At 47.4% G+C, this 112153-nt stretch carries 115 protein-coding genes and 2 pseudogenes (2 of these 117 cut by a window edge); 61 read left to right on the plus strand and 56 right to left on the minus strand.

The annotated features are described in order from the left end of the window. From glpD to JNUCC21_RS04780, 5 genes are all read left to right on the plus strand, one after another. Positions 1 to 773, plus strand: partial view of a glycerol-3-phosphate dehydrogenase gene (gene glpD, locus JNUCC21_RS04760; RefSeq protein ID WP_003155341.1) — the end only. 895 nt of this gene lie to the left of the window's left edge; the window shows 773 of its 1668 coding nt (coding positions 896-1668); its start codon lies off the left edge, out of view; it ends in the stop codon at positions 771 to 773. Positions 774 to 912: 139 nt separating this feature from the next. Next, positions 913 to 2655, plus strand: coding sequence for a phospho-sugar mutase (locus JNUCC21_RS04765; RefSeq protein ID WP_369878625.1), 1743 nt, complete (start codon positions 913 to 915; stop codon positions 2653 to 2655). Positions 2656 to 2800: 145 nt separating this feature from the next. After that, entirely contained in the window at positions 2801 to 3937 is a 1137-nt protein-coding gene (locus JNUCC21_RS04770; RefSeq protein WP_082997765.1) for a GAF domain-containing sensor histidine kinase, read from the plus strand. Then, the gene (locus tag JNUCC21_RS04775) at positions 3937 to 4581 is read left to right on the plus strand and encodes a response regulator (protein ID WP_369878628.1); all 645 of its coding nucleotides are present in this window, start codon (positions 3937 to 3939) and stop codon (positions 4579 to 4581) included. Before JNUCC21_RS04770 ends, JNUCC21_RS04775 begins: the two co-directional genes overlap by 1 nt. Next, on the plus strand, positions 4581 to 5105 hold the full coding sequence (locus JNUCC21_RS04780) for an NADPH-dependent FMN reductase (RefSeq protein ID WP_032871071.1): 525 nt from the start codon (positions 4581 to 4583) through the stop codon (positions 5103 to 5105). The genes JNUCC21_RS04775 and JNUCC21_RS04780 overlap by 1 nt, the downstream gene beginning before the upstream one ends. A gap of 13 nt (positions 5106 to 5118) precedes the next feature. Here the strand turns inward: JNUCC21_RS04780 and JNUCC21_RS04785 are convergent, their stop codons facing one another. Further along, complete coding sequence (locus JNUCC21_RS04785) at positions 5119 to 5361, minus strand: YhdB family protein (RefSeq protein ID WP_003155335.1); 243 nt, start codon at positions 5359 to 5361, stop codon at positions 5119 to 5121. 190 nt (positions 5362 to 5551) lie between these two features. On the opposite strand from JNUCC21_RS04785, the gene JNUCC21_RS04790 reads away from it, so the two are divergent. After that, complete coding sequence (locus tag JNUCC21_RS04790) at positions 5552 to 5875, plus strand: DUF3889 domain-containing protein (protein ID WP_007610300.1); 324 nt, start codon at positions 5552 to 5554, stop codon at positions 5873 to 5875. 44 nt (positions 5876 to 5919) lie between these two features. Here JNUCC21_RS04790 and JNUCC21_RS04795 read toward each other — a convergent pair whose 3' ends face one another. The 3 genes and pseudogenes from JNUCC21_RS04795 to JNUCC21_RS04805 form a co-directional block, all read right to left on the minus strand. Then, positions 5920 to 7374, minus strand: coding sequence for a LysM peptidoglycan-binding domain-containing protein (locus tag JNUCC21_RS04795; protein WP_369878630.1), 1455 nt, complete (start codon positions 7372 to 7374; stop codon positions 5920 to 5922). A gap of 179 nt (positions 7375 to 7553) precedes the next feature. After that, the gene (gene nsrR, locus JNUCC21_RS04800; protein ID WP_007610306.1) at positions 7554 to 7988 is read right to left on the minus strand and encodes a nitric oxide-sensing transcriptional repressor NsrR; all 435 of its coding nucleotides are present in this window, start codon (positions 7986 to 7988) and stop codon (positions 7554 to 7556) included. Between the two features lie 130 nt (positions 7989 to 8118). Continuing rightward, positions 8119 to 9698, minus strand: a pseudogene (locus JNUCC21_RS04805) (mechanosensitive ion channel); the annotation flags it as partial. Between the two features lie 104 nt (positions 9699 to 9802). On the opposite strand from JNUCC21_RS04805, the gene JNUCC21_RS04810 reads away from it, so the two are divergent. Continuing rightward, the gene (locus JNUCC21_RS04810; RefSeq protein WP_017417346.1) at positions 9803 to 11209 is read left to right on the plus strand and encodes a SpoVR family protein; all 1407 of its coding nucleotides are present in this window, start codon (positions 9803 to 9805) and stop codon (positions 11207 to 11209) included. A 37-nt stretch (positions 11210 to 11246) separates the two neighbouring features. Here the strand turns inward: JNUCC21_RS04810 and JNUCC21_RS04815 are convergent, their stop codons facing one another. Beyond that, positions 11247 to 12626 carry an alkaline phosphatase gene (locus JNUCC21_RS04815; RefSeq protein WP_369878631.1) on the minus strand — a complete coding sequence of 460 codons (1380 nt, stop codon included), beginning with the start codon at positions 12624 to 12626 and terminating at the stop codon, positions 11247 to 11249. Between the two features lie 459 nt (positions 12627 to 13085). Here JNUCC21_RS04815 and JNUCC21_RS04820 point away from each other — a divergent pair, with 459 nt between their 5' ends. Next, complete coding sequence (locus JNUCC21_RS04820; protein ID WP_025284484.1) at positions 13086 to 13910, plus strand: C40 family peptidase; 825 nt, start codon at positions 13086 to 13088, stop codon at positions 13908 to 13910. Between the two features lie 68 nt (positions 13911 to 13978). On the opposite strand, the gene JNUCC21_RS04825 is transcribed toward JNUCC21_RS04820, so the two are convergent. Next, positions 13979 to 14854 carry a LysR family transcriptional regulator gene (locus tag JNUCC21_RS04825; RefSeq protein WP_007409271.1) on the minus strand — a complete coding sequence of 292 codons (876 nt, stop codon included), beginning with the start codon at positions 14852 to 14854 and terminating at the stop codon, positions 13979 to 13981. Between the two features lie 109 nt (positions 14855 to 14963). On the opposite strand from JNUCC21_RS04825, the gene JNUCC21_RS04830 reads away from it, so the two are divergent. The 4 genes from JNUCC21_RS04830 (at position 14964) to JNUCC21_RS04845 (ending at position 20223) form a co-directional block, all read left to right on the plus strand. Beyond that, positions 14964 to 16067: a citrate synthase/methylcitrate synthase gene (locus JNUCC21_RS04830; protein ID WP_326243792.1), complete on the plus strand. Its 1104-nt coding sequence runs from the start codon at positions 14964 to 14966 to the stop codon at positions 16065 to 16067. Positions 16068 to 16146: 79 nt separating this feature from the next. Next, positions 16147 to 17016, plus strand: coding sequence for an SDR family oxidoreductase (locus JNUCC21_RS04835; RefSeq protein WP_007610321.1), 870 nt, complete (start codon positions 16147 to 16149; stop codon positions 17014 to 17016). 333 nt (positions 17017 to 17349) lie between these two features. Then, positions 17350 to 18753 carry an amino acid permease gene (locus JNUCC21_RS04840; protein WP_369878632.1) on the plus strand — a complete coding sequence of 468 codons (1404 nt, stop codon included), beginning with the start codon at positions 17350 to 17352 and terminating at the stop codon, positions 18751 to 18753. Between the two features lie 114 nt (positions 18754 to 18867). Then, positions 18868 to 20223, plus strand: a complete 1356-nt coding sequence (locus JNUCC21_RS04845; protein WP_012117177.1) for a sodium-dependent transporter — start codon at positions 18868 to 18870, stop codon at positions 20221 to 20223. A gap of 36 nt (positions 20224 to 20259) precedes the next feature. On the opposite strand, the gene JNUCC21_RS04850 is transcribed toward JNUCC21_RS04845, so the two are convergent. From JNUCC21_RS04850 to sigM, 3 genes are read right to left on the minus strand one after another with little or no spacing between them, the layout of a single operon-like run. Then, on the minus strand, positions 20260 to 20550 hold the full coding sequence (locus JNUCC21_RS04850) for an anti-sigma-M factor (RefSeq protein WP_003155315.1): 291 nt from the start codon (positions 20548 to 20550) through the stop codon (positions 20260 to 20262). After that, a complete protein-coding gene (locus JNUCC21_RS04855) occupies positions 20538 to 21614 on the minus strand; it encodes an anti-sigma factor (RefSeq protein ID WP_088005355.1) in 1077 nt (358 codons plus the stop codon). The genes JNUCC21_RS04850 and JNUCC21_RS04855 overlap by 13 nt, the downstream gene beginning before the upstream one ends. Continuing rightward, positions 21604 to 22095, minus strand: coding sequence for an RNA polymerase sigma factor SigM (gene sigM / locus JNUCC21_RS04860; RefSeq protein ID WP_003155312.1), 492 nt, complete (start codon positions 22093 to 22095; stop codon positions 21604 to 21606). Before sigM ends, JNUCC21_RS04855 begins: the two co-directional genes overlap by 11 nt. Before the next feature lie 240 nt (positions 22096 to 22335). On the opposite strand from sigM, the gene JNUCC21_RS04865 reads away from it, so the two are divergent. Beyond that, complete coding sequence (locus JNUCC21_RS04865; protein WP_007409265.1) at positions 22336 to 22935, plus strand: 1-acyl-sn-glycerol-3-phosphate acyltransferase; 600 nt, start codon at positions 22336 to 22338, stop codon at positions 22933 to 22935. A 45-nt stretch (positions 22936 to 22980) separates the two neighbouring features. On the opposite strand, the gene JNUCC21_RS04870 is transcribed toward JNUCC21_RS04865, so the two are convergent. Both JNUCC21_RS04870 and JNUCC21_RS04875 read right to left on the minus strand, forming a co-directional pair. Then, complete coding sequence (locus JNUCC21_RS04870; RefSeq protein WP_007409264.1) at positions 22981 to 24315, minus strand: hemolysin family protein; 1335 nt, start codon at positions 24313 to 24315, stop codon at positions 22981 to 22983. A 61-nt stretch (positions 24316 to 24376) separates the two neighbouring features. Then, positions 24377 to 24802: a MerR family transcriptional regulator gene (locus tag JNUCC21_RS04875; protein ID WP_007409263.1), complete on the minus strand. Its 426-nt coding sequence runs from the start codon at positions 24800 to 24802 to the stop codon at positions 24377 to 24379. A gap of 179 nt (positions 24803 to 24981) precedes the next feature. Here JNUCC21_RS04875 and JNUCC21_RS04880 point away from each other — a divergent pair, with 179 nt between their 5' ends. The 3 genes from JNUCC21_RS04880 to JNUCC21_RS04890 all read left to right on the plus strand — a co-directional run bounded on the left by JNUCC21_RS04880 (position 24982) and on the right by JNUCC21_RS04890 (position 29061). Further along, a complete protein-coding gene (locus JNUCC21_RS04880) occupies positions 24982 to 26166 on the plus strand; it encodes a pyridoxal phosphate-dependent aminotransferase (protein WP_150941094.1) in 1185 nt (394 codons plus the stop codon). Between the two features lie 32 nt (positions 26167 to 26198). After that, positions 26199 to 27443, plus strand: coding sequence for a beta-ketoacyl synthase N-terminal-like domain-containing protein (locus JNUCC21_RS04885; protein WP_015239486.1), 1245 nt, complete (start codon positions 26199 to 26201; stop codon positions 27441 to 27443). A 229-nt stretch (positions 27444 to 27672) separates the two neighbouring features. Further along, positions 27673 to 29061: a hemolysin family protein gene (locus JNUCC21_RS04890; protein ID WP_369878637.1), complete on the plus strand. Its 1389-nt coding sequence runs from the start codon at positions 27673 to 27675 to the stop codon at positions 29059 to 29061. A 13-nt stretch (positions 29062 to 29074) separates the two neighbouring features. On the opposite strand, the gene crcB is transcribed toward JNUCC21_RS04890, so the two are convergent. The 3 genes from crcB to JNUCC21_RS04905 are packed head-to-tail and all read right to left on the minus strand — an operon-like array spanning position 29075 to position 30544. Next, the gene (crcB, locus tag JNUCC21_RS04895; protein ID WP_169509714.1) at positions 29075 to 29434 is read right to left on the minus strand and encodes a fluoride efflux transporter CrcB; all 360 of its coding nucleotides are present in this window, start codon (positions 29432 to 29434) and stop codon (positions 29075 to 29077) included. Then, positions 29431 to 29826 carry a CrcB family protein gene (locus JNUCC21_RS04900; RefSeq protein ID WP_032866192.1) on the minus strand — a complete coding sequence of 132 codons (396 nt, stop codon included), beginning with the start codon at positions 29824 to 29826 and terminating at the stop codon, positions 29431 to 29433. The genes crcB and JNUCC21_RS04900 overlap by 4 nt, the downstream gene beginning before the upstream one ends. Position 29827: 1 nt before the next feature. Next, positions 29828 to 30544, minus strand: coding sequence for a glycerophosphodiester phosphodiesterase family protein (locus JNUCC21_RS04905; RefSeq protein ID WP_163113817.1), 717 nt, complete (start codon positions 30542 to 30544; stop codon positions 29828 to 29830). A gap of 169 nt (positions 30545 to 30713) precedes the next feature. Here JNUCC21_RS04905 and JNUCC21_RS04910 point away from each other — a divergent pair, with 169 nt between their 5' ends. The 3 genes from JNUCC21_RS04910 (at position 30714) to JNUCC21_RS04920 (ending at position 32892) form a co-directional block, all read left to right on the plus strand. Further along, a complete protein-coding gene (locus tag JNUCC21_RS04910) occupies positions 30714 to 30818 on the plus strand; it encodes a YhdX family protein (RefSeq protein ID WP_003155299.1) in 105 nt (34 codons plus the stop codon). Positions 30819 to 30981: 163 nt separating this feature from the next. Beyond that, on the plus strand, positions 30982 to 32097 hold the full coding sequence (locus JNUCC21_RS04915; RefSeq protein WP_007409256.1) for a mechanosensitive ion channel family protein: 1116 nt from the start codon (positions 30982 to 30984) through the stop codon (positions 32095 to 32097). Positions 32098 to 32160: 63 nt separating this feature from the next. Then, a complete protein-coding gene (locus JNUCC21_RS04920) occupies positions 32161 to 32892 on the plus strand; it encodes an NAD-dependent protein deacylase (protein ID WP_369878810.1) in 732 nt (243 codons plus the stop codon). Positions 32893 to 32925: 33 nt separating this feature from the next. On the opposite strand, the gene JNUCC21_RS04925 is transcribed toward JNUCC21_RS04920, so the two are convergent. Continuing rightward, entirely contained in the window at positions 32926 to 33774 is an 849-nt protein-coding gene (locus JNUCC21_RS04925; protein WP_039062828.1) for a polysaccharide deacetylase family protein, read from the minus strand. Between the two features lie 256 nt (positions 33775 to 34030). Between JNUCC21_RS04925 and dat the strand changes: the two genes are divergently transcribed. Beyond that, entirely contained in the window at positions 34031 to 34882 is an 852-nt protein-coding gene (gene dat / locus JNUCC21_RS04930; RefSeq protein ID WP_014417308.1) for a D-amino-acid transaminase, read from the plus strand. A 41-nt stretch (positions 34883 to 34923) separates the two neighbouring features. Here the strand turns inward: dat and JNUCC21_RS04935 are convergent, their stop codons facing one another. Next, a complete protein-coding gene (locus JNUCC21_RS04935; protein ID WP_012117186.1) occupies positions 34924 to 35508 on the minus strand; it encodes a TetR/AcrR family transcriptional regulator in 585 nt (194 codons plus the stop codon). Between the two features lie 108 nt (positions 35509 to 35616). Between JNUCC21_RS04935 and JNUCC21_RS04940 the strand changes: the two genes are divergently transcribed. After that, positions 35617 to 36168, plus strand: coding sequence for a hypothetical protein (locus JNUCC21_RS04940; RefSeq protein ID WP_369878642.1), 552 nt, complete (start codon positions 35617 to 35619; stop codon positions 36166 to 36168). Between the two features lie 38 nt (positions 36169 to 36206). Here the strand turns inward: JNUCC21_RS04940 and JNUCC21_RS04945 are convergent, their stop codons facing one another. Beyond that, a complete protein-coding gene (locus tag JNUCC21_RS04945) occupies positions 36207 to 36707 on the minus strand; it encodes a universal stress protein (protein ID WP_007409250.1) in 501 nt (166 codons plus the stop codon). A 421-nt stretch (positions 36708 to 37128) separates the two neighbouring features. On the opposite strand from JNUCC21_RS04945, the gene JNUCC21_RS04950 reads away from it, so the two are divergent. Together JNUCC21_RS04950 and JNUCC21_RS04955 are read left to right on the plus strand one after the other, a co-directional pair. Continuing rightward, positions 37129 to 38886, plus strand: coding sequence for an ABC transporter ATP-binding protein (locus JNUCC21_RS04950; RefSeq protein ID WP_039062827.1), 1758 nt, complete (start codon positions 37129 to 37131; stop codon positions 38884 to 38886). Then, entirely contained in the window at positions 38883 to 40904 is a 2022-nt protein-coding gene (locus JNUCC21_RS04955; RefSeq protein ID WP_369878644.1) for an ABC transporter ATP-binding protein, read from the plus strand. Before JNUCC21_RS04950 ends, JNUCC21_RS04955 begins: the two co-directional genes overlap by 4 nt. A 39-nt stretch (positions 40905 to 40943) precedes the next feature. Here the strand turns inward: JNUCC21_RS04955 and JNUCC21_RS04960 are convergent, their stop codons facing one another. The 6 genes from JNUCC21_RS04960 to JNUCC21_RS04985 all read right to left on the minus strand — a co-directional run bounded on the left by JNUCC21_RS04960 (position 40944) and on the right by JNUCC21_RS04985 (position 44988). Further along, entirely contained in the window at positions 40944 to 41564 is a 621-nt protein-coding gene (locus JNUCC21_RS04960) for an NAD(P)-dependent oxidoreductase (RefSeq protein ID WP_007409246.1), read from the minus strand. Between the two features lie 28 nt (positions 41565 to 41592). Further along, on the minus strand, positions 41593 to 41718 hold the full coding sequence (locus JNUCC21_RS04965) for a hypothetical protein (RefSeq protein ID WP_007610363.1): 126 nt from the start codon (positions 41716 to 41718) through the stop codon (positions 41593 to 41595). A gap of 101 nt (positions 41719 to 41819) precedes the next feature. Beyond that, positions 41820 to 42026, minus strand: a complete 207-nt coding sequence (locus JNUCC21_RS04970; protein WP_014417315.1) for an alpha/beta-type small acid-soluble spore protein — start codon at positions 42024 to 42026, stop codon at positions 41820 to 41822. A 223-nt stretch (positions 42027 to 42249) separates the two neighbouring features. Next, positions 42250 to 42465, minus strand: a complete 216-nt coding sequence (locus tag JNUCC21_RS04975; RefSeq protein ID WP_012117190.1) for a YheE family protein — start codon at positions 42463 to 42465, stop codon at positions 42250 to 42252. An 83-nt stretch (positions 42466 to 42548) separates the two neighbouring features. Further along, the gene (locus JNUCC21_RS04980; RefSeq protein ID WP_369878647.1) at positions 42549 to 43907 is read right to left on the minus strand and encodes a YheC/YheD family protein; all 1359 of its coding nucleotides are present in this window, start codon (positions 43905 to 43907) and stop codon (positions 42549 to 42551) included. After that, a complete protein-coding gene (locus tag JNUCC21_RS04985) occupies positions 43897 to 44988 on the minus strand; it encodes a YheC/YheD family protein (RefSeq protein ID WP_012117192.1) in 1092 nt (363 codons plus the stop codon). The genes JNUCC21_RS04980 and JNUCC21_RS04985 overlap by 11 nt, the downstream gene beginning before the upstream one ends. 237 nt (positions 44989 to 45225) lie before the next feature. Between JNUCC21_RS04985 and JNUCC21_RS04990 the strand changes: the two genes are divergently transcribed. Further along, positions 45226 to 46359 (plus strand): DUF445 domain-containing protein, encoded by a 1134-nt coding sequence (locus JNUCC21_RS04990; protein ID WP_025284496.1) that lies wholly within the window; start codon positions 45226 to 45228, stop codon positions 46357 to 46359. A gap of 85 nt (positions 46360 to 46444) precedes the next feature. Further along, positions 46445 to 46795, plus strand: coding sequence for a YlbF family regulator (locus JNUCC21_RS04995; RefSeq protein ID WP_007409239.1), 351 nt, complete (start codon positions 46445 to 46447; stop codon positions 46793 to 46795). 39 nt (positions 46796 to 46834) lie between these two features. On the opposite strand, the gene JNUCC21_RS05000 is transcribed toward JNUCC21_RS04995, so the two are convergent. Further along, the gene (locus JNUCC21_RS05000) at positions 46835 to 47974 is read right to left on the minus strand and encodes a DNA alkylation repair protein (protein ID WP_369878649.1); all 1140 of its coding nucleotides are present in this window, start codon (positions 47972 to 47974) and stop codon (positions 46835 to 46837) included. 383 nt (positions 47975 to 48357) lie between these two features. Here JNUCC21_RS05000 and JNUCC21_RS05005 point away from each other — a divergent pair, with 383 nt between their 5' ends. From JNUCC21_RS05005 to JNUCC21_RS05015, 3 genes are all read left to right on the plus strand, one after another. Next, the gene (locus JNUCC21_RS05005) at positions 48358 to 49224 is read left to right on the plus strand and encodes a Cof-type HAD-IIB family hydrolase (RefSeq protein WP_012117197.1); all 867 of its coding nucleotides are present in this window, start codon (positions 48358 to 48360) and stop codon (positions 49222 to 49224) included. Positions 49225 to 49336: 112 nt separating this feature from the next. After that, complete coding sequence (locus JNUCC21_RS05010; protein WP_059366848.1) at positions 49337 to 50839, plus strand: coproporphyrinogen III oxidase; 1503 nt, start codon at positions 49337 to 49339, stop codon at positions 50837 to 50839. Between the two features lie 101 nt (positions 50840 to 50940). Beyond that, the gene (locus JNUCC21_RS05015; protein WP_369878651.1) at positions 50941 to 52230 is read left to right on the plus strand and encodes a lysine N(6)-hydroxylase/L-ornithine N(5)-oxygenase family protein; all 1290 of its coding nucleotides are present in this window, start codon (positions 50941 to 50943) and stop codon (positions 52228 to 52230) included. A 26-nt stretch (positions 52231 to 52256) separates the two neighbouring features. Here JNUCC21_RS05015 and JNUCC21_RS05020 read toward each other — a convergent pair whose 3' ends face one another. Genes JNUCC21_RS05020 through JNUCC21_RS05030 form a run of 3 tightly spaced genes read right to left on the minus strand, consistent with a single transcriptional unit; the run spans position 52257 to position 54357 of the window. Beyond that, positions 52257 to 53471: a cation:proton antiporter gene (locus JNUCC21_RS05020; RefSeq protein ID WP_003155266.1), complete on the minus strand. Its 1215-nt coding sequence runs from the start codon at positions 53469 to 53471 to the stop codon at positions 52257 to 52259. 7 nt (positions 53472 to 53478) lie between these two features. Continuing rightward, positions 53479 to 53976, minus strand: a complete 498-nt coding sequence (locus JNUCC21_RS05025) for a cation:proton antiporter regulatory subunit (protein WP_012117200.1) — start codon at positions 53974 to 53976, stop codon at positions 53479 to 53481. Between the two features lie 27 nt (positions 53977 to 54003). Next, the gene (locus JNUCC21_RS05030; RefSeq protein WP_012117201.1) at positions 54004 to 54357 is read right to left on the minus strand and encodes a hypothetical protein; all 354 of its coding nucleotides are present in this window, start codon (positions 54355 to 54357) and stop codon (positions 54004 to 54006) included. A gap of 185 nt (positions 54358 to 54542) precedes the next feature. On the opposite strand from JNUCC21_RS05030, the gene JNUCC21_RS05035 reads away from it, so the two are divergent. After that, on the plus strand, positions 54543 to 55310 hold the full coding sequence (locus JNUCC21_RS05035) for an enoyl-CoA hydratase (RefSeq protein ID WP_085341861.1): 768 nt from the start codon (positions 54543 to 54545) through the stop codon (positions 55308 to 55310). A 24-nt stretch (positions 55311 to 55334) separates the two neighbouring features. Here the strand turns inward: JNUCC21_RS05035 and JNUCC21_RS05040 are convergent, their stop codons facing one another. Continuing rightward, a complete protein-coding gene (locus tag JNUCC21_RS05040; protein WP_015239502.1) occupies positions 55335 to 55520 on the minus strand; it encodes a YhzD family protein in 186 nt (61 codons plus the stop codon). Positions 55521 to 55625: 105 nt separating this feature from the next. Here JNUCC21_RS05040 and JNUCC21_RS05045 point away from each other — a divergent pair, with 105 nt between their 5' ends. The 6 genes from JNUCC21_RS05045 to JNUCC21_RS05070 all read left to right on the plus strand — a co-directional run bounded on the left by JNUCC21_RS05045 (position 55626) and on the right by JNUCC21_RS05070 (position 63348). Then, positions 55626 to 56522, plus strand: coding sequence for an ABC transporter ATP-binding protein (locus tag JNUCC21_RS05045; RefSeq protein WP_007409231.1), 897 nt, complete (start codon positions 55626 to 55628; stop codon positions 56520 to 56522). Beyond that, positions 56515 to 57774: an ABC transporter permease gene (locus tag JNUCC21_RS05050; RefSeq protein WP_025284501.1), complete on the plus strand. Its 1260-nt coding sequence runs from the start codon at positions 56515 to 56517 to the stop codon at positions 57772 to 57774. Before JNUCC21_RS05045 ends, JNUCC21_RS05050 begins: the two co-directional genes overlap by 8 nt. 110 nt (positions 57775 to 57884) lie before the next feature. Beyond that, positions 57885 to 59108 (plus strand): DNA repair exonuclease, encoded by a 1224-nt coding sequence (locus JNUCC21_RS05055; RefSeq protein ID WP_039062821.1) that lies wholly within the window; start codon positions 57885 to 57887, stop codon positions 59106 to 59108. Then, complete coding sequence (locus JNUCC21_RS05060; RefSeq protein WP_369878653.1) at positions 59105 to 61987, plus strand: AAA family ATPase; 2883 nt, start codon at positions 59105 to 59107, stop codon at positions 61985 to 61987. The genes JNUCC21_RS05055 and JNUCC21_RS05060 overlap by 4 nt, the downstream gene beginning before the upstream one ends. 73 nt (positions 61988 to 62060) lie before the next feature. Continuing rightward, on the plus strand, positions 62061 to 63005 hold the full coding sequence (yhaM, locus tag JNUCC21_RS05065) for a 3'-5' exoribonuclease YhaM (RefSeq protein ID WP_003155251.1): 945 nt from the start codon (positions 62061 to 62063) through the stop codon (positions 63003 to 63005). A gap of 115 nt (positions 63006 to 63120) precedes the next feature. Then, entirely contained in the window at positions 63121 to 63348 is a 228-nt protein-coding gene (locus tag JNUCC21_RS05070; protein WP_369878654.1) for a sporulation YhaL family protein, read from the plus strand. Positions 63349 to 63386: 38 nt separating this feature from the next. On the opposite strand, the gene JNUCC21_RS05075 is transcribed toward JNUCC21_RS05070, so the two are convergent. Then, positions 63387 to 64238, minus strand: coding sequence for a peptidylprolyl isomerase (locus JNUCC21_RS05075; RefSeq protein WP_015239508.1), 852 nt, complete (start codon positions 64236 to 64238; stop codon positions 63387 to 63389). 158 nt (positions 64239 to 64396) lie between these two features. Between JNUCC21_RS05075 and yhzE1 the strand changes: the two genes are divergently transcribed. Continuing rightward, a complete protein-coding gene (gene yhzE1, locus JNUCC21_RS05080) occupies positions 64397 to 64483 on the plus strand; it encodes a sporulation protein YhzE1 (protein WP_017417375.1) in 87 nt (28 codons plus the stop codon). Between the two features lie 124 nt (positions 64484 to 64607). Continuing rightward, positions 64608 to 64694 (plus strand): sporulation protein YhzE2, encoded by an 87-nt coding sequence (gene yhzE2, locus JNUCC21_RS05085; RefSeq protein ID WP_003155248.1) that lies wholly within the window; start codon positions 64608 to 64610, stop codon positions 64692 to 64694. Positions 64695 to 64750: 56 nt separating this feature from the next. Here the strand turns inward: yhzE2 and JNUCC21_RS05090 are convergent, their stop codons facing one another. Further along, complete coding sequence (locus tag JNUCC21_RS05090) at positions 64751 to 64969, minus strand: hypothetical protein (RefSeq protein WP_003155245.1); 219 nt, start codon at positions 64967 to 64969, stop codon at positions 64751 to 64753. Positions 64970 to 65029: 60 nt separating this feature from the next. Beyond that, positions 65030 to 65560, minus strand: coding sequence for a DUF3267 domain-containing protein (locus JNUCC21_RS05095; RefSeq protein WP_007409225.1), 531 nt, complete (start codon positions 65558 to 65560; stop codon positions 65030 to 65032). A 210-nt stretch (positions 65561 to 65770) separates the two neighbouring features. Between JNUCC21_RS05095 and JNUCC21_RS05100 the strand changes: the two genes are divergently transcribed. Next, entirely contained in the window at positions 65771 to 66112 is a 342-nt protein-coding gene (locus JNUCC21_RS05100) for a YhaI family protein (protein WP_003155243.1), read from the plus strand. On the opposite strand, the gene JNUCC21_RS05105 is transcribed toward JNUCC21_RS05100, so the two are convergent. Next, entirely contained in the window at positions 66109 to 66720 is a 612-nt protein-coding gene (locus tag JNUCC21_RS05105) for an HTH-type transcriptional regulator Hpr (RefSeq protein WP_003155240.1), read from the minus strand. The genes JNUCC21_RS05100 and JNUCC21_RS05105 overlap by 4 nt on opposite strands. Before the next feature lie 179 nt (positions 66721 to 66899). Next, positions 66900 to 67256 carry a YtxH domain-containing protein gene (locus JNUCC21_RS05110; RefSeq protein ID WP_007409224.1) on the minus strand — a complete coding sequence of 119 codons (357 nt, stop codon included), beginning with the start codon at positions 67254 to 67256 and terminating at the stop codon, positions 66900 to 66902. A 117-nt stretch (positions 67257 to 67373) separates the two neighbouring features. Between JNUCC21_RS05110 and JNUCC21_RS05115 the strand changes: the two genes are divergently transcribed. Beyond that, a complete protein-coding gene (locus JNUCC21_RS05115; protein ID WP_007409223.1) occupies positions 67374 to 67565 on the plus strand; it encodes a hypothetical protein in 192 nt (63 codons plus the stop codon). Positions 67566 to 67622: 57 nt separating this feature from the next. Here JNUCC21_RS05115 and JNUCC21_RS05120 read toward each other — a convergent pair whose 3' ends face one another. The 3 genes from JNUCC21_RS05120 to JNUCC21_RS05130 form a co-directional block, all read right to left on the minus strand. Beyond that, positions 67623 to 68141 carry a tryptophan transporter gene (locus JNUCC21_RS05120; protein ID WP_007409222.1) on the minus strand — a complete coding sequence of 173 codons (519 nt, stop codon included), beginning with the start codon at positions 68139 to 68141 and terminating at the stop codon, positions 67623 to 67625. A 120-nt stretch (positions 68142 to 68261) separates the two neighbouring features. Then, complete coding sequence (gene serC, locus JNUCC21_RS05125) at positions 68262 to 69341, minus strand: 3-phosphoserine/phosphohydroxythreonine transaminase (protein ID WP_039062818.1); 1080 nt, start codon at positions 69339 to 69341, stop codon at positions 68262 to 68264. Between the two features lie 135 nt (positions 69342 to 69476). Further along, a complete protein-coding gene (locus JNUCC21_RS05130; RefSeq protein WP_007409220.1) occupies positions 69477 to 69914 on the minus strand; it encodes an HIT family protein in 438 nt (145 codons plus the stop codon). Between the two features lie 490 nt (positions 69915 to 70404). Between JNUCC21_RS05130 and ecsA the strand changes: the two genes are divergently transcribed. Genes ecsA through JNUCC21_RS05145 form a run of 3 tightly spaced genes read left to right on the plus strand, consistent with a single transcriptional unit; the run spans position 70405 to position 73114 of the window. Then, positions 70405 to 71148, plus strand: coding sequence for an ABC transporter ATP-binding protein EcsA (ecsA, locus tag JNUCC21_RS05135; RefSeq protein WP_003155231.1), 744 nt, complete (start codon positions 70405 to 70407; stop codon positions 71146 to 71148). Beyond that, the gene (locus JNUCC21_RS05140) at positions 71141 to 72367 is read left to right on the plus strand and encodes an ABC transporter permease (RefSeq protein WP_369878655.1); all 1227 of its coding nucleotides are present in this window, start codon (positions 71141 to 71143) and stop codon (positions 72365 to 72367) included. The genes ecsA and JNUCC21_RS05140 overlap by 8 nt, the downstream gene beginning before the upstream one ends. Positions 72368 to 72409: 42 nt before the next feature. Further along, a complete protein-coding gene (locus JNUCC21_RS05145) occupies positions 72410 to 73114 on the plus strand; it encodes an EcsC family protein (protein WP_103527015.1) in 705 nt (234 codons plus the stop codon). A gap of 22 nt (positions 73115 to 73136) precedes the next feature. Here the strand turns inward: JNUCC21_RS05145 and JNUCC21_RS05150 are convergent, their stop codons facing one another. The 3 genes from JNUCC21_RS05150 to hmoB all read right to left on the minus strand — a co-directional run bounded on the left by JNUCC21_RS05150 (position 73137) and on the right by hmoB (position 76397). Further along, positions 73137 to 74324: a M20 family metallopeptidase gene (locus tag JNUCC21_RS05150; protein WP_369878656.1), complete on the minus strand. Its 1188-nt coding sequence runs from the start codon at positions 74322 to 74324 to the stop codon at positions 73137 to 73139. A 69-nt stretch (positions 74325 to 74393) separates the two neighbouring features. Continuing rightward, positions 74394 to 75779 (minus strand): hypothetical protein, encoded by a 1386-nt coding sequence (locus JNUCC21_RS05155; protein ID WP_340230423.1) that lies wholly within the window; start codon positions 75777 to 75779, stop codon positions 74394 to 74396. A gap of 117 nt (positions 75780 to 75896) precedes the next feature. Continuing rightward, the gene (gene hmoB / locus JNUCC21_RS05160; protein ID WP_059367301.1) at positions 75897 to 76397 is read right to left on the minus strand and encodes a heme-degrading oxygenase HmoB; all 501 of its coding nucleotides are present in this window, start codon (positions 76395 to 76397) and stop codon (positions 75897 to 75899) included. A 122-nt stretch (positions 76398 to 76519) separates the two neighbouring features. Here hmoB and JNUCC21_RS05165 point away from each other — a divergent pair, with 122 nt between their 5' ends. The 6 genes from JNUCC21_RS05165 to JNUCC21_RS05190 all read left to right on the plus strand — a co-directional run bounded on the left by JNUCC21_RS05165 (position 76520) and on the right by JNUCC21_RS05190 (position 85447). Beyond that, positions 76520 to 78661 carry a transglycosylase domain-containing protein gene (locus tag JNUCC21_RS05165; RefSeq protein WP_025284510.1) on the plus strand — a complete coding sequence of 714 codons (2142 nt, stop codon included), beginning with the start codon at positions 76520 to 76522 and terminating at the stop codon, positions 78659 to 78661. 123 nt (positions 78662 to 78784) lie between these two features. Beyond that, the gene (gene hemE / locus JNUCC21_RS05170) at positions 78785 to 79846 is read left to right on the plus strand and encodes a uroporphyrinogen decarboxylase (RefSeq protein ID WP_025284511.1); all 1062 of its coding nucleotides are present in this window, start codon (positions 78785 to 78787) and stop codon (positions 79844 to 79846) included. Positions 79847 to 79921: 75 nt separating this feature from the next. Next, positions 79922 to 80857 (plus strand): ferrochelatase, encoded by a 936-nt coding sequence (hemH, locus tag JNUCC21_RS05175; RefSeq protein ID WP_012117217.1) that lies wholly within the window; start codon positions 79922 to 79924, stop codon positions 80855 to 80857. A gap of 27 nt (positions 80858 to 80884) precedes the next feature. Further along, entirely contained in the window at positions 80885 to 82318 is a 1434-nt protein-coding gene (gene hemY / locus JNUCC21_RS05180; protein WP_003155220.1) for a protoporphyrinogen oxidase, read from the plus strand. A 148-nt stretch (positions 82319 to 82466) separates the two neighbouring features. Next, positions 82467 to 83039 (plus strand): TetR/AcrR family transcriptional regulator, encoded by a 573-nt coding sequence (locus tag JNUCC21_RS05185; protein WP_003155219.1) that lies wholly within the window; start codon positions 82467 to 82469, stop codon positions 83037 to 83039. A gap of 74 nt (positions 83040 to 83113) precedes the next feature. Beyond that, positions 83114 to 85447 carry a YhgE/Pip domain-containing protein gene (locus tag JNUCC21_RS05190; RefSeq protein WP_007409209.1) on the plus strand — a complete coding sequence of 778 codons (2334 nt, stop codon included), beginning with the start codon at positions 83114 to 83116 and terminating at the stop codon, positions 85445 to 85447. A gap of 62 nt (positions 85448 to 85509) precedes the next feature. On the opposite strand, the gene fabHB is transcribed toward JNUCC21_RS05190, so the two are convergent. Both fabHB and JNUCC21_RS05200 read right to left on the minus strand, forming a co-directional pair. Then, positions 85510 to 86487, minus strand: coding sequence for a beta-ketoacyl-ACP synthase III FabHB (gene fabHB, locus JNUCC21_RS05195; RefSeq protein ID WP_369878657.1), 978 nt, complete (start codon positions 86485 to 86487; stop codon positions 85510 to 85512). Between the two features lie 137 nt (positions 86488 to 86624). Next, on the minus strand, positions 86625 to 86846 hold the full coding sequence (locus JNUCC21_RS05200; protein ID WP_007610440.1) for a hypothetical protein: 222 nt from the start codon (positions 86844 to 86846) through the stop codon (positions 86625 to 86627). Positions 86847 to 86977: 131 nt separating this feature from the next. Here JNUCC21_RS05200 and JNUCC21_RS05205 point away from each other — a divergent pair, with 131 nt between their 5' ends. Continuing rightward, positions 86978 to 88009: a M42 family metallopeptidase gene (locus JNUCC21_RS05205; RefSeq protein ID WP_007409206.1), complete on the plus strand. Its 1032-nt coding sequence runs from the start codon at positions 86978 to 86980 to the stop codon at positions 88007 to 88009. 40 nt (positions 88010 to 88049) lie between these two features. Here the strand turns inward: JNUCC21_RS05205 and JNUCC21_RS05210 are convergent, their stop codons facing one another. Together JNUCC21_RS05210 and yhfH are read right to left on the minus strand one after the other, a co-directional pair. After that, a complete protein-coding gene (locus JNUCC21_RS05210) occupies positions 88050 to 89339 on the minus strand; it encodes a cation:dicarboxylate symporter family transporter (RefSeq protein WP_369878658.1) in 1290 nt (429 codons plus the stop codon). A gap of 233 nt (positions 89340 to 89572) precedes the next feature. Continuing rightward, positions 89573 to 89713: a protein YhfH gene (gene yhfH, locus JNUCC21_RS05215; RefSeq protein WP_012117221.1), complete on the minus strand. Its 141-nt coding sequence runs from the start codon at positions 89711 to 89713 to the stop codon at positions 89573 to 89575. A 151-nt stretch (positions 89714 to 89864) separates the two neighbouring features. On the opposite strand from yhfH, the gene JNUCC21_RS05220 reads away from it, so the two are divergent. The 4 genes from JNUCC21_RS05220 (at position 89865) to JNUCC21_RS05235 (ending at position 94006) form a co-directional block, all read left to right on the plus strand. Beyond that, positions 89865 to 90599 (plus strand): MBL fold metallo-hydrolase, encoded by a 735-nt coding sequence (locus JNUCC21_RS05220; protein WP_025284514.1) that lies wholly within the window; start codon positions 89865 to 89867, stop codon positions 90597 to 90599. Between the two features lie 12 nt (positions 90600 to 90611). Then, positions 90612 to 91607 (plus strand): lipoate--protein ligase LplJ, encoded by a 996-nt coding sequence (lplJ, locus tag JNUCC21_RS05225; protein WP_003155205.1) that lies wholly within the window; start codon positions 90612 to 90614, stop codon positions 91605 to 91607. An 80-nt stretch (positions 91608 to 91687) separates the two neighbouring features. Then, a complete protein-coding gene (locus tag JNUCC21_RS05230) occupies positions 91688 to 92332 on the plus strand; it encodes an SDR family oxidoreductase (RefSeq protein WP_007409203.1) in 645 nt (214 codons plus the stop codon). Between the two features lie 132 nt (positions 92333 to 92464). Continuing rightward, a complete protein-coding gene (locus JNUCC21_RS05235; RefSeq protein ID WP_007409202.1) occupies positions 92465 to 94006 on the plus strand; it encodes a fatty acid--CoA ligase family protein in 1542 nt (513 codons plus the stop codon). Between the two features lie 47 nt (positions 94007 to 94053). Here the strand turns inward: JNUCC21_RS05235 and JNUCC21_RS05240 are convergent, their stop codons facing one another. Beyond that, positions 94054 to 94449 carry a hypothetical protein gene (locus JNUCC21_RS05240; protein WP_007409201.1) on the minus strand — a complete coding sequence of 132 codons (396 nt, stop codon included), beginning with the start codon at positions 94447 to 94449 and terminating at the stop codon, positions 94054 to 94056. A 154-nt stretch (positions 94450 to 94603) separates the two neighbouring features. On the opposite strand from JNUCC21_RS05240, the gene JNUCC21_RS05245 reads away from it, so the two are divergent. Beyond that, entirely contained in the window at positions 94604 to 95854 is a 1251-nt protein-coding gene (locus JNUCC21_RS05245; RefSeq protein WP_012117226.1) for a M48 family metallopeptidase, read from the plus strand. A 44-nt stretch (positions 95855 to 95898) separates the two neighbouring features. Here JNUCC21_RS05245 and JNUCC21_RS05250 read toward each other — a convergent pair whose 3' ends face one another. Continuing rightward, positions 95899 to 97047 carry a S8 family peptidase gene (locus JNUCC21_RS05250; RefSeq protein WP_369878659.1) on the minus strand — a complete coding sequence of 383 codons (1149 nt, stop codon included), beginning with the start codon at positions 97045 to 97047 and terminating at the stop codon, positions 95899 to 95901. A gap of 489 nt (positions 97048 to 97536) precedes the next feature. Here JNUCC21_RS05250 and JNUCC21_RS05255 point away from each other — a divergent pair, with 489 nt between their 5' ends. After that, complete coding sequence (locus JNUCC21_RS05255) at positions 97537 to 98415, plus strand: ABC transporter substrate-binding protein (protein WP_369878660.1); 879 nt, start codon at positions 97537 to 97539, stop codon at positions 98413 to 98415. Between the two features lie 15 nt (positions 98416 to 98430). Here the strand turns inward: JNUCC21_RS05255 and JNUCC21_RS05260 are convergent, their stop codons facing one another. The 7 genes and pseudogenes from JNUCC21_RS05260 to JNUCC21_RS05290 all read right to left on the minus strand — a co-directional run bounded on the left by JNUCC21_RS05260 (position 98431) and on the right by JNUCC21_RS05290 (position 105211). Next, a complete protein-coding gene (locus tag JNUCC21_RS05260) occupies positions 98431 to 99006 on the minus strand; it encodes a histidine phosphatase family protein (protein WP_216062188.1) in 576 nt (191 codons plus the stop codon). A gap of 51 nt (positions 99007 to 99057) precedes the next feature. After that, positions 99058 to 100149 carry an acetyl-CoA C-acyltransferase gene (locus tag JNUCC21_RS05265; RefSeq protein ID WP_369878661.1) on the minus strand — a complete coding sequence of 364 codons (1092 nt, stop codon included), beginning with the start codon at positions 100147 to 100149 and terminating at the stop codon, positions 99058 to 99060. After that, positions 100137 to 101573: an acyl-CoA synthetase gene (locus JNUCC21_RS05270; RefSeq protein WP_369878662.1), complete on the minus strand. Its 1437-nt coding sequence runs from the start codon at positions 101571 to 101573 to the stop codon at positions 100137 to 100139. The genes JNUCC21_RS05265 and JNUCC21_RS05270 overlap by 13 nt, the downstream gene beginning before the upstream one ends. Positions 101574 to 101584: 11 nt before the next feature. Then, positions 101585 to 102142, minus strand: a complete 558-nt coding sequence (locus JNUCC21_RS05275) for a biotin transporter BioY (protein WP_014304743.1) — start codon at positions 102140 to 102142, stop codon at positions 101585 to 101587. A gap of 130 nt (positions 102143 to 102272) precedes the next feature. Beyond that, entirely contained in the window at positions 102273 to 102788 is a 516-nt protein-coding gene (locus tag JNUCC21_RS05280) for a methyl-accepting chemotaxis protein (RefSeq protein WP_369878811.1), read from the minus strand. Positions 102789 to 103031: 243 nt separating this feature from the next. Next, positions 103032 to 103691: pseudogene (locus JNUCC21_RS05285) on the minus strand (protoglobin domain-containing protein); the annotation flags it as partial. Next, positions 103688 to 105211 carry an FAD-dependent oxidoreductase gene (locus JNUCC21_RS05290; protein WP_216062190.1) on the minus strand — a complete coding sequence of 508 codons (1524 nt, stop codon included), beginning with the start codon at positions 105209 to 105211 and terminating at the stop codon, positions 103688 to 103690. The gene JNUCC21_RS05290 and the pseudogene JNUCC21_RS05285, both read right to left, overlap by 4 nt. A 124-nt stretch (positions 105212 to 105335) precedes the next feature. Here JNUCC21_RS05290 and JNUCC21_RS05295 point away from each other — a divergent pair, with 124 nt between their 5' ends. After that, positions 105336 to 106193 (plus strand): SDR family oxidoreductase, encoded by an 858-nt coding sequence (locus JNUCC21_RS05295; RefSeq protein WP_007610477.1) that lies wholly within the window; start codon positions 105336 to 105338, stop codon positions 106191 to 106193. A 30-nt stretch (positions 106194 to 106223) separates the two neighbouring features. On the opposite strand, the gene JNUCC21_RS05300 is transcribed toward JNUCC21_RS05295, so the two are convergent. Further along, positions 106224 to 106457: an IDEAL domain-containing protein gene (locus JNUCC21_RS05300; RefSeq protein ID WP_012117233.1), complete on the minus strand. Its 234-nt coding sequence runs from the start codon at positions 106455 to 106457 to the stop codon at positions 106224 to 106226. A 315-nt stretch (positions 106458 to 106772) separates the two neighbouring features. On the opposite strand from JNUCC21_RS05300, the gene JNUCC21_RS05305 reads away from it, so the two are divergent. The 4 genes from JNUCC21_RS05305 to JNUCC21_RS05320 all read left to right on the plus strand — a co-directional run bounded on the left by JNUCC21_RS05305 (position 106773) and on the right by JNUCC21_RS05320 (position 108895). Next, positions 106773 to 107351, plus strand: coding sequence for a competence protein ComK (locus JNUCC21_RS05305; protein ID WP_012117234.1), 579 nt, complete (start codon positions 106773 to 106775; stop codon positions 107349 to 107351). A 145-nt stretch (positions 107352 to 107496) separates the two neighbouring features. Further along, positions 107497 to 107865: an iron chaperone gene (locus tag JNUCC21_RS05310; protein ID WP_012117235.1), complete on the plus strand. Its 369-nt coding sequence runs from the start codon at positions 107497 to 107499 to the stop codon at positions 107863 to 107865. 26 nt (positions 107866 to 107891) lie between these two features. Continuing rightward, positions 107892 to 108263, plus strand: coding sequence for an iron chaperone (locus JNUCC21_RS05315; RefSeq protein WP_015239528.1), 372 nt, complete (start codon positions 107892 to 107894; stop codon positions 108261 to 108263). A gap of 122 nt (positions 108264 to 108385) precedes the next feature. After that, positions 108386 to 108895: a MepB family protein gene (locus JNUCC21_RS05320; protein ID WP_012117237.1), complete on the plus strand. Its 510-nt coding sequence runs from the start codon at positions 108386 to 108388 to the stop codon at positions 108893 to 108895. Between the two features lie 228 nt (positions 108896 to 109123). Here JNUCC21_RS05320 and JNUCC21_RS05325 read toward each other — a convergent pair whose 3' ends face one another. Continuing rightward, positions 109124 to 109834, minus strand: a complete 711-nt coding sequence (locus JNUCC21_RS05325; protein ID WP_015239530.1) for a YrpD family protein — start codon at positions 109832 to 109834, stop codon at positions 109124 to 109126. 195 nt (positions 109835 to 110029) lie between these two features. Between JNUCC21_RS05325 and JNUCC21_RS05330 the strand changes: the two genes are divergently transcribed. Next, positions 110030 to 110299, plus strand: coding sequence for an excalibur calcium-binding domain-containing protein (locus JNUCC21_RS05330; protein WP_003155168.1), 270 nt, complete (start codon positions 110030 to 110032; stop codon positions 110297 to 110299). Positions 110300 to 110330: 31 nt separating this feature from the next. On the opposite strand, the gene JNUCC21_RS05335 is transcribed toward JNUCC21_RS05330, so the two are convergent. Both JNUCC21_RS05335 and JNUCC21_RS05340 read right to left on the minus strand, forming a co-directional pair. Then, a complete protein-coding gene (locus tag JNUCC21_RS05335) occupies positions 110331 to 110648 on the minus strand; it encodes a YbjQ family protein (protein ID WP_003155166.1) in 318 nt (105 codons plus the stop codon). Positions 110649 to 110689: 41 nt separating this feature from the next. Further along, positions 110690 to 112153 carry the 3' portion of a sodium:solute symporter gene (locus JNUCC21_RS05340; RefSeq protein ID WP_369878663.1) on the minus strand. The gene runs 6 nt beyond the window's last position, so 1464 of the gene's 1470 nt are visible here — the last part of the coding sequence; the start codon falls outside the window, past its right edge; it ends in the stop codon at positions 110690 to 110692.

The raw sequence follows: 112153 nt of genomic DNA on the forward strand, positions 1-112153 counted from the left end.
TTTACAAACAAAAACTTGAGCACCCGCGCATGACGGTGCAGGATCGCGATTATGTCGTCAGCTCCATCAATTATATGTTCCCGGAACTGAACATTACGGCGGACGATATTGAATCAAGCTGGGCCGGCCTCAGACCGCTTATTCACGAAGAAGGGAAAGACCCGTCTGAGATCTCCCGTAAAGATGAAATCTGGACATCTCAATCAGGCCTGATTACGATCGCCGGAGGAAAACTGACGGGCTACCGTAAAATGGCTGAGCACATTGTCGATCTTGTCCGCGACCGCTTGAAAGAAGAGGGCGGCCAGGACTTCGGCGGCTGCAAGACGAAGACGATGCCGATTTCCGGCGGACATGTCGGCGGCTCTAAAAACTTCGAGTCATTTGTGGAAGCAAAGACAAAAGACGGCTTGAAAATCGGTTTATCACAGGAAACCGCTAAGCAGTTAGCCATCAGATACGGCTCTAACGTTGAAAATGTATTCAGCCGGATTGAAGGTCTGAAAGACGAAGCGGAAAAACGCCAGATTCCGGTTCACATTTTGGCTGAAGCGGCTTACAGCATCGAAGAAGAAATGGCTGCGACACCTGCCGATTTCTTCGTCCGCAGAACGGGAAGACTGTTCTTCGACATCAAATGGGTGCAAACGTATAAAACGGCCGTGATTGATTACATGAGCGACCGATTCCAATGGAATGACGAAACGAAAGAAAAACACACTGAGTGGTTAAATACGCTGCTGCACGACGCGGTTGTTCCGCTCGAACAATAATAACCGGAGGGCTGTGCCGAAAAGGCATGAGCCCTTCTTTTATCTTTTTACATAAAGCATTTGGTTAAGTTATCAAGTGACACGGGCAGCCGCTTCATATTAAAATATGGTCATAAGCTGAAATTATAGGAGGACGAACATGAGTTGGAGTAAGAGTTACGAACGCTGGAATCAGGCCGAACAATTAGATTCAGAATTGAAAAAATTATTGGCGGACGCAGAAGGAAACGAGCAGCTGCTGGAAGATTTTTTCTACAAAAATCTTGAGTTCGGAACAGGAGGCATGAGAGGAGAAATCGGGCCGGGTACGAACAGGATGAATATTTACACGGTCCGCAAAGCATCCGCCGGACTTGCGGCGTATATCGCGAAACAGGGGGAAGACGCGAAAAAAAGAGGGGTTGCGATCGCATACGACTCCCGTCATAAATCTCCTGAGTTTGCGATGGAAGCTGCAAAAACCCTTGCTTCCCAAGGCATTCAAACATACGTATTTGATGAGCTCCGCCCGACGCCTGAGCTGTCTTTTGCGGTGAGAAAGCTGAACGCTTATGCCGGTATCGTCGTGACGGCCAGCCATAACCCGCCTGAATATAACGGATATAAAGTGTATGGCGATGACGGCGCACAGCTGCCGCCGAAAGAAGCGGACATCGTCATTGCGGAAGTGAATGCCATAGAAAATGAATTAACGATTCAAGTTGAAGATGAACAGTCGCTGAAAGAAAAAGGTTTGATTAAAATAATCGGTGAAGAAATTGATAAACCGTATACTGAAGAACTGACTTCCATCTCCGTACATCCCGAGCTTTCGGATGAAGTGGATGTCAGCGTCGTGTTCACTCCGCTGCACGGCACGGCAAATAAACCGGTGCGCCGCGGTCTTGAAGCACTCGGTTACAAAAACGTCACCGTCGTGAAGGAGCAAGAGCTGCCGGACCCGGATTTTTCAACCGTCAAATCGCCGAATCCGGAAGAGCACGCGGCTTTCGAATATGCCATTAAACTCGGAGAAGAACAAAACGCTGATATTCTCGTCGCTACGGACCCGGATGCCGACCGTCTCGGCATTGCCGTAAAAAACAGCGAAGGCAAGTACACAGTGCTGACGGGAAACCAGACAGGCGCGCTTTTATTGCATTACCTGCTTTCCGAGAAGAAAAAACAGGGCGCCCTTCCTGAAAACGGTGTCGTCATGAAAACGATTGTCACGAGCGAATTGGGCCGCGCCGTCGCTTCATCGTTCGGATTAGATACGGTTGACACACTGACAGGCTTCAAATTTATCGGTGAAAAGATCAAAGAATATGAAAAATCAGGCCAATACACGTTCCAGTTCGGGTATGAAGAAAGCTACGGCTACTTAATCGGCGATTTCGCGCGTGACAAAGACGCGATCCAGGCTGCGCTGTTAGCCGTCGAGGTATGCACCTTCTATAAAAAGCAGGGCATGTCGCTTTATGACGCGCTGCTGTCCATTTTTAAAGAATACGGTTATTACCGTGAAGGCTTGAAGTCATTGACATTAAAAGGAAAACAGGGAGCAGAGCAGATTTCCGCTATCCTGACTTCCTTCCGAAACGATCCGCCGAAGCAGATGGCCGGAAAACAAATCACGCAGGCTGAAGACTATTCAACGGGAAAACGGACTGTATTTGCCGATCATCATGAAGAAGATATTGATCTGCCGAAGTCAAATGTCCTGAAATATTTCCTTGAAGACGGCTCTTGGTTCTGCCTTCGTCCATCGGGAACGGAGCCGAAAGTGAAGTTCTATTTCGCCGTGAAGGGAACTTCTTTACAAGACAGCGAACAGCGTCTTGCCACATTATCTGAAGCCGTCATGAAAACGGTGGATGGCATAGTGGAAAAAACGAAATAAACAACAAACCGCCGGAAGCGACATCCGGCGGTTTTTTTATGCGTCTCATCCGAAAGTATGAGGAAAATTCATGCTGAAAACAAAGGAATATACAGAAAAGAATTGATATAATATGGATAATTCTGATTGGCCGGAGTGAGGGGAATTGACGAAAGCGACGGTAGAAACGTTAAAAACGTTAAAAGCGATTGCGGAAACCTTAAACCAAAGCCACGATTTAAAGGATGCGCTTGATAAAGTGCTCCGCGAACTGCTCAGCCTGACCGGGCTGCAGACAGGGTGGATTTTTCTGATTGAGCCGGACGGATCTTATACGCTCGCCGCATCCGCTTATTTACCGCCGGCTCTCGGTCAGCGGGAAAATGCACTCATGTGCAGCGGGGAATGCTATTGTCTGACCAAATTCAGCAATGGCGGATTGACAAAGGCCGTAAACATAATGAATTGTAAACGGATTGAATTTGCGAAACAGACGACGAACTGCCGCGATACGGAGGGCATTACCCATCATGCGACCGTACCGCTTGAGGACGGCGGCCGGAAGTTCGGTTTATTAAACGTCGCCGCAAGTGAAAAGACATTTTTCAACGAAGAAGAATTGCATCTGCTTGAAGCGGTTGCATTTCAAATCGGAACGGCGATTCAGCGGATGAAACTGGCCGAATTTGAGCAGCAGAACGCCCTGTTGATGGAACGAAGCAGACTTGCGCAAGAGCTGCATGATTCCGTCAATCAAATGCTGTTTTCTGTCAGCTTAACGGCAAAAGCCGCAAAGAGCTTTACAGATGATGATCGGCTCCGGCAGATGATTACGTTTATTCAAGAGCTGTCTCATGATGCGCTAACAGAAATGAGGGCGCTTATTTGGCAGCTGAAGCCGGAAAGTTTGACGAAAGGGCTGTATGCGTCGATCAAAAGCTATGCCGCTCTTATCGGCCTGGAAGCCGTTTGTGAAATGGAGGATGAGCTGGAGCTTACAGATGAACAGGAACACGCGCTTTGGCGGATCGCCCAGGAAGCCTTGAATAACTGTAAAAAGCATGCGGGAACGGACCGGGTTATCATTTCCGCCGTTAAAAAGCCGGATTGCGCTGAGCTTCATATTAGCGACCGTGGAGCGGGCTTCAGCGCTGATGCGCATGCTGTGCTCCCATCGCTCGGCGTGGCCGGCATGAAAGCGCGGGCTGAAGCAATCGGCGGCCGCTTTACACTGCAATCCGAGCTTGGCGCCGGAACGATTGTCTCCGTTCGGCTTCCGTTTCGGGACAGGAGGTCTGATTGATGAAAATTGTGATTGCTGATGATCATCACGTTGTCCGCAAAGGACTGCGCTATTTCTTCGCCACTCAGGAAGACATTGAAGTTGTCGGTGAGGCGTCCACCGGTGCTGAAGCGCTTCAGCAAGCTGAAAAGACGGAGCCGGACATCATTCTGATGGATTTATCAATGCCTGATATGGACGGCATAGAAGCGGCAAAAATTGCGGCGGAACGATTTCCGGACATCAGTATCGTCGTTTTGACGAGCTATTCTGATCAGGAGCATGTCATTCCCGCCCTTAAAGCCGGCGCAAAAGCGTATCAGCTGAAAGACGCCCAGCCCGATGATTTAGTAAAAACGCTTCGGGAAGTGTATTCCGGACGTTACCGGCTGTCGGCGGATATTGTGCCTCACGTGCTGACCCATATGGTTCAGGATGATCAGGATAAGGTAAAATATGATCAGCTGACCCCCCGTGAAAAAGATGTTCTTCAAGAAATAGCCAAAGGGAAAAGCAATAAGGAAATTGCGGCGGCACTGTTTATTTCAGAAAAAACAGTGAAGACCCACGTGTCCAACCTGCTGTCAAAGCTGAATCTTTCCGATCGGACGCAGGCGGCATTGTATGCGGTAAAATATAATGTTTTTGGAAAGGCGGTAAAATGATGAGCATATTAGTGATCAGCGGAACACCGAGAAAAAACGGGCGGACTAGAATTGCCGCTTCTTATATAAGTGATCGGTTTCATACCGATTTTATTGATTTGAGCGAAAGTGAACTGCCGCTTTATAACGGTGAAGAAGAACAGAACGAGCTGCCTGCAGTGGAAGAGTTAAGGCGGCAGGTGAAAAAGTCGGCGGCCGTCGTCTTATTATCTCCCGAGTATCACAGCGGCATGAGCGGCGCTTTAAAAAACGCCATCGATTTTTTAAGCAGCGATCACTGGGCATACAAACCGGTGGCAATCATTGCTGCGGCGGGCGGAGGAAAAGGAGGCATGAACGCGCTGGCGAATATGCGGACGGTCATGCGGGGCGTCTATGCAAATGTCATCCCGAAACAGCTGGTCTTAGACCCGATTCACATCGACATGGAGCGCCGGACCGTATCTGAGGATATGGCTGTCAGCCTGAAAGAGATGATCGAAGAGCTGAATATGTTCACAAACATAAGAAATCCCGGCGTCTGACGCCGGGATTGTTTTATGTCAGCATGGCTAATTGATCTTCATAAGCGAGCTCTGTCGCATGATCAATATACCCGAGAAGGGAATACAGCTCTTTTTCAAGCACCGCATGATCATATTCGAAATGATACGCGTGCAGAAAGTGCTCAATACGCTTTGATAATAAATCATCTTTTGTACGAACCATCAATATTAACAAATTGTCCCATTGAGACCGGTGTGTGTAATACAAGGCTTTGTCATAATCGGCATGATCCATCTAACGCTTCTCCTTTCAATGAGAAGTTCTCCGTTAGTTTATGCCGCCGAAGACCGATGCAACGGGGGAAAAGTTGGTGTCCTTATCACAGCGGCATAGCAATATGAGGGAGACATAAAATAAAACCGCATATCCGTCTCTTCTTTGGACACGCTAAGATTGACAAAAAACGACTCAGGAGAACATAAAGATGAAATCCCTTCCATTTGCGCTTGCCCTCTTGTTTTGCGGCATTCTCATTGCCTCGATCGCTGAAAAAGGGCATACAGAACACCTTGATCCATCAGTTGAAAAATGGGAGCAGCTCGCATGGAACCAGCTTGAACGTGAATACAAGGGGGCCGAGCTTACCGATTATTCGTACATGGGCCGTACAAAAGTGAACCGGGAACAGACGAAAGATGTGTTTCGCGTAACGGTGCAAACAACAAAAGAAACGTTTTCATCCCGTGCTGAAGTGTATTTCCATCCCGTGACAAAACATGTGATCAGCATTAATATTTTCAGACTGTAAAAAAAGCTGCACAGCCTAATTGAGGCCGTACAGCTTGTCAGATATCAGAAGAAACGTTTTGCGCCGAGGTAGCGCTGTTTCCAATAGGAATTGTTCATGCTGGAAATAACGACACCCGAATCGTTGGCATTAATAAACTGGCCGTTCCCGAGATAAATACCGACGTGGGAAGGTCCGGCTTTATAAGTTGAGAAAAAGACAAAGTCACCGACCGCCGGCTGGCTGACTGATGTCATCGTATTCCAGTAGCCTGCGGCTGAAAGTCTGGATACAGAAGTGACCTTATTGAGAACGTAATAAATGAAACCGCTGCAGTCAAAGCCTCTCGGCGTCGTCCCGCCCCATACATACGGTACGCCCAGCTGAGCTTTTGCGGCATCGATCATTACATTAATCTTCGCGCTTGTTGAACCTGTGCCGCCTGTGTTGCCGGACTGATTCGGTGTTGTGTTTGTCTGCTGCCCGGTAATCGTCAGCTTTTGTCCGATTTGAAGAACATCTGTTTTCAGATTGTTTTTCTCGCGGATCTGCTGGGCGGTCACATTGAACTTTTGGGCAATCACCCATAAAGAATCCCCGCTTTTCACGGTATATGTAGTGGTTTTCCCTGTATCTCCGGACTGGTTCGGAGTTGACGGTGAAGACGAAGAGCCGGAAGATGACGTTTTGGTCAGCTTAAGCACTTGTCCGACCCGAAGCATGTCTGACGTCAGTTTGTTGATGCTTCTGATTTGCTGAACCGTCATATTGTATGCGTTTGCGATTTTCCAGAGTGAGTCTCCGCTTTTTACTGTATAAGAGGACGTTTGTGTCTGTTTTTTATTTTGGTTTGAATTGTCTTTTGACGGCGTGTTTCCCGAAGAAGACGTTCCTTTTGTTTTCAGGACTTGGTTTACGTAGATCGTATCCGTTTTTAAGTTGTTTAATACTTTGAGTTCCGCAATGGTCATATTGACGCTGTTTGCGATCTTCCATAGTGAATCGCCGAGTTTGACTTTATACGTCCCGGAAGATGATGACTGCTTTTTGCTGCTGTTTGAGCTGCTGCCCGGTGTGGTTTTTTTCTGATCGGTGCTTGAGGAAACTTTCCCCGTCACTTGCAGCTTCTGTCCGGCGCGGATTAAGTCGCTTGTCAGACCGTTCAATTTTTTTAGTTCCTGTACGGACATTTTAAAATCAGATGCGATCAGCCACAGCGAGTCGCCGCTTTTCACTGTATAAACGCTTTTAGTCGTGCCGCTGTTCTTTGAAGATGGCTTTGAGCTGCCGGAATCTGATTTGCCGTTAGGAATGTTGAGCGTCTGCCCGATAGAAATAACGGTGGATTTTAGATGATTCGCTGATGTAATGGCATCCACGCTTGTATTGTAGTTTTGGGCAAGCTTCCATAATGAATCTCCGCTTTTAACCTTAATCGTTTGTGCTTCTGCCGGTGTTACAGCTAACGCAGACCCGACGATCGCAGATGCAGTCAAACCGACCGCTACCTTTTTTTTCATAATGAATCTCCCTTTTCCTGCGATGATTTTACTATCCCCATTCGTTGCAGCCGCAAGGTGAGGATATCAGTAATGATAATCTTTATATCGGCACTTGTCTGCAATCGTTTATCATATTAATAGAAATAGTCCTTTTTTCTTACGCCGGCATAAAAAAAAGAAGGAATGCGGACATTCCTTCAGCTTCTGAGCAGTCTCATAATCTCCTCTTTGTTTTTGACCAGATCCCTTAACGTATATTTGTCTAAAACAGCCAGGTAAGCTTGCAGGGCTTCATTCAGAAGGTTCTTTAAGTTGCAGGCGGGAGATATGATACAGAGATTTTTTTTGGAGTCAAAGCATTCTACGATGTTAAAGTCGTCTTCTGTATTTCTAACGACTTCTCCAATGTTTATGTCTTCCGGTGTCATTCCTAATCGGATTCCGCCTCCCCGGCCCCGGATCGTTTCGACATACCCGAGCTGGCCGAGGCGGTAAATGACTTTCATGAGGTGGTTTTTAGAGATGGAATAAGTATCTGCGATTTCTTTTATGTTGGAAAGTTCGTCGGAATGTCTGGAAGCCAAAAAAATCAAAACGCGTAAAGAATAATCGGTATAGTTCGTTAATTTCATAGAATGACCTCGGAAAAAGAGATTTTGCTTCTGTTACAGTCTATCATATATGAATCTAAAATGAAAAAAAAGGAATTTGCCCCTTTAACTCAAAAAAAACGTGCGCTCCTTCTGAGCACACGTTTTTTTGTTAAGACATCGGCGGCTTACGATCGTCAGCCGATTGATGTTTTTCAATTTTGCGATCCAATTTTGCGAGATAACGGGAGGCAAATTCTTTTCCGCCAAGACCGAATGAAAGTCCGAAGGCAAGCGCGAAACCGCCCAGAATCAGAATAAACGCGGCATTTACGATCGTGTCGGCGACACCGAGCTGATCCAGCGCCATAAAGATTGAGAGAGTGATAATGGTATATTTCGCAAGCGGCGCCAGGAATCTGAATTCCTTTCCGCTCAGCATGCCGGCAAGCAGCCTGCTGACGAGCTGTCCGGCCAAAAGCCCGATTCCGAGAATAAATACAGCGGCCAGAACATTAGGCAGGTAAGCGATAATACCTGTTGCGATAACAACGAGAAATTCAAGATGGACAAGCTGCAGCGCCTCTGCCGTAAAGAGCAGGACGATGATGATTTGAACAATCATGCCGACCGTCTGAGAAAGCGTCAGCTTCGGGGTACCCGCCTGTTCAAAGCCCATTTTACCGAGAAGAGAGTCGAAACCGGCCCGGTGCAAGAGCCCGGATACAATGCTGTTGACCCATTTTCCGATCCAGATGCCGGCGATGATCAGCACGATACCGATGATGATATTAGGGAGCATTGTGAAGACCGTGTGCAGCATGGCTGACGCCGGTTCAGAAATACCCGCCACATCAAGCCGGTCAAGCGCAGAAATGATCACCGGAATGAAAATCAGCACGTAGACAATCATTCCGATGATTGCCGACAGGCTTGTATCCTTCAGATAAATAGAAAGCCCCATACGTGCGGCGAGCCTTTCCGTGCCGATACTCGCCAGAAAGTTTGTGACGATATCACGGACGAGACGGGCAACAAGCCAGCCGATTAGAACAATCAGCGCCGCGGCAAATACTTTCGGTATAAAGGACAAAACGCTTTGGATCATATTTGTAAACGGCCCTGATACTCCGCTGATTTGGAGAGCGGCCAAGACGCCGGGCAGGAACAAGAGCAAGACGAAGTAAAAAACGATTCGTGAAGCGGCCGTAACGGATCTGCTCATCTCCGCTTCTTCAGAAACCATTGTCCATTTTCTGAACCGGCCGTTTTCAGCGAGTTTCATGCCAGCTTTTTTGACGAGATAGCTGAAAAGCGAAGCGGCCGCCCAGCCCAACAGCAGAATCAAGCCGGCTTTTAAAATGCTCGGCACAGCCGCCGTTATCGCTGACAGCATGCTGACAAAAGGCGAAGCCACGGTTGTCAGATGCAGAATGTTAAAGAATAGAATAAAAACGATGATTAATGCGATAAAATAAATGACTTTACTGATGACTTTTTCTGAGGAATAGCGCGCCGGCTTTTTTTCGGCGAACAGCCTGTCGTCGATTTTTGTTTTTTGCAGGCCTTTGTATACGGCTTTTTCAATGATTTTGGCAATGCCCCAGCCGATAAGCAGGACGAGCAGTGCAATGATCAGATTAGGGAGTTTGCTGAGATACGTCGTAAGCATGTCTGCTGTATTCAAGTAGAATCGCTCCTTTTCTTTTTGGGGTATGGTGTGTGTTTTACCCACTTACATATAAAGCAAACGGGGCGGATGTGCCGAAAGTTTTCAGCCGGAAACCGGTCTGTTATTTCATCTTTTGAGAGGAGGGGTCATACATTATAAATAAGTCCAAGTAGGGGGGATTCGGTTGAACGCGGAGGAGACAAAAGGTTTACAGCGGGCAATTGAGGAAATAACCGACATTGCGAAGGGTTTCGGCCTTGATTTCTACCCGATGAGATATGAAATTTGTCCGGCTGAGATTATTTATACATTCGGCGCGTACGGCATGCCGACGAGATTCAGCCATTGGAGTTTCGGCAAACAATTTCACAAGATGAAACTCCATTATGATCTCGGTTTGAGCAAAATTTATGAACTTGTCATTAATTCCAACCCTTGCTACGCTTTTTTGCTGGACAGCAATTCGCTGATCCAAAATAAATTAATTGTAGCCCATGTTCTTGCCCATTGTGATTTTTTCAAACATAACTGCCGCTTTCAAAATACGAACCGGGACATGGTTGAGAGTATGGCGGCTGCGGCGGAGCGGATTAAGCATTATGAAAGAATGCACGGGATAAAAGAGGTGGAGTCCTTTTTAGATGCCATTCTGGCGGTTCAGGAGCATATCGATCCGTCGCTCGTCAGGCCGAAGCTGCTGTGGAGCGTCGATGACGAAGAGGAGGACGAAGAAGAAACCGCGCCATCGCCTTACGATGATTTATGGGGAATGGATAAGCCGAAGCAGGTGAAAAAGAAAAAAGGGAAAAAACCGTTTCCGCCCCGGCCGGAAAAAGATATTCTGCTGTTTATCGAGGAACATTCGCGGGAGCTTGAGCCGTGGCAGCGTGACATTTTAACCATGATGAGAGAAGAAATGCTGTATTTTTGGCCGCAGCTGGAAACGAAAATCATGAACGAAGGCTGGGCATCCTATTGGCATCAGCGGATTATCCGCGAGCTTGACCTGACTTCAGATGAAGCCATTGAATTTGCGAAACTGAACGCAGGCGTCGTTCAGCCGTCAAAAACGGGAATCAACCCGTATTATTTAGGGCTGAAAATTTTTGAAGACATCGAAGAGCGTTATGACAACCCGACAGATGAAATGAAAAAAACAGGAGTAAAGCCCGGTTCCGGACGCGAGAAAATGTTTGAGGTCAGGGAAATTGAATCGGATATATCATTTATCCGCAATTATTTGACGAAAGATCTCGTGATGCGTGAGGATTTGTATTTATTCCAAAAGCAGGGCAGGGACTATAAAGTGATCGACAAAGAATGGAAGGCCGTGCGCGACCAGCTCGTGAACATGCGGGTCAACGGGGGATTTCCTTATCTGACCGTCAATGACGGGGATTACCTGAAGAATAATGAGCTTTATATTAAACATTGGTATGAGGGAATTGAGCTTGATCTGAAATATCTGGAGAAAGTGCTGCCGTATCTGTACCAGCTGTGGGGCAGGAGCGTGCACATCGAATCTGTTCTTGAAGACAGAGAAGTGATGTTTTCGTATGACGGCAAAGGAGTGCACCGGAGATATCTGTAAAAGAAGAAAGGATGCGGGGAAACCCCCGCATCCTTTTTTATTTTCCGTGTTTCAGGATGTGAAAGATCTTTTTGGCCTGATCCGTGTTGTTTAAAAGCCCCGTAAATGACTCTCTTCCCGGACCGTATGCGTAAACGGGAACTTCTTCGCCCGTATGATCGCCGGTTGTCCAGCCGCTGTTGGTTTTCGCATTAAAGAGCTTAATAATCGCTTTGTATGCCCCCTTGTCAGCATCCTGTTTTGCGGCCGTTTCGATCTGTTTGATTTCCGCTTTTGACCATTTCAGGTCTGTATAACGCGCAAGCACGGAAGATACGGATTTGCCCGCTTTGATTTGGTCAGCCATAAATGCCGGGGTTTTTTTGGCGGCAAGAATCGGTTCAACATGCCAGTTTTTATCGTCATTCGCACCGATCGTCAATCCCCCGGTGGTATGGTCAGCCGTGGCAACGACAAGCGTATGTTTGTCCTTTTTGGCAAATGCAATCGCTGCTTTATACGCTTTTTCAAAATCCTTCATTTCGCTCATTGCGCCGACTATGTCATTGTCATGTCCCGCCCAGTCAATTTGGCTGCCTTCGACCATTAAGAAAAACCCTTTTTTATTCTTGTTCAGCCTGTCGATCGCCGCCGTTGTCATGTCTTCTAATGAAGGGACGGCGTTTGATCGGTCGATTGCTTTGTCGAGTCCGCCATCGGCAAACAGGCCGAGAATTTTCTTATTACGATCCTTTTTGAGCTCCTGTTTTGATGTCACGTAGCTGTATCCCGCTTTTTTGAAATCCTTTGTAACATTGCGGTCTTTACGGATAAAGTTTGACTTGCCGCCTCCGAGGAGCACATCGGCTTTCTGTTTTCCGTTGATGCGGTCATCAAAGTAGCTGCTTGCGATGTCATCCATGTTCTTTCGGGATTTGTTATGGGCTCCGAATGCCGCAGGGGTGGCGTGGGCAATCTCCGAAGTTGCGACAAGTCCGGTGGATTTCCCTCTTTGTTTCGCTTCTTCGAGGACGGATTTTACCCGCTTTCCTTTTTTATCGACTCCGATCGCCGCGTTATACGTTTTCACGCCCGTGGCCATTGCCGTGCCAGCCGCCGCGGAATCGGTAATATTGGAATCAGGATCGTCAGGATAAGTCATCATCATACCGGTGAGATTGGGATCGAATGCCGTCAGTTTCATACCATCCGAAGGCTTTCCTTTGTTAATGACCGAACGGTAGGCGTTCATATAGGGAGCGCCCATTCCGTCGCCGACCATGAAGATGACGTTTCTGATTTCGTTTTTGTCAGGCTGTTTTTTTGCCGCAGCCTGTTCAGAGTGCTGAAGCCCCGCGCCCGCAATCAGACCGGCTGTCAGCACGGATACGGCTGCCGCCGGCAGAAGTTTTGATCGAACCTGTTTAAATAGACTCATTCTCACTCGTCCTCCTTTAATCGTGTCTGCATGTCTAATGGTAGGGGGTGTTTGTAAAGAGCGCCTGTTCCTCCTGTAAATTTCAGGTGAAACATTGTTAGAAATGTAAATTCCGGTGTAAAGTTATGTTTTCAAGAAAGAGTGAAAACCATTCACATTTTTGAAAAAGACGAGGATTTTTTTAACAAGGGGTTATTTGGAAAATAAACTGCTTTGTTTTTCCAAAATACGAGGATCACAGGAAAAAAACATGACAAATTGACTCGTTTTTCGTCACGTTTGAAATCAAATTGAAATATTTAATACCCTTAAAAACTTTTTTCTGAAACGAATTAGTAAGAAATTTGTCACGGGAAGTCAAGTCTATTTCTAGTGGAAATTGAACCTTATAATAGGAAACAGATAAAAACTTTAAAAAAGAGACACATAAAATAGATAGAATCATTCAGGGAGGAAAATATGAAAAAGCAACTTGTTACAGCAACAACGGCAGTGGTTTTGGGGACGACTTTGTTTGCGGGCGCGGCATCTGCGCAAACGATTAAGGTAAAAAAAGGCGATACATTATGGGGACTTTCAAATCGGTATGGAATGTCAATTAATTCCATTAAATCTGAGAACAAATTAAAATCGGATATCATTTACATCGGTCAGACGCTTTCGATTAACGGTAAATCATCCTCAGGTTCAAGCTCAAGCAGCAAGTCATCATCGTCTACATATAAAGTCGTAAAAGGCGACAGCCTTTGGAAAATTGCGAATAAATATAAAATGACGGTAAACCAATTAAAAAGTTTAAACGGTTTAAAAACGGACCTGATCCGCATCGGACAAGTTCTTAAAGTAAAGGGATCAACTTCCGGTTCAACGTCTTCAGGATCTTCGTCATCAAAGCAGCCTTCATCCAGCCATAATGCTGCACAGACGAGCCTGAATGTAAACAAGCTGATTTCTGATGCGCAATCTTTAATCGGCACGCCGTATGTATGGGGCGGAACAACGACTTCCGGCTTTGACTGCAGCGGATTTATCTGGTACCTGTTAAACAAACAGACGAGTGTCGGCAGAACGAGCACTGCGGGATACTGGAGCTCAATGAAGAGCGTGTCCAGCCCGTCAAGAGGAGACTTCGTCTTCTTTACAACATATCAGGCCGGCCCTTCACACATGGGTGTGTACATCGGAAACAACAAGTTCATCCATGCCGGTTCTGACGGCGTCACAACAAGTGATCTGAATAACAGCTACTGGAAACCTCGCTATCTTGGCGCGAAAAGATTCTAGCAGCGATAGAAACCCGTTCATCAGAACGGGTTTTTTATTTAGACGGGACAGAGCTCCATTTGTTTCACCTAAAAATGAAAATGTGATAAAAAATCTAAAAAGGTTTTCTTTTTTTCATTTTCATAGAGGGCGATGGCGTACGCGCCCGCGCTCGGCATCTGGGCGAATTCGCACGGAATTTCAATCATGCTGCCTGCGGCGAGTTCGGCCCGTACTGCTGACAGCGGCAGAAATGAGACACCCAGCCCCTCTTTAATAAATCGTTTCGTAATATGCGTCTGTGTCACCTTCATTGTCCTGACGAAAGGGAACTGTATTCTGACCTGGCGGAGCAAATCATCCCAATAGTCAGGATGGTTATGGGTCAAAAGCAGATATTGTCCGAACAGGTCTTTCACTTCATCCGCCTTCCCTGTCCCGGGTTTTCGGCCGGGCGGCGCGACGAGGACAACGGGGTCATTGTACAGGGGGCGGCAAGTGAGGGAAGATGATTGCACCTTTAAGCAGCTCAGTCCGATATCGGCTGAGCCGTTTCTGATTTGAGAGGCGATTTCTTCCGATTCGAAAATGGTGACCGTCATTTCGGTTTCTTTATTGTCCTCTGTATAACGCTTCATGACAGACGGGAGAACGGTGTCGGCGATAAGCGGCGAAACAGCGAGTGTCAGCGTGTGCGAGTAGCCCTGGCGCACCCTGTGCAGTTCCGCCATGCTGTTTTCATAGTCTTCCAAAAGCCTCATGGCAAACGGCACGTATGCTTTTCCTTCTTCGGTCAATTGTATTTTCCGGCCGCTTCGCTGAAACAGCTTGCAGCTGATTTCTTTCTCTAATAATTTTATATGAACGGTGACGGTCGGCTGAGATAAAAAAAGCGTTTCCGCCGTTTTTCTGAAATTCTCATATTTTGCCGCGGTGACGAAGGTGTGAAGCCATTTAAAATCCATAGATGCACTCCTCTGATTAAAAGTTTTAATTAATTCCCTTAAAAATATTCATTATTTTTTAAATATTATATTTACTATAATAACAGAAAGAGGATAAGGGGGAATGAAATTGATTTATCGTGGATTGAAAGGGATTACTTGTGCAGAAACGGCTATCAGCCATATTGACGGAGAAAAGGGGCATTTAATATATCGCGGCTATGACGCGAAGGATATCGCGCTGCAATTCAGTTTTGAAGAAGCGGCGTATCTCATTTTGAACGGGACGCTTCCTGATGAGCGGCAATTGCTTGCGTTTCAGGAAGAACTTGCAGCCGAGCGCGGGCTTCCGAAACATTTGATCGACTTACTGGAAACGCTTCCGGATGAAATGGACGACATGGCGGTGCTGAGAACGGCTGTTTCAAGTTTGGGCACAGATTCATTTACATATCCGCCCAAGCCGGAAGAAGCGATTAAACTGATTGCCGTCACACCGACGATTATTGCGTACAGATACCGCCGTAAACAAGGGCAGGAAGCGTTGTCACCTGAGGCGCGATACGGACACGTTGAAAACTATTTGTATATGCTGACAGGCAGGCAGCCGTCCGCAGCCCAAAAGAAAGCGCTTGAGACGTATATGATTCTGGCGATGGAGCATGGGATGAATGCATCGACTTTTTCAGCGAGAGTCACCGTTTCGACTGAATCAGACTTAGTGTCTGCCGTCACTGCCGCACTGGGTACGATGAAAGGGCCGTTGCACGGAGGCGCACCTTCAGGTGTCACGAAAATGCTTGAAGACATCGGGGAAAAAGAAAATGCAGAAGCATATTTGACAGCGAAGCTTATGAAGGGAGAACGCCTAATGGGCTTCGGACATAGGGTGTACAAAACAAAAGACCCGCGGGCGGAAGCGCTGCGCATAAAGGCTGAAGAAGTGGCGGGAAATGATCCGTCGCTTGACTTGGCGCTTTATGTGGAGAAGGAAGCCATCCGTTTGTTAGAGCAATATAAGCCCGGACGGAAGCTGTATACGAATGTGGAGTTTTACGCAGCGGCTGTGATGCAGGCCATTGATGTCGACAATGATTTATTTACGCCGACCTTTTCAGCAAGCAGAATGGCAGGCTGGTGCGCACACGTGCTTGAACAGTCCGCTGACAACATGATTTACAGGCCGTCTGCGAAATACACCGGCGCTTTTCCCGAAACGGCTCAGCAGCTTTAATCACCGGCATATTTGTCCGTTTAACTCCCCGCACTGCGTGGTATCGTCTCAGTAATACCAATTGCAGGAGTGTGAGAATATGAATCCGATGGACAGACAGACGGAAGGACAAAAGCCGCAGGTGCAAAAACGCCAGCCCGGTATTGAGTCAGACATGGAGCCGAAACCGCTCTTGGAGGACCCGGATGTAAAAGGGTCGGGCAGATTAAAAGGAAAAGTCGCAGTCATCACGGGCGGAGACAGCGGCATCGGCGCAGCGGCTGCGATCGCTTACGCGAAGGAAGGGGCGGATCTTGCCATCCTGTACCTGGACGAACATGCCGATGCCGAGAGAACGAAAAAGCGTGCGGAAGAATACCAGGCCGAATGCCTGTTAATTCCGGGAGACGTCGGTGATGAGGCGCATTGTCAGAAGGCGGTCCGGCAAGTCTTAGATCACTACGGAAAAATAGATATTCTCGTTAATAATGCGGCTGAGCAGCATCCGCAAAACGGGATTCTTGATATTACAGCTGAACAGCTGGAGAAGACATTCCGTACAAACATGTTTTCTATGTTTCATATGACAAAAGCCGTGCTGCCTCATCTCAAAAGAGGGAGCGCCATCATTAATACAACGTCTATTACCGCTTATCAGGGAGACACTTCATTGATCGACTATTCGTGCACGAAAGGCGGCATCGTTTCCTTTACGCGTTCAATGGCGATGTCATTGGCCGATCAGGGGATCAGAGTAAATGCGGTGGCCCCTGGACCGATCTGGACCGCTCTGATTCCGGCGACGTTTACTGAAGAAAAGGTAGAAAAGCACGGTCTGGACACTCCGATGGGAAGACCGGGACAGCCTGCGGAACACGCCGGAGCTTACGTGCTTCTGGCTTCAGACGAATCTTCCTATATGACGGGGCAGACCATTCACGTAAATGGCGGCAGATTTATTTCAACATAATACGCAAGTTTTATCCCGCGCTTTTAAAAAGTGCGGGATTTTTATTTGAACGTACATATGAATACGATTTTTAAAAAATGGAAGTCGCCAGCAGAATCACTAATGTTAATATTTTGCAGTAAAGAATCCGCTGAGTTTTGCTTTATGAAAACTAAAAATAATATATAGAATTTTCAAAAAAGTTATTTTCATTTTTATATTTTTCGCTATAATATGATGTAGGAGAAAGGGATGATGTGCTGAAACATTTCGTGCGAAAAATAAGAATTTAGTCATTATTACTATTGTTATCTGAATATTCTAACATATATTGGTTTACAAGGAGTGAAGCAGATGAAAGGGAGCGTATTCAGAAAGAAAAGCATTCAGGACCTGCTTGCTGCAACGAGCGGGGAAAAGTCGCTGAAAAGAGAGTTAGGGGCCTTTGATTTGACCCTTCTGGGGATAGGGGCCATCATCGGAACGGGGATTTTTGTATTAACCGGAACAGGCGCTGTCACGGCGGGGCCGGGGCTGACCGTTTCATTTGTCATCGCCGCTCTTGCGTGTTTATTTGCGGCTTTGTCATATGCCGAATTTGCTTCAAGCGTCCCGGTTTCGGGTTCCGTCTACACGTTTACTTATGCGACACTGGGTGAACTTCTCGCGTTTATCATCGGATGGGATTTAATCTTGGAATATATGCTCGCCGTCAGCGCGGTTTCGGTCGGCTGGTCCGGCTATTTTCAATCATTCTTGGCGGGCTTCGGCATTCATCTTCCGACCGCATTAACGGCCGCGCCGGGATCCATTAAAGGCACGGTCACATTCTTTAATCTCCCCGCATTTGTTATCGTGCTTGCGATTACATTCCTTCTCTATTTAGGCATTAAAGAATCGAAGCGGGTCAATAATATTATGGTCATTTTGAAGGTTCTGGTTGTTCTATTGTTTATCGCCGTTGCGGCCGTATATGTCAAACCTCACAACTGGCAGCCGTTTATACCGATGGGATTCGGCGGTGTTTTCAGTGCCGCGGCGCTCGTTTTCTTCTCTTTTATCGGTTTTGACGCCGTCTCTTCCGCCGCTGAAGAAACGAAAAATCCGGCGAAGGATCTGCCGAAAGGAATTATCTTTTCATTAATCGTCTGCACCGTGCTGTATGTGACCGTATCGGCGATTATGACGGGCGTCGTTCCGTTTGCCCGCTTTGAAGGCGTTGACCATCCCGTGTCTCTCGTCCTGCAGATGGCCGGACAGAATTGGGTGGCCGGGATTATTGATATCGGCGCAGTGTTGGGGATGACAACGGTGATGCTCGTCATGCTGTACGGCCAGACGAGGGTGATGTTTGCCATGTCCCGTGACGGTTTGGTGCCGGGGGCGCTTTCAAAAGTCCATCCGAAGCATAAAACGCCGCACGTGGTGACGTGGGTGTTCGGCATCCTGTCGGCATTACTCGGCTCGCTCGTCCCGCTTGATGAACTGGCGAAGCTGGTGAACATCGGCACGCTTGCCGCATTTGTCCTGATTTCCGTGGCGGTTATCGTATTGAGAAAGAAACAGCCTGATCTGCCAAGGGCTTTTAAATGTCCGGGGGTTCCCTTTATTCCGATATTGTCCATTCTGTTCTGCGTGTTTTTGATTATTAACCTCGGCGCAACCACCATATTCCGTTTCTTTATCTGGCTGATCATCGGTCTGGTGATTTATTTCTTATATTCGAGAAAGCATTCGAAATTAAACGGGAATTTGTAAGGAGCGGCACCCGCCGCTCCTTTTTATTTTTCGGAATAATGAAACATATTGAAATGGGCTTAAGTTATCGCAGTGAATAAGGGATAATATAGGGCGGAAGGGAAGTGGAAAGTCGTGTCTGACCAAAAAAGGGTTCAATGGGCCTCAAAAATAGGATTTATTATGGCCGCTGCCGGTTCGGCGATCGGCCTGGGAGCCATTTGGAAGTTCCCTTACGTAGCGGGTACGAACGGGGGAGGCGCTTTTTTTCTTGTATTCGTCCTCTTTACCGTGCTTTTAGGCTATCCGCTTTTGCTCGGTGAATTTATTTTCGGAAGACGGAGCCAGACAAATGCGATTGATGCCTACAAACAAGCCGCGCCGAAGTCGGTATGGCACCTTACGGGTTATGTGGGTGTGGCGGCCTGTTTTTTAGTTTTGTCTTTTTACAGTGTTGTCGGCGGGTGGATTTTGCTTTATGTGTTAAAAGCCGTTACCGGTTCTTTATCCGGGCTCACTCAGGAGCAGTACGGCACGGTGTTCGGGACGGTCATTGAAAATCCGATCCAGACTCTCATTGCGCAGCTTGTATTTATGATCATGACGGTGGCGGTCGTCGCAAAAGGCGTGCAGAAAGGGATTGAACGTGTCAGTGCGGTGCTGATGCCGATTTTATTCGTGCTGTTTCTATTGCTTGTGCTGCGATCAGTCACGCTCGATCATGCCGTTGAGGGGATTAGATTTTTATTGGTTCCGCACTTTGAAGATTTGACGCCGGAATCCATCCTATATGCTTTAGGACAGGCGTTTTTTACATTAACGCTCGGTGTTTCGGTCATGGTGACATACAGTTCGTATCTGCCGAAAACCCAAAATCTTCCGGGTTCGGCGGGTTCCATTGTTATGATGAATGTGCTCGTTACGCTGTTTGCGGGACTGGCCATTTTCCCGGCGGTTTTTTCGTTCGGCTTTAAACCGGATGAAGGGCCTACACTGCTGTTTACCGTGCTGCCGGCTGTTTTTGACCGGCTGCCGTTCGGCTCGCTGTTTTTTATCAGCTTTTTGGCGGTCTTTTTCTTCGCCGCGCTGACTTCGGCCTTTTCGATGGTGGAAATTATCGTGGCGACTGTGGGGAAAGGTGATGAAACGAAAAGAAAGAAGCTGTCGTGGACAAGCGGTCTGCTCATTTTCTTAGTCGGAATTCCGTCCTGTTTATCATACGGTGTTCTCGGTGATGTTCATTTGTTCGGAAAAACGTTTTTTGATCTTGCGGATTTCACCGTCAGCAATGTGCTGATTCCGCTCGGCGCTTTATTAATATCAATCTTCGTCCCGCTGAAAATACCGAAGCAGGAGCTGTTTGCCGAGATGAAAAGCGGTTCCGCCATCGGCTATCGTTTCTTTCAGGTGTGGTATTTCCTTCTGAAATATCTCGTGCCGCTGGCTATCATCGTCGTATTGCTGCATTTAATCGGCGTTCTTTCATTTTAAAAAAACAGGCCCCCGTAAAAGGGCCTGTTTTTATGTTTAAAAACCGAATTGCAGATTCGTATCAACCGCAACGATCGTATATACACAGACAATGACGAACAGATTGAGAATGACACCGAGCAGTCCCGGGCCCGTCCGTCCTTTTTTAATAAACAGCTCAATGATGCCGAACGGCACGGCGGCCATCGCAAACGGCAGCATCTGATAAGAATAGAAAGTCACATTGCTGATGATTGCCACGTTCAAAAGCAGCAGCGACAAAATCGCGGTACCGACTGATATCCAGCCGAAAACATTATGCTCTTTAAAAATTCTTACCAATTCCATAATTCCACCTCACCGATGTTTGCTGCTTTTACTGTTTTGTTTTTCAGCAGACGTTCGATTTCTTTTGTCGGCCCCGTCACGACAGAGCCGTATACGTTCATTCCGTGATGTTCAACATAGTCGATTCGGCTGCCCAGATTCATGTCTTTGCGTTTCGATATTGCATGCGCCCATTTTTTATGGCGGGACATAAATTCAAGGGCATTGATAAATTGTTCACGGTCTGTCTGTCCTTGCGTTTCGAAAGAGGACACCATCTTGGAATCTTTCCCGGGAAATCCTAACGGCTCGGCATAAGGACTGTCTTTCAGATTTTTCTCCGTTTCGACCGCGTTCCATAAAAACTTCACATCGTATTTTTTAAAAGTCGAATATACTTGAGAAGAAGGGTAGGCCCTGTCATAAGAAAGATAGACCTCCGCCACGCTTCCTTCAGGCAATTTTTTTAATGTCTGTCCGGCTTTGTCAATCGTGCGTTCCTTTAAGCCGGAAGGATGGGCGAAATAATGCTTTGCCTGTGCCGCGTCTAGATCATAGTAGTTAACGGCAGGCGATTTGACCGTATCTAAAAACATTTCAATCCGTTCTCCGCCGACGGATTTCGTTTTTGTGCCGATCTGCTTTTGCAGCGGAAATTCCGTATTCATTCCAAACAGCTTCACCTGGCTTTTCAGTCCGGAGGTATCGACGAGGACGTTTGGCATTGTGGTCGCCACCGTCACTGCCGCGGTCTCCATTAATTGATTGCCGGTGCTTTCTTTTCCCCCCAGACCGTAATAGAGGTAGCTTCCTAATGTGCAAAGCGGCAAAATCATCAAAGTGGAGATGACGGCGAGAACTGAAATCCGCAAATACGATTTGCGTTTTCCGTATGATAAAATGGCCTTCTGTTTTTCCGGGCTGATGCCGACGTCCCATTCCCGGTCGTCCTGCATTTCGCTTTCAATCAACTCCTGATAGACTTCCAGCTTTTCCAGCTCTTCTTCAAAGGCGGCCATTTCCCGGTCGCTCATTTCTCCATTTTTGTATTGGTAAAAACGCTTTTTAAATTCTTCATTCATCATTAACACCTCTATTATAAAGTGCTTTCAGCCGCTGTCTGGCACGAAATAAAACACTTTTAAAATTAGCCTCTGAAATATTCATAATATGGGATGCTTCTTTGTAATTCAGTTCTTTTAAATAATACAGTGTTAAGGCCTCCCGATAATTGTCGGGAAGTTCGGACATATACCCTGTCAGCACTTCCTTGATTTCAATCTGATGAGCCGGGCTTTGAACAGCCGTCTGGAAAAGGCTCCCAATTAAGTCATCGGAAATGGTCACTTCCTTTTTATGTTTTCTGACATAATCTATAAACGCATTTCTCGCCACTTGAAAAAGCCATGGCTTTACTTTGCTGTGGTCGTAGGAGTGAATGTGTATGTATGCCCTCATAAAGGTTTCCTGCAGCAAATCTTCAGCGAGATGCTTGTCTTTTGTCATGGAGAGCAGGAACCGGTAAACATCATTCATATACATTTGGTAAATTTCATCGATCGTCACTGCCTTTTCTCCCCTCTATGTTATACACGCATAAGAAAGGTTTAAAGTTGCACGTTCCATGCAAACGGCTTAAATTCATTTTCACCTCATCAAACACCATTTCTCTATAGTACCCAAAATCCGTCATAAAAGATAGAGATCGGCGGAGGAAAAATATAATTATTAGTACCAGGTAATAAAAAATATTGTTATAATAGAGAGAGAGAACACTTTTGATCATTACAACAAAGGAAGTGCGTTATGTATAAGTTTTGTGCAAATGCCATCAAATGCATTCTATCCCTGCGCGGAGGAGTGAAAGTGTACAATAAAGAGAATCTTCCGTCTGATAAAGGATTCGTTATCGCGTGCACGCATGCGGGCTGGGTGGACGTCCTCACGCTCGGTGTCGGGATATTGCCCCATCAGATTCATTATATGGCGAAAAAAGAGCTGTTTCAGAAAAAGTGGATCGGACGTTTTTTGAAGAAGATTCACGCGTTCCCGGTTGACCGTGAAAATCCGGGCCCGAGCAGCATTAAAACGCCGATTAAGCTTCTGAAGGAAGGAAAGATTGTCGGGATTTTTCCGAGCGGTACGAGAACATCAGAAGACGTCCCGCTGAAAAGAGGGGCCGTGACCATCGCCCAAATGGGAAAAGCGCCGCTCGTTCCGGCCGCATATAAAGGGCCGTCTACGGGAAAAGCGCTGTTTAAAAAGGGAAAAATGCGGCTTATCATCGGCGAGCCGATTTTTTTGGAGGACTTTTCCGATCTTGCGCCGAAGGAGAGGCTTGCGGCCATGACAGAAGAGCTGAATGCCAGAATTAAAGAGCTTGAGAAAAAACTTGAACAACTGTAAATGAAAAAAAGCTTGCCGTCTGTATCAGACGCGCAAGCTTTTTTGTTATGCTTCTTTTTGTTCGGCGGTTTCCAGCAGTTCATCAAACGCCAGTTTTTTCACTTCGATATATGCGACGTGGTGGCCGTCAATTTCATTAATGATAAATTCACAGCCTTCTTCGATAATCGAGTCGTATTGTTCGACGTCGTATTTCTGGGTAAGGAACCAGCCGCCGATGGTGTCGACCTCGTCATTTTCCAAATGGATGCCGAGGAGTTCGTTCACTTGATCAATCAGGACCTTGCCGTCAAGCATGTAATGGCCGTCGCCGAGTTTGCGGATTTCGTTGATTTCATCGATATCAAATTCATCACGAATTTCCCCGACGATTTCTTCAATAATGTCTTCAACGGTGACAAGCCCCGCGGTTCCGCCGTATTCATCCGACAGAATCGCCATATGAACCCGTTCCTTCTGCATTTTTACAAGCAGATCGTGAATCGGTGCCGACTCAATCACATGGATGATCGGATTGACAAAATCGGTAATCGGCGAGTCGACTGATACTTCGCCGCTGATGCAGGCGGTCAGCACTTCTTTAATGTTAATAACGCCGATAATATTATCTTTGTCACCCTCTTCGACAGGGTACCGGGTATATTTTTCAATCTGAATGATGTCCATCATTTCAGAAATTTTGATATCATGCGGCAGACTGACGATTTCCGTACGCGGAATCATGATTTCTTTTGCAAGTCTGTCGTCAAATTCAAAGATTTTGTTCACGTATTTAAATTCAGACTGGTTGATTTCACCGCTTTTATAGCTTTCCGATAAAATGATGCGCAGCTCTTCTTCAGAGTGGGCAAGCTCATTTTCAGACACCGTCTCCAGACCGAACGCCTTCGTTAAAAGACGGGCGGAGTTGTTCAGAAGCCAGATAAACGGGAACATGATGCGGTAAAACCAAATGAGCGGTTTCGAAAACAGCATTGAAACGGCTTCCGCTTTCTGGATGGCGACTGTTTTCGGCGCCAACTCTCCCACGACCACGTGTAAGAATGTAATGATCGCATAGGCGAGAATAAATGAAATAATATGCGATAATGAGCTGGGTACGTTTATCTTTGTGAAAAGCGGATGAAGCAAGCGTTCAATCGTTGATTCGCCTAAGACACCAAGACCTATGGAAGTCAATGTTATGCCGAGCTGGCACGCCGATAAATACTCATCTAAATGCGTGGTCACTTTTTTGACACCGATTGCGGCTTTATTTCCTTCTGCTATAAGCTGGTCAACCCGTGAGCCTCTGATTCTGATTATCGCAAACTCAGATGCTACGAAAAATGCCGTCAGCGCGATTAAAACCGCGACTAAAATCAAATTCACAATGTCCAATTAGAACCTTCACTCCTTTTGGGAAGATGAAGGTAACACCTCCTGTTAGTAAGATAATGGTTTAACTTAACAGCAGCATAAATGATTGAAGCACTGCAAGCTTTTCAGGAGCCAGCCTTTTTTTCAGCTGGGCGCGCTCCTCTGGTTCAAGCTTTTCAAACCGATTCAAGATCACGGAGATGTTTTGATTCATGTGATCAATTTCCGATGCCAGATTTCCAATATCGTCAGGCAGGGCTGAAGAGGGAAACTGGTTCTCCAGTCGATCTTTTATATCAGACAGGGCCAATCGCTGCTTTTTACAAGCGACTATAAACTTTAACCGATTAAGTGCAAGTGTATCGTAGTAACGATAGTTCGAACAAGACCTGTCAGGCTTTAAAAGCCCGAGGTTTGTGTAGTAATCCACCGTGCGTTTCGTTACACCGGCAAGCTCTGCTAATTCACTGATGCGATAAGTCTCAGCCCCATCTAAATCCCTCCCCAACCATCACGTTATAGTTATGAGAATAGTTTAATATATGAAGGGGAGTTTGCACAAGTTTATTGTTTTCCGTCTTTCTCCTGAAACGGCGCGGCGGGCTGTCTGAAAAAGCGTTGACTGCGCCATGTAAATCTTTCATAATCATTGTAAATAGAAACGGAAGAAAAAGACAGAAGGGACAGATGACAGTGGCCGGTTTATCACGGGAAGTGACACAGAATCTGGAGAAAGGTTCATGGATACGCAAACTATTTGATGAAGGCGCTCGGCTGAAAAAAGAGTTCGGCGCCGATAAGGTGTTTGACTTTTCAATAGGAAATCCGGTTGCGGAGCCGCCTGAAACATTTAAAAAGGCGCTTTGCGAAGCGGCTGAAACAGGGCGGCACGGATACATACAAAACCAGGGGCTTCCGGAGGCGAGAGAAAAGGTTGCGCGCTTTTTGTCAGAGCGGTTTCAGACAGAAATTTCCGCCAGGCATACAGTCATGACGGTCGGAGCCGGCGGGGCGCTGAATGTCGCGCTGAAAAGCATTTTAAACCCCGAGGAAGAAGTCATCCTACTTGCGCCTTATTTTGCGGAATATAAAGCGTATGTTGAAAATTACCGCGGCAGACCCGTCATCTGCCCGCTGACTGACTCATTTGAGATTGATATTGAAGCGGTTAAAGGTGCGATCACCCCCCGTACGAAAGGACTGATCGTTAATACGCCGCATAATCCGACGGGGACTGTGCTCAGCCAGAAAAACCTTAACGAATTAGGCGCCTTATTAAAAGAAGCCGAAGAGCGGAACGGCCAAAGCATATTTATTTTATTTGATGAACCGTACAGCCAGCTGATCTACGGAGAAGAGCAGGCGAATCCGTTTCAGGCGTATCACCGCGTGATTTTAGTCAGTTCGTTCAGTAAAGATCTCGGCATTGCGGGGGAAAGGCTCGGGTATATCGCGGCAGACGCCCAAATGCCTGAGGGCGATCTTCTGACGGATGCGTTCGTTTTCTGCAACCGGACGCTCGGCTTTGTGAACGCTCCGGTCATGATGCAGCGCGCCGTGGCGAAAATGGATGATCTTTCGATTGACTCTGAACCTTACAGAAAGCGGAGAGACCTTATGGTGGACATCCTCACAGAAGCCGGCTTCGAATTTGAAATGCCGAAAGGAGGCTTTTTCGTCTTTCCGAAATCACCGATTGAAGACGAGGTGGCATTCTGCATGCATGCCGCACAGAAATACAAACTATTGATCGTACCCGGCAGCGGATTTGGAAAAAGCGGCTATTTCCGATTATCTTTCAGCGTGCCTTCAGAACAGATCAGACAGTCGCGCGATATTTTCAAAGCACTGTATCAAGATTTTTCTTCATAGCTTCCAATACATAAAGATGGGAGAACGGACAAATGTCGAGGAGTAATAATGGCACGTCAGACATCAGCATTACAGGAATCGGAGTCTTAACCGCGGTCGGACAAGGCAAGGAGGCGTTTCTCGATGCGCTTATGGAGGGGCGGCACGCCTTTGATGTGATGAAACGGCCCGGCCGGCAGAAAGGCAGTTCGTTTATCGGCGCGGAGCTTAGCGAATTAACGCCGCCGGACGCGCTGTCGAAGCGCTTGTACCGAAGGGCCGCATTATCAGGAAAGACGGCGCTTATCGCTTTATATGAAGCGTGGCATGACGCTCAATTAGACGGCGCTGATCACAGCCGCACCGGTCTGATCATCGGCGGCTCGAATATGACGCAGCGCGAATTGCTGCAGGCCTTTGAGAAAAACGGTGAAACGCCGCAATTTGTAAATCCGACATACGGGCTTTCTTTTATGGATAGTGATTTGTCGGGGCTTTGTACGGAGCAATTCGGGATAAAAGGGCCGGCCTTTACGGTCGGCGGCGCGTCGGCAAGCGGCCAGGCGGCGGTTATTCAGGCTGCTCAAGGAATCAAAGGCGGCCTGTTTGACCGGTGCATCGTGATCGGGGCGCTGGCCGATCTGTCGTACATGGAGTGTCATGCTCTCCGTTCTTTGGGAGCGATGGGCACTGATACATACGCTGAACGGCCTGAAGCCGCCTGCCGCCCGTTTGACCGGCATACGGACGGGTTTATATTCGGAGAGGCGTGCGGGGCGATTGTGCTGGAACGCGCTGAATCTGCCGAACAGAGGGGCGCGCGTTCGTGGGCCGGCTTAAAGGGCTGGGGGATGGCTTCCGATGCGAACCGCAACCCGAATCCTTCAGCAGAGGGCGAAATGACGGTGATCCGCCAGGCGCTGGAGCGGGCCGGTCTTTCAGCAAAAGAGATCGATTACATCAACCCGCACGGCACCGGTTCGCCGATCGGTGATAAGACTGAATGCCGGGCGCTTTCTGAAAGCGGCCTGTCGCACGCGCGGATTAATGCGACAAAATCGATTACCGGACACGGTCTGAGTGCGGCCGGAACGGTGGAAATCATTGCTGCTCTCTTGCAAATGCGGGAAAACAAGCTTCATCCGATCCGAAACTTAACGGAGCCGATTGACGATTCATTTCAGTGGGTGACCGACGGGCCGAGCGCCCATACCGTACACCATGCGTTAAGCTTAAGCATGGGATTCGGGGGGATTAATACGGCGCTTTGTTTAGAAAATCATTTCCGAAGCAGATAACGGCAGCCTTCTTTTTGAAGGCTGTTTTTTATATCATAAAAATCTGAAAATGATGAAAGAATGGAGTTGTGATACAATAAACTATACAAATGACAATCATGCTTTGACTTAGGAGGTGGCAGGATGGGGCCCTCTGTGTAGTCAATCATCCATTTCGTTCCTCTCGCTTAAGAAAAAACGATGAAATCAGGAGGTGACGTCCTTATCCTTCAATTCGGGATAAGGTGAAATGGACGATATTGACAGTTTGATTTTAATCGGTGTGCTCATTGCGTTAACGGCATTTTTCGTGGCGAGTGAATTTGCGATCGTCAGAGTGAGAAGATCCAGAATCGATCAGCTCATTTCAGAAGGGAACAGACGGGCGGTGCTCGCAAAGCGTATCATTACGGATCTTGATGAGTATTTATCCGCCTCGCAGCTCGGCATTACACTCACATCCATCGGGCTCGGCGTACTGGGAGAGCCTGCATTTGAGCGGATGCTTCATCCTGTGTTTCAGGGCATGGGGCTGCCGGATTCTGCTGAGCATGTGATTGCTTTTGCTGCGGCGTACGGGCTGATTACGTTTCTGCATGTCGTCGTCGGTGAGCTTGCGCCTAAAACGGTTGCGATTCAAAAAGCGGAAAAGCTGACGTTATGGATTGCCGGACCGCTTCGGTTATTTTACGTGTTCATGTTCCCGTTTATTTGGGTGCTGAACGGCTCAGCGAGAATTCTGACCGGTTTGGCCGGATTAAAGCCGGCATCTGAGCATGAAGACTCCCACTCTGAAGAAGAGCTGCGGATCCTGCTGTCAGAAAGTTTAAAAAACGGAGAAATCAATCCGTCTGAATATACATTTGTGAATAAAATTTTTGATTTTGATAATCGGATCGCCAAGGAAATCATGATCCCGAGAAAAGAAATCGCGGCTGTTTCCACTGATATGGACGTGCCGGAAATGCTTGATATGATGCTGAAAGACAAATATACGCGCTGGCCCGTAACGGACGGGGACAAAGACAGTGTCATCGGCATGATCAATACGAAGCATCTCTTTTCAGATCTGCTGTTTATGACAGAAGATGAAAAAGCGGAGGTATCCATCACGTCTTACGTCCGCCCGGTGATTGAAGTCATCGAGACGATCCCGATACACGACCTGCTGATAAAAATGCAGAGAGAACGGATTCATTTGGCGATATTGTCTGATGAATACGGCGGAACGTCCGGTCTTGTGACGACCGAAGACATCCTTGAAGAAATCGTCGGCGATATCAGAGACGAATTTGATGAGGACGAACAGCCGCAGATTCAAAAGCTGTCCGAACGCCATTATGTGCTGGACGGAAAGGTTCGGATTGATCAGGTGAATCATCTTCTCGACGCAGGGATTGAAGAGGAAGTCGACACGATCGGCGGTCTTGTGCTGAAACGGAATATTGACATCTGTGCGGGTGAGTCGATACAAATCGGGGGATACACTGCCCTCATATTAGAAATGGACGGCCGGTTTATTAAACAGCTTGAACTCAAAGAAGAACAGGGCCGCCCGGGCGGTCAGGGAACAATAAACCGCCAGCTGCCCGTGCCTGAAACGGTCATGCTTCATAACGCAACCTTGAGCGAAAAATAAGCTCAAGGTTTTTTTAAATGGATATCATAACAAAGCCGCACCAGAACGCCAAAAGGCTTCCGGCTGCTGAAACAGCGATGTAGAGCAGGCTTTCCTTTATGCGGTTGTTCATCATCAGCTGCACGGCTTCAATACTGAACGTGGAAAAGGTCGTAAACGCACCGAAAAAGCCCGTCGCGATGATGATGCCGACAGAAGGATTATCCAGGCCCAGGCCGGTGAACATGCCGAGTCCGAAGGAGCCGAGCAGGTTGACCGCAGCCATTCCAAGCGGCATCGGAAAACCTTTTGTTCTTTCTGAAATTGTTTTACCCAAAAGAGAACGTAATACCGCTCCGATACCCGCTGCGATAAGCATCAGGACAATCGTCATGGCGTATCATGCCCCCTTCCCGCTGCGTGAAGGGCAATCCGCCGTCCCCAGAAAATGCCGGCACATGCAAGGGTAATGCCAGAGACTAATGTCGCGGCAAAATAACAAAAAGCCGCTGCGGGAGACGATTGCAGCAGAAAAATGGTTTCTTTTGCGAAGGTTGACATCGTCGTGAAACCTCCGCAAAAACCGGTTCCTAAAAAGGCGGTCAAAAGAGGGCGTTTAGCCCGAATGATGAAATAACCCGTAATAAGACCGAGTAAAAGGCTTCCCGCCGCATTTTCGAGGAAAGTGGCCGCCGGGAAAGAACTGCTGTGAATGTGCGCGCTCATTTCAAAGCGGAGCAATGCGCCAAGCGCGCCTCCGATAAAAATTGCGATGTATTGTTTCATATCAGCCATCCTTAGAAATAAAATCCGGAAAATCAGTTACAATGCCGTCAACTGCCATCATTTGCAGTTTTTCGGCCGTCTTTTGATTTCTGACCGTCCAGGCAAATACTTTCAGGCCGTGTCTGTGAGCGGTGGAAATCAAGAACCGATTCAGGCGGGTATATTTAATATTGACATAATTTACGGCTGATTTGTAGGCGGCCAGCTGGCTTTTGGAAAACAACCCGAAGCTGGGTCTTGCAATTATTGCAGTCGGAACGGACGGATACATGTCGTGAAAGGTCTGAATTGACTTGAGGCTGAATGATTGAACGATAGGGTGGATGGAAAAGGAAAACCTGCTTAACAGCTGGCCGACTGCTTTTTCAAGACCGACTTGAGAAACGTGCCCCTTCAGTTCAATTAAAAATCCGATTTCAGAATGATAACGCTTCAGAACCTCTTCGAGCAGGGGAATCCGCTCCCCTTTAAACTCAGCCCCATACCAGCTGCCGGCATCCAGAGACTGCAGCTTCTTCAGCGTAAAATCTTTTACAAAACCGGAGCCGTCCGTCGTCCGGTCGACTTTGTCATCATGGATGACGACAATCTGGCCGTCTTTTGTGAGCTGGACGTCAAGCTCAATGAAATCAGCGTTCATTTCGGCAGCGATATCAAATGCCGCAAATGTATTTTCGGGCGCGTAACCGGATGCGCCGCGATGAGCGATGGTATACAAGCTTGTCAGCTCCCCTCATGGGCATTTCTGTTATTATATCAGATTCGTATATGCACAGCGATTCAAACTGGTGAATGTGCGAAACAGTATTTTTTTGGAATAAAGATAGTGCTTTTTTCGGTTTACAATCCGCAGTGATGATTTATAATGGCAAAAAGGAGGCGAGATCATGGGAAAAGGGAGATTGAAAGTGGAAGAAAGAATTAAGGCCGAAACCGATGCTGAAATCCAAAAAGCGACTCTCCTGAAACAGACACAATCAAAGAAGAAATAGTGCCTGACCCTGTTGTATCTGGCTGAAAGATGAACGAATGTGTGAAAAACCCCGGCTGTGCTCTGATGCCGGGGTTTTTCAGGCTGCCTAAAGACATTAAAAGAAGCTGATGTCCGAATGTTTTAGTATAATAGATTTTCGACAAGACAAAGGAGCATATGCCATGATGACACAATTTCAGAGCTTTTTTACTCTTGACCATATTTTGCAGATCAGTATCAGCATCGGAATTTTAGCGGCTTTTCTCGTTTTGAGAAAACTGTTTGTCAAATACTTTTTTCAGCTCATTTACAAATTGGCGAACAAGCCGAAAACCGACATATTCAAACAGATTGCCGTAGCGTTTGACAAGCCGGCCAGATGGTTTTTCGTGGCGCTGGGTCTATTTTTGGCGATTGAGTATTCGCCGTTTTTAGACGGGCAGATGGACATTGTCAAAAAATTGTACCGCTCTCTGATCGTTGCGCTGATCGCCTGGGGGCTTTGCAATCTGACATCGGCGTCTTCGTTTTTATTTCATAAAGTCAATCAGCGCTTTGAGCTTGATATGGATGACATTTTGGCGCCGTTTTTATCCAAGGTGCTGCGCTTTGTCATTCTCGCGCTCAGCGTCAGTGTGATCGCGCAGGAATTCAATTATGATGTAAACGGGTTCGTGGCCGGACTCGGACTTGGCGGATTGGCCTTCGCGCTTGCGGCTAAAGATACGATCAGCAATTTTTTCGGCGGCATTATCATCATTACGGAAAAGCCGTTTACGATCGGCGACTGGGTCGAGACGTCATCTGTAACGGGGGGCGTTGAAGATATCACATTCCGAAGCACAAGGTTCCGCACGGCGCAGGGGGCGCTTGTTACCGTACCCAATTCAACGCTGTCCATGGAAGCCATCACAAACTGGACGAGGATGACGAAGCGCCAGGTCACGTTTTCCGTTCGTGTTTCTTATGCGACGCCGATTGATCGTTTAGAGCGGTGCATCACAAGGCTCAGAGAAATGCTTCGTGAACATGAAGGCGTGCATGATGATACGATTATGGTTAACTTTGACGTGTTTGCGGACAGCTATTACAATCTGTTTTTCAACTTTTACACAAAGACCATCGTGTGGGCGGAAAGCCTGGATGTGCGGCAGGATATCAACCGCCGGATTATTGATATTTTTGCTGAGGAAGGCGTGGAATTCGCCTATCCGGGCCAGAATGTATTCGTAAAACAGAAAAGCCACGATGATCCGGTTCATGTGAAGGATCATTCCGGAGAAAAAGAACGGGCATAACAGGCGCCGTTCTTTTTTCATGATATGATAAAAAGAAAAGGCGGTGGAAGAGTGGAAGCGTTTATGACATTGATCAATCAGGCGGAACGTATCGTGGTGCTGACGGGAGCGGGAATGAGCACGGAATCCGGCATTCCTGATTTTCGTTCGGCGGGCGGTATATGGACCGAAGACACCTCCAGAATGGAAGCGATGAGCAGGGAATCCTTTGAACGCCGTCCGCGTGAATTCTGGCCTAAATTCAAACAGCTCTTTCAGATGAAAATGAGCGGAAGCTATGAGCCGAATGCCGGCCATACGTATTTGGCGGATCTTGAAAAGCGGGGAAAGCAGGTAGACATTTTCACGCAGAATATTGACGGGCTGCATAAGAAAGCGGGAAGCAGCAGTGTCTATGAGCTTCACGGTTCAATTCAGACCGCCGCATGCCCCCGCTGCGGAGCGCGCTACGGGCTTTCTCATCTGCTGAAGGACGAAGTGCCGGAATGTACGGCGGAAATCGGTGATCATGCGGTATGCGGCACCGTATTAAAAACGGATGTCGTGCTGTTCGGCGATCTCGTTCAGCATTTTGAAACCCTTTATGAAAAGCTTGATAAAGCTGATCTTCTTCTTGTGATCGGCACTTCGCTTGAAGTGGCGCCGGCAAGGTTTGTCCCTGAGGATGCGGGACGGATTCCCGGTTTGAAGCAGGTGATCATTAACCTTGAGCCGACATATTGCGACCATTTATTTGATCTTGTCATCCATGAGAAGATCGGTGAATTTGCAAAACGGATCAGCGCCGCGACATAAGAAAAGCCGGATCATATACAGATCCGGCTTTTCTTATTCATGGACGGGAATCATTTGATCCGTCAGAACATCAAAGGAGTAGCCCTGGGCTTTCAGTTTTTGGATCAGGCTCGGCAAAGCGTGCACCGTCGCAGGCAGATCGTGCATTAAAATGACATGCGGCCTGCTCGTATGAACGCTTTCCAAATATGAGAGCTGATTCAATACTTCCGGCACGTACCGTGCGTTTTTGTACTTCCAGTCTTCACTGTCTATCGTCCAGTCCCAGTACACGAATCCGCCTTTTTCGAGATTCTTAATCTGGGCATCCGTCAATGACGGTTTACTGCCGTAAGGCGTGCGGACAAGATCCGTTTTTACTCCGGTGATTGCCTCGAGTGTATCGCGTCCCTGCTGCATTTCGTTCAGCGGTGATGTCGGTGTTTGATAAAACAGGTGATTATCGTGCGTCACGCCGTGCAGGCCGAGCGCGATTCCTTCCTGCTTCGCTCTTTGCACGGAATGCTTATAGGCTTTCATCCGCGGTTCAAGCATAAAAAAAGTGGCCTTTGCGCCATTTGCCTTCAATACATTCAACAGCTGTTCAGTATATGGAGACGGCCCGTCGTCGAAGGTTAAATATACCGTTTTTTTCCCTGGGTCACGCTCTCTCTGCAAATGTTTCATTAAGACGTCGGGAGAATCATTTTTCAGCCGCAGGCTTTCTGCTTCATCCCGAAGCTGCCCGTTTGCGGTCACGGTGACCTGTTTGTTTTTTGCGGCGGAAGCGGAATATCCCATTATGACGATTACCAGAAGCAGTCCGCACAAAACTGCTAAACTCGTAAGTTTAAAAGCTAATGAAAACAGAGAAGGGGAAGCACCTTCTTTTGTGTTGCGCATAACAATCTCTCCAGTAGCATAAGTTTCTGCATAATGCCGATAACAGCGGAGGCTTGCGAAGTGCCATAAGTTAACAGCATATGTATGTCGAATCAAGTATACAGGAACAAAACTGGAAAAGACATAGAAAAGATGTCGAATAATAAGATTTTAAGAAAAAAATAAACTCCGCAGCCGGCTCGTTCAGTATGATAGAATAGTTGACAATAACAGCTGAGAATGCACATCACGGCAGATAACGATGAGGAGGGTTTACATGAAGACATTAGTAAACGGCCAGTTGATTGATCGTGAAGAAGCGGCAGTTGATATTGAGGACCGCGGATATCAATTCGGTGACGGTGTGTATGAGGTCATCAGAGTGTATAACGGTGCCTTATTCGGTCTGCGTGAGCATATTGTCCGTCTTTTCAGAAGCGCCGCAGAAATCGGCATCACCCTGCCGTTCTCCGCAGAGGACATAGAATGGGATCTGCAAAAGCTCGTACAGGAAAACAAACTCATTGACGGCGGGGTCTATATACAGACGACGAGAGGGAAGGCGCCGCGCAAGCACCAGTATGACGAAGGTTTGGAACCGCAGACGACTGCATACACCTTTTCAGTGAAAAAACCGGAAAATGAACAAAAAGCCGGAGCGCAGGCCATAACGGCGGAAGACAAACGCTGGCTGAGGTGTGACATTAAGAGTCTGAATTTACTGTATAATGTGATGATTAAACAAAAAGCCTATGAAGCAGGGGCTTATGAAGCGGTGCTGATAAGGGACGGAGCGGTCACGGAAGGAACCTCTTCCAATGTATACGCCGTCATAAACGGCACTGTCCGGACGCATCCTGCAAATGAGCTGATTTTAAACGGCATTACGCGGATGAAACTGTTAGAGCTGATGAAAGAAAACGGGATTGAGGTGCGGGAGAAGGCTCTTACCGAAGACGAACTCAGGGATGCGGATGAAATTTTCATCTCGTCAACGACGGCTGAATTAATCCCGATCGTAACCCTTGACGGAAAACCGGTCGGAAGCGGAGCGCCGGGACCTGTAGCCAAAACGATTCAGGAGGCTTTTCAGTCGCACATTCAGCAAGAGCTCGGCGTTCAGTCATAAGCTGAAAAAAGGCCGGAACACATCCGGCCTTTTTGCTTCAGTCAGATAAAAAGAGATTCGATATGCTGCACGAGCACACGGGAGATCTTCTCTTTTGAAAGACGCTCAGGTTCAAGCATGGCATGCAGCGCCAATCCGTCGGCGATGGCGTACATTTTCTCCGCTTCGATCTCTTTATCAAGATTCGGTTTCAGAAGCTTATTTTCATCCAGCCAGTCAATCAGACCGCGGATATATGCCAAGATCCCGTCCTGCTGGGGTTGAAACTCTTCTCCCTTATGTCTGGCATAAGCTGTGAAAGCGAACCATACCTCCATTTCAGCCATCGTTTCTTCATCTGTCGGGATGATTTCAAGCATCAGACGCACTGCTTTTTCTTTCGGCGGCAGATCTTTCATGGCAACTTCGTTAATTCTGGCGGCCGCTTTTTCTTTTACGAGTGTCATCGCATACCCTAAAAGCTCATCCTGGGTGGTGAAATAGTGCCTCAGCGCGCCTAAAGAAAGACCCGCTTCCTGGGCGATGTTTCTCACTGTCGCTCCTTCCATTCCCCGCTCCAAAATCGTCCGCCAAGTGGCTTCGGCTATTTGTTTTCTTCTTTTTTCATGATCGATTATTTTAGGCATGGTTCCAGTGTAACAGGAAATATTTTTTCTTGCAATTTTGTAATACAGTTGTATTAAATAAAAAGCAGTGATACAATGCATTTTAGAAAACGATAAGGGGGAACCGGATTGAACGCGATTGCTTGGTTGATTGTCATTTGTGAGGCTGCTTTTTGGGCGGCTGTCATCTTCGGATTGGCGGCGCGCTATATATTCAGGCGGCAAAAGCTCGGAATGTTTTTTTTCGCTCTCATTCCTTTATTGGATGCCGTACTGTTTCTGGCGGCCGCAGCTGATTTATACAGAGGGGCGGCGGCGACTATGGCGCATGCGGTGGCGGCCATTTATATCGGAGTGTCTGTCGCCTTCGGGAAAAGCATGATTCAATGGGCGGATGAGCGGTTCCGCTATTATGTGGTCAAGGAAGGGGCAAAACCGGTCAAACGGTACGGGCTGGATTATGCCAAACATTATGCAAAAGGATGGGGAAGACATGTATTAGCGTTTGTCATCGGCGGCGTTCTTTTAGCCGGAACGGTATTTCTCATTCAGGACGCTTCCCGCACCGAAGCGCTCAGCAAGCTGTTAAAGGGCTGGTCTGTCGTATTGTGCATCGATTTTTTGATCATGTCGAGTTTTTTTGTGATGCCGAAAAAAAGAAGAAACAGCCGGGAGCTGTAAAAAAAGCAGCTTTTGATTAAGCTGCTTTACAGAAAGAATTATTTTACGATCAGCACGGGAATATCGGATTTCGATGACAGTTTTTCACTGACGCTTCCGAATAAAAGTTTTTTCAGCCTGTTCTGGTCCCGGCTCCCCATGACGATCAAATCCGCCGATATACGGTCGGCATGCTCGATAATGGCATCAGCGGGATCACCTTCTAAAATGTCGATATCCCCGTCAATCTGGCTGTCGTTCATCAGCATTCTCGCTTCCGCAACGATTTCTTCCGTACGGTCTTCATAAATCATCGGATCAGGGGAGATTCTTTCCGCCTGGAGCGGGTCAGGAACGCTTGCAATCCCGCCGCCGATATACGTTGCCCCGGCTCCCGGCCTCGGGGGATCAACAATCGTCCGGGTATCTTTTGCATTGTGGGAATGTACGACCGTTAAATCCGCGTGAAATGTTTTTGAAAGGTCTATGGCTTTTTGGAGCGCTTTTTTACTATCATCACTTCCGTCAAAAGCTGCTATCAACCGGTCCGCATGAAACATCGGCCTCATCCTTTCAGTAAAAAAGGTTTGTTTTACAATACCCGAATGGCAGAAATGTAAAACCTGCATTGACAAAAAAAGGATTTGTTTATATGATGAAGGAACAATATAGGGAAAAAGGAGGTATGGATCATGTCAAAACTAAAGCTTGTCAACTCATTTTCAGCTGAATACCGGCGTGACTCCCATACAGCTTCCGTTTTCTGAACATTTGCTTAAAAACGGGGCAGTCGCGCATAAACGGCGGGTCTGTACCTTATTTATAATAATAAGAGGCATGGAGCTGAGGCTTCATGTCTTTTTTTATACAAAAAAATGAAAGAAAGACAGGTGTGATGCATGTGGCGGTATTAGCGAAAACAATGAAAAACAATCCGGAAAAGCTTGAGGGCGGCTGATTGATGAAAGGGGATGACGGTATTTGTTTACTGTATTAAAAAAGCTCGCATGGTTTTTTAAAGCCTATTGGCTGCGCTATACGTCAGCGATTGTTCTGTTATTGATTGTGAATGTCATTGAAATGTTTCCGCCTAAACTTCTCGGTAACGCGATAGACGATATGAAGGCGGGCGTGTTTACAAAAAGCGGGATGCTGTTTTACATATGTATTTTTCTCGCATTAACGGCAGCCGTCTATTTACTGTCTTATTTTTGGATGTATCAGCTTTTCGGCGGGGCGAATGTCATGGAGAAGATTCTCCGTTCAAAGCTGATGGGAAGGCTTCTTCAAATGTCACCGCCGTTTTACGAGAAATACAGAACGGGCGATTTAATGGCGCGGGGGACAAATGACTTGCAGGCCGTCAGTATGACGACGGGCTTCGGGGTCTTAACGCTCGTTGATTCGACGATGTATATGCTGACGATATTTTTGACAATGGGGCTTCTCATCAGCTGGAAGCTGACATTTGCCGCGATTATTCCGCTGCCGATAATGGCGGCTGCGGTCAGCCTGTACGGAAAAAAGATCCATGAGCGGTTTACGGAAGCGCAGGATGCTTTCGGATCATTAAATGACAAGGTGCTGGAGTCGGTATCCGGCGTCAGGGTCATCCGGGCTTTCGTACAGGAAAAAAATGATGTCAGCCGGTTCGGTGATATGACGGCGGATGTATATGAGAAAAACATGAAGGTGGCGTTTATCGATTCACTTTTTGAACCGACTGTGAAACTTCTCGTCGGCCTCAGCTATCTCATCGGTCTCGGCTACGGCGCTTATCTCGTTTTTCAAAACCGGCTGACGCTGGGAGAGCTGGTATCGTTTAACGTGTACCTCGGAATGATGATCTGGCCGATGTTTGCGATCGGAGAATTAATCAATATCATGCAGCGCGGGAATGCCTCCTTGGATCGTGTCAATGAGACGCTTTCCTATGAGCCAGACGTGTTCGGGCCCAAGCACCCCGCCGGCATCAAGGAGCCCGGGCGTCTTGTTTTTGAACAAGTGACTTTCACGTATCCGAGCGGAGCGGGACCGGCGGTTTCTGATGTATCTTTTTCCGTAGAAAAAGGGCAGACACTCGGCATCGTCGGGAAGACGGGAAGCGGAAAGACGACGATCATTAAGCAGCTGTTGCGTGAATATCCGCCCGGTGCGGGAGCAATCACGTTTACAGGCGTTCCGATTCAAGAGATTCCGCTTGAGGAGCTCCGCGGGTGGATCGGCTATGTGCCGCAGGATCATATTTTATTTTCGAAGACTGTAAAAGAGAATCTGCTTTACGGACGGCAGGATGCAAACGAAGAGGAAATCGGCAGCGCGCTGAAAGATGCGCATTTTGAAAACGATATCGGCATGCTTTCCGACGGGCTTGAAACGCTTGTCGGCGAGAAGGGCGTAGCGCTCTCTGGCGGACAAAAGCAGCGCATCTCAATTGCGAGAGCGCTTTTGACCGATCCTGACATTCTCATATTAGATGATTCGCTTTCTGCCGTAGACGCGAAAACGGAAGCCGCCATCATTGACAGCATCCGTAAAAAACGGCGGCATAAAACAACGATTATCACCACCCACCGGCTCTCGGCAGTTGAACACGCAGATCTCATTCTCGTCATGGATGAAGGCCGGGTGTCTGAAAGAGGCACGCACCGGGAGCTATTGGCGCAGAACGGCTGGTATCGTAAACAATATGAGAGGCAGCAGCTGTCCTCTCTTGAAGAAGGGGGGACGGGCGCATGAAGACCGGGAGAAGATTATGGAATTACGCGCTTCAATATAAGAAGCTGCTGATATGGGCGGTCGTCCTGCTCATTATTGCGGTCGGCACTGAGCTGACCGGCCCGTTTATCGGAAAAAAAATGATTGACGACCACATTCTCGGCATTGAAAAAACATGGGTTAAAGCCTCTGCGGACGATCCGGGCGCCGTCAGGTTCCGGGGGCATGATTATGTCAGGGAAGACCGGCTCAAACCGGGGGCGGACAAAACCGGAGAGGCGCACATTTATCAAGTCGGTGCGGGCTACTATTTTGTTGACCGTCCCGTCAGTTTTGACGGAAACCGTTCGGTGTCTGACGGCCGGCTGACAATATCAAACGGTAAAGAAAGCAGGTCATATCCCGCCATTACGTTATCAAGACAGGAGATTTTTCAATTTTACCGTCCCGAAATAAAAGGATTGCTGACGCTGACCGCCATTTACGCGGGACTGCTCATGTTTTCCGTATGTTTTCATTACGGCCAGCATTATCTGCTGCAGATGGGAGCGAACCGGATCATACAGCGCATGAGGCAGGATGTATTTTCACACATTCAGAAAATGCCGATCCGCTACTTTGATAATCTGCCTGCCGGAAAAGTCGTGGCCCGCATTACGAATGACACAGAAGCGGTCAGGGATTTATATGTAACGGTGCTGTCGACATTTATCACAAGCGGCGTTTATATGCTCGGCATTTTTACGGCGCTGTTTATGCTTGACGTCAGGCTGGCCGCCGTTTGCCTGCTGATTATTCCGATTTTAATGATCTGGTCGGTTGTGTACCGCAAATACGCATCCGTCTTCAACCAAAAAATCCGTTCCATTAACAGTAACATCAATGCGAAAATGAACGAATCCATTCAAGGAATGCCGATTATTCAGGCGTTCCGCCGCGAAAAGGAAACGATGAAGGAATTTGAAGAATTGAATGAAGCTCATTTTCGCTACAAAAACAAAATGCTGTCCTTAAATTCCCTCATGTCCCACAGTCTTGTCAATGTGTTGCGCAATCTGGCGTTTGTCGGGCTGATATGGTATTTCGGAGGCGCGAGTCTGAGTGCGGCCGGAATTGTTTCGATCGGCGTTTTATACGCGTTTGTTGATTATTTAAACCGTTTGTTCCAGCCGGTTACGGGGATTGTCAACCAATTTTCGAAGCTTGAATTGGCCCGTGTCTCTGCCGCCAGAGTATTCGAGCTTTTACAGGAGGAGGAAACAGAAGAAGAAGGCGCTCCCGCAGACAGAAAGGCTGAAGGAACTGTGGAATTCCGCGATGTTTCTTTTGGATATCGAAAGGGAGAAGAGGTGCTGAAACACATCAGCTTTACAGCTGAAAAAGGGGAGACGGTCGCCCTCGTCGGCCATACAGGGTCCGGCAAAAGCTCCATCCTGAATCTTCTGTTCCGTTTTTATGATGCCCAAAAAGGAGATATCCTGCTGGATAATAAAAGCATATACGGCATGTCGAGGCAGGAGCTGAGGTCGCATATGGGCATTGTGCTGCAAGACCCGTATCTTTTCTCGGGCACGATCGGCTCCAATGTGACACTCGATGATCAGCGTATTTCTTTGGAGCAGGCGGAAGAAGCGCTTCGCCAAGTCGGCGCCGCAAGTCTTCTGCAATCCCTGCCGAAGGGCATCAGAGAGCCCGTTACCGAAAAAGGCGGCACACTGTCCTCAGGCCAGCGTCAGCTGATTTCTTTTGCAAGAGCGCTTGTGTTCGATCCGGCCATATTAATTTTGGATGAGGCGACGGCGCACATTGACACCGAAACAGAAGCAGTCATTCAAAAAGCGCTGCAAGTCGTTCAAGAAGGGCGCACGACATTTATTATCGCCCATCGGCTTTCCACGATCAGACACGCAGACCAGATTCTCGTGCTGGAAAAGGGCCGCATTATTGAAAAGGGAAGCCATGACGAATTAATGGCGCAAAAGGGGCAGTACCACCAAATGTATGAATTGCAGAAAGGAACGGCGAAGTCCGCGGTGTAATCGGAAAGGGTGAATCTAAAGATTCGCCCTTTTTTTCATTCAGTAAGCCAGTCCCACCCGTTTTCTGACAAACTGCGGGCTGATCAGCTCACGGTACAGAAAGTGCGCCGTGTCTCCGACGGTGATTTCAGCGCCGTCTTCAGGAAGGCGATCCTGTTCGAACCGGTAAACTCCGGCAGCGTCTCCGTCAGGAAGGTAGGTGGGACAAATGATCGTCCAGTCAAGATCGTCTGCCAGCAGCATCTCGTATACGCGGGCGTGTTCCTTTGCGGCTCTTGTTGATTTTCGTTTTGATTCTGCCGATTCAAACCGGTATTGATCAGGCATAAGCCGTGATTGAAGGATACCCGCGGTGCCGATCGTAATCAGACGCTGAACATGATGCCGTTTCATGCTGTCTATTATATGGGTCATAGCGGCTGAAAGGGTATCGTCACCGTCCGTGCCGAGACAGCTCACGACTGTGTCCGCTTTGGAAATCAATCGGCTTACATCTTCCCGCCGCCTCGCATTCCCTGTTATGATTTGTTTTTCAGGAATGGGAAGGACTGTTCCGGCTGATCTGACAAGAGCGAATATCTCCATGTGTCCATGTTTCTGCGCTTCTTTTATAAAAGCCTGTCCGACTCTTCCCGTTGCTCCGAGTAAAGCGATGTTCATGTAAAAAACCTCCTCGCCGCTCATTATATCATTCAAAGCAGCGGGGAAAAGAATACCTGTGAATAAACGGGAAATGGTGGGCAACATATTCATTGACCAAAGAAACACTTACGAACTGAAACAGCTCCCAATTGACTGAGGCAATGAATGACATGTTTTCCCTCCTTTTTTCCTAGGGTATGTGGAATAGGAAAAAAGGGTGACGGCATAAAAGAAGACGCGGTATCCCGCGCCTTCTGTAAGCCATTTATTGAGTTATTGTACGCCTTGGCCGCCCATGCTCTGCTGTGCGAAAGATACTAAACGTTTAGTGATTTCTCCTCCGACAGAACCGTTTGCACGAGAAGTTGTTTCTCCGCCAAGGTTTACGCCGAACTCAGAAGCAATTTCGTATTTCATTTGGTCGATTGCTTGAGCAGCGCCGGGTACTACTAGTTGGTTTGAAGAGTTGTTGTTTGCCATTTGTATGATCTCCTTTATAAAGTAGTATGGTTGGGTTTGCTGGAATTGCACCAGCCGATGATTTTCGGAACGAAAACCATTGCCAGCTTGGCTTCACCCAATGCTGTTTGCCGCTTTGTACTACGTATTATGGTGAATCAAACGGCATCTCATTCGGAAAACGGTGTGGTAAATAGCGGAAGGAAAAGAAAAGCCCAGCCTGATGCGGCTGAGCTTTTAGCTTTCAGTCATATATGTGATAAAGCATTAATTCATGCAGCTCTTTTACGAGAGCCGGTTCTTCTTTTCCCGGATGTGTGTGTCCCCATTCAATGTCTCCGGACTTATGGTAAATCCCTTCGTAATGCGTACCCTGCCAGTAAAATGAAATCCGCCATCCGGGCAGTTTCTCTTTTTTGAATAACGGTTTCCAGCTGAAGTGCGAAATCATGACGTTCACGCTCCTTATGGGAAATGTTGATCTTGTTCATTGTAGCTCATCATTCTGTGCCTGTCCCGGGTAAACCCCAAAAAAAGACAGCCTCACCGCCAAAGTTTTTCCGGGGCGGTGATGGACCGTTCTGATAAATAGGACGCGTATTCAAAATTTCTCCGTTTTGTCAGGTAATCGACCGATCTCAGCTTCGGATGGGAAAAAATGCTGCGCCCGGGGCGGGAATTGGCTTCAAACATCCACACTTTCCCTGAATGATCGACGCCGAGGTCAAAACCGATTTCGCCGATAAAACCTTCAATGTGCTCATTTAACACGCGGCTGACCGCCAAGGCGGCTTTTGAAAGTTTCCGCATCATGCCGACTCTCTCTCGCGGATCGCCGTATAATTCAGCTAACGTCCTGACTTCTCCGCCGGTTGCCAGATGCGTCGTGATGCTGTTTTCACCGGAAATTTTTGCCGCAATGGCCGTCACTGTCCATTTCCCCTCGGCGTTTTTATTCGTGTGCACCCTGAAATCGACGGGGCGCCCATCCAGCCGGATCAGGTCAATGCCTTGCTGAATTAAAAATGCGGACGGGTCATTGTTTTCTTTAAATGATGTCATGAAGGATGCCGCATCTGAATACTCTGCCGTCACCACCGTTTTTTCCTCATTCGTGTGTTTGACAGATAAGCCGGCATCTATTTTTTCCACCTTGTAAATCCCCGTTCCGAGTGCGCCGTCTGCAGGTTTGATATAGACGGTGCCAAACGTGCTGCATAACGTTTCTAACGCTTCCGCATTCGGGTGCAGGACAGATTTTGGCAGAAGTGAAGCGGTGAGACTGTTTTTTTCCAGAAGCTTATGAATGTCCCATTTATTAAAGAATTGCGGATTAAACCACGGAATCTGATAGTCATTCATCAGCCTTTGTTTTGTCTGCTGTAAAAGCGGAACTTCTTCCGTTTTTCGGCTCGGGAGCCTGTCATATACGACATTCGGAAGCGGGACGGCCGTCCGTTTCCAACTGTTTTCTTTATAAATCAGCGCTTGGACGGTGCCTTCCTCCCAGTTGATCTGATGGGCCCCGAAAACGAAACAATATCCGTTCGCCTGTTCATGAAGAGAGAGCATCTTGGAAAAGAAGGCTGTACGGTCTCTTAACGGGCGGGACGGCGATGATGTGAACCCGGCTGTGAAAACGCCGATCAGCGGTCCGATGTGCACCGTCTGGCCGTGTATGAGAAAGTCAGCCCGGCTTTTATGCGGTATCAACAGCTCCTCAAACAAATCTTCAGAAAGGAGCGCGCTTTTTTCAAGTGATTGAGAAAAGGCTACACGGCATTTGACAACCTTGGTCCCGAAGGCAGCGGATAAAAGCCCTTCCCGTTTCATGGAGGAGGGGAGAAACAGCGTATTTTTGCTTTTTTTATCGATGCCGACAATCATCCCTTTATGATTCACGCGGTAATACTCCTTTCCGGCTTTCCTGTGACTGAAGTTCGCGGAAGCGTCTCAGCGGACTCGTATACAAATCCTCTTTCGCCTCCGGAGCCACGCTTAAAATAGCTTTCCGTCCCGGCTTTGAGTTGACATCCAAAAGCCAGATGCGTCCGTCTTTGGCATAACAAATATCGAGCCCCAGCTCAAACAGCGGCCCGAACCGTTCATCAAGGAAATAAGGGACGGATTGGGTGATCGAAAAGACATCATCCAATAAAACGGCCTGCTGCTTTCTCGGAATTTCCTCAAACCATGTGTCAAACTTAATCGGTTCGGATCCTCCGGGCAAATGAGATAAAAGACCGTTCTGATAACCCCTTCTGACCGCTTTTCCGACCGTTTCCCAAACGCCTGACTCAGTTTTGCGCATGAAAATGCGGATGTCGCACGGATGCCGCTCTTTATCCTGGATATTTAAGTAGGATTGAAGCAAATAGCGGTGCTGCAGCACTTTTTTGCACCAAGACTTAAAAGACACGTGATTGGAAAATGATTTTGTTTGTTTGTTTTTTCCGATATAGTAAGTGGCCGTAATTGATTTTTTGCCTGTTTCAAGCAGGATGATGCCTCTGCCTCCCGCGCCGAAAGCGGGCTTAAGTATACATGCTTTTTCCTTGGCTAAGTATGATTGCACCTGTTCATAGCGGCTGACTTCGGCCGTTTCAGGAATATAGGGACTGATCAGATGATGCTTTTGGAGCGCATCCGTGACCGTCCATTTATCAGGAAGCCCCCGGCCGATAAATTCCGTTTTCCGATATTTTTTCAGCCATTCGACGATCGGTTTGGCTTTTTGCGCTTCAGCGGATTTTCCGTAAAAACAGCGGTCGTAAATATATTCGGGAATATCGATTTCCGTTTCGTTCCACTTTCCGCTTTGCGGGTGATAGACGAGCGCTTTCACGCGCAAAGAATCCGGAAATATATCAAACGGTGTAAAGCGGGCTAAGCGCACATTATATTGAGGCGCTCTTTCAGCCAATTCCCCGGCGTAATCTTCTTCGTGCCGGCGGGATACAGACATAAAACCGAGTGTTGTCATATTATTACTCCCCCTTTATTCAAAAAGCCGCTGATGGAACGGCCCTTCCATCCAATAAATATGCTAAGCGCATCATAAAAGATGATCTACTGTAAAGAGTACGAAACAGCATCTTGCCTTATTCCTCACAAACAACAATTCAGGTTCTTCATTTGCCCGCATGCACGCCAGCCTCTATAATACGAATAGATATATCATCAAGAAAATAGAACATAAGATGGAGGCAGAAGAAAAGGAATGGGCATAGCAGGAACGTTTCTATTTATGATTGTGATCGGAGCCGCGATCGGCGCGGTGACGAATCATCTTGCCATTCAGATGTTATTTCGTCCGTACCGGCCGTATTACCTGTTCGGAAAACGGGTTCCGTTTACGCCGGGGCTGATCCCGAAAAGACGGGATGAATTGGCAAAACAAATGGGGCTCATGGTGACGAACCACCTTTTAACCCCGGAAGGAATAAAAAAGCGGCTTTTATCAGATACCGTTAAAAACCAGGCGCTTCTTTTCGCCGAACAATTCACGCAAAAAATGGCCGCTTCCGAGATGACGGTGCACGAAGCTTTGGCCGCCGCGGGCATCCGGAATCCGCAGGAAAAGACGGATGCCTGGATTGACCGTTTTACCGATGAAAAGCTTTCGGAACTGTACCGGAAATATGAGCACCGCGCCATAAAAGACTGGCTTCCTGATGAGCTTCAGGAAAAGCTGGATGAAAAAGTCCCGCTGGCCGCAGATTATATTCTGAAGCGGAGCATTGATTATTTTGAGAGCGAAGAAGGGAAAGACAGGCTCGGAAATATGATTGACGACTTTTTGAATTCCCGGGGGATGCTCGGCAGCATGGTGCAGATGTTCCTCGGCAATTCAAGCTTGGCAGACCGTGTGCTGCCTGAGCTGTTAAAGTTTTTGCGCAATGAGGAAACGAAAAAGCTTCTGGCTGATCTGCTTTCTCAAGAATGGGGCAAGCTCAAATCTTATACACTTTATGAGGCCGATGAAAAGTGGAATGCGAAAGATCTGCTGTTCAGCATGAAAAAGCGGGCTTTGGCCGCACTTCAAACCGCGCCCTTTTTCGAATGCCGGCTCGGTGACATCATCTCCCGTTATGAAGGGGAGATTACGGGAACGTACGCGCCGAAGCTGCTTGATGCGGCACTCGGCAGTATTGCCGCTCATTTGGAGGATGTGCTGAAACGGCTGCGTCTTGAGGAAGTGGTCAAAGAGCAGGTTGATCAGTTTCCCGTTGAACGGCTGGAGGAAATGGTGCTGTCGATTTCCAAGAGAGAATTTAAGATGATAACGTATTTAGGCGGTCTGCTCGGCGGGATTATCGGAGCAATTCAGGCTTTGTTTGTCATTCTTTTCTAAGGAAAACATACGCCGATGATGAAAGTCGCTCCGCAGTCTGTTATAGTGGAGTGGTATGTCCGAAAGGAAGAAAGGAGCGGTTACTATGGCAGTTCATTTTTATGATGCAGCATATGATCTTGAAAAAGCTTTGCGAAACAGTGATGAATACAGCCGTCTGAGAGGGCTTTATGATCAAGTAAACGCAGATGAATCCGCAAAACGCATGTTTGATAACTTCCGCAATGTACAGCTGCAGCTGCAGCAGAAACAGATGTCAGGTGAAGAAATCACTCAGGAAGAGGTAGAGCAGGCACAAAAAACGGTGGCTCTCGTACAGCAGCATGAATTGATTTCTCAGCTGATGGAAGCGGAACAGCGCATGAGCATGCTGATCGGCGAGTTAAACAAAATCATTATGAAACCTCTTGAAGAGCTTTACGGCAGCCCGCAATAAGCTCCACACCCCTCCATCTATGAAATGGAGGGGTTTTTTTTATTCAACAGAAAAATCAAGCGAACCTTTTACCGTTCCGTTAATGATGACAGACAGAGTGTGAATTCCCCGATAATGCTTGCGGGTGGTTAAATCTTTAAGGGAATGATGTTTGCTGAAGGCTTTTACGTCTCCGTTATCCATGGCGGACTCCGACATCTTAAACACCTTGCGGCTGCGGTGCCCCCTTTTCTTTACAAAATCAATCGCGTATTCAACCCTGACTTTTTGCCGGGCGGATGAGCGGATCTGAAAAGAAAAATGTATGCTTGTTCCGATGGCGGCCGTTTCCGAATTCAGTGTAAAACGTTCCAATGAAATCCGGGAGGCGTCTTCAAACCCGAAAATCGCAAGCGCCTGTTTGTCTCCTCTTTTTAACAGTGTCCTGCAGGCGTGCTTCAAAATCCAGTCCGTATGCGGACAGCTTCCGAACCGCTCGGCTGCGATCTGTGCCAGAAAATCCGGATGTGTTTTGGAGATGTCATTCAGGTTATTCGCCACGCTTTTTCTGACATATAGCGAGTCATCCTGCATCAAGCGGTCCAGAACAGGGAGAATCGGGGAAGGATCGTCAAGAAGAGCCGGAATGGAGATTCCCCACGGCAGGCGCGGTCTTGAGCCCTCGCTGGCAAGCCTTCTGACATGTTCGTCCGGATGCTCCGTCCAGGAAAGGAACTCTTTGAACATCCGCTCCCGGTCAAGCCTGATATACGGGCGGACCGCAAATTCGGAAGTGGAAAAACGAGTGAAATACTGAAGCGCCTTCATTGATTCGTCCCAGTGATCCGTTCCGTACTGTTGGACATAATCGGGAAAAATAATCCCGGCGAGCCCTGAGAAGTGGGGAGCTGTCTCATATAAGACGTCAAGCGCCCGTATGTAATCCTTCGGCAGTGTTTCATATAAAGAGTCTGTGATCCGGCGCATCCGCTGTTTTAACGTCAGTCCGGGCCAATCTTCCTGAAACATCAGCGCCCGGCACTTGTCCCGCTCAAAAGCCGGATACGCCGATTTGATTCTGTTCAGAAGTGCTTCTGCAAATTCTTCGTTATAAATATCTTTTAATAGAGACATGACAGTCACCGCTTTTTTTCTTTTATTATATGAGAATGTATGTTCCCTTGCAACTTTATCATACATTCAGCATAGATATTTCCTCTGATTTTTTTAGTTAAAAAAACCCTTGTTTTTTAACAATATAATTGAGATAATAACTCTGAAAGCGCCTACACTTACAGATGATCTAAGGATACGGTCGCCTATACTGCCTGGTATGTTAAGGGGTAGCAACAGAGAGTAAGTGAAACGAGCGCATCAACGGTCAAATAAGGGGTTCCTGATATATTTCGTAAATAGAAATACACATTGGGGAGAAGGCAGCAAATCGATCGTATCCCAACAAAACGACAGTTCAAAGTCTGCTTGAGGCAGGCTTTTTTGCTGCGGAGAAAAGGTTGTTCTAAACAAAGAGACAGGGTCATATCCTAATGACAAGTACAGTCATCAAGGAGGGGGACTTCTCTGTGTCAAAACAAATGCTGGCGTTAAATATAGACGGAGCGCTTCTTCGCTCCAACGGCAAACTTCATCAGACGACAAAGGATGCCATCGAATACGTCAAGAAAAAAGGAATTTACGTCACACTGGTCACAAACCGCCATTTTCGCTCCGCTCAAAAAGTGGCGAAAATATTAAAGCTGAATGCGAAATTGATTACCCACAGCGGCGCATACATTTCTGAAAAAATAGATGAGCCGTTTTTTGAAAAGAAAATATCAGAAGATCATACGTTTAATATCGTTCAGGTGCTGGAAAGCTATCCATGCAATATCCGGCTTCTTCACGAAAAATATTCGATCGGAAACAAGAAGAAAGTGAACTCCAATCTGGTCGGGAAAACGATGATTCATCCGTCTGACCCGATTTTTTATCCGGTGCAGTTTGTCGAATCATTAAGTGACCTGCTCCTTGATGAGCCGGTTTCAGCGCCCGTCATTGAAGTGCATGCCGAAGATGGCCTGCAGGCTGATATAACGGATACGATAATGAAAGCATTCCCGGCCGTCGATGTGATCCGCGTCAACGGAGAAAAACTGAACATCGTGCCTAAAGGGGTTTCAAAAGAAAGCGGACTTTCGATGGTCGCCGCTGAACTCGGGCTTTCAATGGAAGAGGTTGTAGCTATCGGCCATCAGGAAGATGATCTGCCGATGATCGAGCTGGCCGGTCTCGGCGTCGCGATGGGGAATGCCTCAAATGAATTAAAAAGAAAAGCGGACTGGGTGACAAGGTCAAATGATGAACAAGGAGTCGCCTATATGATTAAGGAATATTTCCGCATGCAGCACCGCAAAGGCTTTCTCGATAAGTTCCATATGAAACGGCCGTAATCAAGAGCCGCAGACGCGAAACGCCGGTCTGCGGCTTTTTCGCGGATTGATTTTAGCCTGTTCTTTCTGTACACTAAAGAAAGTTTTGAATCTGAAAAATAAGGTGATCACATTGCAAATAAAAATAGACGGCATCACGGATGACAGGCTGCATCGTCCGCTGCAAAACATCGCGAATTTATTTTTTGAAGAGTGTGTTCTTGCGTACGGCGAAACGGAGGAACCCTCTGATCTCGTCATCTCACTTGCCATTTCTCAAGATGCAGACAGCGTGTCGGTATCTGGAGAAATCAAAGGAACCGGCGAAAAGGAACATCATACGAAACCGCTTCTTGCCGGATGGAGCGAAAAAGAAGTATTTAAACAGGTGAAAAACACGCTGTCGTACGTCTACTTAAATCTTCTTCAATCGCATACGGGCATGACACAAAAATGGGGAATCTTAACCGGCATCAGGCCTACTAAACTTCTTCATAAAAAGCTGCAGAGCGGCCTGACAAAAGAAGAGGCGCACGCCGATCTGAAAAAAGATTATCTGATCCATGATGAAAAAATCAAGCTGATGCAGGAGATCGTCGACCGCCAGCTCGCTGCGGTTCCCGATCTGTACCGGGTCAAAGATGAAGTCAGCATATATATCGGCATCCCGTTCTGCCCGACAAAATGCGCCTACTGCACGTTTCCGGCTTATGCCATTCAAGGACAGGCGGGAAGAGTCGGCTCCTTTTTATGGGGGCTTCACTATGAAATGCAGAAAATCGGAGAATGGCTGAAGCGGCATGATATCAAAGTGACGACCATTTATTTCGGCGGCGGCACGCCGACAAGCATTACCGCTGAGGAAATGGATCTTTTATATGAAGAAATGGTCCGCTCTTTCCCGGATGTCGCGAATATCAGGGAGATTACCGTTGAAGCGGGCCGTCCCGACACGATTACGGAGGAAAAGCTGGCCGTATTAAATAAGTATAAGATTGACAGAATCAGCATCAACCCGCAATCTTATGAAAACGAAACGCTTAAGGCCATCGGCAGACATCATACAGTTGAAGAAACCATCGAAAAATACCATCTTTCCCGCAAACACGGCATGAATAACATCAACATGGACCTGATCATCGGCCTGCCGGGAGAAGGGACGGCTGAGTTCAGGCACAGTCTTGAGGAAACGGAAAAGCTGATGCCTGAATCTTTGACCGTTCATACGCTTTCTTTTAAACGGGCGTCAGAAATGACGAGAAACAAGCATAAGTATAAAGTTGCCGACAGACAGGAAGTGTCCCGCATGATGGATGACGCCGTCCGCTGGACAAAAGAGCACGGCTATACGCCGTACTACTTGTACCGGCAGAAAAACATTCTCGGAAACCTTGAAAATGTCGGCTACTCCTTCCCTGGTCAGGAAAGCATCTACAACATTATGATTATGGAAGAAGTGCAGACGATTATCGGTATCGGCTGCGGCGCGGCAAGCAAATTCATTCATCCGGAAACCGGAAAAATCACGCACTTCGCCAATCCGAAAGATCCGAAATCATATAATGACCGATTCGAGCATTATACAGAAGAGAAAATCAAATACTTAGATGAGATGTTCGTCAAATCTGCATTATAATATCAAAAACGGCACGGAATCAGCGTGCCGTTTTTTTATGTTTAACCGTCTGCAAAAACGGGAAAAGACCATCAGACTGTTATTCGCAAGAGGTGCATAATATGTATGATGTCATAGGAGCGGGAATCGGGCCGTTTAATTTAGGGCTTGCCGCATTGTTAGAGGATATACCCGGAACAGACGCTCTTTTTTTCGATAAAAAGAAAGAATTTGCGTGGCATCCGGGCCTATTAATTAAAGGGACGGATTTACAGGTGGCGTTTCTGGCGGACTTGGTCACGCTCGCCGATCCGAAAAGCCGCTACACGTTTTTAAACTTTCTCCATGAACATGACCGGCTGTACCGGTTTTATACGTTTAATGAATTTGATATTCCGAGACGGGAATTTAACGACTATTTGAGCTGGGCGGCTTCAGAAATCAAATCATGCCGTTTCGGCTCAGAGGTAATCGGCGTGAAAAATGCCGGCGGACATTATGACGTCAGCGTCAAGAACATTGAGGACGGAAGCATCAGTGTCTATCAAACGAAGCATTTCGTCATGGGAACGGGGGCTGAACCGCTTATTCCCGCAGAGATTGCTGACGAAGCGCGTCAGGACACGATGGTCAGCACGGAATATTTGTTTCGGAAAGACGAGCTCGCCGGCGCCGAATCAATTACAGTGGTCGGCTCCGGACAGAGCGCCGCGGAGATCTTTTCTGACTTATTGCACGATGAACAATACCGCCGCAGCCGGCTGCAATGGGTGACACGCTCCGCCGGATTCCGAGAATTGGAAACCGCCAAGCTCGGACAGGAAATGTTTACACCTGATTATGTGGAATATTTTAACCGCCTGCCTTTTAAAGAACGGCTGAACACGCTCCCTGAGCTGGACGGACTGCGCCACGGCATTGATTCTGACACACTTGCCGCCATTTACGATGCCCTGTATCACAGATCGATCAGCGGAGGTTCGCCTGACGTATATATTCAGCCGATGGCGGAGCTTAAAAAAATTGAAAAGCAAAACGGGCGCTGCGTACTGAGCTTTCATCAATGGCAGATGGATGAAACCTTTACGGCCGATTCAGAAAAAGTGATTTTGGCGACCGGCTTTAAACCTCATATTCCGGAATGGTTTACGGCAATTGTCCCCGATATCGAATGGGAGGATGAGAAACGCTTTAAAGTGACGGCCGATTCCCGTCTTGTCTTTAAGGACGACAGGCGGCATCATTTTTTCACATTAACGAATCTTGATCATGCTCACGGAACGGGCGCTACGAATTTGAAGCTGTCTGTTTATAGAAACCAAAAAATCATCAATACCATTCTGGGAAAAGAGCATTTCTCCATTAATAAAAAAACGGCTTTTCAGCAATTTCTTCCCGCTCAAAAAAACTGACCCCTTATGAAGAGGTCAGCTTTTTTTTATGATTTCTGCGGCTTCTTTTCAGGCGTCTTCCATTTGAACACGCTGTTCAACAGGAGATATATCCGCTTCGATTCTTTCGTGAGCAAAGGGCCGAAGATGGCCAGTATCAAAACATATAAGGCGGCGAAAGGTTTAAGTGAAGCGGACAGGCCGCCGGCGATGCCGAGATTTGCGACGATAATGGAGAATTCGCCGCGTGACACAATGGTCAGCCCGATATTAGACGATGCTTTATGAGAAAGCCCCGCCCGGCGCCCGGCGATCATGCCGGCGATAAAGTTTCCGGCAATCGTCAGCAGAACGGCGCCGAGGGCAAGCCATACCGCATCTCCGAGTGAAAACGGATCAATGCTCAGACCGAAGCTGAAGAAAAACATGGCCCCGAAAAAGTCACGGAACGGCACGACAAGATGCTCAATCCTGTCAGAATGGGCCGTCTCCGAAAACACGAGTCCGAGCAAGAGCGCGCCGATCGCTTCAGCGACATGAATCGTTTCGGAAAAGCCGGCAATGAAAAAGAGCGCGGCGAAAATGACGATGACAAATACCTCGTTTGAACGGATATCAAGCAGCTTGTTCAGCAGAGGCGGCAATTTTCGAGCGGCAATGAAAAACAGCAGCATATATCCGAAAGCGATCACGATTGACATCAGCGCGCCTCCGACAGACGTCGCGTCTCCCAGAACAAGCCCGGAAACGACGGATAAGTAAACCGCCAGAAAGATATCCTCAAACATAATGATGCCGAGAATCAGCTCCGTTTCCGGATTGGCCGTGCGCTTTAAGTCGACAAGCACCTTTGCGACAATGGCGCTTGATGATATCGTGATGACGCCCGCCAATACAAGCACTTCCAAAAAGGAAAAGCCCGTGATAAAGCCGTATATCAGCCCTAAACTGAAATTAATCAGAATATAAATCGTTCCGCCGGCGGCGATTGAACGTCCGGATTTGACTAATTTTCCGACCGAGAATTCAAGCCCGAGGTAAAAGAGGAGGAACAGGACGCCCATCCGTCCGAAAAATTCAATCACTTCCCGGCTTTCGATAAACGTCAGGTCAATGATGCCCGCTTGGGGCGCGTGCGGCCCGACAAGCATTCCTAAAATGATCAGGAAGGGGATGATCGAGAATTTAATTTTATTGGCGATGACACTCGCAATGGCTACAAGAACTAACGCCGTACCGACTTCAAATACGAGATGGTCCATAAACAGATCACACTCCGTCTCTGGAGAGGAAGTCTTGGATCAGCTTTTTCAGATGCTTTCTTTCACCTGAGAGGACGAGTGTATCGTTTGCTTCAAGGAGCGAATCAGCGCCCGGGTTTAAAAGCTTTTTCTGGTTATGCTTAATGATGGCGATGACCGTCACGTCATAGTTCTGACGCACATCCAGTTCGCCGAGCGTCCGCCCTGCCGCTTTTGCCCCTTTTTCAACTTTAAACCATTCGATAATCAGATCGTTGAACGCCATTTCAATCGATTCAAGCGCCTGCGGTTTGTACACCATCCCGCCGATAATCGCGGCAATCTGTCTTGCTTCCGCATCATCAAGTGAAATGCTTGCCAGAAGCTCATCAGGGTCGCGGTCATCAAATCTGTAAATTTCCCGCCTGCCGTCATCATGAATGATGATCGTCATTTTTTCATGATTTCTCGTTTCGATTTCGAATTTTTTCCCGATACCGGGCAGATCGTTTTCTTTAATATTCATAAAAAATCCCTCCGGAATATACTGTTTTTACACCGTAAATACAGATTGGCAATGAGAAATGGTCTGATGCCGGAGGTAATTTGACTGGTATTGTATCGGAATGGCGCATGTCCTTTCCATTGTGGAATCAATGAATTGATCAAGAGGTTTGACAGATAACAGGGAGATCATCCGGGATAACGCACCGTATCCTTTTGACAGGCCTTGCGGAGCGGTTTTGGTGTGAACCGGCGTCTTTGCCGAATCCGTTTCCTGCGGGTAAACCGAAATTTGTACATGGCTGTCTGTTTCTGTCACCAATTGGGAAGGAAGAGCGACATCCGAAGGGGGGAACAGCACCATAAAAAAGCTCAGTAACAAGCTGAGTATCACATATTTCATTATCGGCGTTTTTCCCCCCCTTTTGTTTTGTATATCAATTTCACTATATAAAAATGTATGTTCAGTTTCAAATGATATGCATTTTTCGGTATCTATTGACCTTGAAAAATAAAGGAATTTCGCTTCGGCGGAAGGAATATATCATTTGAACAAAATATGTAAGCGGATTCAAGGGGGATGTAAACATGAAGTATATTCGTTATGAAGAAAAGGGAAAGATCGCGGAGATTGTGCTGAACCGGCCTGACAGTTACAACGCGCTGAATGAACAAATGCTCCGGGAATTGGAAAACGCATGCGTGATGGCAGCCGACAGTGAGGCGCTTATCGTCCTTTTGCGGGGGGAAGGCCGGGGATTTTCCGCGGGCGGTGATATCCAGATGATGACGTCTGATCATGATTCAGGAGAATATGAACGGCTCATGAAAATGATCGAATCCATTACACTGACGCTCTATGATATGAAAAAAATTGTGATAGCCGCCATCCACGGAGCTGCGGCGGGGCTCGGGCTGAGTTTCGCGCTGTGCGCCGATGTGGTGCTCGCTGAAGAAAACGCCCGCCTCGCGATGAATTTCATCGGCATCGGATTGGTTCCCGATGGAGGAGGCCATTATTTATTAATGAGACGCGTCGGTGAGATCGAAGCGAAAAAACTGATTTGGAGCGGTGAAAAATTGCCTGCTGAAAAAGCGGTGCGGCTCAAGCTTGCCGACGAGCTGTTCAGCGGCGGCCCTGCGGAGGGGGCACAACCGTATATCGACCGATTGCTGCATGCGCCGCTGTCAGCGATGATTGAAACGAAGGCTATTTATCAGAGCCTCCATATCAGCCGGTTAAAAGATGTTTTGTCTCTTGAACGAAAGGCCCAGGAAAATATGAGAAAAACGGATGATCATAAAGAGGGCATCCGCGCCTTTTTAGAAAAACGGACGCCGCAATTTAACCGGTAAAATACAGAAGCCGGAAAGCTTCTGTTATCTGTGGAATAAAATCAGCTTTCCGGCTTCATTTACCAAGCGATGAGTACTGTTCTCAAGCTTTTTTTCCTTTAATAAAGCCTCTCCGGCGGCCTTCGCCTCCGCCTCATTATCCGCTTCGATCCGTTCATTCAGCAGCGTTTCTCCCGACGCATGGAATGCGGTCAATACATATTGTCCCATCATGTCACCCCCTTTATAGAATGATATTCTGATAAAGAATTTAAAATCCTCCATTAATTTTTACCCATTATTAGTATATAATGGGTCAAGGAAGGAGTTGGATTCGTGCTTACAATTGAAAACGTAACGAAAACATTCGGCAGCTTTACCGCTGTTGACAATTTGAACCTGCAAATACCTGAAAGGGAAATGTTTGGGCTGCTCGGCGCAAACGGCGCGGGAAAAACGACGACCTTTCGGATGATTTTAGGTCTTTTAAGCCTGACTGACGGGCATATCACCTGGAAAGGGCAGCCGGTCAATTATTCCATCAGTGAAAAAATCGGCTATCTCCCGGAAGAGCGGGGGCTGTATCCGAAAGTGAAGGTGAGTGACCAGCTTGTCTATTTGGCGAGATTAAAAGGAATGGGCAAAAAAGAGGCGGAAAAAGAGCTCATGACATGGCTCGAGCGGTTCGGCATTACAGATTACAAGAATAAGAAAGTCGAAGAGCTGTCGAAAGGAAACCAGCAGAAAATCCAGTTCATTTCGGCCGTCCTGCATAAGCCTGAACTGCTGATTCTCGATGAACCTTTCAGCGGTCTTGATCCGGTGAATGTCGAGCTGCTGAAAGAAGCGGTTATTTCTTTGAAAAACAGCGGCGTTTCCATCGTTTTTTCAAGCCACCGAATGGAGCATGTGGAAGAACTTTGCGAGAATTTGTGCATTCTCCAGAAGGGAAAACCCGTCGTTCAAGGCAATCTGAAAGACATTAAGCGGTCTTTCGGCAAAAAAAATGTCACCGTTCATTCAGATGATGACCTCAGCTTTTTAAAAACGCATGAAGGCGTCGTGAAATGGAAGGAAACAAATGACGGAATCAGACTGCAGGTCGCGAATGAACCGGTTTCTCAGGATATTTTCCGGGCGCTGCAAGGGAAAGGTTTTATACGGAAGTTCGAATTGGAAGAGCCGTCACTGCATGATATTTTTATAGAAAAGGTGGGGGCCGTATATGAATAAATTTTGGATTATGCTGTTTCATACATATAAAAACAAAATCGCGACAAAGTCATTCATTATTTCGACCGCCATTACCGTTTTATTAGTATTAGCGGTGACCAACCTGCAATCGATTATATCCGTGTTTCAATCGGATGACGGCAAGCAGCAAATCGCGGTGATTGATGAAACGGGCGGGCTGTACCCGGCGTTTGCAAAACAGCTTAAAGCGGCGGATACAGACAATGATCTGCAGGCAATGGAGACGAAGGAGTCCGAAAAAGATGCCGTAAAGCGTGTCAAAGACGGTGAATGGGACGGACTGTTTATCATCAGACAAGATCAAAAAGGAACGATAACAGGAGCATACAAGGCGCTGACCATTTCCGATGAATCAGCGTATAAACTGCTCAAGCAGGCTTTAACCCAGACAAAAACCGCTGTTGAAACCGCCAAGCTCGGCATTTCGGCAGAAAAAGTCAGCAGCCTCTACACTCCGCCGGAAGTCAGCAAAGACGCGCTGGAAAAAGGGGCGAAATCTGAGGAAGAGCTCGGTCAGGTAATGGGGCTTGTATACATCATGCTGTTTGTCATCTACTTCTCAGTTATCATGTACGCAAGCATGATTGCGATGGAAGTGGCGACGGAAAAATCGTCCCGCGTCATGGAAATTTTAATTTCAAGCATGCCGCCGATTCAGCAGATGTTTGCCAAACTGTTCGGTATCGCGCTCGTGGGGATCACACAGTTTGCGGTGCTGATTGCGGCTGGTTATCTCTCACTGAAGCTGAACCCTCAAAATGATGCGTCGTCGCCGATCAGTGCATTTCTCAATTTTAAGGATGTTCCCGTCTCGACGATAGTCTATGCCGTCATTTTCTATTTGCTCGGCTATTTTCTTTACGCGACGCTTGCCGCGTTTCTCGGCAGTGTTGTCAGCCGGATAGAGGACGTACAGCAGACGATTCAGCCGATGGTTTTTTTAGTCGTGGCAGGTTTTATGATCGCCATGTTCGGCATCGGCAATCCTGACGCCGGTTTTATTACCGTTACATCTTACATTCCGTTTTTTACGCCGATGATTATGTTTTTACGCGTCGGGATGCTCGATATCCCGTTTTGGCAGGCTGCGGCCGGAATCGCCCTGACACTGCTCACTATCGTGATCTTTGCGGCGGTCGGCGCGAAAATTTACAAAGGCGGCGTTTTGATTTACGGAAACGCCAGCGGATTCAAAGCGATCAAACAAGCGCTGCGCATCTCCAAAAAATAAGTGAAACAGCCCGGAACAGCCGGGCTGTTTTTTTATTTTACAGAACGTGCATTCGTATAAAAACGGTGCTAAAATAAGGGTAATTCAATTTGCAGAAAGGGGAGGGCGAGATGGCTGATCTGACGTTTATTCATGCCGCTGACCTGCATCTGGACAGCCCGTTTTACGGCATTTCGAATCTGCCTGAACCGGTATATGCGCGTATTAAAGAAAGCACATTTCACAGCGTCCGCCGACTGATGGACGGGGCACTCCGGGAGCAGGCAGATTTCGTGCTGCTTTCGGGGGATCTGTTTGACGAAGCCAACAGAAGTTTAAAAGCCCAGCTGTTTTTGAGAAAACAGTTTACGAGATTACAGGAAGCGGATATCCAAGTGTTCGTTATATTCGGCAACCATGATCATTTGGGCGGTAAGTGGACGCCGATTGAATGGCCTGAAAATGTACATACATTCACCTCGGATACACCGGAGGAAAAATCTTTCTTTAAAAACGGAGAGCTTGCGGCAAGCATATACGGATGCAGCTATCAGGAAAGAAGCGTAACGGTCAATCAGGCGGCCCGTTACCGGAAAATGACCGGCGCGCCTTATCATATCGGCATGCTCCACGGCATGTTATCAGGAGCGGAAGGGCATGACCCGTACTGCCCGTTTACGAAAGAAGACCTTGAAAAAAGCGGCATGGATTACTGGGCGCTCGGACACATTCATAAACGGCAGGTTCTGTCCGCCCAGCATCCCGCCGCCATTTACCCCGGGAATATTCAAGCCCGGCATTTAAAAGAAACCGGACCTAAGGGATATTATCTCGTCCGGGCGGCAAACGGTGAGATGTCTTGGGAATTCAAAGAAGCGCATGATGTGTTATGGGAGGAGATTGATCTTGATATCTCCGGAGCTGAACATATGACTTCACTTCTGAAAACCGCATCGGATACATTCTCCGGCTTGCGCGCGGCGGGCCGCCCGGCATGTGTCAGGCTGGTGCTTCGCGGCGCAGCGCCCCGATTTTGGACGGAGGCGCCCGCAGGCATCGCGGAGGAGCTTCTTTCCGCTTTACAGGAGGAAGAGGCCGAAGAGGAATGTTTCGTCTGGCCGCTTGCGCTTGAGGATCGGACGGATCAAACAGACACCGTGCCGCCCGATCCGTTTTTTAAAGGGCTCCTTCAGGACATAGAACAATGCGCGGACATGAGCGGTGTGTTTGAAGCCCTTGAGCGTCATCCCGTATACCGGCGTCAGATGGCTTCATTTACAGATGAAGAGATACTGGATATTAAGCGGCAGGCTCAAGCCGTTTTAAGACGCCAGATGAAGGAGCTTCAGCGATGAAAATAACGGCGATGCATATTTACCAATACGGAAAATTTTCCGACCGAAGTTTTCAGCTGTCAGATTCTCCCGTGCAAGTGATCTACGGGTTAAATGAAGCGGGCAAAACGACATTGATGTCCTTTATCAAAAGCGTGCTGTTCGGTTTTCCGAAATCAAAAAAATACGAACCGAAAAACGGCGGGGTTTACGGCGGTACTGTGGAATTGAAGCATGGCGATCACGGCGCTGTCAAAATCGAACGGACAAAAGGCGCTGCCGAAAAAGTCAGAGTGTATACGGCTTCAGGCGAAATCAAGGACGGAGAATGGCTCAAACAGCTTCTCTCCGATACAGACCGGGCGCTGTACGAAGCGATCTATTCGTTCGATGTATTCGGACTGCAGGAGATTCAAGCTTTTAACCGGGACAAAATCGGCGAGTTTCTCCTGTATTCGAGCTTATTCGGGTCGGAAGCGGCGGCAAAGCTTGACGGGCGGCTGGGAAAAGAACTTGACAGGATGTATAAGCCGAACGGGCGGAACCCCCGCTTAAATCAGGAGTTGGATACATTAAAGCGGCTCAGCGCCCAGCTGAAACAGGCGGAAGCTGCGGAAGCGGGCTATCACAGCCTTCTGGAAGAGAAAAAAAGCGCCGGCGGCCGTTTGCAGGATGCCGAAGCACGATTGAAAGACATAACTGAAGAAATCAAAACAGTAAAATCGGCGATAGAAGCAAAGCCGCTCGCAGACAAAAAAACAGCCTTGGAAAGCGAACTTTCTTCTTATCCGGGAGCATTGAAGCAATTCCCGAAGGACGGAATGCATCAGCTTGAAAAATACGAATCGCATCTCCATCCGAAAGCGGCCCGTCTTGAGGGGCTTCGGGCAAAAGCGGCTGAACTCAGGCGGCAGGCTGATCTGCGCGCTCCAAATGAGGACTTGCTGCAAAAAGAGCGGCAGCTGCAGGAGCTTTCCGGCGAGCAGCATATGTATGAATCGCGCGGCGAACAGCTTGCAGCCATCCAATCACAGATCCGGCAGACATCTGCCCGCGTTTCGTCAGGATTGCAGCAGCTCGGAAGACATGAGGAGGACGGCATTCTTTCACTGAACACCGATTATGAATATGAATGGCGGCTGCAGGAAGCCGTGCAGAGCGCCGGACAGGCAAGAGAAAGAAAGACACAGCTTGATGCGATTTTCGAACAAGCGCGGCTGGAGCTGGAAGAAGCCGAACGAAAACATGCCGTGACGGCGGAAAACATTTTGGACCCCGCTGTCAGGAAAGAAAAAGAAGCCGCTTTACAATCATATAAGCAAATGGCTGATACAGAAGGAAACGAATGGCAGGCACATGTTCAGCATCTGGAAAAACAGCGCGCCAAACAAAAAAAGCTCTTTCTCGGTGCGGGCATTCTGTTCATTGCGATTTTCGCTATGTTAAAGGAATGGCTGCCCGCCGCCCTTTTTACCGGTGCTCTGCTGCTGTATATGCTGTCCGGCATGCAAAAACCGCTGCCGTCAGAAAGAGGAGGGCCCGGACACAAGAAAAAGAAGCCGGCGATCTCTAAAGAAGCGGCTGATCTTCTGCAGGAAGAGCTTTGGCGTGACGGCCGGCACCGGCAGCAGCTGATTGCGGATCAAGCCGTGCTTGAACAGAAAGAAGCGGCATATGAAAGAGTCATCCGCCTATATGAAGAATGGGAGGCCGAAATGGCGCCGTCTGAAAAACAGGCGGAACTTTTTATGAATGAACTGGGGTTTTCAGGAAGTCCTTCCCATCTTCTTGACGCATATCATGTAATGAAAGATGTCAAAAAAGAAATCCTTAACAAGCATGAGCTGACCATTGAAGCGGGCAGGCTGCAAAAGCTGCAAAGAGCATTTGAGGACCGGGTCAAAAAGCTGAGTCCTTCAGACGGAAGGGAGCTGTCCGTAAAAGAAAGACTGCACGTTTTGCTGGCGCAGGCGGAACGGGCCCGTGAGGAAGCAAAACGAAAGCAGGCGCTCGAAACGGATCTGCTGCATGCACAAGAGCAAATGCGTGAATTAAATGAAGAAGTTCATTACTACGAACAGCAGGTCAAACAGCTTTTCATGGCGGCAGGCGCAAAAAACCGCGAACACTTTTGTGAACTCGCCAGGCTGACTGAAAGCCGCCGGGAAACAGAGCGGCAGCTGCGCGAAATCAAAACGCACTTGTCCGGCATAGGCGGAAAACAGCTGGAGCCGTACATGAGCCGCACAGTGTCCGAACTTGAACATACAGTCGTTCAGAAGGAAACAGAGAAAAAAACGCTTGAGGAAAAAAGCGCCAAGCTCCGTGAGCAAACCGCTTTATTAACGGTGAAGCAAGAGCAGCTGGAGTCCTCGGGGCTTGTATCCGATTTAAAACAGCAGACAGAAATGCAGAAGGAGCGCGTGAAAAAAACCGCTAAAGAGTGGGCCGCATTACAGACGGTCAGACACATTATCAGGGAAAAAATGGAGCGGCATAAAAAAGTGACGCTTCCCCGTCTGTTAGAAACCGCCGGTGCATTATACGGACCGCTTACGGACGGACGCTATCACAAATTGTATTTTTCCGAGGCTGATGATTCCATTATGGTTATGCGGAAAGACGGAACGGTGTTTTCTGCAGGCGAACTGTCACAGGCGGCATGCGAGCAGCTTTATGCGGCGATTCGTTTTGCGCTTGCGTCAGAGAGGGAATCTGCGGTATCACTGCCGTTTTTACTTGATGACAGTTTTGTCCATTTTGACAGGCAGCGGCTGCAGCGGCTGTTTGATGTGCTGAATCAGCTTTCAGAAGGCGGGCGGCAGATACTTTATTTCACCTGCCATGAGCATGTCAGCCGGTCTTTTCACAGCGGACAAGTCATGCGGCTCCTGTCATAAAAGAGTTTATTTTCAAAAAAGAGGTATGTGCTATACTGGTATTATGTAAGATATGGAGGGAGCTTTTAATAGAATGGCAAAAGGTATTATGCTGCACGAGGTCGGCGAGCAGGTCGATCAATACTTTCTGATTAAATCTTCGACTAAGGGAATCGCAAGCAACGGAAAACCATTCCTGACGTTAATGCTGCAGGACCAATCGGGAGATATCGAAGCGAAGCTGTGGGATGCCAAGCCGACTGATGAAGTAACGTACGCGGCGCAGACGATCGTGAAGGTGATCGGAGATGTCCATCACTATCGCGGACGAAACCAGCTTAAGCTGAGAAACATCCGGCCGGCCGGCGAGAACGAAAATGTCAGCATTGATGATTTTCTGGAAACGGCGCCGATTCCGAAAAACGAAATGATGGAAACCGTCACTCAATACATTTTTGAAATGAAAAATCCAAACATCCAGCGGATCACAAGACATCTGGTCAAGAAATATGCGGCTGAGTTTATGGACTACCCGGCGGCGGCTAAAAACCACCATGAGTTCGTCTCCGGGCTCGCGTATCATGTAGTGTCCATGCTGAACCTGGCAAAAGCGATTGCCGATCTGTATCCGTCTCTTGACCGGGATTTACTGTATGCCGGAGTCATTCTGCATGATCTCGGCAAAGTAAAAGAGCTTTCAGGCCCCGTCTCCACGACGTACACCGTGGAAGGGAATCTGCTCGGACACATTTCGATCATGGTGACAGAGCTTTCAAAAGCAGCCGAAGAGCTTCAGATTGACGCTGAAGAAGTGCTGATTCTGAAGCATTTGATTTTAAGCCATCACGGAAAAGCGGAATGGGGAAGCCCGAAACCGCCGATGGTGAAAGAAGCGGAAATTCTTCACTACATTGACAATCTGGATGCAAAAATGATCATGATGGACAGAGCGCTGGAACGGGTGAAGCCGGGCGAATACACAGAGCGTGTATTTGCGCTTGAAAACCGTTCTTTCTACAAACCGACTTTCCATCAATAAGATAAAAAAGACCGATTCTCTATGATCGGTCTTTTTTACGTTCAGCTCTCATAACTTGTCTTTATCAAGCATAGCTTAGAATAAAGACTCTGGGCGAAAAAGGGAGGAAACCGACGTGCTATTTTTTCCTTGGTGGGTATACCTTTGCATTATCGGAATTATTTTCAGCGCTTATAAGCTTTTCACAACAGCTAAAGAAGAGGAAAAGCTTGACCAGTTGTTTATTGAAAAAGAAGGAAGGGTGTATATTGAACGGATGGAACAGGAACGCGAGCGCCGTATGGCGGCGCCCGCAAGTGAAAACGGGGATGCGGAAGAAAACTCCAATCATTCCATCGCATAAAAAAACTGTGCGGCTCGCCGAGAGCCCGCACAGTTTTTTTATTTAGATTCAGAAGAAGTTGAGGTGTTAAACGTGTCTTTTAAGTCTTTGTCTTCCACTTTTACGTCAGCTTTTTTCATGACTTTTTGAATTGCCGCCTGTACAGCTGAGTTGTCGTTTAATTTCTGCTTAAGAACTTCTTCTTTCAGTTCTTTTTTCATGTCATCATATTTGCCGCGTTCTTCTGTCTTTTTGATGATATGATAACCGAATTTTGTTTTGACCGGATCGCTGACTTGTCCGACTTTCAGGCCGAATGCAGCTTTGCTGAATGTTTCATCCATTGACTTTTTATCGAACCAGCCAAGGTCGCCGCCGTTGTCTTTTGAGCTGTCAGTTGAATATTCTTTCGCAAGCGTTTCAAACTTCTCGCCTTTTTTCAGCTTTTTCTCCACTTCGTCAGCTGTCTTTTTGTCAGCGACAAGGATGTGGCTCGCGCGGATTTTACCTTTTAAGCCGTCGTAATATTCTTTCGTATCGGAGTCAGTCACTTTGATGTTGTCTTTCGCCGCTTTTTGTGCAAGCAGTTCGTACTTCACCTGATCTTTCAGGTAATCTTCGCCGTACTGCTGTTTAAGGGCGCTGTACTGATCGCCGAGCTGCGTTTTGTACTCTTTCAGCTTGGTATCGATTTCTTTATCCGATACTTTGTATTTTTTTGCTAATACTTTTTCTTGTACGAGCTGTGTCAGCACACTTGCGCCCGCGGTTTTTTTCATGTTCGTGTAGAGCTCGCCTTTTGTTACATTTCCGGCATCCGTCTTGGCAATCACGTCGTTGTCGCCGCTGCTGCAAGCGCTGAGAGCCAGGACGCTCGTTGCCGTAATAGCTGCTATCGCGATTTTCTTCATTCCTTTAAACACTCCTAATCATCCAAATTAAATTGCATATGCGTATCATAACATATTGTGGCTTTCTGTAAAAAGATTTTAAATAAAGGGCATTCGTCTAGTCAAACTTTTTCCTGATACATACAAATATATTGATCATGAAAAGGAGGTAATGAACCATGGGCGGAGGATATTCAAACGGTTTCGCACTGCTCGTAGTACTGTTCATATTGCTTATCATCGTAGGTGCAGCTTACATTTGTTAAGCGAAACGGATCGCTTTTTCTAAAAGCGGTCCGTTTTCTTACCCGGGCGCCTAATCGTTTCAGAAGTAAATTGCATATGATGTAATTGGAAAAATAAAACGTTTTGTAGGAGGTGCTTTTGGAGATGGGTGAAGTATTTGCAGGCGGTTTTGCATTATTGGTTGTTCTGTTCATCTTATTGATCATCATCGGCGCTTCTTGGCTTTATTAAGAAAAAAATATGGCTGTCGGGGGTCAGACCTCCGTCAGCCATATTTTTTTGCCTGTTTACACAGTAAAGGAGATCTCGACGAATGAAGAGATCAGTAAAATTAAAATAGATACATTAATAAAACGGAATACCTTATCCTGCCGGTCTTCAGGAATCTCTCTGACAAGGCATAATGTATTTGTGAGCCTGTTTATGAAATAAAGAATAAACAGGGCAGCCACGATAAAATAGAATAAAATGATGGGAGATTCCCCCTCTCTCTGAACTGCTCCCATATTACATTACCAAATATTTATTAAAAAAGATAGAATGTAACCTGAAAAATCAGCGGGACATCAAGACTCCGGCACTTTTTTTACTAAAATATCAAAACCGTCGGATTCCTGGTCAATCAGACATGATTTGGGCGCTTTGACCAGATGCAGGGCAAACAGAAGATCAGGCAGGCAATACCCCGCATGGATGCTCGAAATCATATAAAAGTAATGAGCGTGTCTCGGAAATGCCAGTCCGGCATAAAACAATAACGGCGTAATGAATAAAAACGGGCTGATCGTTGAAATCAGCATCGTCGTTTTCGGTATGCCTTTCCATGTCGGCATCCGCAAGAAGTACATTTTCATTTCCTTTTTTCTTTTTTTACAGATCATCGGCAGGACATGTATGACTTTATGTACAAATAAAGTAACAACGAGCAGAACACAAAAAGCAAACACGTGCCCGTCACTTAAACTGATATTCGGACGCAGCAGCCCGAATGCCAAGAAGTTGCATATAAAAAACAGGATCATAAAACCTACAGCAGTCAATAATAAACGAACCGCACCATAATCTTTGATCAGATTAATGGTTTTCCAGCAATTCATCAGAGTCATCCTTCCGTACAAAGATGGAATACAATCTCAAAATAATTTACTCTCTTCAGAAGAAAAAATCAATCCTTTTTTAAAGAAAAAAATAAACCTGGAAAGAGAAGAACAGAAGAGCTCGGTGAAACATGGAAATGTACGGTTTAACCTTTCTTCTCCATTCATTATCAGCTAAAATAAGATTAAAGATAGAAAGAAGTGAAACGGATGGATTCAATGGATCAGCGTATCGGGCGTTTAGAATATTACATACAATTGCTGGTGAAAACGGTGGATATGGATAAGTACCCTTTTTATGCGATGATGATTGAAAAAGGGCTGACCGAAGAAGAAGGAGAAGAGGTCGGGCGGATCTGCCGCGAATTGGAGGACGAGCTGGAGTCGCAAAAAGCGCAAGGCTTTGTGACGTTTGACAAGCTCCTTGCGCTTTTTGCGGGACAGCTGAACGAAAAATTAGATGTTCATGAAACGATTTTTGCTCTTTATGAGCAGGGGCTTTATACAGCGCTGATGGAAGAATTTATTGAGATTATGAAGCACTTTGATTAACTGTTGATCGGTTCCAGCTCTTCAGCCGTTTCATGGACAGCCGATTCGTCCGTTTTTTTCTTCAGCCTTCCGTCTTCACTATCAAAATCATTGTTTATGTTTGTCAATGATTTCTCGAATATCTCCATAAAATCTTCGCCGTAAATGTGGCGGATGACACAGGTTAATTCTTCAACCTCAGGAAACTTCCCGAATAAGTGGTAGATCGGCTGTGAGCCTTTAAACACAGCGTTTCTCGACGGATCAAACTCCTCAAGCAGGCTTTCGAATACATTTTCCCCTTCTTCTGTTAACTGAATGTACGTGTTCCGTTTATCATTCAGCCGCTTGGAAAATTTCAGATATCCCCGTTCTTCAAGCTTTTTTGAAAAGTTAAATGCAGTTGATACGTGCATAACGCCGAATTTGGCGATTTCTGAAATAGAAGCTCCTTTAAGCTGATAGGCAATCCATAATATATGATGCTCATTAATATTAAGGTCGTACGGCTTCAGCCAATTCTGCCAGTCTTTCTCGATAGATTTCCACAGCGCTTTGGACAGCTGCGCCATTTTTTGGGTATAGATTAAAGCTTCTTTTAGATCGTAAGGCGGTTCAACACGATTCAATACAGATCACCTGCTTCACATTTTCTTTTCCTCTATTATGCCAATAAAATAAAGATTAATAAAGATGAAAATTTAAGAATTTTATAATAAATTCTTCATCCATTGCTGGGAAAGGCTTTAAACCGCAAAAAAAAGTGCGGAACGCAATATGTCCGCACTTTTTTTGGTTGTATAGGATATTAGTTTTGTAAGGTTTTCTCCAGCTGTCTGATTTTCTCTTCAATATCAGCGATTTCCTTCTGGAGATCCTGCTGGTGCGGTTTGATTTCCTCCTGCCACCTTTTAATGCTGGTCTGAAGCTCTCCGCCTACGTCTTTAATGACTTCTGCGCTTTCTTTCGCCGTTTGGACAAGCTGGTCCTTAAGCGCCATTCCGTCTTTTTTTAACCGTTTGATTGTGTCCTCAATTGAATTGCAATTCGCTTTGATTTTGCCCCGCAGCTCTTTTCCGGATGAAGGAGCCGAGAGTAACACCGCTGCGCCTCCGATCAATCCGCCTACGAAAAGGCCTGTTAAAAGGGAACGTCCGTCAGCCATTTGAAATCACCCCGTTTTTTTTCTCATAACTTTTATCATTTTTGTTCAGAAGAATAAACTTCTATACATAGCTTGCTTTATTTTAGCATATTTTTTAAGGGAAAAGGAGGGAGAAGGTTGTCTGTCTTTATGATTGTTTTATCTTGTATGGCTCTTGTCTTTGCGGCGGGCGCCGTTTATTACCTGAAACTGCTCGGCCAGGCCGCTTCTTATCCGCCGAAGCGGGTCGTCCGCCAAAAGGCCATCGTCTGCTCAGCAGGAACCGCCCTCGCATTGTTCCTTATTTTTTTCACAAAACTTCTCGTATAAAACATGCTGAAACACATTAAAAAACCTCTTCCGGCCGGAAGAGGTTTCGGTATGCGGTTATTTCACCGTTTCAATCATATTGGACCGTTTTAAGATCGTCTGCACAATCGGATGCATAATGATAATGGCGATCGTATTCAGCGCAGCCGCCGGAAGGACGACCGCGAGCACCAATGCGGTGAATCCGCCCGGCAGGCCGACAATCAGAAGGGCCAGCGCCAAAAAGAGCAAACCGGAGATGAAGGTGCCGGCTATCGTAATGACGGCGGCGGGCGCTGTTTTCACGCTCTTTTTCACCAAAAGCGCCAGCGCGAGAAACAGAAACGCCGTTACCGGTTTTTCAATGATATTCGGAAGCTGTCCGCCCGGAAAAGATGTCGTGAGTGCGGAAATGATTCCCGTTACAATCCCAATCATCAGCACGTTCTGCACACGGGGGAATAACAGAATACCCATAAACATCATCACAAGCATCATATCGGGTTTCATTCCGAATAATACCGGCGGCATAATGGAATGAAGCACCGCTCCGATTGCCGCAAACAGGGCCATAATGACTAATTCTTTTGTTTTCATACTAAGCTCTCCTCTGCTAAGCTTTTTCGCCATCCAATAATATGCTCGTCATTTATTGCGATGGCCGGAAAAATTGATATGCAAACAGTATATCAAAGGAACCGTTATGTTAGAAGAAATTTATTCGTTTTCCTGCTGGAACTTTCTCATAAACTGAGCCAGTTTTTCACAATCAGCCAGGCTGACGGCGTTGTAGATAGACGCCCTGCAGCCTCCGACTGAGCGGTGGCCTCCGAGTCCGGTCATTTTAGCCGCTTTCGCTTCTTCAACGAATTTTTTCGTGAGACTGCTGTCGCGGAGGGTGAACGTGACGTTCATGTGAGAGCGGCTGTCTTTTGCGGCATGCCCCGCGTAAAACCCGCCGCTTGCGTCGATTGTGCCGTACAGGACGTCGGCCTTTTCCTGATTGCGCCGTTCAGCCGCTTCGACACCGCCGTTTTCAGCCAGCCATTCAAGGACGAGGCTCAGCATATAAATCGCAAATGTAGGCGGCGTATTATACAGTGAATCGGCTTTTGTGTGAGTGGAGTATTTCAACATTTTAGGGACGTTGGCGTTTTCGTTTTCAAGCCATGATTTTTTCATGATGACGACCGTGACGCCGGACGGCCCGAGGTTTTTCTGGGCTCCGCCATAGATGACATCAAACGTTTTGACATCAATTTTTCTGCTCAGGATGTCGCTTGACATGTCGGCTACGAGCGGGATCGGTGAATTCGGGAACTCTTTCCACTGCGTTCCGAAAATCGTGTTGTTTGACGTAATATGCAGGTAGGCGCCGTCTTTGATTCCTGAGAGGTCCGCTTCCGGTATGTGGTTGTGGTTTGAATCTGCGCTTGTTGCCGTGACGGATGTGTTTCCGAACAGTTTCGCCTCGGCGAGTGCTTTTTCAGACCATGCGCCCGTTACGATGAAGTGCGCCGTTTTTTCCGGTGTTAAAAAGTTCATCGGCAGCATGGAGAATTGAAGGCTTGCGCCGCCTTGAAGAAATAAAATATCATAATCGTCGGGAATATCCATCAGTTCTTTCAGAAGGCTTTTTGCTTTTTGGTGCACCGCATCATATTCCGTGCTCCGGTGGGACAGCTCCATGACGGACATGCCGGTATCATTGAAGTTGACAAATTCTTTTTGTGCTTTTTGCAGCACATCCAGTGGAAGGGCTGCGGGTCCTGCATTGAAATTCGTTGTACGTTCCATGTTTACGATCTCTCCCTGTTTTCCGCTTTAGTGTAAGAAATAATACAATTATCCTATCACAATTTTTTGATTTTTTTGATATAAAAAAATATAATTTATGTTTTTTGTGTTTCCGGACGCAAAAAAACCTCATCTTTAAGATGAGGCAAGCCGTTTTCTGACGGTTGAAGCGATCTCCTGAAGATCGTCAGGCGTATAGTCTTCGGCGTGGGTCTTCCAGACAGCCCCGAAACCGTCGCCTTTTCCGTAACGCGGAATGATATGCATGTGAAAATGGAACACCGATTGGCCCGCTTTTTCACCGTTGTTATTGAGAATATTCAGCCCGATCGGCTCGAATTCATCGCGGATGGCGCGTGCGATTTTCGGCACCGCTTCAAAATATTCTTTAGAAAGCTCAGGCGTAAACTCGTACACGTTTTCGATATGTGTTTTCGGAATCACGAGCGTATGGCCTTTTGTGACCTGGCTGATATCAAGAAACGCCACGACGTGTTCATTTTCGTATACTTTTGAAGACGGAATGTCACCGGCAATGATTTTGCAGAAAATACAATCGTCCGCTTTGTGCATAGATGGGTTTCCTCCCTGAAAAGAAATATATGTATATTCTCATCGTACCACAAAAACGGCCAAAACAAAAAACAGGATGAACGGCTGCGCGTTCACCCTGATGCAGAAGTACGAGCTTTATCACAGAAAATTGAATATGCCTTTTGTAAGCACCTCATTTGTTTTTAAAATGAAGACTTATGGGTCTGCTTAATCATTCCTGGGACAAACACCTCATTTGATTATTTCATCATGAATGAAGAACATCATCAAAGCAGTGTGTGAAGAAATTGTAAGCACAGGACATGTTGATTTTCATCCAACTGTTCTAAGACGTCTTTTATAAACACCTCATTTTCAGTTGATTAAAGCTGTTTCCTTCTACATACATTATGATGTCCGCCAAAACGATAACTATGCACACTTTTCACGTGAGAAAAAAAGGGAATCGTTTCAAATCAGACTTTATTTTTGGTACTATGAAGAAAAACGAATCAGAAGGGGAGAAATTATGTCTCTGCTATCGGTAAAAGACTTAACCGGCGGTTATACGAGAAACCCGGTCTTAAAAAATGTTTCATTCACCCTTGAGCCGAACCAGATTGTCGGACTCATCGGATTAAACGGCGCGGGCAAAAGCACGACGATCCGGCATATTATCGGATTAATGGACCCGCATAAAGGCTCGATCGAGCTGAACGGCAAGACGTTTTCGGAGGATAAGGAAAGCTACCGCTCGCAATTTACGTACATCCCCGAAACGCCGGTGCTGTATGAAGAACTGACGCTCAAAGAGCATCTGGAGCTGACGGCCATGGCGTACGGCCTTTCCAAAGAAACGCTTGAAAAAAGGCTTCCTCCGCTTCTGAAAGAATTCAGAATGGAAAAAAGGCTGAAATGGTTTCCCGCTCACTTTTCCAAAGGGATGAAGCAGAAAGTCATGATCATGTGCGCGTTTCTCGCGGAGCCTTCGCTTTATATCATTGACGAGCCGTTTCTCGGCCTTGACCCGCTTGCGATCAATGCATTGCTGGAGCGGATGGACGCCGCGAAAAAAGCCGGATCAAGCGTGCTGATGTCAACGCATATCCTGGCTACGGCAGAGCGCTACTGTGACGCTTTCATTATTTTACATAACGGCGAAGTGCGGGCAAGCGGCACACTGGAAGAACTGAGAGAGCAGTTCGGCATGAAAGACGCAGCTCTTGATGACTTGTATATCGAACTGACGAAGGAAGACGCCGGCCATGAATAATATGTCTACGATTTGGCAGTCCCGGCTTGAAGAGCATATAAAGGAAACCAGAATGTATATGAAATATATGCTCAATGATCATCTCGTCATTGTGCTGATCTTTTTTATTGCCGGCGCGGCAAGCTGGTACAGCAAGTGGGTCAAAGACATCCCCGTTCATTTTCCGTCATTTTGGGTGATGGCGGTGCTCTTTTCATTTGTGCTGACCGGTTCATACGTCCGGACGCTGTTAAAGGAAGCGGACCTCGTGTTTCTGCTGCCGCTTGAACCGAAAATGGGGACATACTTTAAGCATTCATTTAAGTACAGCTATCTGTCACAGCTGTTTCCGCTTATTGCTCTGTCGCTTGTATGCATGCCTCTGTTTTTCGCTGTAAGTCCGGGGGCGTCGCTTGCGTCGTATGCCGCCGTATTTATTCAGATGCTGGCGGTAAAAGCGTGGAATCAGGCCATGGAGTGGCGGATGATGTTTATGAATGACAGAAGCATGAAAATGATGGATGCGGTCATACGCTTTATCTGCAATATGCTGCTATTATACTTCGTCTTACAGTCGTTTTATGTGTACGCTGCCGCCGTCTACATTGTGATGGCCGGCCTTTATGTGTATTTCACATCGGCCGCAAAACATAAATCATTAAAATGGGAAGCCCATATTGAATATGAATTAAGAAGGAAGCAGCGGTTTTACAGAATCGCCAATCTGTTTACCGATGTGCCTCACCTGAAAAAACAGGCAAAACGCCGGGCGTATCTCGACTTTTTGCTCAGAATGATTCCGTTCGAACAGCGGAAAACGTTCTCCTATATGTATGCGCGGGCTTTTCTGCGTTCAAATGATTATCTCGGCATTCAGGTCAGGCTCACGATTATTTTTATCCTGATTATTATGCTCGTTTCCGCCAATCCGTGGATAACGGCGGCGTTAACCGTATTTACCGTCTTTATTACGGGAATACAGCTTCTCCCGCTGTTCGGGCATTTTCATCATCTTTCTCTGCAGGAGCTTTACCCGGTCAATCAGAAAGCGAAGCTGCAAAGTTTCTTTTCGCTGATGAAATCGGCGTTAACCGTGCAGGCGCTGCTGTTTTGTGCAGCGTCAACCTATGCCGCGGGAGTCAGCGGGGCGCTGTATGCGGCCGTTGCTTCAGCCGTTCTGATTTTTGTGATCATGCCTTCGTATATGGGCGGAAGATTGAAAAAGTACGGCAAGCTGTAATCAATCGGGTTTTTGAAACCTCAATGAAAGAAGGAGACACAGATGACCGACGATCAGCAGCTGATACAGGAAGCACTGCAATGGAAAGCGCGTTTTTTGCGCAAAGATTCTATGCTTGAACGTTTTTCTAAAGGAATGCAGGCGAAAATAAATGAGCGGATTCCCGATAAAATTCATGCCGTCATCACAGAAAGCATTAAAAAAATGACCGAAGCAACAATGGCGGGTTCAAATCTGGTGAAAAGCAAGCGGGATACAAACGGTATGACGCTTGCTGAAAAAGATGCCCTCGCCAGACAAACCATCGTATCGTACCAAAAGGTCGCGGCAGCCGAAGGTATCGGTACGGGGGCCGGCGGAATTTTTTTAGGGATGGCTGATTTTCCTTTGCTGTTATCCATTAAAATGAAATGTCTGTTCGATCTTGCCTCCATTTACGGGTATGATGTGAAAGACAGGGATGAGCGATTGTTTTTGCTGTTTATTTTTCAGCTGGCTTTCTCAAGCGGTGAACAGCGGAAACGCATATACTCAATGATTGAACAATGGGATTCGAAAAAGCATGATGTCGATTGGAGAGTTTTTCAGCAGGAATACCGCGATTATCTGGACGTAGTGAAATTGTTTCAGCTTTTGCCGGTCGTCGGAGCCGCCGTGGGCGGAGCGGCCAATTATAAACTGCTGTCACAGCTCGGTGAGACGGCAAGGCACGTTTTTCATTTAAGAATCACAGCAGCCGGTACGTAATGTACCGGCTGTTTTTTATGCCCTATCGGGGGTAGCTTACCGCGGCGCCGATAAGCACCTTGGCGGCCGTCAGCATCGCTTTTTCATTAAAATCAAATTTCGGGTGGTGATGGGGATAAATGGTTTCCGCGTTTTCTAAAGCGGCGCCCGTAAAGAAAAATGCGCCTTTTGTATGCTGCAGATAATAGGAAAAATCCTCTCCGGCCATCTGCGGCTCTCCTTCACTGACCTTCGTGACGCCCTCTGTTTCCGCTGCGGCTGCCGCCGCGTGCGCCGCTTCCTCAGGATGATTAACGACGGCGGGATAACCGCGCTTGAAACGATATTCATAGGAAGCGGAGTGCATGGAACAGATTCCTTTTACGACGGCTTCTATTTCTGCTTCGAGCAGGCTGCGCACACTTTCGTCAAACGAGCGGACGGTGCCTGATATGACTGCCTGATCGGCAATCGCATTAAACGGATTTTCAGCGGTGAACGAGCCGGCTGAGATGACGGCCGGCTGCACCGGATTTACCCGCCGGCTGACGATATGCTGAAGAGCCGTGACGATTTGTGAGCCGATTAAAACGGCGTCCTTCGTATCGTGAGGAATCGCGCCGTGGCCGCCTTTCCCGATGACTTTAATCGTAAAGCCGTCAGCGGCGGCCATCACTGCGCCCGGGCGGCATAAGACCGTCCCGACGGGTTCAGTCGCCCAAAGGTGAGTGCCGAAAATGGCATCGACATGCTCGAGGCAGCCATCCTCAATCATTGCTTTTGCTCCGCCGGGAGATAATTCTTCGGCGTGCTGATGGATCATCACAAATGACCCTTTCAGTTTTTCCCGGTTGCGGTACAGCACTTTTCCGACCGCTAGCAAAGCCGCCGTATGGCCGTCGTGCCCGCAGGCGTGCATGACGCCGGGAATTTGTGAAGCATAGGGCACATCTTTTTCATCCTGTATCGGCAAAGCGTCAAAATCAGCTCTGAGTGCCACGACCGGTCCCGGTTCACTCCCTTCAATATAGGCTGTGACACCGTTGCCCCCGACATTCGTCCGGATGGGAACGCCGAGCTTTTCATAAAATGAGGCGATGAACGCCGGTGTTTTTTTCTCCTTAAACGATGGCTCGGGATTCATGTGAAGGTGACGCCTGATTTCAACCATTTCCTCATACAGCCCGTCAAGCTGAGCGTTTAAGCTTTTTTGAAGTGTCGTTAACGTCAAAAGCGATGTCCCCCTCGTCTGCTTTTCCCATGATTGTATAGAAAATGTCAGAAGATTTCAATCCTTTTGCTACGGGAGAATGATGATGGCGGCGATCGTTGTGACGACTAGCCCGGCCGCAACCGGGATAAAGTTTTTTCTGGCAAGCTCAAACGGATCAACTTTACAAATAGCCGCAGCGGGGATCAGTGCCCAAGGGACCAATGTTCCGCCCCCGACCCAGATCGCTGAAATCTGGCCCAGCGCCGTTAAAACGGCCGGGTCCGTATGAAGCGCGGCGGAAAACAGCTTTGCCATCGAGCCTGCAAGAGATATACCGGAAAACCCTGACCCGTCGAGCCCGGTAATGGCACCGACTGCGGTCAGGGCGATGCCGGCGAATTCTCCGGACATCGGAAAAGAATGGGACAGGGCCAATCCGAGGTCATTGACGATCCCCGCAGATCCTTTCGGCAGCGGGGTGTTCAAAATACTTTTAAACCCCGCGTCACCGAGATAAAAGAAGGCCGCGATCGGAATGACGGGGCCGAATACTTTAAAGCCAAATTGAAAACCGCCGATAAAATACTCGGTGATCTTTTCTAAATGCCGCTCTTTATATACAATGAAATGAATGATCAGGAGAATGCCGATCGCGGTTCCTCCGACGAGTGCCGTCGCATCGTTTCCTTGCAAACGGTATACGATCATACAGATAATATCGGCGAGAAAAACAAGCGGAATGAAAACCGCCAGGACCACCCTGAGTTTTTTCGGCAGGTACATACTTGTGTCCAAAGAACCGGAGCTGTCCAAGGAGAGGGGGGCCTTCGTTTTTTTTCGATCCCGCATGATGAGGAAGAAAGCGGTGATTGTCGTCGTTAACCCCATGATCAAAACGAGCGGAATACTTGCCTGCATGACATCGCTCACGGGAATGCCCGCGGCATCGGCCGTTAATTTCGGGGCCGCCTGAATGACGTAATCCCCCGATAAAGCGAATCCGTGGCCGAACAGGTTCATCGCCATAGCCGCGGCGATCGGAGAAAGGCCCGCCCGGATCGCTGCGGGAAGCAGCACAGCGCCGATCAGCGCCACCCCTGGTGACGGCCAGAAAAAAAGAGAGATGGCAAACATCAGACAGCCGATAACCCAATATGCGACTGCCGGCCCCTTCATCAGCTTTGCAAACGGAGAAATCATCTCTTCATTAATACCGGTTTCGGTCAAAATGCCGCTCATCGCCACGATAAAACAAATGATAAAAATCGTCGGCAGCAATTCTCCGGCGGCATACGTGAAGCTGTGAAACAGACTGCTGACCGAAGCGGAGAATGAATGCGTCGTCCATAGCGCAATCACAAAAATGCCGGCGAGTGAAATAAAGGTTGTATCTTTCCTGAGGAGCATAAAAACGATAATGGCCGCGATAAAAGCAACATAAAGCAGATGTACCGAGTAGACGCCGATCCCCAATTGAACCACTCCGTTTATAAATAGGATTGCTACAGGTTATTCATAGGCGGGCGGAAGGTGCAAAGAAGGATGCGTAAAATCGGGACATCAAAAAAGCCGGAGAATCTCCGGCGGTTTTCAGTCTATTGCGTAATAAGCGGTTACATAAGACGGGCGGGAGAAAATAGACGTCGTGTCGATGCCTGCAGATGTTCCGCGTTTTTTATGAGCTTCCTGATAAGAGTTTGACTGCTGCCAGCCCTGAAAGGCTTTTTCCTCTTCCCACAGGGTCAAAATGACATACGTATCGCCTTCGAGCGGTCTTAATACGCGGATGGCTTCAAAACCGGGTTCATTTTCCACTTTGCCGGCGCGGTTTTTAAACCGGTTTTCAAACAGCGGACGGCCTTCCTGGGTAACGGCGATGTTGTTGAGGACGGCGTAGCCCGGATTTTTGATTTCCCCGACGCTGTCGATGCTTTCATAGGAATGGGGCGCCTGAAAAACGGTTTCTCCATTTGTTTCATGAATTAAAACCGCATTATCCCCCCCTTGCATCAGCACCATATTCTCACTCGGGTGTTTCTTTGCAATCGTCTTTAAAAAATCGGCTGTCCCGTATGTAATATAAACCTTCATATCAGCCACCTCCTGCTTGCTAGTATATCAAAAGAGTGGTATAAGTTTCTATTGGCGACTCATTCTGACATAATTCGAAACAATATTTCCCATACTACAAGTTAAGAAAGGCGAGGTGACTTATGCTGAAAAAGAAAAAAAGATTCTTTATTCCGGCTGTAATTGCGGCGGCAACCGCTTTTCTCGCGTTAATCGGATACATTATCATTATATTTCTCGGCCATTATGTCATCGATGAAAAGAAATTAATACTGCACGCATCTTCAAAAATCGTCGATCAAAACGGTGATGAAATCGCGAGCCTCTATACGGAAAATCGCGAGCCGGTATCCATTCAGCAGGTTCCGGAAGATGTGAGAGATGCCTTTATCGCCGTTGAAGATAAACGGTTTTACGAACATCACGGCATTGATGTGAAGTCTGTCGGCCGGGCGGTGTTCCGGGATGTTTTAGCAGGCGGCAAGGTGGAGGGCGGCAGCACGATCACCCAGCAGCTGGCGAAAAACATTTTTCTGACTCATGATAAAACATTTTTGCGCAAGACGAAGGAAGTCATTATCGCCATCAATCTTGAGCGTGATTACAGCAAGGACAAGCTGCTTGAAATGTACCTGAACCAGCTTTATTTCGGCCATGGCGTTTACGGCATTCAAGCCGCGTCCCACTACTACTTTAATAAAGAAGTAAAAGATTTAACCGTTGCGGAAGGAGCCGTTCTGGCAGCGATTCCGAAGGCGCCATCTCTTTATTCGCCGATTCAGCATCCGGATAAAAATAAAGAACGCCGCGATACGATTCTTGCAATGATGAACGACCAAGGCTATATCAGCGCCAAGGAAGCCGTCAGAGCCCAGGGCCGGACATTGGGGCTTCATGTCAAGAAAACATCAGAAACGCCTTGGTTTGACAGTTATATTGATCTTGTCATCAAGGAGGCGGAAGACCGTTATTCGATGTCAGGTGAACAGCTGCTTCAAGGCGGTTATACGATCCGGACGTCACTTGATTCCAAGCTGCAGAAAACGGCATACACCCTCATGAAGGAAAGCGGCTATTTTCCGGGGACGGATCAGGCGGCAGAGGGAAGCGCCGTCTTTATTGATAATAAAACCGGAGGCGTGCGCGCGGCGGTCGGCGGACGCGACTACGTGACAAAAGGATACAACAGGGTTACGGCGAAGCGGCAGCCGGGCTCAACGTTTAAGCCGATTGCCGTATACGGGCCCGCCATGCAGGAAGACAAGTTCAAACCGTATTCGCTTCTCCAAGACAAACTGACGTCCTACGACGGGTATGAACCGAAAAATTATGACGGACAGTACAAGGGGGAAGTGACGATGCAGGATGCGATCACTTACAGCATAAATGCGCCCGCTGTCTGGACATTGAAGCAGATCGGCGTAGATACGGGAAAATCGTATCTTGAGAAAAACGGCATGAACATTTCTGACAACGGACTCGCGATTGCGCTTGGCGGTCTGTCAGAAGGCGTCACCCCGCTTCAGCTTGCCGGAGCTTATCATACCTTTGCGGCAAACGGAATGTATACGAAGCCATTTTTTATAGAGAACATCACGGACGAAGACGGAGAAACGTTATCCGGGCCTAAAAACGGCAAAACGCGCGTTTTCAGCGGACAGACGGCATGGAATATGACGAGAATGCTTCAGCAGGTCGTAAAAGAAGGAACCGCTTCACAAGGCAGCTATCAAGGTGACCTGGCGGGGAAAACCGGCACGACCACATTTCCCGGGGTCCCCGGCGCGACAAAGGACGCCTGGTTTGCGGGATACACTCCCGGACTGACGGGAGCCGTCTGGATGGGCTATGACAAAACGGATAAAACCCATTACCTGAAAGGCGGAAGCCAATACCCGGTCAGACTCTTTAAAGATATCGTCACAAAAGCGGGGGAAAACGGCCGGACATTCAAAAAGCCTGAAAATGTGAAGGAACTGGGCAGCCCGATTGAGCTGGAGGCGGTAAAGTCCCTGTCGGCCCGTTATACATTTAAGGCGATGGGACTGATTACGGTTCAATTAAAATGGGATATTCAAAAGGATGATCGGGTTGTTTACCGAATATATGAGAAGAAAGACGGAAAAGACAAACTTCTGGATTCGGTGAAAGGAAAAGGCAGCTTTGACATACCGTACGCCAATCTGTTTTCAGGGGCTTCATACAAAGTCGTTCCATATAATTCACAGACAGATCAAGAAGGAGAGGGAACGGAATACGTTCAGCCGAAGCTTTTTTCTTCTTAATCATGAATTCGGCGATTTTTTGAACATTAAGCCTCAATTCTATACGCTTTTGAAAAAACAAGGTATAGTGTAATGGGCGAAGAACACGAACGTATGGTTGCAGGAGGAAAGGTGGAAATTCAGATGAGTAAACGAGAAGCGTTTAATGATACGTTTTTAAAAGCGGCACGGGGAGAAAAAACAAATCACGTCCCTGTCTGGTACATGAGACAGGCGGGGAGGTCTCAGCCGGAATACCGCAAGCTGAAGGAAAAGTACGGCTTAGTCGAAATTACGCATCAGCCCGAGCTGTGCGCGTATGTGACGAGGCTCCCGGTCGAGCAGTACGGAGTGGACGCTGCCATTTTATATAAAGACATTATGACGCCGCTTCCTTATATCGGAGTGGATGTTGAAATAAAAAACGGAATCGGCCCGGTGATCGATCAGCCGGTGCGCTCTGCTGCGGATATTGAAAAGCTCGGCGAACTGGATCCCGGACAGGATGTTCCTTACGTGCTGGAAACGATCCGATTACTCGTAAACGAACAGCTGAATGTTCCGCTCATCGGTTTTTCGGGAGCGCCTTTTACGCTGGCCAGTTATATGATTGAAGGCGGGCCTTCTAAAAATTACAACAAAACAAAAGCGTTTATGCACAGTATGCCGCAAGCGTGGCAAATGCTGATGGACAAGCTCGCGGACATGATTATCGTTTATGCGAAAGCGCAGATTAACGCCGGCGCAAAAGCCATTCAGATTTTTGATTCATGGGTCGGCGCGCTGAACCGCGAAGATTACCGGCAGTTTATAAAACCGGTGATGGACAGAATATTCCGGGAGCTTTCAGCAGAACAAGTTCCGCTGATCATGTTCGGCGTAGGCGCAAGCCACCTGGCCGGGGATTGGCATGACCTTCCTCTTGATGTCGTCGGTCTTGATTGGAGACTCGGCATAGATGACGCCAGAAAACAAGGCATTACAAAAACGGTTCAGGGCAATCTTGATCCGTCGCTTCTTCTTGCGCCTTGGGAAGTCATCGAGAAAAAAGCGAAAGCGATACTTGATCAAGGCATGAAAACGGACGGGTTTATTTTCAATTTAGGGCACGGCGTATTCCCAGATGTCAATCCGGAAACGCTGAAAAAGCTGACGGCGTTTGTACATGAATACTCCGCGGCCAAAAAAACGGAACAATCTTCCTGAGCAGATCGTTGGTTATAAGTAGATTTTCCTGTCAAAATCAAGGTGGACAGACCATCAAAAGAGGTGTGTAACAAAATGAGCAGCAAAAAGAAAATGGGACTTCTTGTCATGGCTTACGGAACGCCTTACAAAGAAGAGGACATAGAACGTTATTATACGCATATCAGACGCGGAAGAAAGCCGGAGCCTCATATGCTTCAAGATTTAAAAGACAGATATGAAGCGATCGGAGGCATTTCGCCGCTTGCAAAAATTACGCAGGAGCAGGCGGAGAAGCTCGCACAGCGTTTAAATGAAATCCAGGATGACGTAACATTCAAAGTGTACATCGGATTAAAACATATTGAACCGTTTATTGAAGACGCGGTGGCGGACATGCATAAAGACGGCATTACAGAAGCTGTCAGCCTTGTGCTCGCTCCTCATTTTTCAACATTCAGCGTCCAGTCATACAACAAACGCGCGAAAGAAGAAGCGGAGAAGCTCGGCGGCTTGACCATCAAGTCTGTTGAAAGCTGGTATGATGAACCGAAATTCGTTGATTATTGGGTCGGTCAGGTGAAGAAAACATATGAATCAATGCCGAAAGAAGAACGGGATGACGCGATGCTGATCGTCTCAGCGCACAGCCTTCCTGAAAAAATAAAAGAATACGGCGATCCGTATCCTGACCAGCTGGAGGAATCCGCAAAACTGATTGCCGAAGGCGCCGGAATTACCGATTACGCAGTCGGATGGCAAAGCGAAGGGAACACCCCTGATCCGTGGCTCGGACCGGATGTGCAGGATCTCACGCGCGATCTGTACCAAAAGCATCCTTATAAAGCATTTGTATACGTGCCCGCAGGCTTCGTTGCCGATCATTTAGAGGTGCTTTACGATAATGATTATGAATGCAAAGCTGTGACCGAAGAAGTCGGCGCAAGCTACTATCGTCCGGCTATGCCGAACGCACAGCCTGAATTTATCGACGCGCTTGCAGCGGTCGTGCTGAAAGAGCTGGACAAGTAGAATTAAACGGTAAAGAAGGCGATAAAAATGAGTGGCGATAAAAAACATCTGGTCATCATCGGCGGCGGCATAACGGGATTAGCCGCCGCCTTCTACATGGAAAAAGAAATCAAGGAAAAACAGCTGCCGCTTGAGGTCACTCTGATTGAAGCGGGCCCGAGAGCGGGCGGCAAAATTCAGACGGCGCATAAAGACGGCTACATCATTGAGCGGGGGCCGGATTCTTTTTTGGAAAGGAAAAAAAGCGCGCCGCAGCTCGTCAAGGATTTGGGGCTTGAGCATCTGCTCGTCAACAATGCGACCGGCCAGTCTTACGTGCTCGTCAACGAGACGCTCCATCCGATGCCGAAGGGCGCGGTGATGGGCATTCCGACCAAAATCGCTCCGTTCATCTCCACCGGTTTATTTTCTGTTCCCGGAAAGGCGCGGGCGGCGCTTGACTTTGTCCTGCCTGCGAGCAAACCGAAGGAAGATCAGTCTCTGGGTGAATTTTTCCGCAGACGCGTCGGTGACGAAGTCGTTGAGAATTTAATAGAACCGCTATTATCAGGGATTTATGCCGGAGATATTGATAAGCTGAGCCTCATGTCCACGTTTCCGCAATTCTATCAGACTGAGCAGAAGCACAGAAGCCTGATTCTCGGCATGAAAAAATCGCGTCCGCAGCCTTCGGGACAGCAGCTGACAGCCAAAAAGCAGGGCCAGTTTTTAACGCTGACAACAGGGCTTCAAACGTTGGTGGAGGAGCTGGAAAAGCAGCTTACGCTGACAAAGGTGATGAAAGGAACGAAAGTCACCCATATCGGCCGCGAGGAGAAAGGATATTCTGTGACGCTTGATAACGGCAAAGTGCTCTATGCGGAAGGATGCATAGTAACAGCCCCGCATAAAGCCGCGGCGAAAATGCTTTCTGATCTGCCGGCGGTTTCATGTCTTAAAGACATGCATTCTACGTCCGTTGCCAACGTCGCCTTAGGTTTTCCTGAGGGAGCCGTCAAGATGGAGCATGAAGGTACGGGATTCGTTATCTCAAGAAACAGCGACTTCTCCATCACGGCCTGCACATGGACGAATAAAAAATGGCCGCACGCGGCGCCGGAGGGCAAAACGCTTCTCAGAGCGTACGTCGGAAAGGCCGGAGATGAATCCATCGTAGATCTTTCAGATAACGAGATCATTAAAATCGTAATGGAAGATTTGAAAAAAGTAATGAAAATAAATGGCGAACCGGAAATGACCTGTGTGACCCGCTGGAACGAAAGCATGCCGCAATACCATGTCGGCCATAAGGAGCGCATCAAAGAGTTCAGAGATGCGCTGAAAGCTTCCTATCCGGGCGTATACGCGACGGGCGCGTCTTTCGAAGGGGTGGGCATCCCCGACTGTATCGACCAGGGAAAAGCCGCCGTATACGATTCACTGGCTTATTTATTTGAAACGTACCAGCCTCCGTTATCGTAAAACGGAGGTTTTTTTGCATGTTCCCGTTCTGTAAAGGGAACACCAATAAAGAGAGAAAACATTTGAATCTTCTTTGCGACTGTGATAAGTTATCTTATGTACAAAATGACTAAAACGTTCAAACGGTCAATTTAACGAGGTGGGAAACATGTCCGTCGATCGGAAAAAGCTCATTCTGGAAGCGGCAACGAAGTCTTTTACACAATTCGGCTACAAAGCAACGACAATGGATCTGGTGGCAAAGCTTGCAAATGTGGGGAAGGGAACCATCTACACGTTTTTCAAAAACAAAGAAGAACTGTTTGATGATATTTTCACCACTATTTTAAGAGAAATGAAGGAACACGCAGACGAAGCGATGAAACCGGAGCTTTCATTTCACGAAAATGTCCACCGGGCGCTTGTCGCGATTTTGGAATTCAGAAAAACACACCAGCTGACTATTAAAATTTTTCAGGAGAACGCCGAGATTGGTACAATAGCCGTTCAGGATGTCATTGCGAAAATGGAGCGGGCCATTCTGTCATACATTAAAGAAAAGATAGAAACAGCCATTGAAAACGGAAGCATTAAACCGTGTGATCCGGAACTGACCGCTTTTGTGATGCTCAAGCTCTACATCGCGCTGATATTTGACTGGGAAAAAAACCATCCGCCTCTTGAAAAAGAGACGATCGCTGAATTGCTGGAAATGTATGTTGGTCAAGGATTATCTAAATAATAGATGATCCTTCACTTTTTAGGTGCCGTGACCGTTTTGTCAAATGAGTCAGTTTGCGGAAGGAGGCAACAGGGTTGAATACAATAAAAAGCCAGTGGAAAGACATTGTAACGAACAAGAAACTGTTAATCCCCATCATTGCCATATTATTCGTTCCGCTGATCTACAGCGGAGTGTTTTTGAAGGCGTACTGGGACCCGTACGGCACGGTGGATCAGCTGCCGGTTGTCGTTGTCAACCAGGATAAAGGGGCGGACTACGAAGGGAAACATCTTCAGATCGGTGACGATCTTGTGAAAGAGTTAAAGAAAAATGATAATTTTGATTGGCATTTTTCAAGCGATCTTGATCAATCGTTAAAGGACTTATTAAATGCTAAATATTATTTATTGGTCGAGATTCCTGAAGATTTTTCTAAAAACGCCAGCACGGTAATGGATAAAAATCCGAAGAAGCTGGATCTGAAATATCATACGAATGCCGGATCAAACTATGTCGGCGCGACAATCGGGGAAAAGGCGATCGACAAACTGAAAGCCTCCGTGTCGAAAGAAGTGACAGAGCAATACGCAAAAGTCATTTTTGATAACTTTAAAGATATTGCCAAAGGGCTCGGCAAAGCCAGCAGCGGAGCCAAGAAAATAGACGACGGCACGAAAAACGCGAAAGACGGCAGCGCCAAGCTGAAGGAAAATTTAGCGAAGCTTACTGAAAGCACCGCCACCATCGGCGATAAAACACAGCAGCTTGCAGACGGCGCGGCGAAAGTGACAAGCGGAATTCAAACGCTTGACAGCTCTATCGCAAAACTTCAGAGCGCAAGCGCCGAAATTCAAGATAAATCAGGACAGATTGCTTCAGGAGGAGGCCAAGTGGCCAGCGGGCTGAAAACAAGCCTTGACGCACAAAAGCAGCTCCAGCAAAAGCTTCCGGATTTAACGAATGGATTAAGCGCGTTAAACAGCAAGGCGCAGGAAGTGTCGCAAAAAGCGGCGGCATTTGAAGATGCGATCAATTCAGTCAACCTGTCAGACATTGAAAACGCGGTTGGGCAGCTCGAACAGACTGAAAAGGACCTGCAGCAGTTTAAGAAGAAGCTTTCTGATCTGAAAAACAGCCTGGATGCCCGGGATGACGCGGTCAAAAAGGTGATTAAGGACAGTGATTTCTTAACGGATGAGCAAAAAGCGAAACTTGTTCAGCTTCTGAATGAGAAGCTTCCGAAGGCTGACCTTCCGGATTTAGACAATATCGTCAGCCAGCTTCCGTCCGGCGGAGATATTCAGCTTCCGGATATGTCAGTCATAAAAAGCGCGCTCAAAGATGTAAAAGCGAAGGCTGATCAGCTGAAAGCACTGCCTCAGTCCACATCGAAACTGTATAACGGCGCAGCGGCGGTACAAGACGCGATTAACCAGCTGACAGCGGGAACTGATAAATTATACAGCGGAGCGCAGACCGTTTTTGAAAGCCAAAACAAACTGACAGCCGGCATCGGCGAATACAACAGCAAGTTCGGACAGCTCAAATCAGGATCAGAAGCGTTAGTGTCAGGGAGCGGCCAAGTATCAGGCGGCTTAACGAAACTGCTGGACGCGCAAAACAAAATCCATGACGGCTCGTCCAAAATTGAGCAGGGTCAAGCGTCTCTCGGCACCGGTTTAAGCAAGCTTTTAGACGGCACCGGACAATTGTCCAGCCAGCTGAAAGATGCGGCCGATCAAACCGGGGACATTAAGACAGATGACAAAACGTACAGCATGTTTGCCGATCCGGTAAAAACGGACGATAACGCGATTCATTCCGTGCCTAACTACGGTACCGGACTGACGCCTTATATTCTCTCTATGGGCTTGTATGTCGGCGGATTGATGCTGACGGTCGTATTCCCTCTGAGTGAAGCTTCAGGGCGTCCGAGAAACGGTTTTGAATGGTTCCTCAGCAAATTCAGTGTTATTCTGCTTGTCGGACTGATTCAATCCGTTATTGTCGCCACGGTTCTGTTAAAAGGAATCGGGCTTGATGTGGAAAGCACGTGGAGATTCTATCTCTTTACGATGATTACCAGCATCGCGTTCCTGTCGATGATCCAATTATTGGCGACAACGATGGGGAATCCGGGACGCTTTATCGCTGTCATCATTCTGGTGCTCCAGCTCGGGGCAAGCGGAGGAACCTTCCCGCTTGAACTCCTGCCGGGATTCTATCAAGTGATTCACGGGGCACTGCCGATGACTTACAGCATCAACGGGTTCCGTGCCGTCATTTCAAATGGCGACTACGGCTACATGTGGCAGCAGGCATCCATTCTGTTGGGCATCGCCGTTGTCATGATCGCGCTGACCATCGTGTATTTTACGGTGCAAAGCAAAAAAGAACACAAAACGGAAGAAGAAATAACAGCATAAGAAAAAGAGGCTCTGAGCAGATGCTCAGGGCCTCTTTTTTTTAGATTTCGATCGTCGTACTATTAAAATCCCCATCTTACCAACAGTCCGGTATACGTCAATCCTCCGCCGAACCCGAATAATACCAGTGTCTGGCCTTCCGACAGTTTTTTTGCTTTCACAGCTTCATCCAATGCGAGAATAATAGAAACCGATGAAGTGTTGCCGTAATATTCAACGCTTGTCAATGTCCGTTCAAGCGGGAAGGGCAGTTTTTCGCAGATGGATTCGATCATCCGCATGTTGGCGCTGTGAGGAACGAACCAATCCAGATCGTCTTTTGAAAAGCCGGCTTTTTCTAAAAGGGCATTGCATTCCTCAGGCACGGTTCTGGCCGCCCATTTATATACTTCGCGCCCGTTTTGCACCATGTTTCCTCCGCCTTTAAGCGGCTCGCCGTTTAATTCTGCGCTCAGTCCCGTGCGATACAGCACGTCCGCGCTGCCTCCCGCTGTTCCTTGCACGGCTGCCAAAAAGCCCGGCGCTGATTCGTCGCGTTCTACCAATAGGGCGCCAGCAGCGTCTCCGAAAAGAACGCAGGTCGTCCGGTCAGTATAATCCGTTACCTTTGATAATGTTTCACCGGCAATGACAATCACTTTTTGATGGGAACCGGCGGTAATTAATGCGTCTGCGAGCTGAAGGCCGTAAGTGAGTCCGGCGCATGTGGCGTTAATATCAAGCGCCCCCGTGTGCGGCCAGCCGAAGTAAGCCTGCACGCGTGCCGCGGTGCTTGGAAACGCATAGTCCGCCGTCGTTGTGGCGACAAGGATCATATCGACATCATCAAGAGTTCCGCTGTATCGTTCTGCAAGGTTTTTCACCGCTTCCACACACAAATCCGATGTGAATTCATGTTCGCCGGCAATGCGTCTTTCCTTCATACCGGTGCGCTGGACGATCCATTCATCAGATGTATCGACGATGCGCTCCAAATCCGGGTTTGTTAATCGGCGTGCCGGAGCATATGTACCGATTGCTGTAATTTTAGATTTTGACATGAAAAAATCACTCCTTTATATCAGATTATAACACCTGATATTATTACTTGGTACTAATTTTAATAAAAAAACCCAAGCAGCATCCGCTGTTTGGGGAGCATGAGAAATCTATTTGTAAAACGGGCTTGTGTGAACGATTACCAATGACGGCAGCAGCGGCGGCATGAATGATGATGCTTCTTTTTTTCTTTCTTCTTTTTTTCTTTCTTCTTTTTACAAGGGTCTTCTTTTTTCTTTTTACAGTGATCTTCTTCTTTTTTACAGCCCCAGAAGGCTGCACCAGACCAATCATCCTCAAACCAATCCTCAAACCAATCATTATGAAATCTTTTCCGCTTGTGCGGTTTACGGCTGATCATACATTTCCCTCCTATGCTCATGCTCCCTTCATTCTATGAAAAAAGAGAAGGAAAAGATTGGACGGGTTATGGATCAAAAGAGTATATTTTAAGAAGAATAAAATTGATAGGAGGAATGACCTGTGGCAAATATGAAACATACGATGGAACTGATTAAAGAATTGGTGTCAATTCCGAGTCCGACGGGCAATACATACGAGGTTATCGCCTATACAGAAAGTCTTTTAAAAGAATGGGGCGTCTCCTCTTACAGAAACCGCAAAGGCGGTCTTTTTGTCACAATTCCCGGCCGTGATGACAAGAAACACAGATTGCTGACGGCGCATGTCGATACGCTCGGCGCGATGGTAAAGGAGATAAAGGCGGACGGCCGGCTGAAGATTGACTTGATCGGCGGCTTCCGATATCACTCGATTGAAGGGGAATATTGCGAGATCCAAACTTCTTCCGGCAAAACCTATACAGGCACCATCTTAATGCATCAGACTTCAGTGCACGTCTACAAGGACGCCGGCAAGGCAGAGCGGAATCAGGAGAATATGGAAGTCCGTCTTGATGAGCCTGTCCGGACGAAGGAAGAGACGTCCGATCTCGGCATCAGGGTCGGCGATTTCATCTCATTTGACCCGCGCGTGCAGATTACGCCGAGCGGCTTTATTAAGTCCCGGCATCTTGATGACAAAGCGAGCGTGGCTCTGCTCTTGAATTTAATCCGCCGCATCACGGAAGAGAAAATCGAACTTCCGTATACGACGCATTTTCTGATTTCTAATAATGAAGAAATCGGCTACGGCGGCAATTCTAACATTCCTCCTGAGACCGTCGAATACTTGGCTGTTGATATGGGGGCGATCGGCGACGGCCAGTCTACGGATGAATATACCGTCTCCATTTGCGTGAAGGATGCGAGCGGCCCGTACCATTATCAGCTCAGAAAACATCTGGCCGGGCTTGCGGAGCGCTATGGCATTGATTATCAGCTTGATATTTATCCGTATTACGGTTCTGATGCCTCAGCAGCCATCCGTTCGGGCCATGACATCGTCCATGGGCTGATCGGCCCGGGAATTGACGCTTCACACGCTTTTGAACGCACGCATGAATTATCGCTTCTTAATACGGCGAAGCTTTTGCACCGGTACGTTTTATCGCCGATGGCATAAAAAACCCTGCGCGGAAATCATTCCGTGCAGGGTTTTCATTTTAACCTGAGATGGTTGTGTTTTGTTCTGTTTTGGCGAGGCTCATGACCTTCGCGCCTTTAACGGGATCATACTGGCCTTCCCATTTTGACATCACAACAGATGCCAGCGCGTTTCCGGTCAGATTGACGACCGTACGGGCCATGTCCATAATCCGGTCAACACCGGCGATGAATGCAAGGCCTTCTGCAGGAACGCCGATTGTGCCGAGTGTCGCAAGCAGGACGACGAAAGAAGTCCCGGGCACGGCAGCCATTCCTTTGGAAGTGACCATCAAGACAAGCACAAGGGTAATCTGCTGCCAAATGGTCAAGTCAATGTGGTATACCTGAGCGAGGAATAAAGCGGCGATTGATTGGTACAGCACAGATCCGTCTAAGTTAAAGGTATATCCGATCGGCACAACAAAGGAAACAATACCTTTCGGACAGCCGATTTTCTCCATCTTCTCCATGATGCGGGGGAGTACGGTTTCGGAGCTTGACGTACTGAACGCCAATAAAATTTCATCCTTCATATAGGCGAGGAATTTGAAAATGTTTAAACCGGAAAGCTTTCCGACGATTCCGAATACAACAATGAGAAAGAAAGCCAAAGCTACATATACTAAACCGACCAGTTTACCGAGTGAAAGCAGGGAACTGAGCCCAAATTTGGAAACGGTAACACCGATCAACGCAAAAACACCAAACGGCGCAACTTTCATGACGAGGTTCACAACATGGAACATCGCATGAGAAACACCTTCAAAGAAGGCCAATACGGGCTTTCCTTTTTCACCGATTGCCGAGATGCCGAGTGCAAACAGCACGGTAAAGCAGATGATGGCAAGCAGATCTCCTTCGGCTAATGATTGGAAGAAGTTTGTCGGTACGATATGCAGGAATGTGTCCGCAACGGATTTACTGCTTTGTTCTTTTTCTGTTTCAACATATTGACTGATATCTGTCTTTTGAGCTTCATGTATATTAACGCCTGCTCCCGGCTGAAACAGATTCGCCAAAGCCAGCCCGAGAATAATGGCAAAAGTGGTAATGATCTCAAAATACAAAATCGTTCTGAAGCCTAATTTTCCGACTTGTTTTCCGCTTCCCGCGCCGGCAACGCCGATGATTAAGCTGGAGACGACAATTGGAATCACTATCATTTTGATTAAGCGTAAAAACAAATCGCCGATAGGCTGTAAATATGTTGGAATGGCGGGATTGCCGTACCAGATGACACCGACTACAACCCCTAGTATGAGTCCGACGAAAATTTGCGTCGCTAGTCCAAAGCGTAATTTTTTCATAGATTACCTCCCGAAGAAAAAAGTGCAATAAGTATCTAAAAAGATAGCTATTAGAACAAATTATAATAGAAAAGAAAACAATCCGTCTATAGAAAAATATAGATTGAAAATACTGAATCTTTTAAAACGTACAGATAATTGCTAATAATGGTGAATAACGCCCTATTCAGAAAGTATGATGAGGGCCGAAAAAACGGGCGCCGCACAACTTAGAATTGTGCGGCGCACTATTGTCACATATCCTTAATTTTCAAGCAGTCATTGCACAGATTAATGTGACACTCATACTGCTCAACAATCTCATTTCCGCATTCTTCGCATTTCTTACCGGGTAAATTTCTGAAAAAATCCGACATCTTTTCCAACATACCCATCCCTCTTTCATTGTTTTGTCTTTACATTGTATTATAACAGTTTTGGAAAATCAACGGCTGTTTTGACACAATGTTTAAAACATGCAATTTGTACGAAAAATAGGTATATTGGAGGAAAGGATCTTTTTATCATAAACATTCGGAGGATTATATGAAAGTTACAGTTATTGGATGCTGCGGCGGGTTTCCGGCCGCAAACGAAGCAACTTCAGGCTATCTGTTTCAGTCCGGCGGTTATTCTCTGCTCGTCGATTGCGGAAGCGCCGTATTATCAAAGCTGTTTGCCTATGTTCCGGCAGAAGAGCTTGATGCCGTCATTTTGTCCCATTATCACCATGATCATATCGCTGATATCGGGCCGCTTCAATTTGCCAAACAGGTCGGCTCCTTTCTCGGAAAAGGGACGCATGCACTGCCGATTTACGGGCATGATGCTGATATAGAACAGTTTGAGCGCCTTACATATAAAACGCATACAAAAGGAGTGGCCTATCAGCCGGACCGCCCGCTTTCTCTAGGTCCGTTCACCATTACCTTTCTGAAAACGGCGCATCCGGTCACTTGTTATGCGATGCGGATTACTGACGGTTCAGCTTCTGTTGTGTATACGGCTGATTCAAGCTACCAGGACGCGTTTATCCCGTTTGCGGAAAATGCCGATCTGCTGATCTGCGAGTGCAATTTTTACGCAGACCAGGACGGCACGTCAGCCGGCCATATGAACAGTTTGGAAGCCGGACGTATCGCGAAGGAGGCCGGAGCGGGGGAGCTGATTCTCACGCATCTGCCTCATTTCGGCGAGCACCGGAAGCTGAAAGAAGAAGCGGAATCCGTGTTCGGGGGCGAAGTGACAATCGCCGCTTCCGGATTGAAGTGGGAGAAATAAAGGAGGAGCACCATGTTATTTATCGACAACCAAAACATAACCGACCCGAGGATCAACCTCGCGATCGAGGAATATTGCGTGAAGCATCTCGACCCTGAACAGACATACCTGCTGTTTTATGTCAATCAGCCGTCGATTATCATTGGGAAGAACCAAAACACAATAGAAGAAATCAATACGAAATACGTAGAAGATAACGGAATTATCGTCGTCCGCAGGCTGTCAGGAGGCGGTGCGGTTTACCATGACCTCGGGAATCTGAATTTCAGTTTTATCACGAAGGATGACGGCGACAGCTTTCACAATTTTAAAAAATTCACCGAACCCGTTATTCAGGCGCTGCGCCAGCTCGGTGTGGAAGCTGAATTAAGCGGCCGAAATGACATCGTGGCGGACGGCAGAAAAATTTCCGGCAACGCTCAATTTTCGACGAAAGGGCGTATTTTCAGCCACGGAACATTAATGCTGGATTCCGCCATTGATCATGTTGTGTCAGCCTTGAAAGTGAAAAAAGACAAAATCGAATCAAAAGGCATTAAGTCGATCAGAAGCCGTGTCGCCAACATCAGCGAGTTTCTTGATGACAAAATGACGGCGGATGAATTCAAAAAGCACCTGCTTCACCATATTTTTAATACAAATGATCTTTCCGAAGTGCCGGAATATAAACTGACCGATGAAGACTGGAAAGCGATCCGGAAGATTTCCGAAGAGCGCTATCAAAACTGGGACTGGAATTTCGGAAGGTCGCCCGCATTTAATCTTCAGCATTCGAAACGTTATCCGGTCGGATCGATTGATCTGCGTCTTGAAGTGAAAAAAGGAATCATTCAGGACTGCAAAATTTTCGGTGATTTCTTCGGTGCGAAAGATGTGAGTGAAGTCGAACAGGCACTGACCGGAAAACAGTATGACCGAACCGCTATCAGGGAGGCGCTGGCCGGAATCGATCTGAAACAGTATTTCGGCAAAATAGAGCTGGAAGATTTCCTCGAGCTGATTTATTAGAACATTTGCCGAACGCATGATTTGAATCAGCGCCCGTTTTTGTGAAATGATAGAACCATAATGAATGGGGAGGGATCATGATGAAAGTATTTCTCATCGGAGCAAACGGACAGATCGGACAGCGGCTGACCGGGCTGTTTCAAAAAGACGGCACGCATACGCTGCGGGCGATGGTCCGGAAACAAGAGCAGAAAGAAGCGCTTCAAGCCGCGGGAACAGAAGCCGTTCTTGCAGATTTGGAAGGAAGCCCGGAAGACATCGCGAAAGCCGCTGAAGGCTGTGACGCGATTGTGTTTACCGCCGGATCAGGAGGAAGCACCGGATACGATAAGACGCTTTTGATTGATCTTGACGGAGCCGCGAAAGCGATAGAAGCGGCAAAGATAGCCGGCATCAAGCGGTTCATTATGGTAAGCGCCCTTCAGGCTCATAACCGCGGCAATTGGAATGAAGCGCTGAAGCCGTATTACGCCGCAAAGCATTATGCGGATAAAATTCTTGAAGCGAGCGGTCTGACGTATACGATTATCCGGCCGGGCGGGTTATTAAATGATCCCGGCACGGGAAATATCAAAGCCGCGGCCGATTTGGAAAGAGGCTCCATTTCAAGAGACGATGTCGCCAAGACCGTTATCGCATCCCTTGATGAACCGAATACGTATGAAAAAGCATTCGATCTGACGGCGGGCGGCACGCCGGTCAGTGAAGCGCTGAAACAATTATAGTTTCCGGTTTTACGGCACTCGGGGCTTTTTGCCCTTGAGTGTTTTTCTATATTTTTCTATAATAAAAGTGAACGTTTATTCCGGATAAATGAATGACTATTCATTCATTACAATTTTTAAAGGGGTGGGAAAATGAATCTGGTTTCCAAATTGGAAGAAACGGCATCGCAGAAACCGGAAAAACCAGCTTGTCTGTTTCAAGATCAGTACATGACGTATGAGGAGCTGGCAGGTAAAATCAAAGCATTTGCAAACGGCTTGGAGGACAGGGGACTGAAAAAAGGGGATCATCTCGCGCTGCTGCTCGGAAATACGCCTGATTTTGTTATTGCGTTTTTCGGCGCGTTAAAAGCGGGAATTGTCGTCATACCTGTTAATCCGGCATATACACCTTCAGAAATCGCATACATGCTGAAAAACGGCGATGTCAAAGCGATCGCCGGCATCGACCTTTTAATTCCCGTATTTGAAAGCCTGCACGGCTCGCTGCCGCTGCTGGAGCATATCATTATCAGCCAGACAGCAGAGAACGCTCCATCGACAGAAGACCCTCAATTGCGCTTAAAAATGACAACGTTTACAAAAATGCTTCGCCCGGCGGAGCGCAGCAGAACTTATCCGACATTGTCCAAAGATGATACTGCCGTCATTTTATACACCTCAGGGACGACCGGAAAACCGAAAGGCGCCATGCTCACCCATCAGAATCTTTTCTCCAATGCAAATGATGTCGCCGGATACTTAGGAATGAATGAGAAAGACAAAATTGTGGCGGCATTGCCGATGTTTCACGTTTTTTGTTTAACCGTTTGTATGAATGCGCCTCTGATGAGCGGAGCGTGTGTCTTAATCGAGCCGCAATTCAGCCCGGCTTCTGTGTTTAAACTGATTAAAAGCCGTCAGGCAACCATTTTTGCCGGCGTTCCGACGATGTATAACTATCTGTATCAATACGAGCACGGCAAGGCGGAGGATTTTGCGTCCGTCAGACTGTGCATTTCAGGCGGGGCCTCCATGCCGGTCGCTCTGTTGCAGACGTTTGAACAAACCTTTGACGTCACCATTCTGGAGGGGTACGGACTTTCTGAAGCGTCTCCGGTTACTTGTTTTAATCCGTTTGACCGGGGGAGAAAGCCCGGCTCGATCGGGACGAATATTTTACATGTCGAAAATAAAGTCGTCGATACGCTCGGACGCGAATTGCCCGACCATCAAGTGGGAGAATTGATCGTGAAAGGGCCGAATGTGATGAAAGGCTATTACAAGATGCCCGAGGAGACGGAGCACGCGCTGAAAGACGGCTGGCTGTACACGGGTGATTTGGCGAAGCGCGATGAAGACGGTTATTTTTATATCGTCGACAGAAAAAAAGATATGATTCTCGTCGGCGGATACAACGTCTATCCGCGCGAAGTAGAAGAAGTGCTCTACAGCCATGAGGGCATTAAAGAAGCCGTGGTCATCGGCGTTCCTGACGCCAAAACGGGGGAAGCGGTGCATGCTTATATAGTGCCGGGGGACGGTGAGCTGACAGAGCAGGCGGTTTTTGATTACTGTGAAACACATTTGGCAAAATATAAACGGCCGGCGGAAGTGGTTTTTCTTGATGAGATTCCGAAGAACGCGACCGGGAAGCTGCTGAGGCGGGCGGTCCGGGACATGCTTCCGAAATGACAGACGAAAAGCGAAGCCGGGGGCTTCGCTTTTACATGCTGATCCGGTCAGCTCTGCGATTCTTCCTTAATGATGCTTTGCACAAGCTTCGTATCATGCCGGGTCAGTTTGTAATACGTGTTTTTATACTTGTACATCATATAATTGCCGCCTTCGAGCCACATGCTGAATGAATCAAAACGGTCTTCATGGTATTTGACCGTTCCGTCGTAATCGGGAGATACGCTTTTGGTCAGTTTGACTTGTTTTCCTTGGTTCAAGATATCGAGCATATCTTTTACATTCTGCCTGTCTTTAATTTTGATTTCTTTTTTTCCGTGCTCAGACAGAATAATCAGATCTGCGTTGCTTGATGGAAACACATCGCCGGTCCGGCTGTATACATAGAAGAAAGCAATAACCAAAAGGGCGATTACTACAATAAACGCGATTATTTTTTTCATATTCATCACTCCGTCTTTTAGTCTTTCCCGCTTCCTGTTGTTCCATTCTTTTCTGTTGTGAGTAGATTAACATCCGTTTCGGAGGCTTGGTTCTATTTATTTGCATTTATGCTTACAATAGGAGTAAGTCATCAGGCTAAGGAGGGAGACTTCCATGCGCAAATGGATAGCGGCAGCGGGACTTGCCTATGTGCTGTACGGCCTTTTTTTCTATTGGTATTTCTTTATGACAGGCGACTCCGCCGTCCCGGAGGCCGTAAAGGGAACGAAAGCCGATCCGTCCTCGTTTATGGACCCGGGCCGCCTGGAAGCCGCTGAAAACTTTTCAAATGTAAAGGATTTTTTATTTTTCATCGGTGCGCCGTTAGATTGGTTTTTATTTTTTCTGCTGCTCATTACGGGGCTTGCCAAAAAAATAAAGCATTGGCTGGAAGCAGCGGTGCGCTTTCGGGTGCTGCAAATCGGAAGCTTCGTATTTGTGATTTCACTCATCGTAACGGCGGCTTCGCTTCCGCTTGAGTGGATCGGATATCGGGTTTCGCTTGCGTATCATATTTCGACGCAGACAACAGCAAGCTGGATAAGAGACCATGTCATTGATTTCTGGATCAGTTTTCCGCTGTTTGCCGTGTGTGTGCTTGTGTTTTACTGGCTGATCACAAAGCATACAAAAAAATGGTGGTTTTACGCTTGGTGTCTTACTGTGCCGTTTACCCTGTTTTTGTTTTTCCTGCAGCCGGTCGTGATTGATCCTTTATACAATGATTTCTATCCGCTGAAAGACAAGGAGCTGGAAAGCAAAATCTTGTCGCTTGCCGACAAGGCCGATATTCCGGCCAGCCATGTTTATGAAGTAAATATGTCGGAGAAAACGAATGCGCTGAATGCGTATGTGACGGGCATCGGTTCGAATAAGCGGATCGTTTTGTGGGATACGACGCTTAACAAACTGAAGGATCGGGAAATTTTGTTCATTATGGGGCATGAGATGGGGCATTATGTGATGAAGCACGTGTACATCGGTCTGGCCGGGTATCTGCTGCTGTCATTAGCCGGGTTCTATATCATTGACAAGCTTTATAAGCGGCTGTCCAAATTCTTCGGCCGAATGCTTCATATAAAGGGGCCTGAAGATCTGGCCGCCCTCCCGCTGTTATTGCTGCTCATATCCGTTCTCAGTTTTGCTTCTGATCCGATTACGAATGCCGTCTCCCGGTATCAGGAAAACGCCGCCGACCGTTACGGCATTGAGCTGACCGGAAACCGGGAAGCGGCGATTGAGACGTTTCAGGACTTGGCCGATACGGGACTGAGCCGGGTCAACCCGCCGTTTCTCGTCAAAATTTTCAGAGGGAGCCACCCGTCGATCATGGAGCGGATTGAACATGCGGAGGAAGAAAAATAATAAAAAAACCGGCGGGGCCATGGCCGACGCCGGTTTTTTATGTTTTACTGAGCTGCCGCCTGTACGTTGATCAGCCCTTTTCCGTAGTAGAAAGCATCACCAAGTTTTGTAGTGGTGTTTTCTAAACTGCTGCGGACTTGAGTGTTTGTCCAGTTCGGGTGCTTAGAAAGAATCAAAGCAGCCGCTCCGGCAACGTGCGGAGATGCCATTGACGTACCATTGTACGCGCCGTATTTGTTTCCAGGAAGCGTGCTTTGGATAGAGACGCCTGGTGCCATGACATCAAGCTCAGAACCTACGCTTGAGAAAGATGCTCTTTGGTTGCTGCTGTTAACAGCGCCTACCGCAATGACAGAAGGGTATTTACCAGGGTAGCCCACTGTGCTTGAGCCGCCGGAAGTGCCTTCGTTACCGGCTGCCGCTACGACTACGACGCCGGAAGCAACGGCTTTGTCAACTGCTGCTTTTAACGCTGCAGAACCAGAAGGTCCGCCGAGGCTCATGTTAATAACGTCCATATTGTTTGCGATCGCCCACTCAATTCCGTTAATGATCCAGCTGTACTGGCCGGAACCGTCAGCGCCGAGAACTTTTACAGCGTAAAGAGATGCGCTTGGCGCAACGCCTAATACACCGACTGAGTTATTAAGAGCCGCAACTGTACCGGCAACGTGAGTTCCGTGAGAGTTGTAGTCTTGGAAAGGATTTGTTTCAGAAGGAACCATGCTGGCTCCGCCTGCTACTTTTAAATCAGGATGAGAAGAATCGATACCGCTGTCGATAACCGCTACTTTCACATTTGATCCAGTGAAGCCTTGAGAGTGCAGAGCAGGGGCTTTAATTTGTGATACGCCGTAAGGCACGGACTGCGCGTACGCTTTTGCAACGTGATCTTCTTCAACGTAAGCGACGCTTGGGTCTTTTTTCAGCTCTTTTACAGCTTTTTCATTTAATGTAGCTGAAGCTGCGTCTACATATTTGAATTGCTTTTGCACTTTCCCGCCTTTTTCAGAAATGACATCTTTTTCCTTAGCGGCGCTCATCGTGCTCATTGTCTGTTTAAATCCGACAATGTATTTCTTTTCCCCATTTGATTTCCCTGCCGCCTGGGCAGGAGACGTGCTGCCGAACGCCATCGTAAAGATTAACGCTAAAGCAAACAGCAAACTGATCCATACCTTTTTGCCTCTCACTCTTTATCCTCTCCTTTTTTTCATTTGCAGAACAACCAATAGACAGATTATTCTGTGGATTAATTGTATAGCATGGAATAATATTTTAGTAGACCCAATTTTTTTCAATTTGTTTTATTTCTATTTAGGTATATCATCTCTCTTTCGTTTAATAGGAACCCGAAATATTTAAATTTTAATGGAAAAAACCGATGGAAGGACATGAGTATTTGTACACAGCCGCAATCGCTCTCTTGTTTGCTGGGTCGAACGGTTTGATTCCATTTTTGGAAGCTGCGGCAAAAACAGGATAAATGTCACCTTTTGTTGAATGCAGAAGTCTGATGGAAACGAAAGCGGAATGAAATAAAGCGGCCGGCATGAATCAGTCTTCGGCTTTCTTGACGGAGAAAAGCTGTGAAACCATTTTATAAAAATAATGATAATGAATATCATTGATACTTATATTGTCAATGATATAATTGCGGAAAAACGAAAGAGGGGGAACAGATGAAACAAATTTTCAGTATGCTGATGATCTTATCCGTTCTCTTCATAACGGCATGCTCAGAACAGGGACATGAAACCGCCGTCAGGCACGATCTGGGGATGGCGCATGTGGCTGCGCACCCGCAGCGCATCGCCGTATTGAATGAGGGCTTTATTGATACCCTCCATGATCTCGGCATAAAGCCTGTGGCTGCGGCGGATAATCGGACAGAGCGAAACGACGGCAGTCCGTCTGTCGGACCACCGTCACACCCTGATTTGAAAAAGATCACTTCGTTAAAGCCCGATCTCATCATTGCAGACTCAAGCCTTCACAAGGGGATATACCGAAAACTGACAAAGATCGCTCCGACAATCGCTTTAAAAAATGAAGCTGCGGATTATCAGGATGCGGTTGACGCTGCCCTTACTATTGAAAAGGCGGTCGGTAAAGATGGCATCATAGAGAAACAATTGTCGGCTCAGGAAGAAAAGCTGAATGACATCAAAAGAAAGCTGGATGCAGAAGGCGGCACGATTTTATTAATTGACGCTGCAAATGACAGCATTTCCGTAAAGGATGATCAGTTTTTTACGTCCCGGCTTTTGACGCTCGCAGGGTTTACATATGCCGTCCAGACGGATTCCGGCGGGAAATCAGACTCTATCAAAATGACGCCCGGGCAGCTTTTGGATATCGATCCTGATTACATCGTGCTGTTGGACGGTGAGAAAGAACCCGAAAAAAATCACCTCTGGAAACAGCTGACGGCCGTAAAAAACGGACACGTTTACCGCGCGGACAGGGCGGTATGGACGGAGCGCCGGAGCATTGACGGTGCGGACGCCATATTACATGATCTGCAGAAAAAAATGCTCGCCAAAAAGGCCCAAAACTGAATTCGGGCCTTTTTGTTATGATTCTGACAGGTGGCTGCTTACATTGTAATCTTTGACGCGCCACTTATTTTCAATTCGTTCGATATTGCTCAGGCACGCATTGACAAGCTTAGCTTTTTGTATGTCGGTATCACCGTCAGAAATGGCGGACAAGAGGGCGTGAATGGCTGCGCCGTGAGCGACGATCAGTACTTTTTGCTCAGGAAACCGCTCCTGAACTTTCACTAAACCGGCAAGCATTCTGTCTGTCAGCTCTTCTGCTGTCTCCATGTTCGGGTAGTTTTTATCCGGGTAGCGCTTCGACCGTTCCGGTAAAGACATTCCTTCCGCATCACCGTAGCTCCGTTCTCTGAAATCTTCCATGACGACAATGGGAAGATTTAAAAACCCGTTAATAATGTCAGCTGTTTTTCTGGCCCGTTTCATCGGGCTTGAGACGATGACATCCCATTCGGACCCCTTTAAGTACTCTCCTGTTTCTTTCGCCTGACGCTCTCCCGTCGCATTTAACGGAATATCCGATTTGCCTTGAAGCTTCTTTTGGGCGTTCCAATCAGTCTCTCCATGTCTTACTAAACAAACGGCAGTCATAAAGTCTCCACTCCGATCAATTTTTTATCGATATCATCTATTATACTGCCGTTACGTTAACACTTCAAAGAGAAGCGCCAGTCCGACTCCCCCTCCGCTGCCGATCGCTGCTGCTGCGTAGCGGGCATCCGGGCGTCTTTTTGCTTCATAAAAAAGCCGGGTGACAAGCGCCGCCCCGGAAGCCCCGTACGGATGCCCGACCGCCAGAGCGCCGCCCCGGACATTTATTTTAGAATACGGTACTTGAAGCTGCTGTGAAAAAACGCATATTTTGACGGCAAACGCCTCGTTGATTTCGTATATATCAATATCATCCGGTGACAGTTCCCGTTCCTTCAAAAGCTTTTTGACGGCATACACCGGAGCTGCTGACGGATAATGCGGATGGACGCCGCTTACCGCGCTTCCGATAAAACGCAATCCCGGCTTTAAACCGAGAGACCGCGCTTTTTGTTCTTCCATCACACAAACTGCCGCCGCCCCGTCAGAAATTCCGCAGCTGTTGGCGGCGGTGACAGAGCCTCCGGACTGAAAAACGGGTTTGGCACGGGAGATGAGAGGCTCCATGTTCCGCTTTTTCAGCATGTTTTCGTCAGCGGCGAATCCGTGACAGGGAAGAATTTCCCGGCGGTACAAGCCGTCTTCGTAAGCTTTGACGCTCCGTTCATAGCTGAGAAGGGCATATTCGTCCTGCATCTTTCTCGTTACGCCGTAAGCCTGTGCCGTATACTCGGCCGCTATGCCCATATCAGGATCGCCGATGTGTTCAGGAGAAAAGCGCGCCCGGGATGAGAAAGGGGAACGGCTGCTGCTCTCCGCTCCTCCCGCGATGTACGTGCTCCCCGCACCGGCTTTGACAAAGTGGCACGCGACCCTCACGGCGTCCAGTCCGGAGCCGCACTGCCTGTCGATGGTCGTACCGGACACGCTCAAAGGAAGTCCGGCGGCCAAGGACGACAGCCGGGCGAGATTCCCGCCGCGGCCCGTCGCGTTTCCGATCAGGACTTCATCAATGTCTTCGGGCATGTTCCGGCTCAAATGGCGGATCAGCGGAGCTGCCAAATCTTCTGGGAGACAGTCTTTTAACAGGCCGTTTTCCCGGGCGAAAATTGTCCGTTTCGCATCCGTAATTACAGCTTCCATTCCATCATGTCCTTTGCCTGCGTTTGTACGGCGGCACGGGCGATCTTTCCGCCGGCTGTTTCCGGTATTTCTGAAAACAACCATTTTTTCGGTATTTTATATGCCGCCAGCTGCTCGCGGCACTGTTTCTTCAGTTCCTTTACATTTGCATCTCCGTCGATCACCGCAACGGCGATGCTGCCCCAATAATCATCAGGAATGCCGATGACGGCCGCTTTTCTGACGCCCGGACAGCGGTTGAGCACACGTTCTATCTCTTCAGGGAATACATTCAGGCCGCCTGATACGATCATCCCGTTTTCACGTCCTTCGATATAAAGATAGCCTTCACGATCAATATATCCCATGTCATCAACCGTCATCCAGCCGGAATCATCAGGTTTTGCGCCGTTGATGTATCCGGAAAATTTCATCGGGCTGTTCACAAAAATCTTCCCCGTTTCGCCCGGCATGCAGCGTTCTCCGCCGGGCCGGCGGATTTCGATTGTAACATTTTCAAACGGGCGGCCCGCCGCGTCAGGCTTTCGGGCGCTGTCTTCAGGCGATAAGAACGCCACGAAACTCAGCTCGGACGTTCCGTAAAAATCGTACAACCGCAGATGGGGATAGCGCTCTGACAACGCTTGTTTAGACGAAGCGGGCCAGTCTGCACCGGAAGAAATCACCTTGAGCGGTGTATCCGGAAACGACTCTAGTGAGAGCAGGGCGTCCGTCATTGTCGGAACGGTATATAGAACGTCAGCTTGTCTGAGCCGGTCTTTCATTCCGGCCGGGTTGAATTTTCTTTGAAGGATGACGGTTCCGCCGATAAACAAAGTGCTGACGGCGCCGTATAAAAAGTGTGACGAGCGAAGCGTGCCCGGTACCAGCACTTTGTCATCAGGGGAAATGCCGAATTCACGTTTCGTACAAGAAAAGCTCTCCAGCCACGAACGGTGAGAGCGGGTGAAGGCTTTCGGCTTACCGGTCGATCCCGAGGTGAATCCGGTATAAAAGGGCAGGCCGGCGTTTTTGATAAAAGCGCCTTCCGTTTTTTCCGCCTCGATCAAAGGCCTGCATTCATCCCACAGGATGACAGGCGTTTTGACGCCGTCCAGTCTGCCGCTCAGCCGGCGGTCACAGATGACGAGGCCGGTTTTGCTGATGTTCAGCTGGTCCGCGAGTTCCGCCGCTGCCGAGCGGGGATCTAACGGAACCGCCGTGCAGCCGGCATGCGCCGCCCCTGCGAAAAGTTGTAAAAAAGGGATGCCGTTCGGCAGTAATATTGCAATGTTTTCCGGCTTACCTGAAAGGCTGCCAAGCCAGTTTGCGGTTTGGTTAACTAGCCTGTTCCAAGTTTGATAGTTGATCTGTTCTGTTTCTGTCTGAATTGCGATCTGTTCCGGCGCTTGTCCGGCTGTATCTGAATATGATGATGTAATCATGATGACTAAAATCAGCTTCCTTTCGTCGGCAAAAGCCGGCTTGCTTGAAGAGTTTTTCTGATTCTTACGGCTGCGAATGAGGCTGCGGCCGCTTTAAGCAGATCTCCGGGCACATAGATGAGGCTGAGCTTTACGGCAGTCAAGATATCAATGTGCATTATAAAAGCCTGAACGGGAATGCCGATGACATACAAAAACAGCACGCCGAACAAGAACTGTCTGATAAACAAATGGGGGACAGCAGCTGAGCGAAGGCCTTGGATGCTGAGGCTCAGCAGTAATGCCGCCAGCGGATATGCGATGAGATATCCGGCGCTCGGCCCGAAAAAAACCCCGAACCCGCCTCTGCCGCCTGAAAGGAGAGGCGCTCCGCATGCCACAATCAGCAAAAACAGCAATTGGCTTAAAAACGCCGCTTTCGGTTTTAGGATGCTTCCCGATAAGAGCACACCGATCGTCTGGAGCGTAATCGGAACCGGCGTAAAGGATAAGAAAAGCGGCGGGAGCAGCCCCAAAAGTCCCATAATGGCGGTAAACACGGCAATATGCATCATTTCTGTCAATTTCATTATGTATTCCTCCAGCTTATCAAAATATGTTTATACAATAAAGCGAGTCTTTATATATGTCAACTCTATTATATTTTGAGTTAACATTAAAAAGACCGGCCCTTTATGAAAAAGTCCGGTCGGTTTATCTTTATTCTTCTGTAAGGATAACAAGTGAATCAACGGATGATGCAACGTGGGAAACGGCGCGGCTGACTTCTTGAAGACCGCCGAGAAAGGCCTGCAAATCAACGTCGATTTTGCCTGTCTGGTCTTTGCTCGTTTTCATGCTTTGGACGATGTCATCAAACAGACGGTTGATCTGCGCCATTTTTTCTTTCGTTTCACTTACAAGTCCGTTTACATCTTTAATATGTTTGGACACGATGTCGATTTGTGTATTGGTATTGTTCACGAGCTCTGATACGGTGGAAACGGTTTTTTTCGTATCCTCTGAAAGCTTTCTTACCTCCGTCGCCACAACGGCGAATCCTTTGCCGTGCTCACCGGCTCTCGCAGATTCTATTGAAGCGTTGAGTGACAGGAGATTCGTTTGCTCGGCGATCCCCGTCACGATGCCGAAGATTTTTTCGATCTGCTGGGCGATGTCATTCAGCTTGTCCATTTCTTCTTCAATCTGCAGAAGGCTGGCGTCGATTTTATTCATCTGCTTCTGCTGGCTTTCAAGCTCTTTTTTCCCGCCGATTGATTTTTCTTCGACATGTACGGAAGTGACGGTGCCGGCTTTTGACGCCTCGGAAATGCCCTCGGATTTATCGACCAGCTCCTGCACGGCTCTGCTCGTTTCTGAAAACAAATCCGCGAGTGATCCGGATGTTTCCTGGATTTTTTGATGAAGACGGGCTTTCTTTTCCTCTTGTTCGTCACGCTGGCAGTTATATTCGCTCTGGAATGCTTCAAGGACGAGCTGCTGTTCAAGATTCAATATTTTCGTCGTCGCTTTGATCGCTTTTAAAAGTTCATGCAAATCCGGGATTGCTGCTTCATATATGTTCATCATCGACAGAAGCAGATCCTGAAACGCTCCCATATACCATTTCGGTTCAAGGCCGATCCGCAAGTGGATGGAAGCGATGCGCTGTCTTTTTTCAATGAATTCATCATCAATCGTGCCGGCAAACATCTCATGGATATGACGCCGTAATGTTTTTTTCAGGCGCTCGACCGTGCTGTGGTCGTTAATGATCGTCATTAATGATTTTTCGTGATCCAGGTTTCGGTAAAAGGAATCGACGATTGTTGAGATATGTTCTTTAATTAACGGCTGCAGCTCTTCAAGCACATGAAGTTCTTCGTTTCCGAGCCTGACCATTTTCAGCTGTTTTTGGACATCTGCATATTGATTTGAAAGCGCGATGCGTTTTTTTCCATCGGCTTCTGAAAAATAAGCTGTTTCTTTTTTGCGGTCTTTTTTAAATAACAATATAAGTTCCCCCAGATATTCTCTTTTTCTTTTTATCGGTATGGAAGGAACTTGAATGAAGGAATCTGATAAAAATATTTTAATGCAGAAAAAAATAAAACCATTCGTACAGAATGGTTTAGTCAATCTTGGCTGAGGCGTTTCAGCGGCTTGATGGCGGGACCTTCGGCAACCCCGCCGTCAGGTGTGAACCGGGACCCGTGACAAGGACAGTCCCACGTCCGTTCGCCGTCATTCCATTCAACCTCACAGCCTAAATGGGTGCATGTCGTATCGACAAGATGCAGACAGCCTTTTTCATCTTTATAGGCGCCGGCCCGTTTGCCGTTTACCGTTACGATTTTTCCCTCCCCGGGCCGAAGAGTCTCAGGTGAAGCGTCCGGCCTCTCAAGTTTGCCTGAGATAAGGTGTTTGGCCACGTCGGCATTATAAGAAATCAGTTTTTTCAGTCCCGGATCTGCGTGGAAGCGTGACGGAATAAACAGGCCGGAAAACGGGTTCTTTTTGTTTTGAATATGATCAGCCAAAAGCTTCGCGGCGAGCGCTGAGCTTGTCATGCCCCATTTTTTAAAACCGGTCGCCGCCAAAATATGTTCTTCATCGCCTGAGATGGGACCGATGAACGGAATTTTGTCAATGGTGACAAGGTCTTGTGCAGACCAATGATATGGGATGCTTTCAACCCCGATTGTGTTTTCCGCAAATTGTTTCAGCGCTTCGTAATGCTCGGACATTTCTTTTCCTTGGCCTGTTTTGTGGCTTTCGCCGCCGACAAGAACCAGTTTTTCACCGTTCAAATCGGTGTATCGCAGTGATCTGGACGGCTTGTCTATGCTGAGATACATCCCGTCCGGATACGCTTGTTTCGGTTTTACCGCGAGTACGTAGGATCTGCTGGCATACATTCTGGCGGCATAAAGCCCGCCTCCGTCATAAAAAGGAAAGTGGGAAGAGCAGACAATGTAGCTGCACTTGATGCCGTGTCTGTTTTTCGTGACCACTTCCGGCTGCGGTTCTTTTTTTATGTCGATCGCAGCCGTCTGTTCAAAAATCCGCGCCCCGTTTTTAACGATCTCTTTGACGAGCGCTGCACCATATAAAAGCGGATGGAATTGCGCCTGATTCTTCATGGCGAGGCCGAGCCTGCAATCAACGGGGACGGGAAGTTCTTTCACAAGCTCGTGTTCAATGCCGAGCTTGGTATAAGCTTCCTGCTCACTGCGGATTTTTTTGACGCCTGATTCTGTATTGGTGTAAAGATATGCGTCTTGTTCAGCCAGTCTGCATTCAATCGAAAGGTCCTTCATAATCTGCTTCATGTCTTCCATGGCGCGGAGATGGGCTTCGAAATACAGCCTTGCGCTGGTCAGGCCGATCTGCTGAATAAGATCGGCATAGATGAAATCATGCTGGGCGGTGATTTTTGCGGTCGTGCCCGCGGTGGTCCCGTTTAAAATCCGGTCTGCTTCAATGACAGCGACACGGAAACCTCTTTTCGTCAGTTCGTATGCCGTTGTCAGGCCCGTAATTCCTCCGCCGATAACCGCAACGTCACATTCCGTATCTTCAGTGAGGGCGGGAAAGGTAGGAATGTCAGCTGTTGCTTTCCAATAGGAAGCCGGTTCCTCGTTTGAAAAAGTAGTCAATTCAGATTTACCTCCTCTGTTGTATATTCTTAATTTTTCCAATAAGACTCTGTTCATACATGAAATTCGTATAAGATGCTCAAATTACTCATAATATAGTAATTAATGTAAAGGAGTGATCAAAATGGCTAATCAGAAGAAGAAAACCTTGCCGCCGCAGCATCAAAACCGGCAGCCGGGCTTTGAATATGTAATGGACCCGCGCCCCGTTTTTGACAAACCGAAAGCGGCGAAAAAACTTGAAGGGAAAACGGCGATCATCACGGGCGGAGACAGCGGGATCGGCCGCGCCGTATCCGTTTTATTCGCGAAGGAAGGCGCTAATGTGGTCATCGTTTACTTTGATGAGCATCAGGATGCCGAAGAGACGAAGCAATATGTAGAAAAAGAGGGGGCGAAGTGTCTGCTGATTGCAGGGGATGTCGGCGACGAAGCCTTTTGCAACGATGTCATCCGCCAGGCGGGCCAAGCCTTTCCTTCCATTGACATCCTGGTCAACAACGCGGGTGAGCAGCACGTGCAGCCGGGGATTGAGAAAATCACGAGCCACCAGCTCATCAGAACGTTTCAGACGAATATTTTTTCAATGTTTTACTTAACGAAAGCCGCGCTCCCTCACCTGAAAAAAGGAAGTTCAATCATTAATACGGCCTCTATTACCGCCTATAAAGGCCACAAAACATTGATTGACTATTCAGCGACAAAAGGGGCGATCGTCACGTTTACAAGATCTCTTTCCCAATCTCTTGTCACTCAGGGCATCAGGGTAAACGCAGTGGCGCCGGGGCCGATCTGGACGCCGCTGATCCCGGCGAGCTTCTCGGCGAAGGAAGTGGAAGTCTTCGGCTCAGACGTGCCGATGCAGCGCCCGGGAGAGCCTGTTGAAGTGGCGCCGAGCTATTTGTACTTAGCAAGCGATGATTCTTCCTATGTCACGGGACAGACGATTCATGTGAACGGCGGTACCATCGTAAACGGATAATGTAAAAAAAGCCAATCCATATGGATTGGCTTATTCACTCTGTTTAAGTGCTGCATATTCTTTTGAAAGCGTGAGGAACGCTTCTTTATTTTTATCATCAAGCGCCTTATTAATCTGCATGGTCAGCATGGCGAGCCGGCGTTTATACAAGGATTCATCAAGCACCATTTGAATGTAAATATCGGCCATTGTCACATCGAATTCGTTTGCTATTTGCGTGTTGCGGGACTTCATGAGCTCAGTGTACGACTTTTTCTCTTTCATAAAGAATCCCCCCAATGCCTTTTTTATAGTATATGGATAACGGCCGGAAAAATCAATTAATTTTTATAATCTTTAGACAACTAATACTTGGAGATATATCGACATATCCTGCAAATTGACGAAAAAACGAAAATGATCATCGTATAAATGAGGTGAAACGAAAAAGAAAAACAATATTTAAATAGTAATTTAAGACTAAATTACATCTTTAAAAGGTGATTTTTAGCTATATTCAAAAAAAACCTGTCGTTTTCCAATGACAGATGATAGATTATTAGTATAAATTTTCAAGAAAAGGATTGGAGGCTGCACATTATGTGCCAGAAAACACACGCACCCTTAGAAAGCTACGAAGTAAATCGTTCAACCATCGCTGTTTTGCCTGAGGAAATAGACGGTAAAATGGGGTCGAAGGTCATTGAAAAAGACTGCATTCTGTATGTCAGCATGAAGCCGATTCACATCATCGACAGAAGCTGCCGCTACTTTGGCTCCAGCTATGCCGGGAGAAAAGCGGGAACATATGAAGCGATTAAAATTTCTCACAAGCCGCCGATTATGGTGGACCCTTCAAATCACATCTTTTTATTCCCTACACTTTCTTCTGCAAGGCCTCAATGCGGCTGGATATCTCATGTGCACGTTAAAGATTTTCAACCGACGGCATTTGATGACACAGCGGTCACGTTCTCAAACGGCAAAACGATGGAACTGGAAGTATCCTATCATTCTTTTGAAAATCAGGTTTACAGAACCGCCTATCTCAGAACCACTTTTCAGGACAGGATGGGCAGTCATGTCCCGAAGCGGCAGGAATTCATGCTGTATCCGAAAGAAGAGCGGACAAGAATGATCTACGACTTTATTTTGCGGGAGCTGGGGGAGAGATATTAGAGAAAGCTGTGATGTGAAGGGACGGGTCCTCTCCTTTTGGGGAGGGCTTTTTTCGATTTACATGCCCGGGCAGAGTTGTATCGTGTCCGTCTGTTGGCTATGATGATGTAAAGAGTAATGATATTTCATTTTAGGAGAGATGGGCATGGATGTGTTTGCAAAATATGTATCAGGAATCGACAACCCGGATCACCGTCTCAAAGCAGAGGAAATTTTGTCGTGGACGGCTGGCCAATTTCCGAACTTAGAAGCGCAGATCAAGTGGAACAAACCGACATTTACCGATCACGGCACCTATATCATTATGTTTGCCGCGGCAAAAAATCATTTGAGCATTTTACCTGAAAAAGAGACGATGGAGCATTTTGCCGATGACATCGCTCAAGCCGGGTACAGCGCTTCTTCGCGCCTGTTCAGAATTCGATGGACTGATCCGGTGCACTATGATCTGCTTAAGAAGATCATCGAATTTAACATCAAGGAAAAAGCTGAAAATCCGGGGTTTTGGCGCTAGCGGACGTGATGTTGAAGGAGGAAGACATGGACGTTTTCAAAGACTATTTATCAAGTATCGACAGCCCTGATCATCGTCTGCGAATGGAGGAAATCCTGTCGTGGACGGCTGACCAATTTCCGAACTTAGAAGCGCAGATCAAGTGGAACACGCCGATGTTTACCGATCACGGCACCTTTATTATCGGCTTTGCGGCAGCAAAGCATCATGTAAGTGTTTCCCCCGAAGAAGCTGGAATTGCGCATTTTGCCGAGGACATTGCCTGTGCCGGCTACAGCGCTACTTCCCGTTTGTTCAGAATTCAATGGACTGAACCGGTGCATTATGAGCTGCTTGAACGCATGATTCAATTCAATATTCAGGATAAGGCGGACTGCTCAGCATTTTGGCGGAAATAATGAAAGAAATGTTAAAAAAACAACCCTGAGGAGGGCTGTTTTTTTATTGGAAACACATGATCAGCCCATTTTAATCAAGAAGCAATGGATGACGTACTATAAAAAATAAGGAGTACGAAGCAGTGAATGAATTTTATAAGGCGTTAACATATGTAAATAAAATTTTTTATGAACCAAATCACTTAACGATACATGATATTCAAGAAGAAGCTCAAAACTCAGAGTATGGGGCCGGTATGTTTCAACTGCATTCAAAGTCAGTTCGATTCAGAGTCGCAAAAATAACGCCTAACAAGATAGGACAGTTTGTTGCTTTTTGGGAAAAAGATGGAGATGGTAAAAACCAAGCCTTTTCATATGAAAAAGCTGCTGATTTATTGGTTATCAATACTTTTGCCAGTAATAATCATTTTGGACAATTCGTTTTTCCAAAAGAAGTTCTTGTAAAGCAAAATATCCTTAAAACAGCCGCTACAAAAGGAAAAATGGCAATTAGAGTTTACCCTGAATGGGAAAATCCCACTAGCAAACAAGCTATCGAAACACAAAAATGGCAGTTGGCATATTTTGTTGAGGCGAACGATGCAGATCGTTTTCCAGCACAAGACCTGTTAAAGCTATATTCTAACTAAAATTGGACAGCCCTGAGCCGGCTGACAGTATGTGAAGTTAACCGGTGCGTGAGTTGGAGAATAACGGGGAACCTCAACAAATGAGGTTCCTCTAATTGTTATATAGAAATCGATATTTTGAATGTAACAGAGTTTGTTTATTAAACGTAATCCGAAAAATAAGGGATTTGCGTATCCGGCAGACCCTCACGAAACGCACGATGACAGAAATCGTGCGTTCAACATTCTTTATTTGACGACAGACATGCTGACGCTGCTGCCTGACACTGTCAATTTGGCAAAATCCTGTGTATCAATCACAGGTGTGACTGCTTTATTGTCAATCGTGATGTTCGTAAAGGCTGTTGAGAAGTTTGATTTGATGTAAGGGCGCTGATCCTCTGATGTGACCGCGACGGTGGCGAGCGCTTTCCATTTTGAGACAGAGCCTACATTTGTTTGGGCGAGTTCTGAGATGATGCGGCCGGTGTATCCGTCATTATTCGTGCCCCAATATGTGGCGCGGGTATTGCCGTTCAGATTTTTGTAGATGGTCAGCTGTACGGTGCTGCCGGGCCGGAAGCCTTTTGTATAGGTGAATTGGCTTTCTCCTTCCAGATACTTGACCTGGCCTTGTCCCTTTGAACCGACTTTCATGATCGGTTTCCATACATGATAGGTGTCACTGTACTGAAGCCCGATATCAGCCTCTGTGCCTCCGGTAAATCCTGAGTAAATATAGGCTGTCCCATTTGACACTTGAATTGAGCTTGGAAGCTGAATTTTCGTGACGAGTACAGAACCCGTGCTGTTCAGGTAGGCCCTTCCGCCGATTCCTTTGCTGAGCTGGGACGCCGCTTCCGCCGTATTGGGACTGATCAACCCCGGAATTTCCGCCGTACATGTGCCGAATAGAACGGCTGTAGTGAGCACACCCGCAAAAAGCCCTTTTTTCATCATCATTTCTCCTCCTATCATCATAGTCAGATCGCGCTATCAATTCATATTATAAAAGGTTTTGGGAAAAATTCCATAAAAGATATACAGTCGGACGTAATTTGAAACTATTTTCCTATTTATCTTGTAAATGGAGATTATTTGAACTATGATATGTTCAGCAATACCGCATAACTTAGGAGAGGGGATAGGATAGAAATGAAAAAGACGGCAGCTGTGCTTTTGTCTTTCGGTCTTGTGTTCGGATGTTCATACGGAGCGGGGCAGACGGCAGAAGCGAAAACAAAGGTGAAAACGTATCAAAACTGCAAGGCGCTGAATAAGGTGTATAAGGGCGGCGTGGCCAAATCGTCGAAAGTGAAAAACAAGGGCGGCAGAACAAAGTACAAGCCGTATGTATCAAAAGCGCTTTACAATGCAAATAAAAGACTTGACCGAGATAAAGACTATATCGCATGTGAGAAATAAAAAAACAAGCCTCTTTAAAGAGGCTTGTTTTTTAAATGGATTCGGCGGTGACGGCGGTTCCGTATCCGATTAATTCGGATGTATTCTGTCCTGCGGTCAGTTCGAACCGCAGGCCGACGATGGCGTTCGCTCCGAGCTGCTCCGCCTCTCTGATCAGCCGCTCTTTCACCGCTTTTTTGGAGTCTTCCAGCATTTCAGTATAGCTTTTCAATTCGCCGCCGACGACAGATTTTAAGCCTGCAAGCAAGTCTTTGCCGATGTGTCTGGACTGGACGATACTGCTTGTCACCAAGCCTTTCACTTCCGTAATCTGTTTTCCGGCAACGGTTTCGGTCGTTGTCATGATCATGCGTTTTTCCCCTTTCGTGTATCTTACCGCTATCTTACCATTTAAGCCGCCTTTTCGGCTGCGCTGATTTGTTTTTTTCTGACTGCGGCGCTGACTGCAAACATGACGGCAATGTTCAGAACCAGTGCGATGATGCCTGTATTCATATCCTTAACGATCTGCGGAAGAAACGGAAAGAGGGTTCCGATGGTTGATTCGGTCAGCGTAATGAAGGCCACCGTTCCGACCCCGGCCGTTATGCCGGCAAAAGCGCCGTGGCTTGTGATGAAACGCCGCTTCGGCAGGCTGAATAAGAGGGCGGGGAAAAGCTGGGTGACAAGGCTGTAGCCCATTAAAAGCAAGGTGACGATGGTATTTCCGCCTTTCAGCGTAAAATATACGGATATCAGCGCGATGACGGGTACGGCGTATTTTGCGAGCCGTGAGACTTTTTCGTCAGTCGTGCCGGGCAGAATGGCTTTGTACACATTTTTGGCGAACAGCGTGCTTGAGGCCATTAATATCATTGAACCGGGTACAAGCGCCGTCAGAATGCCCGCCGATCCGATCAGTCCGACAAACCAGGGATCAAAGGTTTTCACAGACAGCTTTAATAAGGCGAGATCCGTGTCCGCCCCTTTTAAACCGGGGACCTGCAGAATCGCCGCAAATCCGGTAAAGATGACAAACAGCAGGACGAGCTGATAAAGAGGCATGATGATTGCGTTTTTCCGAAACACCCGCGGATGCTCCGCCGAATAGGAAGCGGCAAATGTATGGGGCCACATATAAAAGCCGAGGGCGGTCAGCAAAACCGTTGAGCTGAACCAGGAAACGCTCTGTCCGGTTTCCGGCAGCGTGAGAAAATCGGGTTTTGCGGCGTCAATTTGTTTGAACATCTCCGTAAATCCGCCATAGTAATGAATGGGCAGATAAATGCCTAAATACAGGACGATGCCTAAAATCATGATATCTTTAACGACTGATATCCACGCTGAACCGTGGATTCCTGATATCATCACATAAATCGTGATGGAGACAGCGCCGATCCAGACAGCGGCTGAGGGCGGAATCTGTCCGTATGACGTTGCTGAAACAATTAATCCGAGCCCTTTCAGCTGCAGGACGAGATAGGGGATGAGGGATGCGATGCCGACGAGCGATACGAGAATGCCGAGGAGCGGGCTGTTGTATTTTGAAATGAAAAAATCTGATTGCGACATCAGTTTGTGTTGTTTGGCGTAAGTCCACACGGCTGGCAGAAGCCAATATGACAAAATGTAGGCAAGGCAGCCGTACGCGATAATATAAAAGGCGGGGCCTCCTTTTCCGTAAGCCCATCCGCTTCCGCCGAGGAATGTAAAGGTCGTGTATATTTCTCCCGCCATTAATAAAAAGACAAACATCGTGCCGAAGCCGCGTCCGCCCACCGTCCATTGTTCAAGGTCCATATGTTTTCCTTTTCGGGCCCGGATTCCGAGATATACACAAAACAGGAGCACGGCGGCCATTACGGGAAATGCTGC

The sequence above is a fragment of the Bacillus sp. JNUCC-21 genome, from assembly GCF_041222765.1.
Classification (GTDB): domain Bacteria; phylum Bacillota; class Bacilli; order Bacillales; family Bacillaceae; genus Bacillus; species Bacillus velezensis.

What these genes read in the sequence shown, in the direction of transcription:
- JNUCC21_RS04765 (WP_369878625.1), top strand. Translation starts at nt 913, where the DNA reads ATGAGTTGGAGTAAGAGTTACGAACGCTGGAATCAGGCCGAACAATTA.
- JNUCC21_RS04775 (WP_369878628.1), top strand. Translation starts at nt 3,937, where the DNA reads ATGAAAATTGTGATTGCTGATGATCATCACGTTGTCCGCAAAGGACTG.
- JNUCC21_RS04780 (WP_032871071.1), top strand. Translation starts at nt 4,581, where the DNA reads ATGAGCATATTAGTGATCAGCGGAACACCGAGAAAAAACGGGCGGACT.
- JNUCC21_RS04785 (WP_003155335.1), bottom strand. Translation starts at nt 5,361, where the DNA reads ATGGATCATGCCGATTATGACAAAGCCTTGTATTACACACACCGGTCT.
- JNUCC21_RS04790 (WP_007610300.1), top strand. Translation starts at nt 5,552, where the DNA reads ATGAAATCCCTTCCATTTGCGCTTGCCCTCTTGTTTTGCGGCATTCTC.
- JNUCC21_RS04795 (WP_369878630.1), bottom strand. Translation starts at nt 7,374, where the DNA reads ATGAAAAAAAAGGTAGCGGTCGGTTTGACTGCATCTGCGATCGTCGGG.
- nsrR (WP_007610306.1), bottom strand. Translation starts at nt 7,988, where the DNA reads ATGAAATTAACGAACTATACCGATTATTCTTTACGCGTTTTGATTTTT.
- JNUCC21_RS04815 (WP_369878631.1), bottom strand. Translation starts at nt 12,626, where the DNA reads ATGAGTCTATTTAAACAGGTTCGATCAAAACTTCTGCCGGCGGCAGCC.
- JNUCC21_RS04820 (WP_025284484.1), top strand. Translation starts at nt 13,086, where the DNA reads ATGAAAAAGCAACTTGTTACAGCAACAACGGCAGTGGTTTTGGGGACG.
- JNUCC21_RS04825 (WP_007409271.1), bottom strand. Translation starts at nt 14,854, where the DNA reads ATGGATTTTAAATGGCTTCACACCTTCGTCACCGCGGCAAAATATGAG.
- JNUCC21_RS04835 (WP_007610321.1), top strand. Translation starts at nt 16,147, where the DNA reads ATGAATCCGATGGACAGACAGACGGAAGGACAAAAGCCGCAGGTGCAA.
- JNUCC21_RS04840 (WP_369878632.1), top strand. Translation starts at nt 17,350, where the DNA reads ATGAAAGGGAGCGTATTCAGAAAGAAAAGCATTCAGGACCTGCTTGCT.
- JNUCC21_RS04850 (WP_003155315.1), bottom strand. Translation starts at nt 20,550, where the DNA reads ATGGAATTGGTAAGAATTTTTAAAGAGCATAATGTTTTCGGCTGGATA.
- JNUCC21_RS04855 (WP_088005355.1), bottom strand. Translation starts at nt 21,614, where the DNA reads ATGATGAATGAAGAATTTAAAAAGCGTTTTTACCAATACAAAAATGGA.
- JNUCC21_RS04865 (WP_007409265.1), top strand. Translation starts at nt 22,336, where the DNA reads ATGTATAAGTTTTGTGCAAATGCCATCAAATGCATTCTATCCCTGCGC.
- JNUCC21_RS04880 (WP_150941094.1), top strand. Translation starts at nt 24,982, where the DNA reads ATGACAGTGGCCGGTTTATCACGGGAAGTGACACAGAATCTGGAGAAA.
- JNUCC21_RS04885 (WP_015239486.1), top strand. Translation starts at nt 26,199, where the DNA reads ATGTCGAGGAGTAATAATGGCACGTCAGACATCAGCATTACAGGAATC.
- JNUCC21_RS04890 (WP_369878637.1), top strand. Translation starts at nt 27,673, where the DNA reads ATGGACGATATTGACAGTTTGATTTTAATCGGTGTGCTCATTGCGTTA.
- crcB (WP_169509714.1), bottom strand. Translation starts at nt 29,434, where the DNA reads ATGACGATTGTCCTGATGCTTATCGCAGCGGGTATCGGAGCGGTATTA.
- JNUCC21_RS04900 (WP_032866192.1), bottom strand. Translation starts at nt 29,826, where the DNA reads ATGAAACAATACATCGCAATTTTTATCGGAGGCGCGCTTGGCGCATTG.
- JNUCC21_RS04910 (WP_003155299.1), top strand. Translation starts at nt 30,714, where the DNA reads ATGGGAAAAGGGAGATTGAAAGTGGAAGAAAGAATTAAGGCCGAAACC.
- JNUCC21_RS04915 (WP_007409256.1), top strand. Translation starts at nt 30,982, where the DNA reads ATGATGACACAATTTCAGAGCTTTTTTACTCTTGACCATATTTTGCAG.
- JNUCC21_RS04920 (WP_369878810.1), top strand. Translation starts at nt 32,161, where the DNA reads ATGACATTGATCAATCAGGCGGAACGTATCGTGGTGCTGACGGGAGCG.
- JNUCC21_RS04925 (WP_039062828.1), bottom strand. Translation starts at nt 33,774, where the DNA reads ATGCGCAACACAAAAGAAGGTGCTTCCCCTTCTCTGTTTTCATTAGCT.
- dat (WP_014417308.1), top strand. Translation starts at nt 34,031, where the DNA reads ATGAAGACATTAGTAAACGGCCAGTTGATTGATCGTGAAGAAGCGGCA.
- JNUCC21_RS04935 (WP_012117186.1), bottom strand. Translation starts at nt 35,508, where the DNA reads ATGCCTAAAATAATCGATCATGAAAAAAGAAGAAAACAAATAGCCGAA.
- JNUCC21_RS04945 (WP_007409250.1), bottom strand. Translation starts at nt 36,707, where the DNA reads ATGTTTCATGCGGACCGGTTGATAGCAGCTTTTGACGGAAGTGATGAT.
- JNUCC21_RS04955 (WP_369878644.1), top strand. Translation starts at nt 38,883, where the DNA reads ATGAAGACCGGGAGAAGATTATGGAATTACGCGCTTCAATATAAGAAG.
- JNUCC21_RS04960 (WP_007409246.1), bottom strand. Translation starts at nt 41,564, where the DNA reads ATGAACATCGCTTTACTCGGAGCAACGGGAAGAGTCGGACAGGCTTTT.
- JNUCC21_RS04965 (WP_007610363.1), bottom strand. Translation starts at nt 41,718, where the DNA reads ATGTCATTCATTGCCTCAGTCAATTGGGAGCTGTTTCAGTTCGTAAGT.
- JNUCC21_RS04970 (WP_014417315.1), bottom strand. Translation starts at nt 42,026, where the DNA reads ATGGCAAACAACAACTCTTCAAACCAACTAGTAGTACCCGGCGCTGCT.
- JNUCC21_RS04985 (WP_012117192.1), bottom strand. Translation starts at nt 44,988, where the DNA reads ATGACAACACTCGGTTTTATGTCTGTATCCCGCCGGCACGAAGAAGAT.
- JNUCC21_RS04990 (WP_025284496.1), top strand. Translation starts at nt 45,226, where the DNA reads ATGGGCATAGCAGGAACGTTTCTATTTATGATTGTGATCGGAGCCGCG.
- JNUCC21_RS04995 (WP_007409239.1), top strand. Translation starts at nt 46,445, where the DNA reads ATGGCAGTTCATTTTTATGATGCAGCATATGATCTTGAAAAAGCTTTG.
- JNUCC21_RS05000 (WP_369878649.1), bottom strand. Translation starts at nt 47,974, where the DNA reads ATGTATGATAAAGTTGCAAGGGAACATACATTCTCATATAATAAAAGA.
- JNUCC21_RS05015 (WP_369878651.1), top strand. Translation starts at nt 50,941, where the DNA reads ATGTATGATGTCATAGGAGCGGGAATCGGGCCGTTTAATTTAGGGCTT.
- JNUCC21_RS05020 (WP_003155266.1), bottom strand. Translation starts at nt 53,471, where the DNA reads ATGGACCATCTCGTATTTGAAGTCGGTACGGCGTTAGTTCTTGTAGCC.
- JNUCC21_RS05025 (WP_012117200.1), bottom strand. Translation starts at nt 53,976, where the DNA reads ATGAATATTAAAGAAAACGATCTGCCCGGTATCGGGAAAAAATTCGAA.
- JNUCC21_RS05030 (WP_012117201.1), bottom strand. Translation starts at nt 54,357, where the DNA reads ATGAAATATGTGATACTCAGCTTGTTACTGAGCTTTTTTATGGTGCTG.
- JNUCC21_RS05035 (WP_085341861.1), top strand. Translation starts at nt 54,543, where the DNA reads ATGAAGTATATTCGTTATGAAGAAAAGGGAAAGATCGCGGAGATTGTG.
- JNUCC21_RS05040 (WP_015239502.1), bottom strand. Translation starts at nt 55,520, where the DNA reads ATGGGACAATATGTATTGACCGCATTCCATGCGTCGGGAGAAACGCTG.
- JNUCC21_RS05050 (WP_025284501.1), top strand. Translation starts at nt 56,515, where the DNA reads ATGAATAAATTTTGGATTATGCTGTTTCATACATATAAAAACAAAATC.
- JNUCC21_RS05055 (WP_039062821.1), top strand. Translation starts at nt 57,885, where the DNA reads ATGGCTGATCTGACGTTTATTCATGCCGCTGACCTGCATCTGGACAGC.
- JNUCC21_RS05060 (WP_369878653.1), top strand. Translation starts at nt 59,105, where the DNA reads ATGAAAATAACGGCGATGCATATTTACCAATACGGAAAATTTTCCGAC.
- yhaM (WP_003155251.1), top strand. Translation starts at nt 62,061, where the DNA reads ATGGCAAAAGGTATTATGCTGCACGAGGTCGGCGAGCAGGTCGATCAA.
- JNUCC21_RS05075 (WP_015239508.1), bottom strand. Translation starts at nt 64,238, where the DNA reads ATGAAGAAAATCGCGATAGCAGCTATTACGGCAACGAGCGTCCTGGCT.
- yhzE1 (WP_017417375.1), top strand. Translation starts at nt 64,397, where the DNA reads ATGGGCGGAGGATATTCAAACGGTTTCGCACTGCTCGTAGTACTGTTC.
- yhzE2 (WP_003155248.1), top strand. Translation starts at nt 64,608, where the DNA reads ATGGGTGAAGTATTTGCAGGCGGTTTTGCATTATTGGTTGTTCTGTTC.
- JNUCC21_RS05090 (WP_003155245.1), bottom strand. Translation starts at nt 64,969, where the DNA reads ATGGGAGCAGTTCAGAGAGAGGGGGAATCTCCCATCATTTTATTCTAT.
- JNUCC21_RS05095 (WP_007409225.1), bottom strand. Translation starts at nt 65,560, where the DNA reads ATGAATTGCTGGAAAACCATTAATCTGATCAAAGATTATGGTGCGGTT.
- JNUCC21_RS05100 (WP_003155243.1), top strand. Translation starts at nt 65,771, where the DNA reads ATGGATTCAATGGATCAGCGTATCGGGCGTTTAGAATATTACATACAA.
- JNUCC21_RS05110 (WP_007409224.1), bottom strand. Translation starts at nt 67,256, where the DNA reads ATGGCTGACGGACGTTCCCTTTTAACAGGCCTTTTCGTAGGCGGATTG.
- JNUCC21_RS05120 (WP_007409222.1), bottom strand. Translation starts at nt 68,141, where the DNA reads ATGAAAACAAAAGAATTAGTCATTATGGCCCTGTTTGCGGCAATCGGA.
- serC (WP_039062818.1), bottom strand. Translation starts at nt 69,341, where the DNA reads ATGGAACGTACAACGAATTTCAATGCAGGACCCGCAGCCCTTCCACTG.
- JNUCC21_RS05130 (WP_007409220.1), bottom strand. Translation starts at nt 69,914, where the DNA reads ATGCACAAAGCGGACGATTGTATTTTCTGCAAAATCATTGCCGGTGAC.
- ecsA (WP_003155231.1), top strand. Translation starts at nt 70,405, where the DNA reads ATGTCTCTGCTATCGGTAAAAGACTTAACCGGCGGTTATACGAGAAAC.
- JNUCC21_RS05140 (WP_369878655.1), top strand. Translation starts at nt 71,141, where the DNA reads ATGAATAATATGTCTACGATTTGGCAGTCCCGGCTTGAAGAGCATATA.
- JNUCC21_RS05145 (WP_103527015.1), top strand. Translation starts at nt 72,410, where the DNA reads ATGACCGACGATCAGCAGCTGATACAGGAAGCACTGCAATGGAAAGCG.
- hmoB (WP_059367301.1), bottom strand. Translation starts at nt 76,397, where the DNA reads ATGAAGGTTTATATTACATACGGGACAGCCGATTTTTTAAAGACGATT.
- JNUCC21_RS05165 (WP_025284510.1), top strand. Translation starts at nt 76,520, where the DNA reads ATGCTGAAAAAGAAAAAAAGATTCTTTATTCCGGCTGTAATTGCGGCG.
- hemE (WP_025284511.1), top strand. Translation starts at nt 78,785, where the DNA reads ATGAGTAAACGAGAAGCGTTTAATGATACGTTTTTAAAAGCGGCACGG.
- hemH (WP_012117217.1), top strand. Translation starts at nt 79,922, where the DNA reads ATGAGCAGCAAAAAGAAAATGGGACTTCTTGTCATGGCTTACGGAACG.
- hemY (WP_003155220.1), top strand. Translation starts at nt 80,885, where the DNA reads ATGAGTGGCGATAAAAAACATCTGGTCATCATCGGCGGCGGCATAACG.
- JNUCC21_RS05185 (WP_003155219.1), top strand. Translation starts at nt 82,467, where the DNA reads ATGTCCGTCGATCGGAAAAAGCTCATTCTGGAAGCGGCAACGAAGTCT.
- fabHB (WP_369878657.1), bottom strand. Translation starts at nt 86,487, where the DNA reads ATGTCAAAATCTAAAATTACAGCAATCGGTACATATGCTCCGGCACGC.
- JNUCC21_RS05200 (WP_007610440.1), bottom strand. Translation starts at nt 86,846, where the DNA reads ATGATCAGCCGTAAACCGCACAAGCGGAAAAGATTTCATAATGATTGG.
- JNUCC21_RS05205 (WP_007409206.1), top strand. Translation starts at nt 86,978, where the DNA reads ATGAAACATACGATGGAACTGATTAAAGAATTGGTGTCAATTCCGAGT.
- JNUCC21_RS05210 (WP_369878658.1), bottom strand. Translation starts at nt 89,339, where the DNA reads ATGAAAAAATTACGCTTTGGACTAGCGACGCAAATTTTCGTCGGACTC.
- yhfH (WP_012117221.1), bottom strand. Translation starts at nt 89,713, where the DNA reads ATGGGTATGTTGGAAAAGATGTCGGATTTTTTCAGAAATTTACCCGGT.
- JNUCC21_RS05220 (WP_025284514.1), top strand. Translation starts at nt 89,865, where the DNA reads ATGAAAGTTACAGTTATTGGATGCTGCGGCGGGTTTCCGGCCGCAAAC.
- lplJ (WP_003155205.1), top strand. Translation starts at nt 90,612, where the DNA reads ATGTTATTTATCGACAACCAAAACATAACCGACCCGAGGATCAACCTC.
- JNUCC21_RS05230 (WP_007409203.1), top strand. Translation starts at nt 91,688, where the DNA reads ATGAAAGTATTTCTCATCGGAGCAAACGGACAGATCGGACAGCGGCTG.
- JNUCC21_RS05235 (WP_007409202.1), top strand. Translation starts at nt 92,465, where the DNA reads ATGAATCTGGTTTCCAAATTGGAAGAAACGGCATCGCAGAAACCGGAA.
- JNUCC21_RS05240 (WP_007409201.1), bottom strand. Translation starts at nt 94,449, where the DNA reads ATGAAAAAAATAATCGCGTTTATTGTAGTAATCGCCCTTTTGGTTATT.
- JNUCC21_RS05245 (WP_012117226.1), top strand. Translation starts at nt 94,604, where the DNA reads ATGCGCAAATGGATAGCGGCAGCGGGACTTGCCTATGTGCTGTACGGC.
- JNUCC21_RS05255 (WP_369878660.1), top strand. Translation starts at nt 97,537, where the DNA reads ATGAAACAAATTTTCAGTATGCTGATGATCTTATCCGTTCTCTTCATA.
- JNUCC21_RS05260 (WP_216062188.1), bottom strand. Translation starts at nt 99,006, where the DNA reads ATGACTGCCGTTTGTTTAGTAAGACATGGAGAGACTGATTGGAACGCC.
- JNUCC21_RS05265 (WP_369878661.1), bottom strand. Translation starts at nt 100,149, where the DNA reads ATGGAAGCTGTAATTACGGATGCGAAACGGACAATTTTCGCCCGGGAA.
- JNUCC21_RS05270 (WP_369878662.1), bottom strand. Translation starts at nt 101,573, where the DNA reads ATGATTACATCATCATATTCAGATACAGCCGGACAAGCGCCGGAACAG.
- JNUCC21_RS05275 (WP_014304743.1), bottom strand. Translation starts at nt 102,142, where the DNA reads ATGAAATTGACAGAAATGATGCATATTGCCGTGTTTACCGCCATTATG.
- JNUCC21_RS05280 (WP_369878811.1), bottom strand. Translation starts at nt 102,788, where the DNA reads ATGAATAAAATCGACGCCAGCCTTCTGCAGATTGAAGAAGAAATGGAC.
- JNUCC21_RS05295 (WP_007610477.1), top strand. Translation starts at nt 105,336, where the DNA reads ATGGCTAATCAGAAGAAGAAAACCTTGCCGCCGCAGCATCAAAACCGG.
- JNUCC21_RS05300 (WP_012117233.1), bottom strand. Translation starts at nt 106,457, where the DNA reads ATGAAAGAGAAAAAGTCGTACACTGAGCTCATGAAGTCCCGCAACACG.
- JNUCC21_RS05305 (WP_012117234.1), top strand. Translation starts at nt 106,773, where the DNA reads ATGTGCCAGAAAACACACGCACCCTTAGAAAGCTACGAAGTAAATCGT.
- JNUCC21_RS05310 (WP_012117235.1), top strand. Translation starts at nt 107,497, where the DNA reads ATGGATGTGTTTGCAAAATATGTATCAGGAATCGACAACCCGGATCAC.
- JNUCC21_RS05315 (WP_015239528.1), top strand. Translation starts at nt 107,892, where the DNA reads ATGGACGTTTTCAAAGACTATTTATCAAGTATCGACAGCCCTGATCAT.
- JNUCC21_RS05325 (WP_015239530.1), bottom strand. Translation starts at nt 109,834, where the DNA reads ATGATGAAAAAAGGGCTTTTTGCGGGTGTGCTCACTACAGCCGTTCTA.
- JNUCC21_RS05330 (WP_003155168.1), top strand. Translation starts at nt 110,030, where the DNA reads ATGAAAAAGACGGCAGCTGTGCTTTTGTCTTTCGGTCTTGTGTTCGGA.
- JNUCC21_RS05335 (WP_003155166.1), bottom strand. Translation starts at nt 110,648, where the DNA reads ATGATCATGACAACGACCGAAACCGTTGCCGGAAAACAGATTACGGAA.